85 protein-coding genes, 6 tRNA genes and 3 rRNA genes (2 of these 94 running past the window's edge) are annotated in these 115,343 nt (G+C 40.7%); 57 read left to right on the top strand and 37 right to left on the bottom strand.

Annotated elements, in window-relative coordinates; genetic code table 11:
• The 5 genes in view from CBM24_RS03295 to CBM24_RS03275 are tightly spaced (at most 16 nt apart) and all read right to left on the bottom strand, a layout consistent with a single transcriptional unit that may run on beyond the window.
• Window positions 1-360: the beginning of a hypothetical protein gene (locus CBM24_RS03295; protein WP_075991008.1), read on the bottom strand. 390 nt of this gene lie to the left of the window's left edge; the window shows 360 of its 750 coding nt (coding positions 1-360); it begins with the start codon at window positions 358-360; the stop codon falls past the left edge of the window.
• A gap of 15 nt (window positions 361-375) precedes the next feature.
• Entirely contained in the window at window positions 376-1,029 is a 654-nt protein-coding gene (locus tag CBM24_RS03290; RefSeq protein ID WP_088160193.1) for a hypothetical protein, read from the bottom strand.
• Window positions 1,013-1,702 carry a hypothetical protein gene (locus CBM24_RS03285; RefSeq protein ID WP_088160192.1) on the bottom strand — a complete coding sequence of 230 codons (690 nt, stop codon included), beginning with the start codon at window positions 1,700-1,702 and terminating at the stop codon, window positions 1,013-1,015. Before CBM24_RS03285 ends, CBM24_RS03290 begins: the two co-directional genes overlap by 17 nt.
• Window positions 1,703-1,718: 16 nt before the next feature.
• Complete coding sequence (locus CBM24_RS03280) at window positions 1,719-5,216, bottom strand: DEAD/DEAH box helicase (protein WP_088160191.1); 3,498 nt, start codon at window positions 5,214-5,216, stop codon at window positions 1,719-1,721.
• Complete coding sequence (locus CBM24_RS03275; protein ID WP_088160190.1) at window positions 5,213-6,955, bottom strand: hypothetical protein; 1,743 nt, start codon at window positions 6,953-6,955, stop codon at window positions 5,213-5,215. Before CBM24_RS03275 ends, CBM24_RS03280 begins: the two co-directional genes overlap by 4 nt.
• Window positions 6,956-7,531: 576 nt before the next feature.
• On the opposite strand from CBM24_RS03275, the gene CBM24_RS03270 reads away from it, so the two are divergent.
• From CBM24_RS03270 to CBM24_RS03220, 11 genes are all read left to right on the top strand, one after another.
• A complete protein-coding gene (locus tag CBM24_RS03270; RefSeq protein WP_088160189.1) occupies window positions 7,532-8,602 on the top strand; it encodes a S41 family peptidase in 1,071 nt (356 codons plus the stop codon).
• Window positions 8,603-8,636: 34 nt separating this feature from the next.
• Window positions 8,637-9,728: a DKNYY domain-containing protein gene (locus tag CBM24_RS03265; RefSeq protein WP_088160188.1), complete on the top strand. Its 1,092-nt coding sequence runs from the start codon at window positions 8,637-8,639 to the stop codon at window positions 9,726-9,728.
• A 368-nt stretch (window positions 9,729-10,096) separates the two neighbouring features.
• Window positions 10,097-11,560 (top strand): hypothetical protein, encoded by a 1,464-nt coding sequence (locus CBM24_RS03260; RefSeq protein ID WP_088160187.1) that lies wholly within the window; start codon window positions 10,097-10,099, stop codon window positions 11,558-11,560.
• Window positions 11,561-11,687: 127 nt separating this feature from the next.
• Entirely contained in the window at window positions 11,688-12,215 is a 528-nt protein-coding gene (locus CBM24_RS03255) for an RNA polymerase sigma-70 factor (RefSeq protein ID WP_075991001.1), read from the top strand.
• A 96-nt stretch (window positions 12,216-12,311) separates the two neighbouring features.
• Window positions 12,312-13,259 (top strand): FecR family protein, encoded by a 948-nt coding sequence (locus tag CBM24_RS03250; RefSeq protein WP_088160186.1) that lies wholly within the window; start codon window positions 12,312-12,314, stop codon window positions 13,257-13,259.
• A gap of 34 nt (window positions 13,260-13,293) precedes the next feature.
• Entirely contained in the window at window positions 13,294-16,671 is a 3,378-nt protein-coding gene (locus CBM24_RS03245; RefSeq protein WP_232475675.1) for a SusC/RagA family TonB-linked outer membrane protein, read from the top strand.
• Window positions 16,672-16,722: 51 nt separating this feature from the next.
• Window positions 16,723-18,243 (top strand): RagB/SusD family nutrient uptake outer membrane protein, encoded by a 1,521-nt coding sequence (locus CBM24_RS03240; protein WP_088160185.1) that lies wholly within the window; start codon window positions 16,723-16,725, stop codon window positions 18,241-18,243.
• Window positions 18,237-20,090, top strand: a complete 1,854-nt coding sequence (locus CBM24_RS03235; RefSeq protein ID WP_088160184.1) for an alkaline phosphatase — start codon at window positions 18,237-18,239, stop codon at window positions 20,088-20,090. The genes CBM24_RS03240 and CBM24_RS03235 overlap by 7 nt, the downstream gene beginning before the upstream one ends.
• 167 nt (window positions 20,091-20,257) lie before the next feature.
• Window positions 20,258-22,051 (top strand): alpha-L-fucosidase, encoded by a 1,794-nt coding sequence (locus tag CBM24_RS03230; RefSeq protein ID WP_232475674.1) that lies wholly within the window; start codon window positions 20,258-20,260, stop codon window positions 22,049-22,051.
• A 211-nt stretch (window positions 22,052-22,262) separates the two neighbouring features.
• Window positions 22,263-24,158 carry a PAS domain-containing sensor histidine kinase gene (locus CBM24_RS03225; protein WP_088160183.1) on the top strand — a complete coding sequence of 632 codons (1,896 nt, stop codon included), beginning with the start codon at window positions 22,263-22,265 and terminating at the stop codon, window positions 24,156-24,158.
• A gap of 155 nt (window positions 24,159-24,313) precedes the next feature.
• Window positions 24,314-24,721, top strand: a complete 408-nt coding sequence (locus CBM24_RS03220; RefSeq protein WP_088160182.1) for a response regulator — start codon at window positions 24,314-24,316, stop codon at window positions 24,719-24,721.
• 107 nt (window positions 24,722-24,828) lie between these two features.
• On the opposite strand, the gene CBM24_RS03215 is transcribed toward CBM24_RS03220, so the two are convergent.
• Window positions 24,829-26,604 (bottom strand): aminopeptidase P family protein, encoded by a 1,776-nt coding sequence (locus CBM24_RS03215; RefSeq protein ID WP_088160181.1) that lies wholly within the window; start codon window positions 26,602-26,604, stop codon window positions 24,829-24,831.
• A gap of 236 nt (window positions 26,605-26,840) precedes the next feature.
• On the opposite strand from CBM24_RS03215, the gene dacB reads away from it, so the two are divergent.
• From dacB to CBM24_RS03190, 5 genes are all read left to right on the top strand, one after another.
• Window positions 26,841-28,265 (top strand): D-alanyl-D-alanine carboxypeptidase/D-alanyl-D-alanine-endopeptidase, encoded by a 1,425-nt coding sequence (gene dacB, locus CBM24_RS03210; protein ID WP_088160180.1) that lies wholly within the window; start codon window positions 26,841-26,843, stop codon window positions 28,263-28,265.
• 93 nt (window positions 28,266-28,358) lie between these two features.
• Window positions 28,359-30,641 (top strand): NADP-dependent malic enzyme, encoded by a 2,283-nt coding sequence (locus CBM24_RS03205; protein ID WP_088160179.1) that lies wholly within the window; start codon window positions 28,359-28,361, stop codon window positions 30,639-30,641.
• A gap of 32 nt (window positions 30,642-30,673) precedes the next feature.
• On the top strand, window positions 30,674-31,255 hold the full coding sequence (gene ruvA / locus CBM24_RS03200) for a Holliday junction branch migration protein RuvA (RefSeq protein ID WP_088160178.1): 582 nt from the start codon (window positions 30,674-30,676) through the stop codon (window positions 31,253-31,255).
• A gap of 746 nt (window positions 31,256-32,001) precedes the next feature.
• Window positions 32,002-33,858 (top strand): beta-N-acetylhexosaminidase, encoded by a 1,857-nt coding sequence (locus tag CBM24_RS03195; RefSeq protein WP_088160177.1) that lies wholly within the window; start codon window positions 32,002-32,004, stop codon window positions 33,856-33,858.
• A gap of 180 nt (window positions 33,859-34,038) precedes the next feature.
• Window positions 34,039-34,515 carry a GAF domain-containing protein gene (locus CBM24_RS03190; RefSeq protein WP_088160176.1) on the top strand — a complete coding sequence of 159 codons (477 nt, stop codon included), beginning with the start codon at window positions 34,039-34,041 and terminating at the stop codon, window positions 34,513-34,515.
• 24 nt (window positions 34,516-34,539) lie between these two features.
• Here CBM24_RS03190 and CBM24_RS03185 read toward each other — a convergent pair whose 3' ends face one another.
• From CBM24_RS03185 to CBM24_RS03135, 11 genes are all read right to left on the bottom strand, one after another.
• On the bottom strand, window positions 34,540-35,445 hold the full coding sequence (locus CBM24_RS03185; RefSeq protein ID WP_232475673.1) for a WD40 repeat domain-containing protein: 906 nt from the start codon (window positions 35,443-35,445) through the stop codon (window positions 34,540-34,542).
• Between the two features lie 293 nt (window positions 35,446-35,738).
• Window positions 35,739-36,323 carry a bifunctional phosphoribosyl-AMP cyclohydrolase/phosphoribosyl-ATP diphosphatase HisIE gene (hisIE, locus tag CBM24_RS03180; protein WP_088160174.1) on the bottom strand — a complete coding sequence of 195 codons (585 nt, stop codon included), beginning with the start codon at window positions 36,321-36,323 and terminating at the stop codon, window positions 35,739-35,741.
• Between the two features lie 114 nt (window positions 36,324-36,437).
• Entirely contained in the window at window positions 36,438-37,190 is a 753-nt protein-coding gene (gene hisF / locus CBM24_RS03175) for an imidazole glycerol phosphate synthase subunit HisF (protein WP_088160173.1), read from the bottom strand.
• 1 nt (window position 37,191) lies between these two features.
• Entirely contained in the window at window positions 37,192-37,944 is a 753-nt protein-coding gene (locus CBM24_RS03170) for a HisA/HisF-related TIM barrel protein (RefSeq protein WP_075990987.1), read from the bottom strand.
• 12 nt (window positions 37,945-37,956) lie between these two features.
• On the bottom strand, window positions 37,957-38,556 hold the full coding sequence (gene hisH / locus CBM24_RS03165; protein WP_088160172.1) for an imidazole glycerol phosphate synthase subunit HisH: 600 nt from the start codon (window positions 38,554-38,556) through the stop codon (window positions 37,957-37,959).
• A 1-nt stretch (window position 38,557) separates the two neighbouring features.
• Entirely contained in the window at window positions 38,558-39,697 is a 1,140-nt protein-coding gene (hisB, locus tag CBM24_RS03160; protein WP_075990986.1) for a bifunctional histidinol-phosphatase/imidazoleglycerol-phosphate dehydratase HisB, read from the bottom strand.
• 4 nt (window positions 39,698-39,701) lie between these two features.
• The gene (hisC, locus tag CBM24_RS03155) at window positions 39,702-40,760 is read right to left on the bottom strand and encodes a histidinol-phosphate transaminase (RefSeq protein WP_075990985.1); all 1,059 of its coding nucleotides are present in this window, start codon (window positions 40,758-40,760) and stop codon (window positions 39,702-39,704) included.
• A 227-nt stretch (window positions 40,761-40,987) separates the two neighbouring features.
• Entirely contained in the window at window positions 40,988-41,899 is a 912-nt protein-coding gene (locus CBM24_RS03150) for a ribonuclease Z (protein WP_088160171.1), read from the bottom strand.
• Between the two features lies 1 nt (window position 41,900).
• Complete coding sequence (locus CBM24_RS03145; protein ID WP_075990983.1) at window positions 41,901-42,281, bottom strand: STAS domain-containing protein; 381 nt, start codon at window positions 42,279-42,281, stop codon at window positions 41,901-41,903.
• A gap of 33 nt (window positions 42,282-42,314) precedes the next feature.
• Window positions 42,315-43,265: a phosphoribosylaminoimidazolesuccinocarboxamide synthase gene (locus CBM24_RS03140; RefSeq protein ID WP_075994626.1), complete on the bottom strand. Its 951-nt coding sequence runs from the start codon at window positions 43,263-43,265 to the stop codon at window positions 42,315-42,317.
• Between the two features lie 114 nt (window positions 43,266-43,379).
• The gene (locus CBM24_RS03135; RefSeq protein ID WP_046672338.1) at window positions 43,380-44,345 is read right to left on the bottom strand and encodes a PhoH family protein; all 966 of its coding nucleotides are present in this window, start codon (window positions 44,343-44,345) and stop codon (window positions 43,380-43,382) included.
• Window positions 44,346-44,696: 351 nt separating this feature from the next.
• Here CBM24_RS03135 and CBM24_RS03130 point away from each other — a divergent pair, with 351 nt between their 5' ends.
• From CBM24_RS03130 to CBM24_RS03040, 19 genes are all read left to right on the top strand, one after another.
• A complete protein-coding gene (locus CBM24_RS03130; protein ID WP_046672337.1) occupies window positions 44,697-45,485 on the top strand; it encodes an S-adenosyl-l-methionine hydroxide adenosyltransferase family protein in 789 nt (262 codons plus the stop codon).
• A gap of 156 nt (window positions 45,486-45,641) precedes the next feature.
• On the top strand, window positions 45,642-46,196 hold the full coding sequence (locus CBM24_RS03125; RefSeq protein ID WP_157698360.1) for a hypothetical protein: 555 nt from the start codon (window positions 45,642-45,644) through the stop codon (window positions 46,194-46,196).
• 160 nt (window positions 46,197-46,356) lie between these two features.
• A complete protein-coding gene (locus CBM24_RS03120) occupies window positions 46,357-48,192 on the top strand; it encodes an ABC transporter ATP-binding protein (RefSeq protein WP_088160169.1) in 1,836 nt (611 codons plus the stop codon).
• A 103-nt stretch (window positions 48,193-48,295) separates the two neighbouring features.
• On the top strand, window positions 48,296-48,694 hold the full coding sequence (locus tag CBM24_RS03115; RefSeq protein ID WP_075990980.1) for a hypothetical protein: 399 nt from the start codon (window positions 48,296-48,298) through the stop codon (window positions 48,692-48,694).
• Between the two features lie 77 nt (window positions 48,695-48,771).
• Window positions 48,772-49,431, top strand: coding sequence for a heme exporter protein CcmB (locus tag CBM24_RS03110; RefSeq protein ID WP_088160168.1), 660 nt, complete (start codon window positions 48,772-48,774; stop codon window positions 49,429-49,431).
• A gap of 37 nt (window positions 49,432-49,468) precedes the next feature.
• Entirely contained in the window at window positions 49,469-50,131 is a 663-nt protein-coding gene (gene ccsA / locus CBM24_RS03105) for a cytochrome c biogenesis protein (protein ID WP_046672333.1), read from the top strand.
• A 147-nt stretch (window positions 50,132-50,278) separates the two neighbouring features.
• The gene (locus CBM24_RS03100; protein WP_046672332.1) at window positions 50,279-50,488 is read left to right on the top strand and encodes a CcmD family protein; all 210 of its coding nucleotides are present in this window, start codon (window positions 50,279-50,281) and stop codon (window positions 50,486-50,488) included.
• A gap of 20 nt (window positions 50,489-50,508) precedes the next feature.
• Window positions 50,509-51,492 carry a DUF6427 family protein gene (locus tag CBM24_RS03095; RefSeq protein ID WP_088160167.1) on the top strand — a complete coding sequence of 328 codons (984 nt, stop codon included), beginning with the start codon at window positions 50,509-50,511 and terminating at the stop codon, window positions 51,490-51,492.
• A gap of 175 nt (window positions 51,493-51,667) precedes the next feature.
• Window positions 51,668-52,993 carry a hypothetical protein gene (locus CBM24_RS03090; RefSeq protein WP_088160166.1) on the top strand — a complete coding sequence of 442 codons (1,326 nt, stop codon included), beginning with the start codon at window positions 51,668-51,670 and terminating at the stop codon, window positions 52,991-52,993.
• 8 nt (window positions 52,994-53,001) lie between these two features.
• A complete protein-coding gene (gene lptC, locus CBM24_RS03085; protein WP_075990975.1) occupies window positions 53,002-53,631 on the top strand; it encodes an LPS export ABC transporter periplasmic protein LptC in 630 nt (209 codons plus the stop codon).
• A gap of 293 nt (window positions 53,632-53,924) precedes the next feature.
• Window positions 53,925-56,030 carry a SurA N-terminal domain-containing protein gene (locus CBM24_RS03080; RefSeq protein WP_088160165.1) on the top strand — a complete coding sequence of 702 codons (2,106 nt, stop codon included), beginning with the start codon at window positions 53,925-53,927 and terminating at the stop codon, window positions 56,028-56,030.
• Between the two features lie 61 nt (window positions 56,031-56,091).
• Window positions 56,092-56,613, top strand: coding sequence for a DUF2480 family protein (locus tag CBM24_RS03075; protein ID WP_075990973.1), 522 nt, complete (start codon window positions 56,092-56,094; stop codon window positions 56,611-56,613).
• 118 nt (window positions 56,614-56,731) lie between these two features.
• Entirely contained in the window at window positions 56,732-57,517 is a 786-nt protein-coding gene (locus CBM24_RS03070; RefSeq protein ID WP_070563318.1) for a DUF3108 domain-containing protein, read from the top strand.
• 5 nt (window positions 57,518-57,522) lie between these two features.
• Window positions 57,523-58,086: a DUF3109 family protein gene (locus tag CBM24_RS03065; RefSeq protein WP_046672325.1), complete on the top strand. Its 564-nt coding sequence runs from the start codon at window positions 57,523-57,525 to the stop codon at window positions 58,084-58,086.
• Between the two features lie 50 nt (window positions 58,087-58,136).
• The gene (locus CBM24_RS03060; RefSeq protein ID WP_088160164.1) at window positions 58,137-59,108 is read left to right on the top strand and encodes a polyprenyl synthetase family protein; all 972 of its coding nucleotides are present in this window, start codon (window positions 58,137-58,139) and stop codon (window positions 59,106-59,108) included.
• A 1-nt stretch (window position 59,109) separates the two neighbouring features.
• Complete coding sequence (locus tag CBM24_RS03055; RefSeq protein ID WP_075990971.1) at window positions 59,110-60,162, top strand: TerC family protein; 1,053 nt, start codon at window positions 59,110-59,112, stop codon at window positions 60,160-60,162.
• Between the two features lie 261 nt (window positions 60,163-60,423).
• Complete coding sequence (locus tag CBM24_RS03050; RefSeq protein WP_088160163.1) at window positions 60,424-61,611, top strand: aminopeptidase C; 1,188 nt, start codon at window positions 60,424-60,426, stop codon at window positions 61,609-61,611.
• 111 nt (window positions 61,612-61,722) lie between these two features.
• Window positions 61,723-62,961, top strand: coding sequence for a thioredoxin family protein (locus CBM24_RS03045; protein ID WP_088160162.1), 1,239 nt, complete (start codon window positions 61,723-61,725; stop codon window positions 62,959-62,961).
• Between the two features lie 53 nt (window positions 62,962-63,014).
• The gene (locus CBM24_RS03040; RefSeq protein ID WP_088160161.1) at window positions 63,015-64,253 is read left to right on the top strand and encodes a thioredoxin family protein; all 1,239 of its coding nucleotides are present in this window, start codon (window positions 63,015-63,017) and stop codon (window positions 64,251-64,253) included.
• Window positions 64,254-64,383: 130 nt separating this feature from the next.
• Here CBM24_RS03040 and CBM24_RS03035 read toward each other — a convergent pair whose 3' ends face one another.
• A complete protein-coding gene (locus CBM24_RS03035) occupies window positions 64,384-66,507 on the bottom strand; it encodes a prolyl oligopeptidase family serine peptidase (RefSeq protein ID WP_088160160.1) in 2,124 nt (707 codons plus the stop codon).
• Window positions 66,508-66,745: 238 nt separating this feature from the next.
• On the opposite strand from CBM24_RS03035, the gene CBM24_RS03030 reads away from it, so the two are divergent.
• The 9 genes from CBM24_RS03030 to CBM24_RS02990 all read left to right on the top strand — a co-directional run bounded on the left by CBM24_RS03030 (window position 66,746) and on the right by CBM24_RS02990 (window position 72,359).
• Complete coding sequence (locus tag CBM24_RS03030; protein WP_088160159.1) at window positions 66,746-68,914, top strand: M1 family aminopeptidase; 2,169 nt, start codon at window positions 66,746-66,748, stop codon at window positions 68,912-68,914.
• Window positions 68,915-68,973: 59 nt separating this feature from the next.
• Window positions 68,974-69,729 (top strand): UDP-2,3-diacylglucosamine diphosphatase, encoded by a 756-nt coding sequence (locus CBM24_RS03025; protein WP_088160158.1) that lies wholly within the window; start codon window positions 68,974-68,976, stop codon window positions 69,727-69,729.
• Window positions 69,711-70,301, top strand: coding sequence for a Crp/Fnr family transcriptional regulator (locus tag CBM24_RS03020; protein WP_088160157.1), 591 nt, complete (start codon window positions 69,711-69,713; stop codon window positions 70,299-70,301). Before CBM24_RS03025 ends, CBM24_RS03020 begins: the two co-directional genes overlap by 19 nt.
• 66 nt (window positions 70,302-70,367) lie before the next feature.
• On the top strand, window positions 70,368-70,697 hold the full coding sequence (locus CBM24_RS03015) for a DMT family transporter (protein WP_075990964.1): 330 nt from the start codon (window positions 70,368-70,370) through the stop codon (window positions 70,695-70,697).
• Between the two features lie 98 nt (window positions 70,698-70,795).
• Window positions 70,796-71,869, top strand: coding sequence for a peptide chain release factor 1 (gene prfA, locus CBM24_RS03010; protein ID WP_088160156.1), 1,074 nt, complete (start codon window positions 70,796-70,798; stop codon window positions 71,867-71,869).
• Window positions 71,870-71,942: 73 nt separating this feature from the next.
• Window positions 71,943-72,016, top strand: a tRNA-Asp gene (locus CBM24_RS03005).
• A gap of 59 nt (window positions 72,017-72,075) precedes the next feature.
• Window positions 72,076-72,152, top strand: a tRNA-Asp gene (locus tag CBM24_RS03000).
• 31 nt (window positions 72,153-72,183) lie between these two features.
• Window positions 72,184-72,257 (top strand) — tRNA-Asp (locus CBM24_RS02995).
• Window positions 72,258-72,282: 25 nt separating this feature from the next.
• Window positions 72,283-72,359, top strand: a tRNA-Asp gene (locus tag CBM24_RS02990).
• Between the two features lie 63 nt (window positions 72,360-72,422).
• On the opposite strand, the gene CBM24_RS02985 is transcribed toward CBM24_RS02990, so the two are convergent.
• The 4 genes from CBM24_RS02985 to CBM24_RS02970 all read right to left on the bottom strand — a co-directional run bounded on the left by CBM24_RS02985 (window position 72,423) and on the right by CBM24_RS02970 (window position 79,439).
• Complete coding sequence (locus CBM24_RS02985; RefSeq protein ID WP_088160155.1) at window positions 72,423-72,644, bottom strand: (4Fe-4S)-binding protein; 222 nt, start codon at window positions 72,642-72,644, stop codon at window positions 72,423-72,425.
• Between the two features lie 62 nt (window positions 72,645-72,706).
• Window positions 72,707-73,948, bottom strand: a complete 1,242-nt coding sequence (locus tag CBM24_RS02980) for an MFS transporter (RefSeq protein WP_088160154.1) — start codon at window positions 73,946-73,948, stop codon at window positions 72,707-72,709.
• 221 nt (window positions 73,949-74,169) lie between these two features.
• Window positions 74,170-78,216, bottom strand: a complete 4,047-nt coding sequence (locus tag CBM24_RS02975) for a glycoside hydrolase family 2 TIM barrel-domain containing protein (protein WP_088163436.1) — start codon at window positions 78,214-78,216, stop codon at window positions 74,170-74,172.
• Between the two features lie 158 nt (window positions 78,217-78,374).
• A complete protein-coding gene (locus CBM24_RS02970; RefSeq protein ID WP_088160153.1) occupies window positions 78,375-79,439 on the bottom strand; it encodes an IS110 family transposase in 1,065 nt (354 codons plus the stop codon).
• 510 nt (window positions 79,440-79,949) lie between these two features.
• Between CBM24_RS02970 and CBM24_RS02965 the strand changes: the two genes are divergently transcribed.
• Both CBM24_RS02965 and CBM24_RS02960 read left to right on the top strand, forming a co-directional pair.
• A complete protein-coding gene (locus CBM24_RS02965) occupies window positions 79,950-80,522 on the top strand; it encodes an RNA polymerase sigma factor (RefSeq protein WP_075990961.1) in 573 nt (190 codons plus the stop codon).
• 24 nt (window positions 80,523-80,546) lie between these two features.
• Entirely contained in the window at window positions 80,547-81,653 is a 1,107-nt protein-coding gene (locus CBM24_RS02960; RefSeq protein WP_232475672.1) for a serine protease, read from the top strand.
• A gap of 79 nt (window positions 81,654-81,732) precedes the next feature.
• Here CBM24_RS02960 and CBM24_RS02955 read toward each other — a convergent pair whose 3' ends face one another.
• On the bottom strand, window positions 81,733-82,368 hold the full coding sequence (locus CBM24_RS02955; protein WP_088160152.1) for a peroxiredoxin: 636 nt from the start codon (window positions 82,366-82,368) through the stop codon (window positions 81,733-81,735).
• A gap of 348 nt (window positions 82,369-82,716) precedes the next feature.
• On the opposite strand from CBM24_RS02955, the gene CBM24_RS02950 reads away from it, so the two are divergent.
• Window positions 82,717-83,853 (top strand): acyl-CoA dehydrogenase, encoded by a 1,137-nt coding sequence (locus CBM24_RS02950; RefSeq protein WP_088160151.1) that lies wholly within the window; start codon window positions 82,717-82,719, stop codon window positions 83,851-83,853.
• Between the two features lie 75 nt (window positions 83,854-83,928).
• Here CBM24_RS02950 and CBM24_RS02945 read toward each other — a convergent pair whose 3' ends face one another.
• The 5 genes from CBM24_RS02945 to uvrB all read right to left on the bottom strand — a co-directional run bounded on the left by CBM24_RS02945 (window position 83,929) and on the right by uvrB (window position 89,739).
• Window positions 83,929-84,303 carry a hypothetical protein gene (locus tag CBM24_RS02945; RefSeq protein ID WP_232475671.1) on the bottom strand — a complete coding sequence of 125 codons (375 nt, stop codon included), beginning with the start codon at window positions 84,301-84,303 and terminating at the stop codon, window positions 83,929-83,931.
• A gap of 39 nt (window positions 84,304-84,342) precedes the next feature.
• On the bottom strand, window positions 84,343-85,593 hold the full coding sequence (locus CBM24_RS02940; RefSeq protein ID WP_088160150.1) for a glutamate-5-semialdehyde dehydrogenase: 1,251 nt from the start codon (window positions 85,591-85,593) through the stop codon (window positions 84,343-84,345).
• A complete protein-coding gene (gene proB / locus CBM24_RS02935) occupies window positions 85,590-86,621 on the bottom strand; it encodes a glutamate 5-kinase (protein ID WP_046672306.1) in 1,032 nt (343 codons plus the stop codon). Before proB ends, CBM24_RS02940 begins: the two co-directional genes overlap by 4 nt.
• 347 nt (window positions 86,622-86,968) lie before the next feature.
• Window positions 86,969-87,574: a porin family protein gene (locus CBM24_RS02930; protein ID WP_075990955.1), complete on the bottom strand. Its 606-nt coding sequence runs from the start codon at window positions 87,572-87,574 to the stop codon at window positions 86,969-86,971.
• A 131-nt stretch (window positions 87,575-87,705) separates the two neighbouring features.
• Window positions 87,706-89,739, bottom strand: a complete 2,034-nt coding sequence (gene uvrB / locus CBM24_RS02925; RefSeq protein ID WP_088160149.1) for an excinuclease ABC subunit UvrB — start codon at window positions 89,737-89,739, stop codon at window positions 87,706-87,708.
• 282 nt (window positions 89,740-90,021) lie between these two features.
• On the opposite strand from uvrB, the gene upp reads away from it, so the two are divergent.
• The 8 genes from upp (at window position 90,022) to CBM24_RS02885 (ending at window position 98,708) form a co-directional block, all read left to right on the top strand.
• Entirely contained in the window at window positions 90,022-90,669 is a 648-nt protein-coding gene (gene upp, locus CBM24_RS02920; RefSeq protein ID WP_088160148.1) for a uracil phosphoribosyltransferase, read from the top strand.
• A gap of 104 nt (window positions 90,670-90,773) precedes the next feature.
• Window positions 90,774-91,247 carry a ribonuclease H-like YkuK family protein gene (locus CBM24_RS02915; protein WP_046672303.1) on the top strand — a complete coding sequence of 158 codons (474 nt, stop codon included), beginning with the start codon at window positions 90,774-90,776 and terminating at the stop codon, window positions 91,245-91,247.
• 52 nt (window positions 91,248-91,299) lie between these two features.
• The gene (gene pnuC / locus CBM24_RS02910; protein WP_088160147.1) at window positions 91,300-91,902 is read left to right on the top strand and encodes a nicotinamide riboside transporter PnuC; all 603 of its coding nucleotides are present in this window, start codon (window positions 91,300-91,302) and stop codon (window positions 91,900-91,902) included.
• 23 nt (window positions 91,903-91,925) lie between these two features.
• Entirely contained in the window at window positions 91,926-92,459 is a 534-nt protein-coding gene (locus CBM24_RS02905) for an AAA family ATPase (RefSeq protein WP_088163435.1), read from the top strand.
• A gap of 151 nt (window positions 92,460-92,610) precedes the next feature.
• Window positions 92,611-93,021 carry a BrxA/BrxB family bacilliredoxin gene (locus CBM24_RS02900; protein WP_070563263.1) on the top strand — a complete coding sequence of 137 codons (411 nt, stop codon included), beginning with the start codon at window positions 92,611-92,613 and terminating at the stop codon, window positions 93,019-93,021.
• A gap of 359 nt (window positions 93,022-93,380) precedes the next feature.
• Entirely contained in the window at window positions 93,381-94,946 is a 1,566-nt protein-coding gene (locus CBM24_RS02895; protein WP_232475670.1) for an amidohydrolase, read from the top strand.
• A 196-nt stretch (window positions 94,947-95,142) separates the two neighbouring features.
• Complete coding sequence (locus tag CBM24_RS02890; protein ID WP_088160145.1) at window positions 95,143-96,048, top strand: GLPGLI family protein; 906 nt, start codon at window positions 95,143-95,145, stop codon at window positions 96,046-96,048.
• Entirely contained in the window at window positions 96,048-98,708 is a 2,661-nt protein-coding gene (locus tag CBM24_RS02885) for a hypothetical protein (RefSeq protein WP_088160144.1), read from the top strand. The genes CBM24_RS02890 and CBM24_RS02885 overlap by 1 nt, the downstream gene beginning before the upstream one ends.
• A 134-nt stretch (window positions 98,709-98,842) precedes the next feature.
• Here the strand turns inward: CBM24_RS02885 and lipA are convergent, their stop codons facing one another.
• A complete protein-coding gene (lipA, locus tag CBM24_RS02880) occupies window positions 98,843-99,724 on the bottom strand; it encodes a lipoyl synthase (protein ID WP_075990947.1) in 882 nt (293 codons plus the stop codon).
• Between the two features lie 173 nt (window positions 99,725-99,897).
• Between lipA and CBM24_RS02875 the strand changes: the two genes are divergently transcribed.
• Window positions 99,898-102,132, top strand: coding sequence for a beta-N-acetylhexosaminidase (locus CBM24_RS02875; RefSeq protein WP_232475669.1), 2,235 nt, complete (start codon window positions 99,898-99,900; stop codon window positions 102,130-102,132).
• A 261-nt stretch (window positions 102,133-102,393) separates the two neighbouring features.
• The gene (gene carB / locus CBM24_RS02870) at window positions 102,394-105,213 is read left to right on the top strand and encodes a carbamoyl-phosphate synthase large subunit (protein WP_088160142.1); all 2,820 of its coding nucleotides are present in this window, start codon (window positions 102,394-102,396) and stop codon (window positions 105,211-105,213) included.
• A 44-nt stretch (window positions 105,214-105,257) separates the two neighbouring features.
• Here the strand turns inward: carB and CBM24_RS02865 are convergent, their stop codons facing one another.
• From CBM24_RS02865 to CBM24_RS02825, 8 genes are all read right to left on the bottom strand, one after another.
• Window positions 105,258-106,148, bottom strand: a complete 891-nt coding sequence (locus CBM24_RS02865) for a formylglycine-generating enzyme family protein (protein WP_232475668.1) — start codon at window positions 106,146-106,148, stop codon at window positions 105,258-105,260.
• A gap of 216 nt (window positions 106,149-106,364) precedes the next feature.
• The gene (locus CBM24_RS02860) at window positions 106,365-107,771 is read right to left on the bottom strand and encodes a Gfo/Idh/MocA family protein (protein ID WP_232475667.1); all 1,407 of its coding nucleotides are present in this window, start codon (window positions 107,769-107,771) and stop codon (window positions 106,365-106,367) included.
• Window positions 107,772-108,793: 1,022 nt separating this feature from the next.
• Window positions 108,794-108,905 (bottom strand): 5S ribosomal RNA (gene rrf, locus CBM24_RS02855).
• A gap of 117 nt (window positions 108,906-109,022) precedes the next feature.
• Window positions 109,023-111,904 (bottom strand): 23S ribosomal RNA (locus CBM24_RS02850).
• 227 nt (window positions 111,905-112,131) lie between these two features.
• Window positions 112,132-112,205, bottom strand: a tRNA-Ala gene (locus tag CBM24_RS02845).
• 11 nt (window positions 112,206-112,216) lie between these two features.
• A tRNA-Ile gene (locus CBM24_RS02840) sits at window positions 112,217-112,290 on the bottom strand.
• Window positions 112,291-112,411: 121 nt separating this feature from the next.
• Window positions 112,412-113,941, bottom strand: a 16S ribosomal RNA gene (locus CBM24_RS02835).
• The 16S, 23S and 5S rRNA genes sit together here with 2 tRNA genes alongside, the layout of an rRNA operon.
• A gap of 1,313 nt (window positions 113,942-115,254) precedes the next feature.
• A protein-coding gene (locus CBM24_RS02825; RefSeq protein ID WP_088160138.1) for an acyl-CoA dehydrogenase family protein crosses the window boundary here: on the bottom strand, window positions 115,255-115,343 show its 3' end. Its footprint extends 1,084 nt past the window's final position; only the last 89 of its 1,173 coding nucleotides appear in the window; its start codon lies off the right edge, out of view; it ends in the stop codon at window positions 115,255-115,257.

Here is a 115,343-nt window from a genome sequence, read left to right as displayed (position 1 = left end):
AGCAAAAAGATCATAAAGCTGCGCAGTAATAATACGCCCTCTATTTCTGCGTTCGCCGGTACTATAATTTCTATTGACTGCTAATTTTACCTGACGTCGCAATAATTTTATCCCAACATCCCTGTCATTATCTTTGAATTCGATCTTCAAACGATTATGGTCTTTAGGAATTTTATCGTTGATAAAACGTATAGCCCTAGTCACAATATTATAGCTTGAATTATCTTTAAAATTTTGATCTATAAAAGAGTAATGATCCAAAAACAATTGGATAAAAGCTGGTACAGCGATACCAAAAAGCTCACATATTAACCGAAAATTTCGTGGTACCTTTAAAGGTACTCCAATTATATCTTCCATATTTTTTAATATTTTTTATTTATGTGCGATATAGCGGAAGCCAAAACTCTTGGCTTTAGTTTTCCGCAGCGGTGCACTCCCTTTCTTTCCTACGAACACGCCAATTTCATGCATCAAGCTTTTTATGCAAATTTTTTCTCCCAGATACTTTTCCGCATAACGCCATAGTTCAAGCGGTGTTCTATATTTCTTAAAATAATCCATCTCGATAAGCTTACCCAAAACGATTTCCACTACCATGCAATCGCATGCGAACTGTTCAGCTTGGGCTGAATCTTCTATCCTGATTTCCTCCATTAATTGAAAAAAAGTCATGGTTTCAACGGAATTGATAAAATATTCCATTTGATAGTATCGAATAGCCTTTTCTTCCCAAATCGTCAACTCAAACTGATAGCTAGATTTATTGTCAAATCTACTGATATCTATACCCCTACGATTAAATACCCAACTGAGATGCACCATAACTTCAAGATTTCCGGCCGGAATTTTAAGTTCTTCCATTTCCTTAACATAGGTTTGCTCTTGTCCCATTAAGAAAGCCATTTCTTCACGGGTAAAACCGCAGCTGATCCGATTTAATATCAGGAGATAAATAATACCCGCATAGTACATGGAAAATTCTGCGCGAAATCTCTCTCTGCCAATATCATTAATTAAATTTTGCATGCTCCTCCTTTCTATCAACCGGATAAAAAGAATACCTTCCTTCTACATTTCTGACGACCAACCTGTTTTGCTGAATGAGTCCATACAGCACATTTTTCAAATGCCTTGGATAAATCTGGAGATGAACCTGTCCCGTTTCCTTAACTTTCCGAAACAGTTGCCAAGGAGCTGCACCATGCCCAAAGAATTCCAGATCCAATAGCTCTTCAATCTTTTGGCGCACATGTAACATCGCATCCGATTCAAGCTGGACATCTTTTTCAGCTTTCCATTCCTCAAATTGCAATGCAATTGAAGACTTTTTTTGCGAGACAAACTGCCAAGGAATTTCGATAGAATAATGCCACCTGACCTCGTCCTCTTCAATATGAAGACGGACGAGACGTTCTTCGGTAACTTCATATCTTTCGCGATGGAATTCCATCGGTTCAATGCATGAGCTCATGTATATTCGATCCAGCAAGATCGATTCCTGGGTCAAAAAACTTCGTACCTGATACATTTTTTCAAAGTCTAAATATGCATGATCAGGTCTACCAACCAAGAACGACAGTTCTTCAGGTCTCCAGCCCTTTTCTATTCTCCGTTTTAGATAGGTGTACCATAGTTGAAAATCGTGCGAAAACATCATTCCCCCATAGGATGCTTTTTGTGGAGATACTTTTTTGATCATTATAGTGTACAATTGGTTATTCAAATAATTTAAGCAGCTCATCTTTACTGATCGATTTCATTAGATTAGCCTCATCTAAAATCAGTCCTTCGGATATTCGTTTTTTACTTTCTTGAAGGGCTAAGATGTGCTCCTCAACGGAATCCCGACAAACAATCTTATAAGCCATCACATGCTTTTCTTGCCCTATTCGATAACAACGATCTATCGCCTGTGCTTCGGCAGCAGGATTCCACCAGGGATCCAAAATATAGACATAGTCGGCAGCCGTTAGATTTAAGCCGGTTCCTCCCGCTTTAAGGCTAATGAGAAACACACGGCATTCGTCCTCGTTCTGAAATCTTTCGACCGCATTTTGCCGCTGATCTTGATTCATCTTACCATCAAGGTAGACATAAGCTATTCCCTTATTTTCGATTCGTTGAGCCACCAGCTTAAGCATGGAAGTATACGCCGAAAAGAGAAGAATCTTATGATTTGGAGCTACTTCATCCATGATCTCATCAATAAAATCCAATTTAATAGATTCATGACCGAAGCCGCCATCTTTCATCAGAATGGGGGAGTTGCAAAGCTGCCGTAGTTTTTGCAGCGCCTCGATCGCTAAAAATTTGGATTTCGTGGAATCAGCGCTATTCAGATTATTTTCAATCTCTCCCTTGAATATTTTTCTGACCTTATCGTATATTTTCCTTTGCTCTGGAAGCATATCCATATAGAGAATTGTTTCGGTCTTTTCAGGAAGGTCCAAAGCAACCTGTTTTTTTGTACGCCGAAGAATAAAAGGTTGGATCATCTTTTGGAGGCTAGAAGTCGTCTCTTGAACCATATCTACCTCTTTGACACCCTTATATGCCTTATTAAAATTTCGATAATCTCCAAAGAAACCAGGATTAACTAAAGACATTTGCGCATAAATATCTTGTATACCGTTTTCAACTGGCGTTCCTGTCATCGCTACACGGTAATCGGCCTTAACCATTGACAGCACCTCAAAACGCTTCGAATTACGGTTCTTGACGGCTTGGGATTCGTCCATAATCAGATAGCTAAAGTCTAAACTGGTTAAATACGCCGCATCAGTCAACATCGTTCCATATGTCGTAAGAACTACAGTGCCTTCCTCTTCAAAAATAAATGCTTCCCGGTGTTTCCCATGATAGATTTCTATTTTTCGATAGGGGGCGAACTTTTTATATTCATTTTCCCAATTGAACAAAAGAGAGTTCGGGACAACCACTAAAGCAGATTTTCCTGTAGAATGCTGTTGATAAAAGTATTCCAGCACTGTTATAATCTGCAATGTTTTCCCTAAACCCATATCATCAGCCAAAAGGCCGCCCCACTGAAATTCATTCAAAAAAGTGAGCCAGCTAAAACCTACCTGCTGATAAGGTCGTAATTGCGCTTTTAAGCTTCTAGGGATTTCCAAAAGAGGGATTTCATCCAAAGCTGCGAGTTTTTCACGACGTTCCCGAATACTGTCCTGAATAATTTTTTTATCTATTTTATCCAAAACCTTCTGCATAGACACAAGTTGAATTGTATTTAAGACAAAACAATCTTCTTCTCTTCTTCCTCCTAAAAACAATGGCCTGAAGATTTCTCGGTCAGCGCGGCGTATAATGCCAAAAGCCCCTTCAGTAAGAGTAAAAACTTTATCTGTTCCCATAATCAAATCCTCAAATTCATCCATTGAAATTGTGTGTCTTCCAAATTTCGGCCCCAGTAGAATTGAACATAGGTTATTTTCCAAACGGATATTACGTACAGTACAATTTAGAGGGAAAGGATAGTATGCGCTACCTTGCTGAAGATGGTCAATTTCTAACGAAATTTCATTGAGAGAGCAGCTTTCCATGAAATCAAATAGCCAAGTGGTATTTTCAATTTCTTTCAAAGGAATCAACCAGTTATTTTCTAATGCTGTCTCCTTAAGAATCGGATGTTGTGTTTTAACAAATTCCTGAAAAACCTGTTCTTCGAGCTTATCCCTTTCAAAATATGCCAATTGATTCTGTCTCTCCCCTAAAATCAAATTGCTACTGGAGTTTAACAAAAACCTACCCTCTTTCTCATATTCGGCAAAAGCCGCTATACAAAGGAATTGGTCAATTACAGAAATAGTAGCTATTTTTTTAAACGGCTTAAAGACTTGAGGAATTGTCATATTTTCCCCTACCCTATTTAAGATGACAAGTTCCGCTATTTTTGATAGGGGTATCAGATAATCGTTTAAGAAGGCATGATAATTCTCTTTAAAGACAGTCAATCTATATTTCCATTGTCTAAACTTTTGCAATACTCCAGCCTGGGTCAGATTATCAATAAATAAAATTTCCTCGTTAGATATTTTCAGAAAGAAACAATTTTCATCCCCCAAAAACTCAGGACAATCTATTAGCTGGTTTCTGTAATAGAGACAAATTCGCATTTTCAGATATTGATCCTGATCATCAATTTCGACTTTGAGCTGCAAATTCCCCCGTGCTTTAGTTAATGTAGCGGCACCCAGCACGCTCGAATTTTTCAAATTAATCTGATGTGCAAATCGATAGCGTTTAAATGTTTGGGCAAAACGTAATTTAATTGGAAACGGAGGATCCTCCAGTAAATCACGCCATATCTGTATAATTTCCCATTGTTTCCGCTCGAAGTAGTTGATATCTTCACTGATTAGATCCTTCTTCTCTTCCCGAAGTATTTTATCTTCATAAAGGAGGGCGGCAAATCGACGACTGAACAATTCCAGATACTGATCATAAGAATTTAAAGACATCTTCAAGTTACTTTCGTCCAATAGATAAGAGTGCGAAAAGGAACGAGAGCGTTTAAATTTATAATGAAAAGGAAAAAAAACAGGCAGACCAAAAGCGGAAAAATTTATTGTAACAAAAAAACATACTTCATCGTTTCGCTTTAAATCGAGATATCCTTCCAAGTTACGTGCAGGCAGACGAAGTCCATTCTCATAATCATTAGTAGCTAAACGATAAAATCGTCCATATTCATTATTCATTTCTACAGTTAACGCCGCATAAGAATAGTTCTCACAGACCTTAAATGGCACGATCTTTTTCTTCCATGGTGGCAAATTGTTGATTTCAGCCCGATATAGGCCCTTTAAATAATTTGGGCAACTATCCAGTAATTTATTCGATAACAGGGTTGCTTCGTGTACGCAAAGCCCTGCTACATCGTCGCTACAAGAACAATTAATGCTGAGGTGTTCCGTAGTCAGCTCGACTTTAACCGTAGTACCCGAGAACTTTTTTAACTTAAGTTCATATTTCGGTGGATACGGTCGGACCTGAATAACAATATTCTCTCGTTCCATAAATGGAATCTCATCATCAGCATAATATTTGCTCAGGTAGCGCGGAGTCATTCTCCCTATAAATCCATCTTCCCAAGGAATTACAAGAGGTTCACTAGAATTTCTTTTTGGAAGTATTTTTTCGGCTGAACGGATCTTAGCATCCGTCGTAATGCAGTTAAAGCCAATTCCCATCATATCACTTCGTTTAATTTACCTTCAGATTTCACTTCCATATATTTTATACTTCGGTCGCACAAATCGACAAAGAAATCTGTAATTTCTCTCGCTTTTGACCTAAAGTAGTCCATATCAAGCTGAGCTAATTGTGAAGGAAGCTCATAGACCCGCCCTTTCATCTGTTTTAATAACTCTGCATTCAATATTTCTTCTACATCACCTCTGGCGGTAAAAAACTCCTTAACCTTTTTATCACAGATACAGGTCCAGTCCACCAGATCGGCTATCGTCACATTCATTGGGGCATAACCGATCCGTAGGTAGAGATAACTGTATAGTCCAATTGAAGTCAATTGATTTAAAAATAATACAGCCAATTGTGGACTAGCAAGTCCTTCAAAAGCAAATACACCTAGCAGATCCTGCATGAGTTTTGAATTGCGTGTCCATGAAATGGATGTCTTAAACAATGTATCATGCCAATTGATCGGAGAAACGGAATATGTTGGCTTATAACTCGGACGACGGTAAACAACAACAGATTCATTCCAGATGGTATGGGAGAAACGGCTGCCCAGATCCAGTTTTGTTGCCAGGAAATCTGTACTCATAAAAGCTACAATTGCAGTAACTCCACCATAAACGATTTTTCGAAAATGACAGTGACCTATTTTCTTTTTTATTACTGCAAGGTAGATTTCTGCCTTTTCATTTTCCTGCGGTGGAAAATGAAAAAGTCCTTTCCCATGCGCATCGCTGACGTAATAATTGAGCAGCATCATTTGTTCGGGATTATTCTCCTGACGAATCTGAGCCAGCACATGAAGTATATCTGTCTCATACCGCTCCGGCCAAGGAAATGCATGAAACTGCGAGGCCGTAGCATTCGATAATGCAGCGTCCTTCGCCGCCAGATTACCTACTGCAACTTCGACGTTTTTATTCGCGACTTTTTGTTCCGCTATTGCCAACAATTTTTCATGGCCCGCTTTAAGGCCTTCCATAAAACTCAGGTACAGCTGTTCAATCGTATAAAGAACAAACTTGCAATGCTCATAAAGCCAGGAGGCGTCAAAGGCGGAGATTTCGAGATCCTTGTTTTGTTTCACCGCATCAAAGGCGCTGTCCAATAATCTAAAACGTTTCTTTTCTTCCTCATCCTTTCCGACAATGGACTCCCTTAACATGGAAAAATGTTCATTGAGGCTTTTAATTCTGTTATTAACATGATGTACATTATTGGCTTTTCCGTCAATCATTAGCTGTAAAAAACGCAAATGATTTTCCATACTTTGATGTAACATAAATACAGCCCTTTGATAGTTCCCCTGCTGACCAAATGTTTCAGCCCCCTGTAGGAATCCCGCTGAAATAGGCAAGAGCTTCTGGTAATATTCATCAGCTATTTCTAGGACACTTTTTAGTTCTTTCGCTTGAAGGGGTGGGTTCTTTTTGCTACTAGCCTGATATATGGTATTTTCGGGTAGGGAGGCATAGGAATAATACAGGCTGCCCACTTTGACTTTACTGAGCATTTCAGCAATTGGCACCAGCTCAAAGGAAATATTCTTCTGGTCCATTAAACATAATTCCACAATAGGTTTTAATACCTTCGGTGAAAGCCCGCTCACATGCTTGAGCGCAAGAAGCAAATGATAATGATCCTGCCCGAGAAACTGATATTTAAAAAGATAGGCACGATCGAGATCCATACGCTGAGAAAGCCTATCGATAATTAATTGGCTATTAATTTCCATACTAAATGATTTAAGATTAAAAATTTGGCACAATAAATTACCCCAACAGATCAGACTGTTACAGATCATTATTGCAAATAATCAATACTTTATTGTAAAAAAAACAGTATTACAACCAAGGAGACTAAAGAGGGGTTAACACATTACTACATATAGACGTTCGCCCCTTGGCTTTTCAGGAAATACCAGCATTTAAATCAACATGTATTCAAATCATTCATTTAGCGAAAAAGTGTTTCACCGTCGCTGGCAATATAGACAGAGCAAACACTTTGTTTTCCCATGAAAAGAAAAACAAAATAGAATACATTAATATAGTTTATATATACAAATATATAAATAAACAAAACCAAATCAAAATATTATTTATCATTAAAGTTTTAAATAAAGGATACCGGCCTGTACATAGACACACGACCATTTATTTCCAGCTTTTACACATTATAAATATATGCTGCGAATTGTAAACAACTCACGAATCAATTATATATTTCTACTATTTTTAGGCTATTCAATTATTAAGCTATCAGAAAATACGCTATTTCTTTAATTGCATTAATTTTAACAACGATATCCATGACCAATACCAAATTATTCCTCATCTTTTGTCTTGTTTTCTTTGTTCGACCAATATATGGTCAAACCACCTGCAACTGCTCACAGGCACTTAAGCAATTAATTGTAAAAATAGAGAGCGAGTACCCTGGTTTTCCAGAAAAAACCAAGCAGAATAAGGACCTGTATCAAGCTAAAAAAAATATATTGACGAAGAAAAGCTTACTGGTTTCAAATGGGAGCTGTATGCGACTTTTGCAGGAATATCTTGACTTCTTCCAGGATGAACACATTGTCTTAGATGATCTTTCCAAAAAGAAAAATGCTCCACAGACAAGTACCGAAACCCCAAAGGCAGAACCAGAAGAGGAAATAAGTTCAAAATCGATCAGTCCCGATATATTTTATATTAAGATCTCAAGCTTCGGGTACGAAAACATAGCCCCTTTCAAAGAGCTGATCGAAAAAAACAAAGAAAAGATCGAAAGCAGTAAAGGACTTATTATAGATGTACGAAACAATGGTGGTGGAACGGACGATGTATACCAGCCCCTATTGCCCTATATCTTAACTAACCCGATCCGGATTATGAGTGTTGAGTTTTTTGCGACACAGACCTTAGTCAATGGGTTGCGTGATTATGCCATCAAGAATATCAAGCAGGATTCTCTGAATGAAGTAAAAAGAATTGACGAAGATCTGCGGGAATACAGGGAGAATATCGGAAAATTTGTACTGTATGGTGACGAGAAGGTGATCATAGATACGATTGTCCTTAATAAAAAAAGTCCGCAACAGGTCATTATCCTAGCCAATAGAAATGTAGCCAGTTCAGCGGAGAATTTTTTATTCAGTTCCCGCCAGAGCAAAAAAGTAAAAATCATGGGAACCCCGAGTATGGGCGCCCTTGACTATGGCTCTATACGTGAGTTCAAATTTGGTTGCGACAACTACCAGCTCCTTTTGCCAACCTACCGATCTACCCGTTTACCGCAATATCCGATTGACAATATAGGTATACAGCCCGATATCTATCTGGATGAATCTATTACAGACTGGATCGATTTTGCGGTGCGTTACATCAATGAATAAGCAATAATTGCGATAAAGTATAACGTTGGCGAGTATGAAAAATATCTTAAAAATGGGAATAATAAGTGCTTTGATAGGCCTGCTCTTTTCCTGCAAAGAGCAAGTGAGTCCTTTGTCTGAAGATTACTACAAAAAGAGCGGTGCGATTTATTTTATACCGGGCGGAAACGGCTTTGAACGAGGTTCGAGAAAGATGGTTGCCGATCTGGCAAGTTTTGCTGTGATCAAAGAGGTCTATGCCCGCGATAAAGATCACGTCTATTTTATGGGATGCCCGCAAGAGCTGGTCGATGTAAAGACATTTCAACTGAAAAACAACATTCCAATCGATCAGGAGCATGTATTCAAGTTTGAAGGTTTTGCTTCGCCTACTTCAACGTGTAGCCAAAATCAGCTCACCATTATCGAAAGAGCAGATCCTGCAACTTATACAACATTATATCATCAACTTCCAGCACTAGCTAAAGATAAAGCACATTACTTTTATAGGTATCAACCGCTGAACGTCGACTATGCTTCATTCAACGTAGTTAACAGTAATTTTGTAAAAGATAAAAATCAGCTTTTCGTAGTAACAGACAAAGCGATTCTTCCGCTCCACTATAAAACAGAGAACGTTAAGGCTCTCAATATAGCCTATCTACTACTGAATGACCGAATACTGCTCTACTACGAGCCTTATCAAAACATCGGTATACTGGAGATCGAACTTCCTTCATCAAACAACATAAAATTCCTTAATGATAAGACAGTAATCATTGACCAATTGGTGATTATCTCGGGTAAGCAATTTGAATATGCAGCGGTCGATGCCGAAAGTTTCGAGCTATTGGAAGGGGCAAATGGAAAAGTCCTTTGGTCGCGCGACAAAAATCATGTCTATTACGAGCAACAATTATTTGCCGAAGCAGATCCGAAAACCTTCGAGGTTCTCAAGTTCGCTGTAGCAAAAGACGCGAACCACATTTTCATTGGAAATAAAATATTCAATGGCCCTGATGTAAAAAGCTTCAGAAAGGTTGACAAGTCGCGAGTAAACCATGATTTCGAAGATGACCGGGGCAACAAATACTGGTACCAAACCAACAAAGGGGAGGTTATTTTGGTTCCGGTTACTAAAAAGTGATCACACTAATCGGCTCAACAATAAGCGAAATTTGAGCCGATTAACCAATTTAATCGGCTCAACCCCAAAATTAGCGCTGCTCCTTCCCGATATCATCTGTCCAATCAACGGTTAATATTATATTCCAACAGGCTATAACTTACAATATACGGTATTCCATTTCACTTTCATTACACTAAATCTCTCCTGATTGCCGTCAAGATAATCACTGAAATCGGCTATTTTTCCAAAGCTTGTTTTCCACTACTTTAGCTTCGAAACCAACGCGTTTCAGAGCGTGTACGATTCGCATTCGGCCTCGATCAACGAGAGCAATTGCAATAACATGCGAGTTGCAAACAAACAGGTTCAATTTATAGAAAAAAAGGATGATCAAATCAGTATTACTAAGTATAACAGCTATGCTATGTATCACAGCATGTGCACAGGAATCCGCCATAATCACAAAAAATGACCGGGTTAAATGGATTCCCTATCAAACCAAAAACAAGCAGTTTGTCTATGTCGACAGTGCATTCCATAAGAAGCTATCCCAAGAGTTCCATTGGGCTCAGCCGTTCACGTCCACAGGATATGCACTGGTAGCCAATGAAAAGGATCAAACAGGGATCATTAACAGCAAAGGTGAATTTATCGAACATTATTCCGACGCAGATTTACAGCTCTTAGACCTCAAACAGCTGACTCTCGTAATGAAACGTCAGGAATATGAAAAGAAATTGCCCTTCTGGAAATGGAACTGGAATATCCTAAGCAGTTATATCAAGAAAACAGCTACTTATGTTAAGCTCGAAATACGGGTATTGGAAAGCAATCAGGTCCTGTTGAAAAAAGATATTCCTTACGATGAGAACGAGTATAACCTTGCAACTTACCCCTTAGACGACAAGCACCTGATCCTCAATGGAAACCTGTATCTGCTAAAAGATCAAAAACTTAAGAAAATAGAAGAACACATTGAAATGCCCTTGGAAAACGGTCGTTATATTCCAGCATCAGCAAACAGTTTTGCCATCCTTGATATTCAAAGCAAAAAAAAGGTTTTATCCGCTTTGACAGGCATTGACAAAATAGACCTTCTTTGGAAAAATGAGGTCATACAGCTCGATTCCATCAATCAGGAGCGCTACAGCCCAACAATCCCCAAACTACTAAAGGACAATAATACAGGGACTATATATGCCTTTCCACAATACGACAAAGCTTTTCCAAAACAAATTAGACAAGCCAATGCGACACAGATTGCCTTTCTAAAAGAAATATCCTTAGTTTATTCGGTGACTAATTCGCCCTATTTTATTCTGGGCAGATTTAACTACGATCATGCGATCTGGGCTTATGATTGGCTATATATAGATAAAGATGGCAACTTATTGGACACCATCAAAGCCCCGAATTTCTATATCCTGGATCAGGTGGGTAATTTGGTGTGGCCAGACAAACACATGTTACTCACCTCGAATGCCATGGAAAAGAATTGGAAGACCGGAAAAATAAAATACATCGATTCATCAGAAGATCTTTATTTAATTGATGTAAAACGAGGTGATCTGGAACCTACAAAAGGCCTATGGAATTCAAGTGCAAAGACTTGGGATATAAACCCCGATTTCGAACATATTGAAACCTTAGATGGTAAACGACAAATCTTCGCATTACAGGAGCATAAAGATGGTCGCTATACTTTATACAACAATAAGACAAAACAACGAATCGGCAACAAAAGCTACATGACCATCAATCCCAACGGTTGGGTACAACATAAAAATGAGCACAATCAGAATGAGAACTATTTTATAGACATTGCTACGGGCGAGGAGTATAAAGAATAAAAATATACCGCTCAATTTCAGCTCAAATTGCCAAGATTAATTTATAACAGACAAAATATACTCTTTAAGATTTATTAACTTTAAAGGAATACTGAGTTATTAGCTTTGTCCAATTAAAACTGATCTTGTGAGCGAATTATTGATAGCATCATTAAAGCGAGGTGACCACTTTGCCATGGAACAGATTTTTAATCTGTATTGGGAAGCCATATTTGATGCAGCTTTTAAGAAAATAGGTGACGAAAATGTGGCTCAGGACATTACCCAGGAAATCTTCATTTCGCTGTGGGAAAACCGTGAACAGGTCATCATATCTGGTGGCCTTGCAGCCTATCTACATGGGGCTGTAAAATTCAAAGTAATCAACCATTTTCGGAATACGACAGTTAAAGATGGACACAAAGCCGAACTAGCGACTTTAATGAACCAACAATATGCGGATTCAGCGGACGACCTGCTGATCCTAAAAGATGCGCAGCAAAAAGTTGAAGAAGCGTTGATGCAGCTTCCCGAACGTATGCGACTGGTCGTCACAATGAGCCGCAAGCAAGAAAAATCAATCAAGGAAATTGCGAGCGAGCTGAATGTATCGGTACAAACCGTCAAGAATCAAATTACCTCGGCCATGAAACTGCTCAAAAAAAGCCTCTCTTAGGCAGTTCCTACATTTTTTTGAGTGTTAACAATAAATTAATATACTCCTAATATTTTCGACTAGTACCAATTCCCATTTGAAGTGACATGTATTCAAATGATGGAAGAAAAAGCAAAGCAGCTACTGCAAAAATATTTAAATGGAGAGGCCAGCGCCGCCGAGATTAAACAAGTCGAAGATTGGTACGCCCAACTGGATAACGCATCAAAAAAAATTCCGCAGGAACGCAAGGCAGCACTGCGCGAACAATTATTGGCCAATATCCAGTCCGGTATTTCAGAAAAGGAAAATAAACGACCTTCCCTGCTGTATTCACCTGTATTCAAAATAGCGGCCGCTATTTTAATGATTGCTTCTATAGGACTTCTTTATTGGAAAGTAAATAATCAACCTATCGCACCATCTGCGCAGATCGTCACGACAACCCTTGCAGGTGAACATAAAAAGATTGTATTGGCAGATGGTTCGGAAATTATCATGGAACCATCTTCAAAAATCAGCTATCCAAGTAAATTCAGGGGAAATATCCGTGAAATAGCACTTACTGAAGGGGAAGCTTTCTTTGATATTGCCCACGACGAGCAACACCCATTTCAGGTACAGCTTGCATCCAAGCTAGCGGTTAAAGTATTGGGTACCTCCTTTCGGATAAAAGCCTATCAGGCTTCCGACCAAGTCGAAGTCACTGTTGCTACCGGTAAGGTTGCGGTACAGCAACAAGATAAAATCTTGGGTATATTAACCAAAAACCAGAGTTTACGTTACAGCAAAGAAACCGCACAATCTTCGCGTAGCGTAGTAGAAAAAAATACCGCTGTCGCCATAGCGTTTGATGGAACAAACCTCCAAGAGGTCGCAAAAAAACTGGAATATATCTACAACATTGAAATTATCTTAAAGGATACATCGCTTAGGTCTCTAAAAACAACAGCCACATTCAATAGCACACAAAATCCAGCAGAAATACTGGATATTATCTGCAGCCTACATCACCTTAAGTACAGTACGATTGAAAAGGATAAAGTATTTAAAATCCACAAATAATGTCTAAAAATTTACCTAAAACATCTTAGTCACCATGCGTAATTCATTACCTAATTATTACAAAAAAATGAAAACACCTGCATTCAAGAGAGAATTCTCTTTTTACCGGATCATGAAGTATCCCTGCATCGCATTTTCGATTACTTCAGTATTCTGCAGTTCATTGATGGCCTCCCCAAGCATGGCCCAACGTTTGGACAAAAGCAGCGTAAACATCAAAATAAGCAAGGGCGAAAAACTCGATGTGATTCTCCACAAAATCGAAAGTCTTTCGGGCCTTCATTTTGTTTACAATCCCGATCTATTGCAAGAACGGAACACAATCTTAAGCGGCAGCTTTAAAACTGAACCCGTTCGCTCCCTCTTGAATAAGCTTGGAATCAATGCAGTGGAAAAAGAGGACTATGTAATCCTGAACACACAAGCAAACATCAAGGCAGACCGAATCGTTACCGGTTTTGTAAGAGATACAACAGGGGCTGCAATTGCGGGTGTTTCTGTAAAAGTAGTAGGTACGCAGGTTGGGACCACAACAGATATAAAAGGTGCATTCCGTATCGAAGCAGGACCGCAAGCCGTACTTTCCTTTTCGATGGTCGGATTCCATTCTAAAGATGTTTCTGTTGGTGAAAATGAAGTTATAAATGTAACGCTAAGCGAAGAGCGTTCGACCTTATCAGAAGTTGTTGTAGTGGGATATGGAACCCAGAAAAAAGAAACATTAACAGGTGCTGTCAGCTTGGTATCACTTGACAAATTATCGTCTAGATCTGTCAACAGTGTTGGCGAAGTATTGGCCGGTAAATCACCAGGTGTTATTGTTACGAATGAAGGTGGTGACCCAACTGCAACGCCACGTATCAATATCAGAGGCGCCGGTGGTATCAATGGCGAAAGTGTACTCTACGTTATTGACGGTTCAATTTTCCTAGGCACCCCACAGCTCAATCCAAACGATATCGAATCCATTTCGGTCCTTAAAGACGCATCGGCAGCGATCTATGGAGCGAGAGCTTCCGGTGGTGTGGTATTGATCACCACTAAAAAAGGAAAAAAAGGACAGATGCAAATTAGCGTTGATGCCAAGTTAGGTCAACAAAGTGCATGGCGAAAATTACAGCCTTTAAACGCCGAACAACGTGCACAAGTAGCTGCTACAGCCGCTCAAAATGGTGGAACAACTATCCTACCTGCTTTTGATCCGACCAAATACCCAGAAGGTTTAGTCACCAAAACAAACTGGATGGATGAAGTTTTTAGAAACGCGACACTACAGGATTACAATGCTGCAATTAATGGTGGTAGCGAAAAGTCTAACTTTTACCTGAGTTTTAATTACCGCAACGCCGAGGGTATTGTATTGAATACCAAAACCAAACGCTATAATTTCCGTATAAATTCAGAACATCAACTTACCCCTTGGTTGAAAGTTGGTGAAAACTTATCCTATAGCAGTACCAATGGAAATGGCGCCAATACCAGCAGTGACTATACAGGAGCCCTACTTTCTGCCATTTATTATCCAACTAATGGAACCCCTTACAATGCAGATGGAAGCTTTGCTGGTCTACCGGGTCCATTCCCTGGCGATTACGGTGATATCATTAATCCTGTTGCGGAACTGATGCGCATCGACATCAACAATCCGGTCAATGTCCTTGTTGTCAATCCTTATGCTAGCATCCAATTGGCAAAAGGCTTAACATTCAGATCTAATTTAAGTATTACTAAATCGAATGCTCGATTTAAAAGCTTTACACCAAGACGTCCTGAAATAGGTAAACCGGTTTTGAGCAATAGTCTAGTTGAACGAGCTGATGATGCAAATGATATCCTTGCAGAACAAGTTTTAAATTACAAAACTTCTTTCGACAAGCATCAACTTGACCTAACTGGTGGTTATACTTTTCAAAAAACAAAGAATACCTATCTATATACTTCCGGAGCAGGTTTTGACGATGAGTCCAAACAATACCGTTATTTAACAAATGCGAATACCATTCAACCTTCGGAAAGTGGCTATGCTTCAACAGCAATATCATCGCTATTCTTAAGAGCAAACTACAGTTATAACGACAAGTATTTACTATCGTTGATTGGTAGACGAGATGGTTCATCCATGTTGACAAAAGAAAATAGATTTAAAAACTACGCTTCTGCTTCAGCAGGATGGGTAATCAGTAAAGAAGAGTTTTTAAAATCAGCAACCTGGTTAGATCAATTAAAATTACGCGGTAGCTATGGTATTTTAGGTAATCTCGGTAGTTTGTCAGCTGCAGCTGTTAACCCGCTACTAGCATCGACACAAAGTTATTTCGGCCAAACACCGACCTTACAAAAAGGATACGTACAAACGATTTTGGCCAACAAGAACCTCACTTGGGCAGAAAGTAAGCAGACCAATATAGGTGTAGATTTGGGAATTTTCAACCATTTTAACTTAGTCGCCGATTACTTTATTAAGGAAACAAATAAAATGATCCTGACCAGATCACTGCCAGGTACAGCAGGTTTAAATAGTCAAACGATCAACGCGGGTTTAGTCAAAGACAGAGGAATTGAGCTGGGATTAACGTACAGTAGTTCAAAAAATTCCGACTTTACTTATTCCATCAACGCAACCTTAACCAAATTAAATAACAAGGTTGAAGAATTAGCACCGGGCTTGAACACCATTGCTGTGGGTACTAATTTCAGAAATGAGTTAGCCCCACTCTCTATTACCGTCGGTCAACCGCTCTACAGCTACTATGTACTAAAAACAGATGGTATCTTTCAGAGCCAGGCCGAAGCTGATAATTACAAAAATGCCAATGGACAAAAAATTCAGCCTAATGCAAAAGCGGGAGATTTCAAATTTGTAGATATCGATGGCAATGGTTCAATCGGACCTGAAGATCGTTATTTTGCGGGCAGTGCATATCCAGATTTCTCCTATGGATTGAGCTTTAATGCGAATTATAAGGATTTTGATTTTAATATTTTTGCTCAGGGCGTTCAAGGCAACAAGCTTTTCAACGCTATCAAAAGAACAACGTATAGTGCGAGTGGACCTTCTTACAATAAGTTAACGGGCATTTTGGACGCCTGGTCTCCAGAAAATCCAAACGGTAAAGTGCCGATCATCTCCACTTCAGATGCAAATGGCAATTTCAATGCGTCTGATTTTTACATCGAAAATGGTTCCTACCTCCGCATTCGTAACGTTACATTAGGCTATACCTTACCAAAATCAATTGCAAACAAATTTAAGATGGGCAACGTACGTGTTTATGCAACGGCCAACAACCTATTTACCATTACGAAATATACAGGTTTTGACCCAGAAATTGGAATGGATAACAATGGTCTCGACGTGGGACGTTACCCACAAGCCCGAAGCTTTATTGTTGGTTTAAATGTCAATTTTTAATCTAAAAAAAGCCGATGATTTATACTCATCAGCCATAAAAAAAATAAAACGATGAAAACGAATATAAAATACCTTGCAATAGCAGCAGTAGCACTTTTTGCATCGTGCAATAAACAGTTAGATATAACACCAGAGGGTTCTCCCTCCGCACAGAATTTCTGGAAAACGGAACAAGATGCGATCAAAGCAGAAGCCGGGATGTACGAAAAGTACAATGAAGAGGATTATTACGGTCGCGGGATGTTTTGGTTTATTAATGCCAGTGACGACATGGTGACAGGACGTAACAAGCCCGAAGCCGACAATATTAAAAACTTCAACCGCAATTACATCGGTGGTGGTTATACAGAATCTCAATGGAGCATGCGTTATGCGATTATAAAGAGGGCCAACGATATTATTATCAATGTTCCCAATATAAGCATGGATGAAGCTCGAAAAAAACAGATCATTGGCGATGCCTATTTCAATGCAGGTCTGGTTTATTTTCAATTAGCGGCAAACTATGGTAACGACAAGGCGGGTGTGCCTATTGTTACGCCTGAAACAGATGCTTCTGTTCCTGTAGCTAGAGCCAACAACGTTAACGAAAACTACGATTATATCATTTCACTACTATTAAAAGCGGCCGACAACCTTCCTTATTTTTCTGAGATGAAGGATACCGATTATGGTAAAGCGCACAAAACAGCTGCATGGGCCTATTTATCAAAAGTATATCTGTACAAAAAAGATTATACCAATGCTGCGAAGTACGCGGATATGGTGATCAGTTCGGGCAAACATGATTTATTGACCAATTTTGTGGATGTGTTTAAGGCGGCTAACAACTGGTCCAAAGAATATATTTGGTCGGTGGTCTGTACGCCAAATGGTGGTGGTACTGGCTGGGGCAGCAAACTTCCCGGTGTTATGCTTACCAATAAAGCTTGGGGAATCTACAACGGCTGGGGCTACTATCTACCGACAAAAGAACTTTACGATTCTTTTGAAACAGGTGACTTGCGTCGTGAAGCAACAATCTTGAAACCAGGGGATAAATTCCAGTTTTTTGGCGAAGAACGTACATTTACAAAAGACGGTGGTGCGACTTCGAACTACCAGTTCAAAAAGTATATGGAACCATTTTCATACGCCAACCCTATTCCAACACACGTTAATCCAAATGGCGACAACGGAACAACAGACCTCAATGTACCATTGATGCGTTATGCCGAAGTATTATTGATTAAAGCTGAGGCCGCCATTAATTTAAATGGGGCTGGAGCCGGTGATACTGAATTAAATAAAATTAGGAAGAGAGCTGGTTTAATAACAAAAAGCGGAATGACTCTTGTAGACCTAAAACGCGAGCGCCGCAATGAGCTTGCTGGTGAATGGGCAGACCGTCACCGTGATTTGGTCAGATGGGGCGATGCGCAAGCTACCTATGCCAAACCTTTACACGATTTCGATGGTGCTGTAATTTGGCCGGCTAGAAATTTCAATCCGCAAGTACATGATGTTTGGGCAGTTCCACAACGCGAGATCGACAACAGTTCCGGCGTCATTAAACAAAATGCAGGATGGTAAAAAACAATAAATTAATGTGGCTGCTATTTGCCGGCCTAAGCATTCAGTCAGTTTCTGCACAACAGAAACTGACTGCCAATGCAGGTCACAGCCACAATGATTACAAACAGCAAATCCCGCTGTTGGAGGCTTACTATGCTGGAATGGGCTCTATCGAAGCGGACGTCTTCTATCGCAATGGAGAGCTTTACGTCGCCCATGAAAGCAGCGAAATCAAACCAGGGAAGACGTTAAAAAAACTTTACATCGACCCTTTAATTGCTTTCTTTAAGGAGAACGGCAATAAACCTTATGCCAAACCTGAGCAGACCTTGCAGCTCGTGATTGATATCAAGGAAAATTACGAACAGGTATTGTCTAAATTGTTGGCCGATTTGAAGGGCAACGAATCTATATTCGACCAGCAGAAAAATCCTTCCGCCATTAAAATTGTCGTCAGCGGTGAAATCCCGCCGCCGGAAAAGTTCGACAATTATCCATCGATGATTTATTTTGATGGCCGGCCGGAAAAAGATTATACGCCGGCACAGCTCAAACATATTGGGATGATCAGTCAGGATATTAAGCAGTATTCTGTCTGGAATGGCAAAGGGACACCTACTCCACCCGACCTTGAAAAGATGAAATCTGTGATAGACAAAGCGCATAAATTGGGGAAACCCTTTCGTTTCTGGGCAACCAAAGACAGTCCCAATAGTTGGAAAGAACTTGGTCACATGGGGGTAGACTGGATCAATACAGACCATCCTACTGCGCTTAAGAATTTCTATTTAAACAACGCTAAAGTCGAATACGCAAATCCAAAGGCCTACGTTCCCTATCAGCCAACCTATAAAAATGATGGTGCAACGAGCAAGGTTAAGAACGTTATTTTACTTATTGGTGATGGAATGGGCTTGGCTCAAATACAAGCGGGTTTAAGTGCCAATTTTGGTCAGTGCAATATCATCAATATGAAACATATTGGTCTTTCACGCACCGAAGCATCCAATTCGGATTTTACCGACTCCGCTGCGGGCGGGACAGCTTTGGCTACTGGACATAAAACCAATAACCGTTACATTGGCATGGATGCTGACGGTAAATTGTTGAGCGCTATTCCCGACACACTTGCTCAACACGGGATCAAAAGTGGTATCATCAGTGCGGGAGATATTACAGATGCCACTCCAGCTGCATTTTACGCACATCAGATCGATCGAACAATGTCACAGGAAATTGCGGCAGATTTTAAAAATAGCCATGTGGATATCTTAGTTGGATCCCGTCGCGAAAGCTTCCTCAACAACAAGGATAACACGCTGATGAAGCAACTGACCGAAAAAGGGTATCAGCTTCAGCAAAATTTAGACGACTTTGAAAAAGCGACATCGGGCAAACAGTTGGTGCTCCTAGCTGATTCTGCGACAAGAAGAATCCTCGATGGACGAGGAGAAATGTTAAAAAATTCCCTCTCAAAAACGATTCAGCTTTTGTCTAAAAATAAAAATGGCTTCTTTATCATGGCCGAGGGTGCACAAATCGACTATGGAGCCCATGCCAACGATCTTCCCTATGTTGTTACCGAGCAACATGACTTTGATCGGCTTGTCGGGGAAGCCCTAAAATTTGCGGACCAAGATGGTGAAACACTAGTCATTGTCACTGCAGATCACGAAACTGGTGGACTTTCCCTATTGGATGCCAATTATAAAAAGGGAACTGTTAGAGGCAATTTCAGTAGCGATGACCATACCAATATTATGGTACCTGTCTTTGCTTACGGACCAGGTGCGCAAAATTTTATTGGCATTTACAACAATACAGCCGTTTTTAAAAAGATTATCCAAGCCTATAACTTGAAATAATCGCTTTAAAGTTTTCATACAACATGAAACCCCTTAGTTTAAATACGAGGGGTTTTCATTTTTTCACCGACTACATTCCATAGTTTACAACCACTCCAAAATCCAATTTAAGGATTGATGTTCGATTTTTTGCCTATCTTGTAAGTCAAAAAAACAGAACAACCTTTATGATACCATCAATCAAGCGACTACTGATTTTGTCATTATTGCTATTCAGTATTTCGGCCCAACTATTTGCACAAACTTCTGAAAAAGCCTCTTGGTTTAAAGATGCCCGCTTTGGCATGTTCATTCATTGGGGACTATACAGTGCGGCTGAAGGCATGTGGAAGGGTGAACCTTTACGTTATATGAATAACTATGCCGAGTGGTTAAGATATCGCAACCGCGTTTCCAAAGAAGAGTACGGTACTTTGGCAAAACGTTTCGACTGGAGTAAAATAGATCCTGAGCAATGGGTTCTTCTAGCAAAAGAGGCTGGGATGAAATATATCATCATCACCGCCAAACATCATGATGGTGTCGCCCTTTGGGACACAAAAGTTGGTGATTATAGTCTCCCAAAATTGAGTGGTTCCAATCGGGATGTCATCAAAGATATCGCAGAGGCCTGTAGAAAGCACGGCATGAAATTAGGTTTTTATTATTCCCATTGGATTGACTGGGAACATCCATACGGCTGGAACCATCAACAGGAGCTGTCGGGACATGTTACCGATGCCCAATACAATCAATATTGGCAGGAGAAAGTTATCCCTCAACTTCGCGAACTGATGACCAACTATGGCGACATTGCATTGATATGGTTCGACATGTGGATCCCTTATCAAAAGTCGATCATAAAAAAAGAACAATTACTGCAAGTTGTCAAACTGATCCGTGAACTACAGCCTAATTGCTTGATTAATTCACGCCTAGGTCTTCCTCCGGATGCGGAGAACGTGGATTTTGAGACATTAGGAGATAACCAATTTGGCAGCAATTACATTAACCATCCATGGGAAACCCCTGGGACGATTGCCCATTCATGGGGTTACAACGGTCAAGAGAATGAATGGAAATCAACCAGTCAAATTTTCCAATCGTTGATCTCCAATGTAAGTCTCAACGGGGGCTTCACCTTAAATATCGGGCCACGTGCCAATGGAACAGTTCCCTACGAAAGTGTCAGTCGTCTGCACGAAGTCGGAGATTGGCTAAACAGTTATGGAGAGGGCATCTATGGCAGCACCGGCCTTGATCTAAAAAACAACCATTTCGATTGGGGTTACCTCACGACCAAAAAAGAAGGGCAAAAAACAGTCGTATATGCGCACGTCTTTAATTGGCCCTTAGATCATACACTTCGGATTACAGGAATCAAATCGACCCCAGAACAGGTTTCACTGATGAACGGAAGTGTATCTACGGCGCTAAAATTTGATCAAAGTCTCAGTCTAATCCATATCCAATTACCTGACGCGCAACCTGATCATTATGTTTCAGAAGTTAAATTGACTTTTAACAGCCCGCTAGAATTGGACAAAAATACAATCCCGGAATCAACCTTTGGTGGCTTTTCGTTGAAATCAACCAATAGCCTCAACCAAGGACTCAAAATTGTACGCTATAACGGCAAAAATCCAACGCATGCGATCCTGACGGGTGATACGAAGATCGATTGGGAGGTAACCATCCCTGAAGCAGGCGTCTACTCACTCGATTTTTCAGCACATAATCCCAATAAACAAAACAGTGTTTTTGAAGTCAGTACTGCCAATCAGCGGTTGCAAGGAAGTTTTGCTCCTACAAACAAAATGGTGGTCGAGCCCAATGAAAACAACTACACAGAAGAATTTGTCGAAAACCGCATCGGCAAATTTAAATTCGATAAGCCCGGAAAATATATCGTAACCTTTAAAAGTAAAGAATTACAGCCACTTTGGTTTAACTGGATTTGGCTCGAAAAAATGAAGAATTAAACATACGTTCCTGGGTACAGAACATGTAAAACACCAGCAGGCAGATTACTATGTCTACATAACAATCTGCTTGCTAGTAATTTATACAAAAAGTTACATATTTTAATATTTATTTATTATTTTGGGGTAAAAGTTACCAATTTTGCAAATAGGGGCTGATAGGCCACTTATGCTTATAAATGAGAAAATTAACCCTAAACATTGTTAGATAATGCATCTGCAACGGGACTCTTTATCTGTGCTTTCTGACCAAACTGTAAATACAAGGTTGGAGGGATTAATCACGACCACCGATGATGGCACTATTCTACTGTTTAACAAACGCGCACAAGAGCTTTTAGACCTCGAAAGTACGGCAACCACCAACAAACTACATGATTTAATTACATTTTACTCAGCAGATGATCTTTCGGAACTATCGCCTACAGAAACGCCATTTTTTAGTGCTCTTTCCAAAAACCAAAACCAAAATGAAATTATCCTAGGAAGAAAAAAGGATCAAGAGTTTAGATGGTATCAATTCAATGTTCATCTTATTATAGAAGACAATAAAAAAGGTCTTTCAATCTCATTTATTGATGTATCGAAATTGGTCAATAAAAATCGTGTCCTAGAAGATAAACAACACCAACTTCAATTGCTTGTTGCCTCATTGAATGATCTTGTATTCGAAGTAACCGATACTGGAGTATTTAAAAACTACTGGACCAACAATCCGGATCTATTGTTCTATACGCCAGAAGAATTTCTAAATAAGAGCCTCACGGAGCTTTTCCCACCTGATCTTGCAGTGCCCGCTCTTCAATTAATACAAAGTTCATTAAAATTGGACCGCGAACTTAAGATGGATTTTCAATCCAATTTAAAAGAGCACAAAGACAAATGGTACCGTTTACAGATAAAACCTATACATAGGGCGCTGAACCGGGTAGCCCTGGTTATTTCCGACATTACAAAACAAGTCGAGTCCAATGAAAAGAGTAAATTCAATGAACACAAATTTAATCAAGCATTTTATTTATCTGGTCTGGGAATCTCTTTGACAAGCCTCGAAGGTTACTGCATAGAATCCAATAACATGTTAACCAAAATTCTTGGTTATTCTCATGAAGAAATGTCGACAACCAAGTTTACTGATCGAACACACCCAGACGATATAGATAAAGATGTTGAACTTAGAGAAAAACTTGTCAGGGGCGAAATTGAAGCATTTACGCTTCAAAAACGCTATTTACATAAATTAGGACATTTTGTATGGTGTTCTGTAACGGTTGCGGCAGTTTTTGATAATGCCAATACCGCACAATTTCTGATCGTCCAGGTGCAGGATATTTCCGAATCAAAAAAGAATATAGAAATTCTAAAGAGGCAAAAGATTGAATCGGATCTAGTCAAAATAGATCTTGAAACCAAAATACGACAACTGGAAGAATTTGCTAACATCCTCGCTCATGATCTAAAGGGCCCACTCAGTAATATACAGATGCTTATTGACGAAATCAAGGTAACGGATGACGAAAAAATAAAAGCAGATTTTATGAACCTTCTGGATATTAGCAGTGACAACCTGACTGAAACATTACATGATTTGGGGGGTATACTTGATATCAAATCAAACAATTCACTGATTTACGAGCAATGTAATTTTCTCGATGTATTCAAAAAAGTGCAACAGCAATTTCTGGAAGAAATACAGCAAAAAAATGCGACTATTTCCATCGAATTCAATGTAAAAGATATTTATTATCCTAAGATTTACCTGGAAAGTATCTTAAGCAATCTCCTGAGTAATGCACTCCGATTTACGGCAAAAGATAGAGCCCCTAGGATCGAAATACATACGCATCTGGAACAAGAAGGAACCTTATTAACGGTTAAAGACAACGGGCTGGGTATTAACCTACCAAAATACAAATCTGAGCTGTTTATGTTCAAAAAGGTTTTTCACCGTGGATTTGAGACTAAAGGTGTCGGATTGTTTCTCATAAGATATCAGATCGAATCATTGGGCGGAAAGATCGATGTACAAAGTAAAATCGATTCGGGTAGTACCTTTTATGTCAAATTTTTAGAAAAAGCATATAAAGATCCGCTGATACAACTATAAAAAATAGCGTTCAATCCTGTTCGTAGAAAATAACTGCTAAGATCCTGGACAGCGTGATCTCACAAGTAAAAGAGTAAAAGAAAAACTGCGATGTCAATCAACGACAAAGATGAGGTTTATTGACACGATGAAAACAATTATTAATCAAAAAGACCATGACTCCTGAAACTAAAAGAACGATCATTCTCATTGATGATAATGCCATCTTACGTACTATTTTCGGCCATATGCTACAGGGATTTACCGACTATGAGATTGACTTTCATTCCTTCAAAAATGCACTGGATGCATTGGATTTTTTGGATAACAATGACATCTGCCAGTCGTTGATGCCACCCATACTCTTTGTGGATATCAATATGCCATTTATGACTGGTTGGGAGTTAATGGATGTACTTGAAAATAGAACAGACTTCATCAAACGAACCAAGATTTTTATTGTCAGCTCCTCTACGAGCAAAAACGATCAGGAGCAACTGGCAAATTACCCTTTTATAAGCGGTTTCATTCTGAAACCTTTTGGAAAAGAATCTATTTATGAGATTTTGAAAAAAATCGATTAAAAAAAAGCCCCCCAAACTTTATTACTTAATTATTGGAGGGGCCTTTTATTTTGACAACTTATTGTTTTGGACAGCGGACACCCGCTGTCGTTATTTTTTTTGAGCGATTAAATCGCCTGACACTTGTCTGCCAACCAATTCTTTTCCTCAACCGTAAGATGAGTCGATAATTGATCAAATACCCACTGATTATAGTTATTTAGCCAGGAAATATGTTTCTTATCCAATAAGGATTTTTCGATTAAATCGGTTGCGATATAACATATTGTTAGTGTCTCAAAGTCCAGGAAGTCTCCAAATTCGGAAGATCCTGCTTTACGGGTCAACACGAGGTTCTCAATGCGAATACCATGTTTGCCGACGCGATACAATCCAGGCTCTATCGAAGTAATCATACCTGGTTCAACAGCAACATCTATTGCAGCGGCATTGAACACTTGTGGACCTTCGTGTACATTCAAGAAGAAACCGACACCGTGTCCCGTACCATGCCCATAATTGCGTAATGTTTCCCACAATGGACGACGCGTAATTGCATCGATCTGATAGCCGCGCGTTCCAGTAGGGAAGATGGCCTGAGAGCCTTCTATTGTTCCCTTGAGCACAAGGGTATAATCCTCTTTTTCTTCCTGCGTAAGACCTCCAAGCGTTACCACTCTTGTAATATCCGTTGTCCCTGAAGTATATTGCCCCCCGGAATCGACCAATAGTAAACCTTTAGGCTGTAGTGTATAATTCGATTTTTCATTAGCCGAATAATGTGGCAGGGCACCGTGATCCAAATATCCCGCAATTGTCGTGAATGAGACGTCGACAAAGCCATCTTGACTTTCGCGAAATCCACGTAATTTGTCAGCAATAGATAATTCAGAAAGCTCACCAGAGGAGACATTCTCTTCCAACCATTTGAAGAAACGAGTCAACGCTATACCGTCTTTTACAAACGTATGGCGATTATTTTCAACTTCAACCTTATTCTTAATTGCTTTTAAACTCGTCGAAGGGTTTATTTTCTCAACAATTTTAACCTGTTTAGGTACGCTGTCGAAAACAGCAAAACAGGTACGTTTTGGATCGATAAGAATAGATGCAACCTCCAATGTCGGAACTGTCTCAAAGAGATCCTCATAAGCTGCAATATCCACTCCATAGCCTTTCAATTCTTCCGTTGCCTGAGTTGTCAACTTCGAAGGTTCAATATAAAGCGTTGCTTTTTCTGCTGTAATCAATACAAATCCCAAAACAACAGGATTACAAGGTACATCCTGACCACGGATGTTTAATAACCAGGCTAGGTCATCCAAAGATGAGATCAGATGAGCCTCCGTTCTGTTCTTTTTCATCTCTGCGCGGACAGCTTCAATTTTAGAAACCGTTGACTGTCCCGTAATATTTTCGTCCAGCAGGTAGGCCTGTGCCTTAGGTAGCTCTGGTCGTCCTTCCCATAATGATGACAACAGGTCAACATGACCATCTACTTTAATCTCCAAAGGCTCCAAAGTATGCTGAACAGATTGAGCCACCAATAAAGAAGCGAGATTGCCATCAAAAGCAACCTTAGCACCAGCACCCAACTGCTCGCCCAACCAATCAGCATATTCTGCAGCTCCCTGCACTTTCAATTTCACCAATTCAAAACCTGTTCCTGCCAATTGCTCCGCTGCTTGGACAAAATAGCGAGAATCGGTCCAAAGGCCGGCAAAATCTTGTGTGATTGCCAACGTACCTGCCGACCCGGTAAAACCCGAGGCCCAGGCAATGCATTTATAACGTTCCGGTAGATATTCACTAATATGAGGATCTGAAGATGGAATGATATATCCATCGATTCCCTGAACCTTCATCGCCTCACGAATGGCAGCTAATTTTTCGATATGCTTCATGTCGTCTATACAATTTTATGCAAGTTAGGATTTTTTAGGGTCGAATGCCTAACTTTAAGCCAAATAAAACAAACGAAGTACAGCGAACGCTTTCCCTTAAAATAGGCTGCGTTCAAGTCATCATGATAAATCCGATGGAATATCCATGATTGCCTGCACGAATATCGATAACCGTGTTTGCAAACTCATTGAAGATAAACTGGGATATACCATAGGACGATAAAAAAATAGTATATATGAACCAATTTCTGCTAAGTACCATTGCTTTTTCTACTTACGCGTTAACGACCGTTACCACTCCATTATTTGCGCAGGATCTTCGCAGTAAAATTCAGGATGCTTTTACGCAGTTTCAAAGTCAGGAAAGCCTCAGGAATGGTTTGAGCTCACTGATAGTTTTCGATGGAAAAACAGGCCAGACTGTATTCGCAGCAAATGAAAATATCGGACTAGCAACCGCGTCCACCATGAAGGTAATCACTTCGGCCACGGCATTGGACTTCCTGGGTAAGAATTTTCAGTTCAAAACAACCCTGTATTATACAGGTGAAATCGACGAGAACGGTGTGTTAAACGGAAGTATTATTGTGACAGGTACGGGAGACCCTACCCTTGGCAGCGCTCGCTATCCGGAGACTCAGGCAACAACGATACTGAACAAGTGGCTTACAGCGATCCAAAATGCCGGTATCAAAAGTATTAATGGCGCTATCATTGCCGATGATCGGCTTTATAATGGGAACCAGCTTCCGGGTGGCTGGATCTGGACTGACATGGGTAACTACTACGGCGCGGGGATTTCTTCGCTCAATTGGTGTGAGAACGCTTTTGGCATTAATTTTACCCCAAGTAATAAAATTGGCGCCAAAGCGGAGATCCTTAGTTATACAGCCCAAGTTCCCTATCTGGAAATTATCAATGAAACAACCACTGGTAAATCAGGAAGCGGCGACAACGTATACGCCTATGCTGCCCCTTATTCAACGAAGATATTTGTGCGTGGTTCGTATGGGCAAGATCTCAAGAAAACAATTGAGCTCTCCTCTCCCGATCCGGCTTACGACCTCGCTTATCAATTAAACGAAGTCCTAAACAACAACGGTATTGTTGCCAGCGAACGGCCTGCTACTGGAACAAAGATGGATTCAGTTGATGTTTCAAAAAAACAAACCCTGGATATCCACCTATCCCCAACCTTAGATAAAATTGTCTACTGGTTTAACCAAAAGAGCATCAATCTCTATGGAGAAGCCCTATTGAAAGCGATAGCTTATACAACAGCGGGTAAAACGGGCACCGACGATGGCGCTTATTATATCCAAAAATATTGGAACGCCAAATTAGGCATAAAATCCAGTGAACTCAATAGTATGGATGGCTCGGGACTATCGCCTCAAAATCGAGTGACCACAGCAGCGATGAATAAGATTATGCAGTATGCACAAAAACAAAGTTGGTACCCTGCTTTCTACGAAAGTCTTCCCACCTATAACAATATGAAGATGAAAAGTGGAACAATCGGCGGCGTACTTGGTTATACAGGTGTACATACCAATAAAACAGGACAGTCATTTACCTACACGTTACTGGTTAACAACTATGCTGGGTCGGCCTCCAGCATGCGTCAGCAAATGTTTAAACTGTTGGATGTCCTGAAGTAACATATTATTGTCTAATTATAATAAGATATTGGCAAATATTTCCAATTATCAAAAAGAATGATAGATTTGTAGCCTTAAATTAATAAAATCGTAATGAGTAACACTAATCGTAAACAGGCAGCGTTAAACTACCACGCAATGGGTAGACCTGGTAAAATAGCTGTTGTTCCGACCAAACCAACAAATTCGCAAAGAGACTTATCATTAGCATATTCTCCAGGTGTAGCGGAGCCATGTTTGGCTATTGCTGAGAACAAAGAAGATGCTTATAAATATACCGCAAAAGGAAACCTTGTTGCTGTTATCAGTAATGGTACAGCAGTATTGGGCTTAGGCGATATCGGCGCCCAAGCTGGTAAACCAGTCATGGAAGGTAAGGGTTTATTATTCAAAATTTTTGCCGACATTGATGTATTTGACATCGAAGTGGACACCAAAAATGTTGATGAGTTTGTCAACATTGTCAAAGCATTGGAGCCTACTTTTGGAGGGATCAACCTGGAAGATATCAAAGCACCGGAATGTTTTGAAATCGAACGCCGTCTAAAAGAAGAAATGAACATCCCAGTGATGCACGATGACCAACATGGTACAGCAATCATCTCAGGTGCAGCATTGATCAACGCCTGTGAAATTATCGGTAAAGATATTTCAAAAGTAAAAATCGTCGTCAATGGTGCTGGAGCAGCTGCAATGTCGTGTACTGCAATGTATATTTCAGTAGGTGCTAGCAAAGAAAATATTGTGATGCTGGATAGCAAAGGTGTAATCCGTACTGATAGAGAAAATCTAGACAGCATGAAAGCACAATATGCAACAGATCGCGATATTCACACCTTGGCAGATGCTGTAAAAGATTCGGATGTATTTATCGGTCTATCGGCAGCAGACGTCATGTCGGCAGAGATGTTGTTATCGATGGCTCCAAGCCCAATTGTATTGGCGATGGCAAATCCAAATCCTGAGATTGCTTACGATTTGGCGATGGCAACACGTAACGATATTATCATGGGTACAGGTCGTTCAGATTATCCCAACCAAGTAAACAATGTATTGGGTTTCCCATATATCTTCCGTGGTGCTTTGGATGTACGTGCAACAGCAATTAACGAGGAAATGAAAATTGCCGCAGTGCGTGCAATTGCAGATTTGGCGAAACAACCTGTTCCAGAAGAAGTAAATCAAGCCTATAACACGAGCAATTTAAAATTCTCGGAAGAATATATCATTCCAAAACCTACCGATCCGCGTTTGATCACTGAAGTTTCTATGGCTGTTGCAAAAGCTGCCATCGCATCAGGTGTAGCAAAGACCGTAATCGAAGATTGGGATCAATACAGCGATGCCCTACGTAAACGTCTTGGTAAAGATGATGCGATTATGCGCAATTTGACTATGGCTGCAAAAAGAGATCCTAAACGTGTTGTTTTTGCAGAAGCAGACAATTACAAAACGTTGCGTGCGGCACAGATTGTTAAAGAAGAGGGCATTGCGATTCCAATTCTTTTAGGTAGAAGAGATAAAATCGAACGTTTAATCAAAGAATATGCTTTTGAATTGGATGGTCTTGAAATTATCGACCCAGTTGCTGAAGTCGACAACGAAACGGAGCGTTCAAAGAAATTTATTGAGCATCTTTACATCAAAAGACAACGCCGTGGTATATCGAAATACGATGCCCGTAAGTTGATGTACGACCGCAACTATTTTGGTGCCTCTTTAGTGGAATTTGGCGAAGCTGATACCCTAATTTCCGGTATGACCAAAAATTATGCAAATACAATCCGTCCGGCATTACATGTAATCGGTGCTAAACCAGGCAGCCGTGTCGCAGGTATGTATATGATGTTAACAAAAAAAGGACCAATCTTCATGGGTGATACAACCGTAAATGAAGACCCTACAGCACAAGAACTAGCAGACATTACCCTGTTATTGGATAAAGCTGTGAAACGCATGAACATTCAGCCACGTATTGCATTACTATCTTACTCTAATTTTGGTTCAAGCGAAGGAAAAACGCCAACAAAAGTGAGAGCAGCAGCGCAGATCCTACACGATCAACATCCAGAGATTATTGCTGATGGTGATTTACAAGCAAACTTCGCCTTAAACAGCGAAATGTTGACAGCAAATTTCCCTTTCAGCTGCTTAAATGGAAAATCTGCGAATACACTCGTATTTCCTAATTTGGAGTCGGGAAATATCGCTTATAAATTATTGCAAGAAGTTGGTGAAGCTGAGGCTGTAGGTCCAATCCTTTTGGGTATGAACAAACCAATTCACGTATTGCAATTGGACAGCTCTGTACGCGAAATCGTCAATATGGTTACCATTGCCGTAGTCGATGTACAAGCACATCTTAAAAATTTATAGAATAGCTTAAAATCTTCCTATATTCGTATACTATGTACGAATATTTCAATGGAAAATTAGCATATAAAGCCCCCACTCATGTTGTTATCGATGTGAGTGGGATTGGTTATTATGTCCACATCTCTCTCTATACCTTCTCCCAAATCAAGGATCAGGAAAATTGTAAACTATTTATATCACTTCAAGTTCGGGAAGATTCACACACGCTTTATGGCTTTGCGACAGAAGGCGAGAAAAAATTATTCGAAAATTTGATCTCTGTTTCTGGTATTGGCCCCAATACAGGCCGTATGATACTATCGTCAAACACACCCGATGAGATCCAGTCTGCCATCGTCAATGGCCAGGTTGCCCTAATTCAAAAGATTAAAGGAATCGGCCCTAAAACAGCACAACGTCTTATACTGGAACTTCAGGATAAATTAAAAAAACAGGGCTTCGAAGCCTTGGCATCACCTATCGAATCCCAATCTGTGCCAGAAGAAGCATTGTCAGCACTAGTGATGCTCGGATTCAACAAAGTCGCGGCAGAGAAGGTGTTAAATACCATTTTAAAGACCGAAAGCAATCTTTCCGTAGAGGATATGATCAAATTAGCATTGAAACGACTTTAATGCATAAACATTAGCAGTACGTATCAGTTATCTAATGATTAATATCGGATACGTACTGCTAATGCTGTAGCGTAAAAGATATAAAGGAACCCGAAGGTTCCTTTGTTATTTCCCGAACCTCAGTTTTGCAATAAATCGAGGGCTAAAAAGGAAGCATCACAACAGCGATTTATTCTTTACAAAGGCGAGCCCTTTCATTCTTTTCGCTTTGGTTTTTAGATACAGCAAACGGACATCAAATAGGGATCAAATTTTGTCTTTTGACACTGTTTATTCAGTGTTTGTTCAGTGATCGTTCAGTGCTTGCTCAGTGATCAGTCAGTTAAGACTGAATAAGCACTGAGTAAGCACTGTCTAAAAATTGATTAAATATTATCCTTATTTTGAACTTGGTATCAACCAATTATCGCCATCTTCAAAATGGCGCTTGAGGGACTGTTACCAGAAAAGCAGATTCCGTTGTACCCGCTATTGAACAGCTGCTCAGTAGAACACAGATAGATACAGTTAAAAGGCATAAATTTTTTCACCTAAATTTGGATACTATTCCCCGAAGTAAAATATCCCCTTTAACAGACTAAACAAACGATTGATCTACCCCAAACACGCTATTATCCAAACTACTTCTAAGTGCCCAAAAACACTTTCAACAGTGTTTTCATACCCTATTTGTTACATTTCCTCTTTGCTAAAACGTATTTATTCACCTATTTTTAGGACTTCTTATTTCAGTTATAATCTCACGCATGAAGAAACTATTTTCACTTGCGCTGGCTCTAAGTGTAGGAGCAGCAGTATTTGCGCAAGAAAAGAAAGATGCTACCTTGAACATTGTGCCATTACCACAACAGGTTCAAATTAAAAATGGCACGTTTAAAATCAACGCTAACACCAAAATCGCCTTCGATAGCGAAGAGGACAAAAAAGTTGCAACGCTGTTTCAGGATTTCCTAAAAAGCAACTACAATCTCAATTTATCAGTAGTGAAATCAGCGAGCAGCAATACGATCTATTTCTCCTCCAAAAAAGCAAAAACCACTAATGCTGAAGCGTATGAACTTAACATAAGTTCGGACCGCGCAACTATTAGCGGAAAAGCTGCCGGTCTATTTTATGGTATGCAATCGTTGATCCAATTGCTACCTGTAGATAAAAAGGCCAGCATAGAAATTCAACAAGCTTCAATCCAGGATGAACCGCGTTTTGCCTATCGTGGATTACATCTCGATGTTGGCCGTCACTTCTTTCCTGTAGAATTTGTAAAAAAATACATTGATATTCTGGCATCTTACAAATTGAATACGTTTCATTGGCATTTGACAGACGACCAAGGCTGGCGTATAGAAATCAAATCACATCCAAAATTGACTCAAGTTGGCGGTTACCGCAAGCAAACACTGCTGGGTAACTACAAGACAGATGGCGATTATGACAATACACCTTATGGTGGTTTCTATACCCAGGACCAAATCAAAGAAGTGGTTGCCTATGCAAAAGCTAAATATGTAACGGTTATACCCGAAATCGAGATGCCAGGACATGCATTAGCAGCACTTTCGGCTTACCCAGAATTGGGTTGTGGTGATAAGCCAGGACCTTACACAGCTGCTCAGACTTGGGGAGTGTTTGACGATGTTTTCTGTGCCGGAAAAGAAGAGACATTCAAATTATTGGAAGATGTAATTGATGAAGTCATTCCCCTATTCCCCAGCGAATATATCCACATCGGTGGTGATGAGTGTCCAAAAACAAAATGGAAAACATGTCCATTTTGTCAAAAAAGAATCAAAGACAACAACCTCAAAGATGAACATGAGTTACAGAGCTATTTTATCCAACGTATGGAAAAATACATCAATAGTAAAGGTAAACGTATCATTGGATGGGATGAGATCTTAGAGGGCGGTTTAGCACCTAATGCGACTGTCATGAGCTGGAGAGGCGATCAAGGCGCAATTGATGCAGCCAATCAAGGTCACGATGTGATCATTACAGCAAACAGCTATGGTTTATATTTTGATCACAAACAAGGTCCTGATCAAAACAGAGAACCTTTAAGTATCGGCGGACTTTCCACATTGAGCAAAGTATATTCGTCAGACCCAATGCCTAGCAAAATTGCTGAAAACAACAAGAAACACGTTTTAGGTGTACAGGCAAATATTTGGACAGAGTATATTGGATCATCCAATAAAGTCGAATTTACAGTGTTACCGCGCGTTTTAGCGCTTTCTGAAATTGCCTGGACACAGCCAGAGAAAAAGAACTGGAAAAATTTCTCAGAACAGCGTGCAGCAAATCAGCTGGCTAAACTTGACCAAACCAATACATTCTATCGTGTACCGGAAGTATATGGCATAACAGATACCACCGTATATGCTTCGGAATATACGATCAGAGGTTTGAAACCATCTGTTGAAGGGGCCAAAATTTATTATACATTGGACAACTACGATCCTTCAGAATTGGATTTAGAATATACAGGTCCAGTGAAAATTACGGTTCCTAATAGTAAGGAACGTGTTTTCAAAGCCGTTGTTGTAACGCCTTCCGGCAAAAGAAGCAACTACATTCGGGTGAATATTATCAACACCAAGAAATAATAACATTTGCCTGATAAGAAAGCGCTAATATTCTGTTAACTTTGAACAGCGTATTAGCGCTTTTTCATTTCATGCAGGTTGGAACTCAATATGCCCTGAAGCTTTCCGGACAGGCAAAACATGCTTGGCAATTGTAATCCTGATAGCAAATGCATGATTATTTTTTTTACATAGATTTTTATGGCAGAGGATTTACAAATAGCTAAAGGTAGCAAAGAAGAACAATATCAAAATTTACTTCCTCAGATCGGAGGACTATTGCAAGGCGAGCCTAATCAAATTGCCAATTTGGCTAACATCGCTGCTGCACTGAAAGAACAATTCAATTTTTTCTGGGTTGGTTTCTATCTTGTTGATGGAGACGAGCTCGTATTAGGCCCTTTTCAGGGCCCCGTTGCATGCACGCGTATCAGGAAAGGCCGTGGCGTATGCGGGGGTGCTTGGGCACAGGAAAAAACATTGATTGTTCCTGATGTGGAGCAATTTCCGGGACACATTGCCTGTAGTTCGCTCTCGCGGTCCGAAATAGTGCTACCCGTTTTTAAACAGGGACAGATTATCGGTGTGCTGGACGTTGACAGCAGTGAATTAAATAGTTTTGATGAAGTCGATGAGAAATACCTTACGCAGGTATTACAGCTTTTAGACAGCGAATAGATAAGCTGCGCTATTTTTGATCATTTATTTATTTTCAAATTCCCAGACTTTCACTAATTTGTCGTCACCGACACTAAAGAAATATTGTCCATTTTCGGACCATGATCCTGCATTTACAGATAAATGATGGCCATCTTGCATCTTCTCGCGGCTCATATTTTTCAATAGTGCAAAATCGGCTGTGGACCAAAACTTCAACGATTTATCGCGACTGACAGTTGCAAAAATTGGCGCTTCAGGATGGGGATATATTCCGTATACGGTAAAAAGATGAGGTACAAAGGAAAAATTAGTTGTCAATTGATTTGGATCTGAAATCACCAATTGCGCATCCCTTCCACCACTTAGCAATTTATTATGGATAAATGCCAGCGACGTAGCGGGCATACTATGCAATTTTGAATCAGTAATAACATGAAAGTCAGTACTGTCCAACATATAAACCTGTCCATCTTTATCGCCCAATGCTATTCGTCCAAGTCCTTCATCAATTGCAATTGCCCGAATTGTTGTTGGGGATATACGCTTCTCGTAAATACTTTTATAAGTTGCCAAGTCAATGACATACAATGTCCCCTCTTCACCTACCGCCAAAAGCTCATTTTTCCAGGACATATAAGCCAATGCAAAAATAGCTTTGGTGCTCAGTTGTATGCTTGCTACAAGCTTTTGCTCTTCTACATGTACAAAAAGTAGCTTGCCCTCGCGCAAGGCTATGGCCAGAATCGGCGTACCCGTTATCAACCGTAAAGCGTATACCGATGAACTTACTGCGCAGAGAATACGCTTAAATGCATTCTGCTCAATATCCCATTCGACAACGCCCTTATCGTTACCAGCTGTAAAAAATGTGTGCGTATAATAACCCTTCTCTACACAAAAAATAGGGTTTTGATGTCCTGGTAATGTCGATTTTAATGTAATATCCATAGTAATTTCGCTAAAACTCCTTCTCCAGCCGGATCGCATATTTTACGCCCAGTTTTTATGCTGTAGGACTCCACTGATCGAACTGTGAGTCCGGTAAAAATCAATACAGCAATACGTATTGTTAGCCGGTAGAAACAAGAAGTGCAGTATATCCACAAATATACTGCACTTCTTAGATTATTTTGTCATCTTAGCTTAAAGCCTTCTCCCCGTTTCGGATTTTGTTCAACGGTGCTGCCATCTTCCGATTTTAAGTGAGCTAGGAGCACGAAGTAAGATGTCCCTTCAAATACCTATTGATGTCTGCTCTCGAGGTTTTTCGCAATTGTTTCCAAAGAAAATCCTTTCTCACGCAACAATACGATCAAATGAAACAATAAGTCTGAAGTTTCATTGATAAAATCAGCATCTGTTTCTGTCAATGCTGCAATTACTGTTTCTACAGCTTCCTCGCCAACCTTTTGCGCAATCTTATTGATACCGCGAGAACGCAGGCGGTTGACATAAGATTCATCAGAAGGATGTTCATAGCGATGGTTGACAATACGCTCTAACTCCAACAGAAAGTTTTGGTTAAAGTCTGTACTGAAACAGCTTCTGCTCCCTGTATGACAGGTAGGCCCCATTGGTTCTGCTTTGATCAAAACAGTATCCTTATCACAATCAACATGGATGCTTTTTACATTCAAAAAGTTTCCACTCTCCTCTCCTTTTGTCCAAAGGCGATTTTTGCTTCGGGAGAAAAACGTAACACGTTTCTCTGCTTGTGTCTTCTCCCAAGCTTTCTCGTTCATATAGCCTAACATCAATACTTCCAACGTTTGGAAGTCCTGCACAATCACTGGAACGAGGCCGTCACTTTTTGCAAAATCTAACATGATTTTAGTATTTCAATTTTAAATTATTTTCGAAGAACCGTGAGCTCTCTTTTAACTTCTCAGGATTTCATCCAGCAAGTTTATGACTTACTTCTCCTTGATCAATCTTGTTTTCTATCTTACGACAATTCCATTTTGACGCAAGGTAGCTTTAAGATCCGGAATCAATATTTCACCATAATGGAAGACCGATGCCGCCAGAGCAGCATCTACGTTAGCTTGCTGAAAAACATCCACAAAATGCTGTTGATTACCAGCTCCGCCAGAGGCAATCAGTGGAATATGAATGCGGTCATTTATTGTTTTTAAAAAACCATTATCAAAGCCATTTTTTGTTCCGTCATGATCCATTGACGTCAGCAGGATCTCTCCCGCTCCACGTTCCTGCGCTTCAAGTATCCAATCCGCTGTGTTCAATTCCGTCCTAATGCGTCCACCACTCAGATGGACAAAATGCTGACCGTCGATGGACCGGGTATCGACAGCAACAACAACAAATTGTGCACCAAAAGCTGCAGCCATCTGATTGATAAGATCGGGGTTACGTACCGCCGCGGAATTGATGGAAATTTTATCTGCACCTGCATTCAACAGGATGTCAGCATCTTTGATTTCATTGATACCACCGCCAATTGTAAAAGGAATATTCACTTGACGTGCGACTGCTTTGACTAAATCAATTGTCGTTTTACGCTCCTCATGTGTCGCTGTAATATCCAGGAAAACGAGTTCATCAGCCCCTTGTTGAGAATATTCATAGGCCAATTCAACGGGATCACCCGCATCGCGCAGATCCACAAAATTGACTCCTTTTACAGTCCGCCCATCCTTAACATCCAAACAGGGAATTATACGTTTTGCCAGCATTTTAAAATCTGATTAACGATTTTAAATTCCAATCTTTGATTTCATCGATCGAGATTCTATTTTCATAGATTGCTTTACCAACGACAACAGATTCTACACTGCCCAGTTCCTGAAGTTTCTGAATATCGTCCATTGAACTGATCCCGCCAGAAGCAATTAACTTGATAATCGGAGAATGGTTCAACAACTTTTGGTACAATTCAACACCTGCACCGCCCAATTTACCATCTTTACTAATATCGGTACATAAGAATCTAAAGAACCCTAAAACCAAGCATTTATCAATATATTCGATCAATTTGATTGGAGAGCTTTCCAACCAGCCGGAGTATTTGATGACTTCATCCAATACGTCGATCGCTATAACAATGTGGTCTGCATATTTTACTTTACCTTCATTCAATGTCGCCAGTTCCTCCAAGAATGAAGGATTTGTAATTGCCTGTGTTCCGACAATAACGCGATAAACACCCGCATCTACCAATTCTTTAACCTTCTCTATGCTTCTAACACCACCGCCATATTGAATCTTCATATCCGTCTTCTGGATGATATCAAATAAATAGGCCTGATTGCTGAAGTCTCCTTTTGCACCATTTAAATCAATGATATGGACGAGTTCCGTACCATTTGCGCGGTAGGTTTCGATTTGCTCTTCTAAACTAATCGCATACGTTGTAACGTCATTGTAGTTACCCTCTCTCAAACGGACAACTTTTTTGTCCAAAACGTCTATTGCTGGAATGATATACATAGTCGAATATTTTTAATCAATTTGAATAGTTGAAAAATTGAGCAACAGCTGCTCTCCTGCTTTTCCAGATTTCTCTGGATGAAATTGTACGCCAAAGAAATTGTCTTTAGAAATTGCAGCCGAAAAAGGATGTCCATAGACACATTTTGCCGCAGTATATGTCGCATCGAATTCGATAAAGTACGAGTGGACAAAATAAAAATAAGTTTGATCTTCAATATGTGCAAATAAAGGACTATTTGCTGGCACGGAAACACTATTCCAGCCCATATGTGGTACTTTACCCGACTTTTCGGCATCAAAATGTAACGTCTTCAAAGGAAAAAGCTTTAACATTTCGGCATTTCCTTCTTCTGAAAAAGCCGTCAGTAATTGCATACCAACACAAATCCCCAATACAGGCTTTTTTAGCTTTTTGATATAAGGCACCAATCCTGATTCCTGTAGTTTGTCCATTGCTGCGCCAGCATGCCCCACTCCAGGAATGATGATACGATCGTATTGATCGATCTCATCTGCGGTATTGACCATACCATAGGTAAGCCCAACACGATCCAGTGCCGCTGTCAAAGAGAAAATATTCCCCGCACCGTAATTAATAATTCCTATCATCTTACAATACTCCTTTTGTACTTGGCAATTGCATATGGTCGGCATCGCGTCTTACCGCTTTCTTGATAGATTTAGCAAAAGCTTTGAAGATCGCTTCGATCTTATGGTGCTCATTGTCACCTTCAGCTTTAATGTTTAAATTCGATCGTGAAGCATCTGAAAACGACTTAAAGAAGTGGAAAAACATTTCCGTAGGCATATCGCCGATCTTCTCCCGTTTAAATTCCGCATCCCACACAATCCAGTTGCGACCACCAAAATCCAATGCAACCTGAGCCAAACAATCATCCATTGGCAACGTATAGGAATAGCGCTCAATTCCACGTTTGTCCCCTAAAGCCTTCAAAAAGACCTCACCCAGTGCGATACCCGTATCTTCGATGGTATGATGTTCGTCGATATGAAGATCACCTTTCGCCTTAATGGTCAAATCAAGTGCTCCATGTCTAGCCAATTGATCCAACATATGGTCGAAAAACGGTAACCCCGTTTCGATATCAGACTTACCCGAACCGTCCAAATTCAACTGAATAAAAATATCCGTTTCATTGGTTTTACGATGATGTTCGGCAGTGCGCGTACCCAATTTAAGGAATTCATACACCGTCTTCCAATCTGTTGTCTCTAAAGCTATAACAGTTGAATCTATCGCAAGGTTTTCCAAAGCACCTAATTGATCGTTAGCACGCAGCCAAATTGCCTTTGCACCGAGGTTTTGTGCTAATTTAACATCATTCACACGATCGCCGATGACGAAGGATTGGCTCAAATCGTATTTCGACGTATCAAAATAAGCTCCAAGCATACCAACTCCCGGTTTTCGGGTTTCCGCATTCTCGTGTGGAAAGGTTTTATCAATATGTTCCTCGGCAAACACTACTCCTTCTCCTGCAAACGTATCAATCACAAAATGATGGACTGGCCAGAAATTCTCCTCCGGATGGGAAGACGTTCCTAAACCATCTTGGTTGGAAACCAAGATCAATTCGAAATCCAGCTCCTTTGCGATACGTGGAAGATACTGCAAAGCACCAGGATAGAATTTTAATTTGGCAAAAGAATCGATTTGTTCGTCTTCAGGTTCCAAAATTAATGTTCCATCGCGGTCTATAAACAGTACACGTTTTAAGTTATCAGGCATAGTATTATTTATTGATTTGATTAAGTTTTTCTAACAATATTTGATTTTCGGCAGGCGTTCCAACAGTGATCCGTAGGCAGCCTTCACATAATTCGACTTTGGATCTATCTCTAACGATAATTCCATATTGAACTAGATAATCGTAAACTTCACGTGGCTGCTCCATCTTGACCAAAATAAAGTTGGCATCAGAAGGTGTAATATGCTGCACATAGTCCAGTTCAAGCAATTCACGCACGAGTTTCTCGCGCTCCGCCACCGTCTCCTTGATCCAGTCATTGACTTGATCAACCTGATCTAAGGCTTCCAATACAATATCTTGTGTAGCCTGGTTAATGTTGTATGGTGGTTTTATTTTATTGTAAACAGCTATAATCTCTTTACTGGCAAAAGCCATGCCCAGGCGTAGCGCCGCAAGCCCCCAAGCTTTAGACAAAGTCTGCAATACCACTAGATTGGGGTATTCAGCCAGTTCTTGCGTAAATGACTTGACAGCAGAAAAATTAATATAAGCCTCATCGACAACAACAAGCCCCTGAAAATTATTCAAGATCGTTTCAATATCCTGGCGACGGATTGAGTTTCCTGTTGGATTATTTGGAGAACAGATAAAAATCAGTTTAGTATGTGCGTCTATTGCATTGGCAATACCATCCAAATCCAGCTGGTAATCAGCAGTAAGGTTTACTTTTTTGAAAGCAACATCATTGATGTTCGCAGAAACTTCATACATCCCGTAGGTTGGCGGAACTAATATGACATTGTCAACACCAGGGGTACAAAATGCACGGTATAAGATATCAATAGCTTCATCACTTCCATTTCCCAAAAAGATATGCTCTGATGGTACACCTTTTATTTTAGAAAGTTTTGCTTTAACTTGATGTTGGAGAGGGTCTGGATATCGGTTGTAATCATGGTTTAAGGGGGATCCAAAAGGATTTTCATTGGCATCAATCAATATGGATGCCTCCCCTTTAAATTCATCTCTTGCGGATGAATAAGGTACGAGCTTCTTAATATTTTCCCGTAGTAGGTTGTTTAAGTTGAATGGATTATCCATTATAAAAAAATTAGAGCCGTAAACTTAGATAAATTGTTCATCATATGCAATATAATAAGCAATTATTCATAGGCGACTATTGGATCTTCAGTTGCATTTATCAGCTTGTTCTACCTGGTAGTTTTTGGTATCTATTCGTTTTGTGGTCCTGATTACTTCCCCTTTATCACTATTTCATTGGTCTTTACCCGCTCATTGCTGGGATATACAGAGAAAAATCAAAAAAACTAAACGGAAAACCACCTACCTTCCACAGAGAGTTCCGTGTCTGGGAATACAGTTCTCGCTTCTTCCAATAGGGGATTTAAATCTCTGTACCGAGCTGAATAATGACCTAATAGCAACTTCTTTGCGTGAGTTTCCTGGGCGATTTCTCCAGCTTCCAGCGCTGTTGTGTGAAACGTCTCTTTTGCGCGATCAACCATATCGTGCAAGAATGTAGACTCATGATACATCAGATTAGCCTTTTGCACATAAGGCAGATATTCTGGCGTCCGTACGGTATCCGAACAATACACATAACTGCGCGATAAGGGGGCAGGAAGGCTCAGGTCGTCTGCACGATATACTGTACCGCTTTCATCGACATAATCAAATCCTTTTTTGATCATCGGAAAATAGGCGGTCGGTATATTTAATTCCTGCACGACATCGCCCAGCAATGTTCGCGCGCGGGGTCCCTCATCAAAACGAAAGCCGGTGCAGGCGATACGGTGCTTTAATGGAAAAGCACTTACTTTTAATGTTCTGTTTTCAAAAATAACGCCAGGCTGTTCGGGTGAAATCGGATGAAAAACAAGATTATAGCGTAAAATAGTCTCGGAATGCAAAAACTGCACGTCTAAAATTTCCTTTAACGCAGGTGGGCCATACAAATGGAGATCACTTTTTCGGCCGACAAGGTGCATCGATGAAAGCAGCCCCACCAAGCCCAAATAATGATCCCCATGCAAATGGCTAATAAATATATGTCCTATGCGATTGCTTTTGATGCCGTATCGGCTAAGTTGCATTTGTGTGCCTTCTCCACAGTCGATCAAAAACAATTGCTCATTAAAGTTCAACACTTGGCTAGTCGGATGACGATCAAACATCGGCGTTGCCGAGCTATTTCCCAATATCAGAACTTCAAACTTCATATTAATCCTCAATAGTCCCCCGATACTCAGATTCCAATTCGTGCGCAAAGATTAAATCCTCCGCAACCTTTAATGATGGTGCTATTTTCAGCGATTTATCCAAATGCGATACACGAACCATATCCATTAACGTTGGACAAAGATTAACCAAAATAAATATGCCACCAACAGACTGACATAAACGATGGGCAAGCACGCCTAAACGGATACCTACCTCGTCCGTTTGCTTAACGTGGATCATATCCAAAACAATATTCCGTTGTCCAATCGTATTCCGCAACAAAAACTCCCCTTTGAGTTTAGCGGCGTTATCCGCGTCAATCACATCGACATGAGGTTCTATGACAATATAGCGATCGTGCTTATCAATGGTATACTTCATTAGTCTATCTCCTTTGTTTGAGGATACAATGTACTAATAATTTAGCGTTTTCAAGGCGTTTGCCACATTTCTTTCCACACGTTCCAGTACGTTTTCCTGATCTGGATACACAAACTTCTCTCCGACGATATGCTCGTATAGCTCAATATAACGTTCAGAAATGGAAGCCACGATCTCATCGGTCATCTCCGGAACGACCTGACCATCTTTCCCTTGGAAGCCGTTTTCAATTAACCATTTGCGAACAAACTCCTTCGACAATTGCTTTTGTGACTCACCTTTTTCCTGGCGTTCCTGATAGCCTTCTGCATAAAAATAACGGGAAGAATCTGGTGTATGAATCTCATCGATCAACACAATTTTTCCATCTTTTTTTCCAAACTCATATTTTGTATCCACCAAAATTAGCCCTCTTTGCGCAGCAATTTCAGTACCTCTTTGGAACAATGCTTTGGTATATTGCTCCAATTGAATATAATCTTCCTCGCTTACGATACCCTTTTTCAAGATATCGGCACGTGAGATATCTTCATCATGTCCAACAGCAGCCTTTGTTGTCGGTGTAATAATTGGCTCAGGCAATTTGTCATTTTCTTTCAGTCCTTCTGGCAATGCCTCACCACATACTTCACGTTTGCCTGCAGCATATTCACGCCAAGCGTGTCCCGACAAGTAACCCCGAATAACCATTTCTACTTTAAACGGCTCACACATTTGACCGATAGTTACACTTGGATCCGGAACAGATACGACCCAATTTGGAATAATATCAGCCGTAGCCTTTAAAAATTTGGCTGCAATTTGATTCAACACCTGCCCTTTATAGGGTATAGGACGTGGAAGTACCACATCAAATGCCGAAATACGATCTGAGGCAACCATCGCCAAATAAGTATCGGCAATCGTATACACGTCACGTACTTTTCCTCGGTAAAAAGCAGTCTGATTTTCGAAATTGAAATTTGTTTCTTTTATAGCATTCATGTTCAAAGTAAAATTCAAATGTAAGTAATTGTTCATTTATGACTGCGTTTAATGGCATTCATAAATGCAGCGCATTTATTTAAGAGCTCGCTCGGCTCGATTTGTCTTTTAATATTAAATATCACCATACGCTTCGAGGATGCGGCGAACCAATTTATGGCGAACCACATCTCCACCGCTGAGGTGGATAATGTCTATTCCTTCGATATTCTCCAATAAACGAATCGAAGTAGACAATCCAGATTGATTTTTTTTCGGTAAATCTACCTGTGTCATATCACCTGTAACGATAAATTTTGCCGTCGGCCCCATACGTGTCAAAAACATCTTCAGCTGCATATCCGTTGCATTCTGAGCTTCGTCCAGAATCACAAAGCAGTTGTCAAGTGTTCGCCCACGCATAAATGCCAAAGGAGCGACCTCAATGGTCCGATTTTCCAGATAACCTTTTAACTTCTCTGCTGGAATCATATCGTCCAATGCATCGTAGAGCGGTCTCAAATAGGGATCTACCTTCTCCTTTAAGTCGCCAGGTAAAAAACCGAGATTTTCGCCGGCCTCTACGGCTGGTCTCGTTAGAATGATCCTTTTGATTTCTTTATTTCGAAGTGCTCGAACAGCTAATGCAACCGCCGTATAGGTCTTTCCTGTACCCGCCGGTCCGATAGCAAATAAGATGTCATTTTTCGAAATACTATCCACCATCTTCCGCTGGTTGGCCGTACGTGCACGAACAATAAGACCATTAGGTCCATATACGATCGGTTCGGATCCAAAGGCTGCATGTTTGGCCGCAAGTTCTTTTTCTTGTTGGACAGCAGAACCTGCACTTGCTCCAAGGAGATTTTCAAAATCCAATAAAGTAATGTTGTTAAATTTCTCCAGATGAGCCATGACTTCCTTAAACGATTGCTCAAACAGATCTAATTCCTTCGCGTCTCCCAACACCTTCATTTCACTTCCGCGAGCTACAATCCGCAGTTTTGGGAATTGCTTCTTCAAATAATCGAAGTGCTCATTGTCTGCTCCCCATAATATGGGCAAATTCAGACCATCTAATGCAATTAGTAATTCGTTCAAATTTTATCCTATTTAGAATTAATTAGATTGTAGCCATTACACAATATCGTTCCTGTATAATACTATTCAAAATTAACGTATTCTAACGAAACAACCAAGAAGATACAGCGTACAAACGACGATGATTTAGAAGCTTATGGAGACAGCCCACAAAGGGGCACAAAGATTTCATTATACATAAAATCTTCGCTATGTTTGTGTATATCAATCGAAAAAAGACAGATTCAAAATAAGTTATCCAATTAGCTTTATAAATCATCTGATAAATGGTAATTTTGTCCACTATTTAGATAAATTTAAGGGTATATTTAAGGGAATTCGACAGCAATTCGATCTAGGATTTAGATTATAATGGCAGTAATTACATTAACAACAGACTTAGGACACAAAGATTTTTATCAAGCCGCGTTAAAAGGTAGTCTTTTATCGCAGTTGTCCGGTGCCAATATTGTTGATATTACCCACGAAATTCCAGCATTCAACATCCCTCGGGCGGCCTTTGTATTAGGTAACGCTTATCATTATTTTCCTAAAGGAACCGTACACATTATCGGAATTAACACCCTGTTTCATGAAGAGTCGAAATATATCGGCATGAAATACAACGATCATTATTTCGTCGGTGCCGACAATGGTATTTTCAGTCTATTGCTGAATGGCAATGAACCACAGGAACTCTATGAGCTCAACTTAATGCAAGACCTTCGGTATCTTCACTTTCCGCTCGCAGATATCCTTTCTAAATCCGCCTGTCATATTGCCAAGGGAGGCAAACTGAAAGAAATCGGAACTTCAATGCAACAGCTCATCGAAAAAGTAACTTTGCAGCCTATCTTTGATAAAGACATGATCCGAGGCAACGTCATTTATGTGGATGCTTTCGGCAATGCCATTACCAATATCTCGAAAGATCTATTCAATAAAGTTCAAAAAGGACGTCATTTTGTCCTTTATTTCAAACGCAATGAAACCATTACCAACCTTTCCTGGCATTACAACGAAGTCGGAGAAGGCGAGAAACTTTGTTTATTTGGTATTTCCAACTACCTTGAAATCGCCATCAATAAAGGTAATGCAAGCCAGCTACTCGGACTTCACGATGACGATTCCAATGTAATTCGTATAGAATTTAAAGATTAATTTCATAAATTCATCTGTAATGCTTTCGCTCCAATTTTTTTCCTTGGTCAAACTGATCGTAGGGCTAAACTTGTAGCTGTAGCTTTATGGCAAAATAAAATTTTACCATGAACGTTAGTTTAAACTAAACATTTGATAAATAGATCGTCCAAATACATGATGAAATTTTTAAGATTCCTTCTTTCAATCACCGTTCTTTTTTGCTTCTTTGGACAGGCCAAGTCGCAAAACAACCCAGACTCCAGCTCTTTTGAGGTACAACGAAGCCGTGTAAATGACCTACTCGATGCCCGTCAACAGAAATTCGGGGCTTATGACACGAGCCTCACACAAAAAACAGGACTTTTTGGTCTTTTCAAATCAAAAGGTGACATGCAAAAGAGCATCGATATCCTTAAAGATATCGTCATCACAGATAACAACATTTTCCTGGAAACCCAAAAACTATTGAAAATCAAAGATTTTGAAAAAGATAAATACCAACAATTGGCAACAGATTACGACAAGCAGGTATCAGCCTATATAGGTACCATAAGTAAACTTCAAAAAGAAAACGAAAAACTGCGGGCACAGGGAGAGAAAACATCCGGAAATCTACCGCTAAGCAACATCCTCCTCTATATTGCTTTACTTGTTATCGCCGTATTAGGCTATGTACTCTATAAATTTAAAGCGCAACAAACAGCTTCAAAACAACAAAATTTAGGATAAAACGCCACAGCAATAGACATCTGCACAACGACAAGCCACTTAAAACTGCTGTTTAAATCAGAAAAAGTACGATTCTATTCAAAAATTGACTAAAGTATGATAGCAATATATTTTTAATCTCTTTACATTTGTCCTCGCAACAAAATTTGAAGTAGCGGATATGGCAAGAGGATTCAACAGCGGTAATAAACAAGAAGAAGATCTACCAAAACCAAAATTGAATAAGGAGCTCCTATTGAGAGCATCTAAATTGATGACCTATTTAAAACCATATCGGTTTAAATTTGGGGTCGGCATGTTTTTCTTGGTATTATCCAGTTTGGCCATGCTCGCCTTTCCAGCTTTGCTTGGTGCCATGATTGATGCTGCGCAAGGCAAGCAAACTTATCCCTGGCTTGCACCACACGTCTATTATATTGGTGGAATTGCCTTTATTATTCTGTCTTTTCTATCAGTCGTCTCTTTTTTTCGTATACGCATTTTTGTTGAGATTGCAGAACGTACGCTATCCGCATTACGCAAGGACACCTACCTCAAACTCATTTCATTACCAATCGAATTTTTCGCCAATCGCCGTGTCGGGGAATTAAACAGCCGCTTGTCTGCAGACCTTTCACAGATTCAGGATACGTTAACAACAACATTGGCTGAAATCTTAAGGCAGTTGATTAGTCTTTGTTTCGGTGTATTCCTTTTGGTTTGGGTATCTCCCAAACTTGCGCTCATGAACCTTTGTATATTACCGATCATTGTTGTGGCTGCTATTATTTTCGGAAAATTCATCCGCGAATTATCCAGACAGGCACAGGATAAAATGGCCGAGTCAAATAGTATTGTCCAGGAAACATTGTTGGGGATAAGCAATGTAAAAGCCTTTGTGAATGAATATTTCGAATTCAACCGTTACAGTAATCAGATGGATTCGGTCGTGAAATTAGCGGTCAAAGGAGCTACCTTCCGAGGTGCTTTTGCCTCTTTTATTATCTTCTGTATTTTCGGAGCTGTGATCGCTGTCATTTGGTATGGAGCTGCATTAGTTTCTATCCATGAAATGACAGTAGGCGACCTAACGACCTATATTCTATATTCGATGTTTGTAGCAGGTTCTATGGGTAGTTTTCCTGAGCTATACGCTAATATCCAACGCTCTTTGGGAGCGAGTGAACGGATTTTGGAAATTTTGGATGAGCCACAAGAAAACCTTAATGTGAAACCAACTTGCAAGGAAGTCCACAAAACCATGACCGGTAAACTAAGCTTCAATCATGTTTCCTTTGCCTACCCAAGCCGTCCCGATATTGAAATCCTGAAAGACATCAACTTTACAGCCAATGCGGGTGATAAAATCGCTATAGTTGGCCCAAGTGGAACCGGGAAATCAACGATAGCTTCATTGATTCTACAATTCTACACAGCAAAAAAAGGGGAAGTAAGTTACGACGACAGACCTGCATCCGATTTTGAGCTTTGTGATATCCGCAACCAGGTCGCTATCGTACCACAGGATGTTTTGTTATTTGGCGGGACAATCCGTGAAAATATAGCTTATGGTAAGCTCGAGGCTACAGAAGATGAAATTATAGCAGCTGCGAGACGTGCCAACGCGCACCAATTTATTTTAAATTTCCCTGAAGGCTATGACACCATTGTTGGTGAACGTGGCGTTAAACTCTCCGGTGGTCAGCGCCAGCGCATTGCCATTGCCCGTGCACTTTTAAAAGACCCTGCAATTCTTATTCTGGACGAAGCCACCTCTTCCTTAGACTCAGAGTCAGAAAGACAGGTACAGGAGGCATTGGAGGAATTAATGCGTGGACGCACCTCGATCATTATTGCACACCGACTATCGACCATTGTTGATGCTGATAAAATTATCGTTGTCGAAAATGGAATCGTATCTGAAAGCGGTACTCACTTTGAACTGCTCCAAAAAGAAAGCGGTCTCTATCAGCATCTGTATAATCTGCAGTCAAAGCAGCAGAAAATTGATATGTAAAATTTTGTTAATTATTGATTCTTTTTAAACAAATTCACCCTGTGATTGTTCATTTGGTATCATACTTGATTATCATTTGAATATATAACAAAATAGAAGAATTATGAAAAATAGCAAAAATGGATTAGTGGCATTTGCTTTGGTAGGATTAGCTGCGGGAGCTGCTGCATGGTATCTTTTAGGAACTGATGATGGAAAAAAACAATTAGATCGTGCAAATGATGGCATTAAAAGCTTAACTAAGTCATTGAAAGATCTTTCAAAAAAAGAAGCTAAAAAGGCACAAAAACTAGCCAACAGAGCTTCGGCTGAACTAGACCATTTGAAATCAAAGGCACAAGCAGCGTTCAGCAGAGCTTCAGATGATGCAGATGCATTGAAAAACAAAGCAAAAGAAGCCGGCAGAGAAGCTTTGGACCACGCCAATAATGCCGCTCAAAATTTGGCAAGCAAAATCGACAATACAACTGATGCTGCAAAATCCAAAATTTCTAACGCATAAGTAAAAAAACAGCTTTTTTAAGAATTGATGGTTTTGGTCACTCTCGTGGTCAAAATACATTTGTATCTTTGCTGCATATGACTTTGCTGCAACAGGTAAAAACTTTAATTCTTAAAGACATCATTCTGGAATGGCGTTCAAAATATGCTATTAACGGAATTCTACTATATGTCGTATCAACTGTTTTCGTTTGCTATCAAGCGTTCAAATCAGTTGATACGGCTACTTGGAATGCATTATTCTGGATCATTATGCTCTTCGCTTCGATCAATGCAATCAACAAAAGCTTCGTCCAAGAAAACCCAAACCGGCAACTTTACTATTATTCACTGGTCGATCCCAGAGCAATCATTTTAGCGAAAGTCATTTACAATATGATGATGATGACCCTGCTGGCGGTCATTGCCTATTTTGTCTATTCGACGATATTCAGAAACCCTGTCGGTGATCCAACCCTTTACTTCATTTCGGTCATCTTGGGCAGCATAAGTTTTGCTACTGTTTTTACCATGATCTCGGGGATCAGCTCCAAAGCAGGCAACAATAGCACCCTAATGGCCATCTTGAGTTTCCCCGCCATTATCCCGCTGTTAATCGTATTAATCAAGCTGTCTCGCAATGCAATAGAAGGCCTGGAAAGGGCTACCAGCAGCAAAGAAATAATCGTATTACTTGCAATTAATGTAATCACCATCACTATTTCTTTGTTGTTATTTCCGTACCTTTGGCGAGATTAAGTGTCAGAATTGAGAACAAACTAAATTCAATTTATCCATGAGAAAAAAATGGTGGAAAATATTAGCGGTAATGATTATCTGTGCGGTCATTATCAATGGTCTTTTAGGACCTGTTCCCCGCCTATTCATCCTTCACGAAAGCATACGAAATGTTTATTTTCATGTCCCAATGTGGTCTGCCATGTTCGTTATGTACTTGGTTTCCGTTATTTACAGTATTAAATACCTCAATACGGGCAAACAGGAGTATGATTTAATGGCCATTGAAGCTGTCAATACCGGAATAACATTTTGTTTTCTTGGACTTGCCACAGGCATGCTTTGGGCAAACATTACCTGGGGAGAACCCTGGCCAAACGATCCGAAGCTTAATGGCTCCGCAATAGCAACACTGATGTATCTGGCCTATTTGGTACTCCGTAATGCGCTGGAAGAAGAGCAAAAAAGAGCAAAAATATCCGCTGTGTACAATATCTTTGCATTTCCAATTATCATCGTGCTACTTTATATTCTACCGAAGATGACAGACTCTCTTCACCCCGGAAGTGGTGGAAACGCTGCCTTTGGCGATTTAAAAATGAGCAGCGAGCTACGTCCTACATTTTATGCAGCGATGATTGGCTGGCCAATGATTGCAGCTTGGATCTGTTCACTCCGCTATAGAGTACGTTTGCTCGAAAAGAAAGATTTGAACGCATAGAATTGAACGGCTAATACAATCCTCTATTTCTATCATAGAGAAATCGGGTAAAGCCCAATCAATAAAAAACAGGATATTACATAAATCAAATAGCGTGTATCGAGTCATGTATAACAATGAAAACGACACGAATAATATTTTAAACAAATGAAAAAAATAACATTGTCAATCGCCTTACTACTCTTATCGACTTTGAGCACATTTGCACAAGATGATGTCGAGATGGCGACTGGATTGCGTAGCGAAGGTAAAATCTACGTTGTTGTATTGGTCATGTTGGTCATTTTTTTAGGTTTGGCTTTCTTCCTTTTCTTGCTCGATCGCCGTATCAGCAAATTGGAAAAAAAGAATAAATAGCATTTTATTGATCGCATACAATGATTATAAGTCAGTTTAGAAATTATTCACCCATCAATATTTTATTTCTATCCCTCGTGGGTTTTGTTTTATGTTTAGGCATATTTCTTCACCTTCCGGACAAACTTGATTCTGTAATCTTTGAACCTGCCTTGGGGAATCTTTTAGGAGAAAATAACTTAATCAACCTCTCTCCTTCGACCAATGTTTTTATCACACTGATCTTGACGATTTTTCAAGCAACGATACTCAATCGCATCACAAGCCATTTTAACCTGCTGGGCAAACCCAGTTTTTTGGTGGCTTTGATGTATATGTCACTGGCCAGCTTGTTTTTACCATTTTTGGTACTGTCCCCGACCCTGATCTGTAATTTTATTTCGATATGGATGTTAAGCAAGTTGCTCTCCCTCTATCGGCAGACAGATGTTAAAGCCGAAATGTTTGATCTCGGTATGATTGTAGGTATAGGAAGTCTGATCTACTTCCCGTTTCTGAGTATGTTCTTCCTATTGTGGATAGGCCTACTCATTTTTAGGCCCTTCAATTGGCGTGAGTGGATCACCCCTTTACTTGGCCTGGCAACAGTTTATTTCATCTTAGCGGTTATCTATCTATGGATGGGTAAAATGCAGCAGTTTTATACCATTTGGCTGCCGTTTACCTACAAATTCCCTACTGCTATTCGCATTCAATTAGTCGATTATCTGGTACTCGTCCCGGTAATCTTTACGTTAATACTCTTCCTTTTGGTATTGAAAGACAATTTTTTCAAAAGTGTCGTGCATATTCGCAAGTCATTTCAACTGTTGTTTTTTATGTTATGCCTAGCGATCGTCTCTTTTTATTGGAATAAAAAACTAACGGAGGCTCATTTTTTACTTTGTGCCCCTTCTATCGCTATTTATATGGCTTATTATTTCACCTATGCCAAAAAGAAATGGTTTTTTGAAGTCGTATATGCCATCATAACACTTACCATAATCTACTTTCAGTTTTTCTAAACTACTGTACAATAAGTGTTTAACCTTTTTTAACAAAATCGGCTTAACAAGCTCGCAAAAATTGAATAGTTTTGTATGCGATTAAAAGCAAAGAACATTTAATATAAGAGTCAGATAACTCGAAAATTTCACTAAAACTAAATAAACATTAGTTTCTCAATTTTATAGATTGACCATGCAGAAACGCTTTACAAGCTCTCTAAGAAATAAATCACTCCAACTGTTGTTAGCAGGTGGAATTTTAGCTAGTTCTACTACCGCATTTGCACAAAAAACGACATCCGCATCACCTTATTCTCAATTTGGACTTGGTCAGATGCGTGAAGATTTATTGCCACAATATAGAGGGATGGGAGGTGTCAATACCGCTATCCGGAGAATCAATGGCGTATACAATACCAACCCAAGCAACCCTGCATCTTATTCTGCAACACAGTTTACAACCTTTGATGCTGGTTTATACGGGAATTACACGCAGTTAAATTCGACGACCAGATCCGATAATACTGCTGACTTTGCCTTTAGCCACATCACCATGACTTTCCCAATGAAACGATTTGGTGGTATCAGCTTGGGTATCCTTCCCTACTCGGATATAGGCTATCGGACATCTTCATCTGGAACGGTCAATTCTGATCCCTATACGAAAGTATTCACGGGCGAAGGTGGTTTAACTAAAGCCTATGCAGGTTGGGGTGTACGCATTGTAAAAGGTCTGAGTATTGGTGCCAATATGTCTTATCTATTTGGAACCTTAAATGATTATAGCCGTGCAGAGTTTTTGCCTACATCCGGAGCATTAAATACGCAACAACAAAATAAGCGCGAAATCCAAGGAATTATCTTTGATTATGGATTACAGTACGAACAACCTTTAAATAGAGAATATTCGTTGATCGTTGGTTATTCAGGATCGCTAAATAATGACATCAAAGAAAGAACAACAATTTTTAATACAAGAATTACACCTTCAACGGATCCAGACAATCAAAACATTCCTTTGGATAGTACCTATGTTTCTGGCCGTAGCAGCAGGCATTTGACGCTTCCGTTGAAACACAATGTAGGTATTACCCTTGCACGTAATAACCGCTGGTTGGTAGGGGCCGATTTTAAATATGCCGATTGGTCAAGATTTCAGACAAGAGCGGGTGAAAACGAACTACGGAAGAATTATGGCGTAGCCATTGGTGGTCAGATAACACCAGATGTTACTTCGCTCAAATATTTAAACCAAGTAGACTATAGAGTTGGTTTTAGGTATAATAAAACACAATATTTCTTAAGCGACCAAAATATCAACGATATGGCGGTTACTGTAGGCGTAGGTTTGCCATTGGCAAGAAATCAATTTTCAGGGGCCTTCTCTAAAATAAATTTCTCTGCAGAATTTGGCCAAATGGGTAAAATTAGCAATAGCCTCCTACGTGAACGTTATATTAACTTTAATATCGGCTTTACCCTAAATGACCGCTGGTTTAGAAAACCTCCTTTAGATTAATTAATACGATGGTACGCAAGGCATTTGCTTCATCCATATTCCAAAATATATCGCCCCTAGTAATATTATCTTTACTAGGGGCGCTCTCATTGACCTCTTGCGAACCGGATCTCAAAGAGGTGGATCGCCTTGCCAACATGAAAAAGGAAGAGGCGGTCGACATTTCACGTCATGTCGATATTATCTATAGCGATTCCACACGGGTAAAAGCGAATCTCACAGCGCCCGAAATGCGTATCAAACACGATAGCACCGAAGTATACGAATTTCCAAAAAGCATAAAAATCATCTTTTACGATGACAATTTAAAGGAAACTCAGCGAATCACTTCCGACCACGCCATCCGAAGGGAAAAAGAAAAGACGACCACCTTTACAAAAAATGTGGTGGTAACGATGGCTGACGGTTCTGTCATCAAAACAGAAGAGATTATCTACGACGAAAGTAAGGCCGATAGCAACAGCAACATGACCTTTTATAATCATGTTCCCATTACGGCATTCTTTCGAGATAATCGCGGTAACTTACAAGGTTCATCATTTACTTCGGACAAAGATTTTAAACATGTCAATATAGCCAATGCAACTGGGTATACGGTCATTACCAACAACAACCTCTTCCCTTCGTTAGGTAAATAGCTCATCGTGGGCCATAAACCAGATTCCGGTTTGGTTTAAAAGCAGCTATGGATCTGATACAATGGCTCCAGACTGTTTATTTATACGATTAAGTTATTCAAAACGAATCATTTGAACTAAAAGAGAACAAAAAACTCCACTTTATACAAATAGTTTTCAAATTTGTTTTGCTACATTCAGGAAAATATTCCGTTTTTTTTTATAAAAATTGTATCTTGCACCGCATTTTGCTATGCTATGCATAAATTAACGAAATACAAGTATTTACACAATATAAACACAATAAGCAGACTATGGGATTAATGGGCTTTTTGCGTAACAAAGCTGGTGTCATCTTGACCGCGGCTATGGCTATCGCAATTTTAGCATTTTTACTAGGCGATGTCGTTCGAGGGGGAGCTCCTTTTTGGGCGAGACATCAAAATCGTGTAGGGGAAGTCAACGGAACTGAAATTGAATATCCTGCGTTCAGTAAGCAAGTTGAACAAACAGAGGAAATGTTCAAACAACAAATGGGCGGTGCAGTCACCCCTCAAATGCGGACCTACGCTGTTCAACAAGTATGGAATCAATTTTTGTCAAGAGAGATCTTGAAAAAGGAAATTGAAAAAATCGGTTTGACTGTCGGTAAAGACGAATTAAATGATTTAGTGCAAGGTAACAACCCTTCGCCTCAAATCGTTCAAGCCTTCACCAACCCACAAACAGGACAATTTGACCCGAGTCAACTGCGTGCTTTTATCACCCAAATGAACACATCAGGTAACCAGCAAGTGGCTGAACAATGGGAAGAACTACTGAAAGGCGTTAGAGATGAGCGTTTAAGCAGCAAATATGGTGAATTGCTTTCCAATAGCGTATATGTTACTTCTTTGGAAGCAAACGAAGAATACCAAGAGCGTAATAAACTAGCAGACTTCAAATACATTCTTTTAGATTACGCTTCTGTTAAAGATGCTGATGCTAAATTGACTGATGCAGATTACCAAGAATATTATAATGAACATAAAAGTATGTTCAAAACACAAGAGGAAACACGTGCGATTCAATACGTAATGGTGGATGCAAAACCTCTTGCGAAAGATTCATTGGCCGTAAAAGAGACGATCAACAAATTGAAACAAGATTTAATCGTTGCTAAAGATGACTCTTTATTTGCTTCGATCAATTCAGACAACAAATTTCCGTTTACTTATGTGAAAAAAGGACAGTTGAGTCCTTCTTTGGATTCAGTTGTATTCAATGTTGCTGCCGGAACAACAGTTGGACCTTTCTTAAACAACAATGCATTTGAAATCGCAAAAGTTGTTTCGACGATCGTAAGCCCTGACTCTGTGAAAGCATCACACATCCTATTGGATCCTGCTGCCGAAGGTGGAATGGATAAAGCATTGGCGAAAGCAGATTCTATCAAAGGATTGATTCAAAAAGGAGACAATTTCGCAGCATTGGCCGTTCAGTTCAGCAAAGATCCAGAGAGCAAAACCAATGGTGGAGAGCTGGGTACTTTAACAAGAGGCCGTATGGCACCAGATCTTGAGACTGCCATCTTCGAAAGTAAAACAGGCGATATCAAAGTTGTAAAATCACAATATGGTGTCCATGTCATTAAAATTGAGAAACAATCAGGTAGTTCAAAATATGCTAAAGTTGCCATCATTGACAAAGTGATCAACAGTGGAAAAGAAACGTTGAACAATGCGCATAGCAAAGCAACAGCATTCTTATCTGGAGCTACAGCACAAAACTTTGCTCAGGAAGCGAAAAAACTTGGTCTAGAAGCAAAAACAGCCTCACGCGTAACAGCGATGGACAATGTACTAGATGGTGCCGAAGCTCCGCGTGATTTAATCAAATGGGCTTTCGAAGCTAAAAAAGGTGAAATTTCAGACAAAGTATTTGAGACTGAAACCTCTTATATCTTAGCAAGCTTGGTCGACATACAGCCGAAAGGAACCCTTTCCTTGGATGCTGTTAAGAAAGATATTGAACCTGCAGTAAGAAATATGGTTAAAGCTAAAATCTTGAAAGATAAATTTGACAAGGCTTTAGCAGGTACATCTTCTATTGATCAAGTTGCACAAAAAGTTGGTAAAGCAGCTATTCACGTTGAAAATGTTGTCTTCGCAAATCCAGTTATCCCTGGTGTTGCATTAGAAAACAAAGTAGTTGGTACTGTTTTTGGACTACAGCCAAACAAACCTTCCAAAGCTATTGAAGGTAATACAGGTGTATATGTTGTACAAGTAAATGGTTTTACCAATCCTGCCGCTATTTCGGATATCAACGGACAAAAGAAACAAATGCTTGCAGCAAAAGCACAACGCGCTTGGGGATCTATTTTCCGCGCATTACAAGACAAAGCTGAAATCATTGACAATAGAGTGAAATTCTTTTAAAAGATTTTTAAGTAAATTTGTAGCCGGACGAATTATCGTCCGGCTTTTTTTTGATGTAAATATGGATATTCAAACAAATATTGTCAACAAAGTTGCGCAAAGTGGGTTAGTCACAGTTGACTTGGCCAACTACCATCCTAAGGCAGACAATGTAGTATATGATATTAAGGATAATCTCTTCCATGGCTTGATTCTTAAAGAAAAGGACTTCCGCGAGTTCATTAAGACACACGACTGGTCGCAATACGCGGGTAAACATGTCGCCATTACGTGTACTGCCGATGCCATTGTTCCGACTTGGGCTTATATGTTATTGGCCAACAAATTGGAGCCCTATGCAACGACAGTTATTTTTGGGGATTCAGAAGAGTTATTACGCATTCAGTATGCTGCGGCAATTGAACAGATTGACATGGAACAATTTCGGGATCAACGTGTCGTTGTGAAAGGTTGTGGCGATACTTTTATTCCAGAGTCTACATTTGTACAGTTTACAGTAAAACTAAGTAAGGTTGCAAAAAGTATTATGTACGGTGAACCCTGTTCTACAGTCCCCGTATTTAAGCGGACACAGCCTAAATAAATCAGCTCAGAAATAAGTATAAGTCATCGTCCATGAAGGTCTCATTAACTCCAAAAGTTAAATTTATTTGAATGAAATTAACATTTCTTTTTCAAACAAATTTCGTAAACTTACGTACATGAAACTTATATCGACTTTGCTCCTTTACTTATCCGTTATCGTAAGTACTGCTTTCGCTCAAGATTTACCGCATTTAAAAGAATCGGCATTTAAAGGTGGTGAGAAATTAAAATATAAACTCCGTTATGGCTTTATTTCAGCCGCAACAGGGACATTAACCGTTGAGGATACCAAGGACGGAGCTGGAAACCCTTCCTTTCATCTATATGCTGCCGGCAAAACAGCTGGCGCCTTTGCCATATATACCGTAAGAAATGAATACAACTCGTATATTAACAGCAAAACATTTTTACCGTATTATTATACAGAGAACATTCGTGAAGGAGGATATAGACGGAATGATAAGGTACGCTTCAACCAGGAGACAAATAGTGTTGTAGGTAATAAAGGGACTTTCAACTCGAAGGTAGATCAGACTTTCGACTTGCTTTCTTCCTATTATTTTGCCCGTAATCTAGATCTGTCGACTGTTAAACCAGGAGAATCTTTTAAGCTGACTTATTTTTTGAATGATGAGATTGCCACCTTAGGCATACAATATATTGGAATAGAAAAAATAAAAACAGAATTAGGCACTTTAGAATGTCTCAAATTCAGTCCTGAGATTAAACCGGGACGTATCTTTAAAAAAAATAGCAAGCTTTATCTGTGGGTAACCAATGATGGCAACCGTATTCCGGTCAAAGCCAATGTAGATATTCTCATCGGCTCGGTAACATTAGAATTACTCGAAGCCAGTGGATTAAAATACAAATTGGGACAAAAAGCAAGCTACTCAAAATAATTAGAATGATTGAAGTAGGAAATGTACTGGTGCACGAAGATCTAATCAACAATGACTTTGTGTGTAATTTATCAAAATGTAAAGGAATCTGTTGTATTGAAGGCGATTCAGGCGCACCTTTATTGGAGAGTGAAAAGGCTATATTAGAGGAGATTTATCCCAAAGTAAAACCCTATATGACCGAGAAAGGTATTGAAGCGATTGAAGAGCAAGGGAAGTATGTTGTCGATGTTGATGGCGATCTAACGACCACCTGTGTCGATGGGAATAAAGAATGTGCCTATGTGACCTGGGAAAATGGCATTACAAAATGCGCTATCGAAAAGGCGTACGAACTTGGCGAAGTCCATTGGCGCAAACCCGTTTCGTGTCACCTCTATCCTATCAGGACAACACATTATCCCGAATTCGACGTACTTCACTATGACCGTTGGCATATCTGTAAAGATGCATGCTCATTTGGCAAAGAATTACAGGTCCCTGTATTTAAATTTTTAAAGGATCCTCTCATCCGCACCTATGGTGAAGAATGGTACAAAAATCTTGAGAAAGCAGTCGAAGAGTTGTAACAAAATCACTATCTTTAAGCTTTAACTATTTTGGTATTTCACCCCAATTCATGTCAAAATTAAGAGAGATCCAACGCCCTATTGCCCACGAACTTGAGGCTTTTGAAAAAAAATTCAAAGCTTCAATGAAAAGCTCCGTCCCCTTATTGGATCGTATTACACAATACCTGATCAAACGTAAAGGCAAACAAATGCGGCCTATGTTTGTGTTCTTTTCTGCTGGTATATGCAACGGAATTAATGAGTCCACTTACCGAGGAGCTGCTCTCGTAGAATTGTTGCATACCGCCTCACTCGTACATGATGATGTGGTGGACAATTCCTATGAGCGCAGAGGTTTTTTCTCCATCAATGCATTATGGAAAAATAAAATTGCTGTTTTGGTGGGTGATTTTCTGCTGTCTAGAGGCCTGCTCCTTTCTGTAAAACATCAGGATTATCACTTGTTAAAAATTGTATCGGAAGCTGTGGATCAGATGAGCGAAGGTGAATTGCTTCAAATCGAAAAGGCCCGTAAACTGGATATTGAAGAATCTATTTATTTTGAGGTCATACGGAAGAAAACAGCGTCGCTGATTGCCTCTTGCTGTGCCTGTGGATCGGCTTCTTCCAATGCAGATCAGGAAACAATAGATAAGCTCCATCAATTTGGTGAAAAAATCGGAATTGCATTTCAAATTAAGGACGATTTATTCGACTTTGGGTTAGATGATGTTGGTAAACCACTCGGCAATGACATCAAAGAGAAGAAAATGACCTTACCGCTAATCTATGCCTTGAATCAAGTGACTTCAAGTGAAAAGCGTAGGATCATTAATTTGATTAAAAACCATAATGAGGATGCACACAAAGTGGCTGAAGTCATTGCCTTTGTCCGCCAGAGCGGAGGGCTCGAATACGCTACAAACAAGATGCTGGAATACCAACAAGACGCTTTCCGGATTTTGGAAAACTTTCCCGACAGTGAATACAAAGCGGGGTTGGAGCAGCTGGTAAAATATACAACAGAAAGAAAAAAATAAAATGAGTCACGAATTAATGTTTTTTGGCGGATTCCTCATCTTTATTGCACTTATGCTAGCAATAGATCTAGGCTTATTCTCCAAAGGCGACAAACCTGTTAGCCTAAAGATGGCTAGCATCATGAGCGCCATCTGGGTCTTATTCTCTTTGGGTTTCTATTGGCTTCTTCGTCACTATGGATTTGAACTACACAACATCCATGACTTAGACCACCTTCAGGAAATCATTACCAAACACCACCACGATATTAAAATCATTCCGGGTGATTTAGCGGCGAGTCTCGAGCTCTACAACAAAAATCTTGGGCTGGAATATCTCACCGGTTATGTTGTGGAATATGCCCTATCCGTAGATAATATCTTTGTGATGGTATTATTATTTACTTCTTTTGGGATTCCGGAGCGCTATTACCATAAAGTTTTGGTATGGGGAATTTTGGGCGCAATCATTATGCGTTTCTTATTTATTTTCCTTGGCGCTACCCTGATTGCTAAATTCGGCTGGATTCTATATGTTTTTGGTGCTTTTCTGGTCTTTACAGGTGTAAAAATGTTTATCAACCGTAACCAGGAAGAAGAGGTAGATCCACAGAACCACCCAGTTGTTAAATTCGCTTCCCGATACTTTAAGGTAACACCAAAATTAGATGGCGGGCACTTCTTCCATGTAGAGAACGGAGTGAAATATATGACGCCACTATTTCTTGTATTACTGGTCATAGAATTTACGGATTTGATTTTTGCTGTGGATTCTATCCCTGCAATTTTCTCAGTTACCAAAGATGCCTATGTTGTATTTTTCTCCAATATTTTTGCCATACTTGGATTGCGGTCTATGTTCTTCCTTTTGGTCAATATTATCCACAAATTCCAATACCTCAAAGTAGGTTTAGCATTTTTGCTGGTCTTCATTGGTCTAAAGATGCTGCTGCATCACTGGTTGGCCGAAGTAGGTTTTACAACAACACATTCATTGATTGTTATTGTCAGCATACTTGCATTGAGTATCATTGCTTCGCTGCTTTTTCCAAAAAAGCCTTCACCGGCTGATTAAGCGATTATTGACAACCTAACGGTGGTCATCGTTCGACAAAAAACACCGGTAATCAGCGCTAAATTATAAACGATACAAAACACCATGGTCAGAAAAAATTTCTGACCATTTCTATTTGATGTTATCGCTTCTCCTATTCTCCAAAAAAAGATTAGCAAAAAAATAGTAGATTTTTAAGAACAATTATTTTACAGAGGAATTTACCTTACTAAATTTAATTTATTTAATTTAGCACCACACTAAATTAACAAAATACTAACAATGAATTGGAATAAAACGATTGTACTAGCTGCTTCACTTTTCGCAGCTTCGTTCCAAGTACAAGCACAGGACAATTTGATCAATGCACTAAAAGCAAATCAAAATGACAATAGCAAATCTGGATTTACATTTACTGAAGTTATCAATCTAGGTAACACATCCATCAAAAACCAAGGTTCATCAGGTACTTGTTGGTCTTATTCAGGTAATTCTTTCCTGGAGTCAGAGATGATCCGTATGGGTAAAAAACCAGTTGAGATCTCCCAAATTTATACTGCGCGCAATACGTACTTAGACAAAGCTCGTACCTATGTACGCCTTCATGGTGGATTATCATTGGGTGAAGGTGGTCAATTCCATGATGTTTTGAACTCATTCCGTAAATACGGTACAATGCCGCAATCTGCTTACACAGGTCTTCACTACGGCACTACACGTAACAACTTTGGTGAAATGACAAATATGTTGGATGCGATGTTAGGAGCAGTAGTAAAAGGCAAAACATTAACGCCAAACTGGGAGAAAGCATATACCGCAGCGATGGATTCTTATCTTGGAGAAGTACCTGAGAAATTTGATTACAACGGTAAATCTTATACACCACGCACTTTTGCAGATCAGGTAATCGGTATCAATCCGGATGATTACATTGGTATTGCTTCGGTAACTGACCATCCATACTATAGCCAATTCGTATTGTTGATTCCTGACAACTGGTCATTCGACCGTTTCTATAATGTTAAGATGAACGATTTAACGGACATCATTGACAATGCGTTACAAAAGGGCTATACTGTAGCTTGGGCAACTGACGTATCAGAAAAAGGCTTTTCTTGGAAAAACGGTGTAGCTTATGTGCCAGAAAAACCTTTCGAGGAAATGACAGATCAGGAAAAGTCAACGATGTTCGTTGGTCCTAAACCAGAGTTAAAAGTAACAGCGGAAGAAAGACAAAAAGCTTTCGACAACTGGCAAACTACAGATGACCACGGCATGCATATCGTAGGTCTTGTAAAAGATCAAAACGGAAAAGAGTATTACATCGTTAAAAACTCTTGGGGCACAACAAATGACTATCATGGTTATTTGTATGCGTCAAAAGAATTTGTACGTTATAAAACAACTTCTTTGATGTTACATAAAGACGGTCTAACAAAAGATTTAAAATCGAAGATAAATATCAAATAAGCGATTTATCAGTCCACGAAAACACCTCTGAAATTAATACTTCAGAGGTGTTTTTGTTTTCAGATTAATTTAATAACTTAAACATAATTATGAATCTTTTGTTGAGTGAGTATGAGAAGTATAATCGCATTATGCCTTACAATTTTATTCGGGAATTTGGCTCAGGCCCAGACCAAGGGGGTGAAATTTGTAGAAGGGTTGAGTTGGAAACAAATAAAGGAGCGGGCACAAGCTGAGAACAAGTTTATCTTCGTAGAGCTATTTGCAACCTGGTGTGGCCCATGCCAATATATGAGCAATGAGATCTTTCCCTTAGAGCAGGTGGGGCAGCCAATTAATCAGAACTTCATTAGTGTTAGGGTACAAATGGATTCCACAGAGTCCGACAATGCCAATGTCAAAAAATGGTATGCCGATGCGCGTGCTATTTCCAATGAATACAATATTCAATCCTTTCCCACATTTCTTATCTTTAATCCCAGTGGGCAAGCGGTACACCGGATTGTCGGTGCAAGTGACGCTCCCGAATTTGTCGGTCATGTGATGGATGGACTCTATCCCGAAACACAGTATTACACGCTGTTAAAAAAATTCGAGAAAAGACCTCAAGATATTTACACAGCCAAGCAGATGCTGAAAGCAGCAAATATCGCTTACGATGAAAATACAGCACGAAAGGCAGAAAATACCTTAGCAAATTCATTGGGCACGGATGAACTATTCAAAAAAGAAAATGTCCATATTTTATTGGCGGCTGCCAAATTCACCAATTCAAAAGCTTTCAATCTTATTCGCAACAATAAAGAGAAAATTGATATTCTATTAGAGTCACCAGGTATTGCCAACCGTACTCTGGCAAATGTTGTCGTCAACGAATTATTTCAGATTAAAATAGATGCCAAACATGAACCCAACTGGGATAGTTATCAAAATGAACTTGCTGCAAAATATCCAGACATCGATTTCGTTCCGATGTTCAAGAAGATAAAAGCACACTACTACCTTCAGGTGAAGAATTATGTAGCCATGAAGAATACGATCAATGATTACCTTTCGTCAGAAGATTTTACTCCACATCAATTAAATACCTTTGCCTGGACTATTTTTAACAATAGTAGCGATGCTGCATGTATTGAATCCGCGTTAAGCTGGAGCAAGAAATCCATCATTGAAGATCCAAGCAGTGCATTCTTGGATACCTATGCAAACCTACTCTATAAGAAAGGAGAAAAAGAAAAAGCCATAAAGTGGCAAAACAAAGCTATTGAAATGGCCAGTGAGGACGATCGTCCTATCTATCAAGAAACACTGGACAAAATGATGAAAGGAATAAAAACTTGGGAGAACTAACCTTATCCCAACTAATGCGAACGATTAAATTAAAAATCTAAAATACCAACATTATGAAAAAATTGATTTTAATGCTATTTCTAATCCCTACCCTACTGTTTGCGCAAAGCGAGGGGGTCAAATTTGAGCATGGGCTCAACTGGAGTCAGATTAAAGAAAAAGCGGCTAAAGAAAACAAATTCATTTTTGTAGACTGTTTTACAACCTGGTGTGGTCCTTGTAAATATATGTCGAGTACTATCTTCCCACAAGCTAAAGTAGGTGATTTCTTCAATGCAAAGTTTATCAATGCAAAAATTCAGATGGATAAAACCAAGAATGATAATGAAGATGTAAAATCATGGTACGAAGAGGCCGACCGTTTTGCCAAAGATTATAAAGTTAGGGCATACCCAACTTTTCTGATCTTTGATTCAAAAGGTACCCTTGTTCATCGTATCGTTGGTGGCGGTGAAGCGGACGATTTTATAGCGAAAGCACAAAAATCACTTGATCCAAATACACAATATGAAACGCTATTAGCAAAATTTAATGCCGACCCAACTAATGTAAACATTGCCAAAAGTATGGCTATGGCAGCCAAAGAAGCTTATGATCAAGAGACACAGGCAAAAGCGGAAGGAGTCGTATTAGCGTCCTTGACTACAGATCAAATCTTTACAAAGGAGAATATCAGTTTATTACTTTCGGCGGCTAATGTTGTCGATTCTAAGGCTTTTAATTTAATCAAAGATAACCCTGCTAAATTTGATGCCGTCAGTGAAAAAGTAAAAGCAAATGACTTCTTGTCCCAGCTGTTGGTTAGTAACGCCGTAAATACCAAAATCCGGGCAAAGGAAACGGTTGATTTCGCAAGCATAGAAAAAGAATTGGCGCAAAAATATCCAACTGTCAATACAGAAAAAGCAAGTCTCGAAATGCAACCACGTTATTACGGTTATACCAAAAATTACCCGGGCTTAAGAGATAGCTTCAATAAATATATTGCAAAATATGGGTCGACCATCACAGCAGCGGAATTGAACAACATGGCTTGGTCTATTTTTGAAAACTGCAATGATCCTGCCTGTTTAAAAGCAGCAGCGGAATGGAGTAAATTGTCCAATGAGAAAGAAAAGGATGCGCCGATGTATCTAGACACTTTTGCAAACATATTGTATCGCCTTGGAGAAAAAGAAAAAGCAATTAAAACGCAAGAAAAAGCAATTTCACTTATAACAGATGCTACCCAAAAAGAAGAATATGTAGCGACCTTACGAAAAATGAAAAAAGGTGAAAAGACTTGGCAATAAGAAGATATTCTAATCGTCGATGAATAAAAAAGCCGCGGTCAATAACTTGATCGCGGCTTTTTTATTCATTGCTCTACAAACAGTGCTTTGAACCAACAGATAATGCTTTGAGCACTGGAAAACTGTCTACTTACTTTAACTCTTTAATACCCATATTCCAGAGCGCGAAAGCATATTTATCAACTGTACTATTGATCAGAACTTCTGTTGACCGTCCAGCACCGTGGCCAGCTTTTGTCTCAATACGAATCAATACTGGGTTATCACACGCTTGCTTTGCCTGCAGTTCGGAAGCAAACTTGTAGGAGTGCGCCGGTACCACCCGATCATCATGATCTCCGGTAAAGACCATCGTCGCAGGGTAACAAACCCCAGATTTCACATTATGCACCGGAGAATATGCTTTCAGATAATCAAACATTTCTTTGCTATCACTGACCGTACCATAATCATAGGACCAACCTGCACCAGCTGTGAAGGTATGATAACGCAACATGTCCAAAACACCAACCTCAGGCAGTGCGACCTTGGCTACTTTGGGATCTATTGTCATTGTTGCTCCAACGAGCAAGCCACCATTTGAGCCCCCCGATAAAGCAGTATACTCGGGTGATGTATAACCATTCTCCTGAAGATAATGTGCCGCGGCAATAAAATCGTTAAACACATTCAATTTGTTGAATTGTCTACCGCCATCATGCCATTTCTGACCATATTCACCCCCTCCGCGCAAATTCGGAACAGCATAAACACCACCATTGGCCAACCAAACTGCAACGGAAGTACTAAAGGCAGGTGTCAAGCTGATATTAAAGCCGCCATAACCATACACAATCGTCGGTTTTTTCCCATTTAAGACAATCCCCTTTTTGTACGTAATAATCATCGGAACCTTAGTACCATCTTTGGATGTGTAGAAAACCTGTTTCGATTCATACTGATCGGAATCAAATTTCACCTTAGGTTTGATATAAAGTGTAGACTGACCAGAATTTACGTCAAACTTATAACTTGAAGAAGGTGTAATGTAATTTGAAAAACCAAAATAGATTTCTTTTTCCTTTTTCTTACCCGAAAAACCACTCGCCGTACCCACACCAGGCAATTCTATTTGCCGAATCTTTTTACCCGTATAATCGTATTGAATCACAACCGAAACGGCATCTTTCAAATAGTTTGCAAAAAGATAGCCCCCACCTGTACTGATCGAAAGTACATTTTCAGTCTCTGGAATAACATCTTTCCAGTTCTCCTTGGCAGGATTCTTCAAATCAACTTTTACCAAACGGTTGTTGGCAGCCTTGTAATTTGTCTCCAATAAGAAACTATCCCCAATATTGTCAACGACACCTGTATTTGCATCAAAATGATCTTGTAGGCAGACAATCTTGCTATTCGGCTGATTGAGATCCTGATAATAAAGTTCATTTCCTGTTGTCGTATTTGCAGCAGAAATAATTAAGTAACGTTGATCGTCTGTTAATGAAGTCCCTACATAACGTCGCGGTGTTGCCGGGCCGCCAAAAATCAATTTATCTGTAGATTGGGCTGTTTTAAGTTTATGGTAGTATAATTTATGTTGGTCTGTTTTTTCAGAAAGTTCAGATCCTTTTGGTTTATCGTAACTCGAGTAATAAAAACCATCATTTCCTTTCCATGCAATACCGGAGAATTTGACATCCACTAGCGTTTCACCTACAGGCGACTTATCCTTGGCATTCAGTACAATGACTTTCCGCCAGTCTGATCCTCCTTCAGAAATAGAATAGGCGACTAAGCTGCCATCCTTTGAAAACGAAACATCGGCCAATGAAGTTGATCCATCTTTCGAGAATGTATTGGGATCCAAGAAAACTTCTTCTCCTCCCGTCTCCCCTAGTTTACGATAAAGCACAGCATGTTGCTGTAAGCCGTTATTCTTAAAAAAATAAGTATATGCACCTTCCTTAAACGGAGTCCCTATTTTTTCATAGTTCCATATTTCGGTTAATTGATCTTTTAATTTTGTACGGAATGGAATTGCATTTAAATAGTCAAAAGTCACTTTATTCTCTGCCTGTACCCAGTTTTTTGTCTCAGCTGAACGATCATCCTCCAACCAGCGGTAAGGATCTGCAATCTTTTCACCCCAAAATTCATCCACGACGGTTCCTTTATTTGTCTTCGGATATGTTAACTGTTGTCCATAACCGGTCGTCGCCGTACCTGCCATACCTATCATCATTAGAATAAGGCCAAAATTTTTGTTTATCATAAAAAATCGTCTACTTGTTTCAACCAACCTAAGTTTTATTCACTTAGCACCTGAAAATTCAATTTGAGTTGAATATAAATAAATTTATCGATCTCTTATCTTAAAATATACGATACACCTGCATTTTTTAACGCACAACAACCTATACAACAATATTATACACATATTTCTTTGCGGTATATTTTTATAGCAACCGAAATTTCTTTAGATTTATTTAAATCTTGAAAATATCACAACAATGTTTAAAAAAGTCATATATCTTTCTTTGTCAATTTCCATTCTTCAAATTGGAATAAGCGAAGCACAACAACTTTCCATAGATCAACAATATCGAGCCACTCCTACGAAGATCAACAATCTTGTCCACACCAAGCTGGATGTTCGTTTTGACTATACCAATCAATTCCTCAATGGAAAAGAGTGGATCACGTTACAACCCCATTTCTATCCAACAGATTCCCTTCGTCTCGACGCAAAAGGCATGGATATCAAACAGGTGTCGCTAGTCAATGGCCAACAATTGGTCCCTTTAAAGTATAGCTATGACAATAATTCCCTGCTGATCAAGCTGGACCGTAATTACGTTGCCAAGGAACAATATACAGTATACCTCGATTACACAGCAAAACCCAACTTATTAAAAGTTCAGGGCAGCGCAGCGATTAACGATGCTAAGGGACTATATTTTATCAACCCTGATGAACGCATGCCGAACAAACCTCGTCAAATATGGACACAAGGTGAGACGGAAGCATCATCAGCCTGGTTCCCGACGATTGATCGCCCCAACCAAAAGACTACAGCAGAAATCTCCATGACTGTTCTTGACAATTATGTAAGTTTATCGAACGGTGCATTGAGCAATCAACAGAAGAATAGTGATGGTACACGTACAGATACCTGGAAAATGGATTTACCACATGCCCCATATCTATTTATGATGGCCGTTGGTGATTTTAAAATCTATCAGGACAAATACAACAATATCCCCGTTGACTACTACCTTGAACCTAAATATGCGCCCTATGCCAAAGATATCTTCGGTAAGACACCAGCGATGATGGACTTCTACAGCAAGACTTTGGGTGTTCCTTACCCTTGGAATAAATATGCGCAGATTGTCTGTCGCGATTATGTCTCAGGCGCCATGGAAAATACAAGTGCAACACTACATGGCGAACATGTACAAAAGACGAAACGCGAATTGTTGGACGATAATCAGGAAGGAACGATTGCGCATGAACTATTTCACCAGTGGTTTGGTGATTTGGTCACAGCAGAATCTTGGTCCAATTTAACCATGAACGAATCTTTTGCCACTTTCGGCGAAGTTATCTGGCGTGAGCACGATGGCGGTAAAGATCGTGGCGATAAATCTAGATTTGAAAAACTCCAGTCCTATCTCAAATCGACTAAAAATGGGAAAAGCCCGACTTTAGCCCGTTATTATTATCATGATAAAGAAGATATGTTTGATAATATCAGCTATGCGAAAGGCTCATTGATTCTCTATGCCCTAAAAGAGCAAATGGGTGATGAAGCGTTCTATCAATCGTTGAAAAAATACTTGACAGACAATTCCTTTAAAACCGGCGAGCCGCAACAGCTCCGTCTAGCAATGGAAGAAGTGACCGGCAAAGACTGGGCTCCGTACTTCAATCAATGGTATTACCAAGGCGGACATCCAATTTTGAAGATCACAACAAGAAACGGAGAGAACAGTGTCATACTGAATGTAGCCCAAATTCAAGATTCTACGGTACAGACTTTCCAGCTTCCCTTGGCCGTCGATATCTACACCAAAAATGGGAAGATCAGACAGACATTTCAACTCAACAGGCGGAATGCCCAATTTATGATCCCGCTACCTGCTGCTGTTGAATTTATTGATATTGATCCCGAAAAAACACTCGTGGGTCAAATTCAAATCGATAAATCAGATGCCGACTATTTATATCAATATGAGCACGCCCCTACATTTGCCAACCGCGTCGGTGCGATTGCTTATGCCTCAAAAAATCCAACAAATACCATCAGCCAGCAAATCTTAACAAAAGCATTGGCGGATACCGATGCGGATCTTGCCGCAACAGCGATTCAAGGTCTCGATCTAAGCAATCCCGCGGTCCGCAAGTCAGCCGAAAAAACCATCTTGGCACTTGCAGAGAAGTCCGAAGCCTCTGTTATCCGTGCCTCTGCGATTCAAAAGCTTGCACAGACAAAAGATAAAAAATACAAAAATCTAATTCTGAATGCTGTAGCTGACAAATCCTATATGGTTATTGCAAGTTCAATCATGGCAATAAAAAGTGCTTATCCAGATCAACTTCAGCAGTCTTTGAAGCGCATTGATCCCGATGCTACGGAATATCTAAAAGCGCTGATCACCGAATTATCTAAATCATAGCAAAATATATTGTGGAGGCGAATTTTGTATTCGCCTCCATTTTTTTTAGTTTTGGCCACATGTCAACAAGAACAAAAATTTATTTTGCCTCCGACTTTCATCTTGGATCTTACCCCTTGGAACGTTCACGGGAAAGGGAGCTGCAAATTATACAGTGGCTGGACCAGATCAAAACAGATGCTGCACAGCTCTATCTTGTTGGTGATATTTTTGATTTCTGGTTTGAATATGCGACTGTTGTCCCAAAAGGCTATATCCGCTTTTTGGGTAAATTAGCCGAAATTGCAGATCTCGGCATTCCCATTACTTTATTTAAAGGCAACCACGATATGTGGATGTTTGATTACCTCAAAAAGGAATTAAATGTACGCATCATCGACAATGAGCTGGAGTTACATCTCAACGGAAAACATTTTTACATTCACCACGGCGATGGTTTAGGTTCGGGAGATTACAAATACAAGATACTCAAGAAAGTATTTCGGAGCCGTCTCTGTCAATGGCTATTTGCACGGTTGCACCCAAATCTCGGAATCGGAATCGCGACACGTTGGTCCAAACATAGCAGGCTTTCGAATAATGAGGACGAAAAGTTTCTGGGCGAAGACAAAGAATGGTTGATCGGTTATGCAAAGGAACTGGAGTCAACCCAACATCACGACTACTATATCTTTGGCCATAGACATCTTCCCTATGATGTTGAGCTGAACGCCAATAGTCGTATTCTAAATTTAGGGGAATGGATCAATTACCATACCTATGCAGTTTGGGATGGTGAAACTTTACGTTTGGAAAAATGGGCGAGCAAATCCTAATTTCTTTATCCGATTGCCTGAACGGTTATCACTTTTTAACGCCTGAAAGTGCTGCAAAATTGGAGCAGGTGAGTAAGAAAATTACGGCGAAAAGAAATAGCCTGTTGATCGAACAGGACAAAATTCAAAAAGACATCTATTTTCTGGCTTCAGGATTAGCCCGCGTTTACTACGAGACGGCCAACCGCCAGATTACCCTGGATTTTGTTTCACCCGGTGGAACACTCATATCCATGAATAGTTATGTCCATGATACCCCAGGTTATGAAAACATAGACCTTTTGGAGGATAGTGTTGTTTATCAGATAGACCAAAAGCAACTTTTTGACCTCTACGAAAGTGATATTGCCATTGCAAACTGGGGAAGAAAGATGGCTGAACTTGAATTCATCAAGGCCGAACAACGAACCATGTCCAAGCTCTTTAATACTGCCCAAGAGCGCTATGCCGAGTTACTTCAAAAATACCCCCAATATATCCAGCGGATCAAACTTGGTTACATCGCCTCCTATCTCGGCGTCAGTCAAGTTACCTTAAGTCGGATTCGCGCAACTATTCACACAAATTTTTAACATTTGTAAAAATTATTATCGGCCAAAAGCTGGAACTTTGTACCAAAATAAAAAATAGAAAACGATATGAACTGGATATTTTTAATATTGGGCGGATTATGTGAAATTGGTTTCACCACGTGTTTGGGTAAAGCCAAGGATGCAACCGGGAATGGGCAATGGTTCTGGTATGGTGCCTTTGTTGTATTCCTATTTGCAAGTATGGGCTTATTGATCAAAGCCACACAGACACTTCCCTTGGGCACCGCTTATGCTGTTTGGACCGGAATAGGTGCGGTAGGTACTGTTTTAATGGGGATCTTCTTCTTTAAGGAGCCAGCAGATTTCTGGCGCATATTCTTTATTTTCACGCTGATTGCTTCCATCGTAGGACTAAAAGCAGTTTCCTCTCATTAATAGCAGGCTAGGTTGTTTAAAAGCAACAAAATTTCCTTACTTTTGTACACTCAATAGTAATCTAGGTCATACATTCCTAGAAGAAGCATTTTTGATATATGTTAGACAAATTACAAGCGATAAAAGAAAGATGGGAAGAAGTGGAAGCTGAATTGAGCAACCCTGATACCATGCAAGATATGAAACGTTTTGCCAAATTGAATAAAGAGTACAAAGATTTGGGCAAAATTGTGGACCAATACCATATTTACAAAAATATGGTGAGTAATATTGATACCAATAAGGACATCATCATGAACGAGAAGGATCAAGAACTTCGTGAGATGGCCAAAGAGGAATTGGATCTTTTATACGTAGCAAAAGAAGAAAAAGAAGAAGAAATTCGCCTAATGCTTATTCCGAAGGATCCTGAAGATGCGAAAAATGCCATTATCGAAATTCGTGGTGGATCAGGTGGTGATGAAGCAGCCTTATTTGCGGGTGACCTTTACCGCATGTACACACGTTATTTCGAAACCAAAGGCTGGCGCAACGAAGTAATGGACGTTACCGAAGGAACCTCTGGCGGTTACAAGGAGGTGATTTTAAAAGTTATCGGTGAAGACGTTTACGGACAATTGAAATACGAATCAGGAGTACATCGTGTACAACGCGTTCCAGATACCGAAACTCAAGGCCGTGTACATACCTCCGCAGCTTCAGTAGCTGTGTTACCAGAAGCTGAGGAAGTCGATGTTGAAGTGAATCCTGGTGATATAGAATTACAGACATCCCGTTCAGGTGGTGCTGGTGGACAGAACGTCAACAAGGTCGAAACAAAGGTACAGTTGACGCATAAACCGACGGGTATCGTTGTTGTTTGTCAGGTAGAACGTTCCCAATTAGCCAACCGTGAGTTAGCGATGGAGATGTTGCGGAACAAACTTTATGAGCTCGAGTTGAACAAAAAGAACGGCGACATCGCTGCAAAAAGAAAAACTTTGGTTTCTACAGGAGACCGTTCGGCAAAAATTCGCACATATAACTACCCTCAAGGTCGCGTAACGGAGCACCGTATTGGAATGACGATGTACAACTTACCGGCAATTATGGACGGTGATATTCAAGGAATTATCGATGCATTGCAGTTTGCTGAGAATGCAGAGAAGATGAAAGATGGCCAAGTAGATTAGTTTTTTTTCAAAAAATCTTTGCAGATACGTAAACAAACGCTATATTTGCACACCTTCTGAGGAGAAGGGTTGAGGTCTGGTAGTTCAGCTGGTTAGAATACATGCCTGTCACGCATGGGGTCGCGGGTTCGAGTCCCGTCCAGACCGCTTCAAAAGAGAGAGAAATCTCATACGTTCTTTAACAAAATAAGTTTTTAAGATTTTTAGGTCTGGTAGTTCAGCTGGTTAGAATACATGCCTGTCACGCATGGGGTCGCGGGTTCGAGTCCCGTCCAGACCGCCAAAAATTATTAAAAACAATCCTTAAGATTTTAGGTCTGGTAGTTCAGCTGGTTAGAATACATGCCTGTCACGCATGGGGTCGCGGGTTCGAGTCCCGTCCAGACCGCTAAAATTTTAAAAACACAATTGTTGGTCTGGTAGTTCAGCTGGTTAGAATACATGCCTGTCACGCATGGGGTCGCGGGTTCGAGTCCCGTCCAGACCGCCAACAAAAAAAGCATCATTTAATTATAAATGATGCTTTTTTTTTGCCTTAACAATACAACAGCTATTATTTTTTTAATTCGTACTGAAGAGCTCCCGAAGGACAGTGCTTGATCTGTTCAATCAATTCGGCCGTACTCGCATTTTGGGCCGTGACCCAGGGCTTATCTTTCGGATGATACACATTCGGCAGACTCTTTACACAAACTGCAGCATGTACACAGCGTTCCGGTATCCAAAGGACGGTTATCTCTCCATTTGGATGTGGATATCTAACTATTTTTTCCATAATTCCATCTCTCTTTAACAATTCATATTTTAAGAACTAATAACGATAAAGGCAATTTTGTTTTAAGAAACAGCGCGCCGTTTTTTGATCATACTACTTACCCGATAGATCATAAAAATACCGACAATGGAAAGTAGAATAACAATCATCCCCAATGTCGGGTAATGTTCCAAGGGGCTTTCTTTTGTTTCTTGGACAATGATTACACCTGCCAATGAAGCAGCAACACCACCTGCCAGCTGTTGCAACGAAGAACTGATACTCATAAATGCGCCCCGATCTTTCATCTCGGGAACAGCAGTGATCAAAGCCGAAGATGGCGTCATCCGACTTAAAATGCCTGCCATCATTAAAATGTTTAAGATAACAACGATATAAAATGGCGTAACACCTAGGTTCGTGTAGATAAATACGACAACCATAAGCCAAAGGGAAGCGAAAGCAAAAATCTTAAACTTATCGTAACGGTCACTCAATTTCCCTACAATAGGCATAATAATCAATGAAGCAATACCTGAAATCATAAACAACATCGGCAGCTGTTCGTGACTTACCTGTAGATTATTGACTGCAAAAGCACTTCCAAAAGGCATCATCATATAACCTCCAATTGAGAGCAAAGCTGTTGCCATAAAGCCGACGCGGTATTCTCGCTGTGAAAAAGTCAACCAAAGATGCTTTAACGCAGATTGATGTTTCTGAAGACCTATATGCGCCGTAATAGGAATGAGTTTGACCGCTATAATAACGACAATAATCAAAGCCATCACTGCAATCCACAAGAAGGCACTATGCCAACCCCAATTATTTGCAATATATAATCCTATGGGAATCCCCAGGACCTGACTTGCACCGAAGCCCATCTGCACAAAGCCCATCACACGTCCGCGCTGTTGGAGCGTAAAGATATCGGTGATAATAGCCATAGAAATCGAGCCGATAACGCCGCCAAACAGCCCGGTGACGATTCGTGCAGCAACCAAAGTCCAGTAATCGTTGGCAAAACTGCAGCAGAAGGTTCCGATAATAAAGCCAGAATAGAAAAATAACAGCAGTTTCTTCCGATCAAAACGATCGGCAAAGCCCGCGGTCAGCAGCCCCGAAGCACCGGCACTAAAGGCATAGGCCGAAACCGCAATACCAAATTGAGCCGGTTTGAGATCTATGGCTTTCATCAGGATATCCCCCATCGGTGACATCACCATAAAATCAAGCACAACCGTAAATTGCGTCATGGCCAATAAAAACACCACAAGTTTTTGATACGCCGTAAAGGGCGCGTTATCAAGTTTATTTATTTCCATACTGTTCAGATAGCCTCGGTTTAAACTGGCCTAAAAATACAGAAGTGCGCGAACATTCTTTGTAATATGTTTGCAAAATTATCGCGCAAGATTCTACCTTACCGGTTTAGGCAAGACGGTCAATCACCCTTTTCAACCACTATTTAAACATAGCATAGGGTCGCTAACAAAAAAGCCAGCACCTGTGACAGGTGCTGGCTCAATATGCGATATAAAGCAAATTATTCAGCTATAACAGCAAATTCAGCTCCCGACGCATAATCGTCACCACGTTGGGAATTAAGTCCAGTAAAGCGGATATAACGTCCTTTCACAGGCTTTTCGAATCGAACAGTTTTTAATTTTTTATTCCGTTCAAAAGATCCGGACATCACATCTTCCCAGTTCTTCCCATCTTTACTCACCTGAATCTTATAATCCTTGATATCACCATTCGGTCCATCCTGTCTTGGTAGAAAAGTGAAGCCTTTAATTGTTTTGCTACTTCCAGCATCAAAATCAACCCAATGTGGGTACTGTGCTACGGTAACCGAATACATCGTATGCCAAATCGAGGAAGGATCCCCATCCAGTAGGTTCTTAGCATCTCCTTCGCCAGTCTCTTGGCTTGAAGCAAACACCACTTCCATTGGAATAGTTTCGATTTTTGAGTATTGCTGTGTTACCTTTAATTTCTCATTATGCTGATACCAAGCAGTCACGGTACCACCAGTACGTAAATCAAAAGGCGCATTGTAGACACTTGCTTTCGCATTATTCAAACTGTATACAACAGGTTCATTCTTATTACCTGATAAAATAGAAACTTCACCGTTAGAACTTCTTGCCAAAGAAATTGGCGCATCACCGGCAGCCGCTACCTGAGCCTTTGCCATCATATCATTGTGCTGAATCGGACGGATAATAAAACCCATAGACGTTGGCACCGCTTTCACACGGTCTTTTTCCAACGGCGGACCTTGTCCACAGCTGTTACCGCCCAATCCTGTTACCGCAGCATCTAGATGTAGATGTACACCCGAACTTTTTGGCAATTGATAAGGGTGCGGCGCAAATGTCAGTTCGAGCTCACTATATTCCAAAGCGGAAGTTGCTAAATGATTTTTTGCAACAAAGATAGCTCCTTGACCATTATTGTTGGTTAATGCTGTCCAACGCACCTCTTCATTGTTGCTCATATTTTGCGGATTAGGCCATGGCACAAACTGGTCTTTTACAGTACTTTTGTGCAATTCAATAAATTGAGCAGTCTTCCGGTCAGCATAATTGTTGATCGGTCCACGTCCATAGTAACTATAATTGCCAAACTCGGTCGGTAATTGCAAAGAATAGCCCAATCGAGCTAAGACCACACTCGCATTATTGGATGTAATACTTGACGACAATTCAATAGAGCCATCCTTATAGATTGTCCAGATCTGATTGCTTGTAAATTTAAAATCATCCTTACCAAAAGGCTTATCCGTATGTTCTTTAAGGGTATACGTTCCAGAAGTTCCACCTAACAGTGATGCGCCATAAGGTGCTTGCGATTCAATCGTAAACGCCAATACAACTGTTCCATCCTTCTTGGTATAGCTATTTGAAGACAAAACCTTATGTTTCAGGTTATGCAATCCTTTTTCAAACCATTGTTGGTAAGCCCAGTTGTCATTGTCCACCGGAGCACGTAGTGCATCCAATTTAGGACCTTCACCATCGCGGATAACTTGTTTACCGGCATAGTTTAGATTATATATCGAGCCAGTTCTATTGTCAAACTTAACGATAAACTGATCTCCCTTGACCACCTGCAAATCACCTTCTTTGGAAAGCAACGGAGCCGCTCCTTGTGCAACAGATGAAATCAACGGTTTATTTTCAGCCGCTTTGACAAACAGTTGTTCCTCCATTTGTACAAAACCTTTGGCTGCCCAAGGTCGATCCGTATTGAGAATAAACTGTACTTTTACAAAATACTCCGATCCCGCATCCAACTGCGCATAATTTATCGGCAATACAAGCTGCTTGCGTTGGCGCGCCTCGGGCAAATCTGTTGCATTGATTGTACCCGTGCTATTTTTCACCTCTACCCCATTTTTATATAGCGACCATTGAACCTGATAATCGGATAGATCTTTAAAATAATTTTTATTGAAAAGTTCAATTTTCCCTTGTTGAATATCAACAGCTTTTACACCCGCATTTTGGTACACTTTCTTTACCTCATAATACTGTGGCTTAGGTTTCATATCGGCAAAGATCAATCCGTTATTGACAAAGGTTCCATCATTGGGTTTGTCTCCAAAGTCGCCACCATAGGCAAGAAAGCGTTCGCCGGTCTTTTTATCATAATAATACATGGCCTGATCAATCCAGTCCCAGATGGCACCGCCCATAAAAAAGTTGGTCGATTCGATGGCTTCCCAATAATCTATTAGGTTACCAACGGCATTCCCCATAGAATGTGAATATTCCGAAATATGAAATGGATATTTCAATTTGTAGGTACCTTTTACAGCTCCTCTTACCCAGTCTATCGAAGGATATTGGTTGGACCCCATATCAACGATTGTATTGTTACGCTCGTATTGAACAGGTCGTGACGTATCAATTTTTTTAATCGCCTGATAGGCGGCCACGAAATTATCACCCGGACCGGCTTCGTTTCCTAGAGACCAAATAACCACTGCCGGATGATTGATGGTCGAATGCACCATCTCGATATTACGGGCCACATGGGCATTTTTCCATTCAGGAACATGAGAAAGAGACTCTTTGCCATAATAATATTCATGGCTCTCAATATTGGCTTCATCCTCGAGATAAATTCCATATTTATCGCATAAATAATACCAATAAGCAGGTTCTGGATAGTGCGAATTCCGTACATGGTTGATATTCGCCCGTTTCATCAATTTCACCTCAGCTTCCATCTGTTCTCTGGTCACTACTTTACCATGCTCAGGATTGGTCTCATGACGGTTGACACCTTTCAGTTTCACCGTCTTGCCATTGACATAATAATAACGTCCGGCCAAGCCAAATTCATCATCAGCAGCCTTGGTGTCTTTAATCTCAACCTTTCTAAATCCAACGTAGGTAGAAATAGTCTCTATCGTTTTGTTCTTTTTATCCTTCAATTCAGCGACCAAAGTATACCGATATGGTAATTCGGCAGACCATTTATCTGGATTTTTAACGTTCAACGTTGCTGCGATGCTATTGGAAACCTGACCATCCAGGGCTGGCACAGCTGATGAAGCTTCTGTCTGGTCAACAAGGGTATTCTCGTCACTGTATAGCTTATTTTTATAAAGTGAATAAACAACTTTATACCCTTCAGCTTTCTTATTTCCTAGATTGCGTACAGTACTCGTAATTTTCAACGAACCATTTTCATACTTGCTGTCCAAGTCTGGAATAGCCGCTAGATCGCGAATCTGAACTTTTGGCGTTGAAGTCAGGGAAACATCCCGAAATATCCCGGGCAATCTAAACATATCCTGATCTTCCAAAAAGGAAGCATCTGAACTGCGGTAAACTTCAACTGCCAACACATTTTCAGCACCCTTTTTTAAGTAAGGTGAGATATTGAAAGATGCGACGTTCCTTGAATTTTTTGAAAATCCGACATATTTGCCATTTATCCACAGGTAGAAAAAGGAGTCTACACCATCAAAATTGATAAATACCTCACGACCGTCCCAATCAGTAGGTACGGTAAAATTGCGTCGGTACGATCCCACTTCATTACGGTAGACATAAGTTGTCCAATCTTGGGCCGGTGTTCGCATGACTCCACCGCGCCAATCATCGACCTTTACTTGATGATGAAAGATCACACGTTGGTTCGTGTAAATAGGTACACCATATTTTAGGCTTCCATCCTTCTGTATACCATAAATATTCCAGCTCATCGGGACTGGAACAGATTCCCAGGCTCCAACATTATAACTAGGATCATAAAAGCCCTTTGGTCGCTCTTCCGGAGTCTTTACCCAGTTAAACTTCCAGGATCCATTGAGCGAAAGCCAATAGTTACTGTGCTCGGGAAGTACTTTTCTCGCACTTTCTACGTTCTGAAAGGAGAAGAACGAAGCATGTGGCAACTCCTTATTAAGTGATAATAATTGAGGCGATTCCCATTCATTCCCTTTTGGAGCCATTGCAGCTCCATACTGGAAACCGTCGATAGATGGCGTAATCGTTTGCCCTATCGCAACAGTAGTGTCCAGCGACAGCAATGAGGCTAGAATCGTTGAAAAAATAACAGAGTTTCTTAACATAATGTAATTAAGCAATTTAGTCCAGGAAACCAAATGTAACTTCATTTTGCAGTAATAACAAGCAGATTATTAAAGCACTCGATTGCGAAACTTTTTCGATACAAAAAAAGGTACTGTTTTAAATTCCAAATATTTAGACAAAAAAGTATTTTTGTAATCTAAAGAAGTTCAGGTTCTGAACTATCTAGTGTAGTCTCGGTTTTCGGATCGGGACTACTTACTTTATAATTTTCTATAAACACGGTGTCATTTTTCCAAAGTGTATACATTAAGATTAATAATTTTCTCTGTACAGCAACCTGTCCGACCATTTTTGACGGCTTTTTCAGGATAATTCTCGTATAAGCATCCTTTAACACAGAATTATATCTGCAGGCTACCATAGCCGGGAAATACAGCGCATTTCTGATATATCTATTCCCTTTCTTTGATATCCTGGTTTTTCCTTTGACCGATGTTCCAGATTCCCGTTGAACCACATCATAGCCGGCATAGCTGACAAGTTGTTTGGCGCTACCAAACTCTTCAAACCCCATTGTTTCAGCAAGAATGGTAACTATGGTGATCATTCCGATACCTTTTATCGTTGCAAGCTTCTCAATTTTTTTATGGAGACCCACGTCCGACTTTACCAGCCTGTTGATTTCCCTGAGGCATCTGACAATTTCCTTATCTATCTCAGTAATAAGTTTTTTATTGCTTTTCAGGATAAAGGTTTGGATATCATGCGAACAGTCTTTGCTATGTTTGATGTTACCCAATCCAGTTTTCTGCTCTTGTAGCTGGACATAGTATCTGGTCAAATTTCTCAGCTGCAATAATATGGCTGGAGGCGGGGTCCATGCTTTATGAATCCTTTCGACACCGAACTGACTCAAGATTCTGGAATCAACAGCATCTGTTTTGGTCTTGATATTGAGGCTTGAAAAATAGTGTTTCGACATATTGGGAAGAACAACATGAACCCTTTTCTTAATCTTGTGCAGATGGTGGGCAAGGTTCTCATAATACACACCGGTAGCTTCCATCAAAAAAACAAGTGCTGCATCTCTGGCAATGACTCCTTTCGTCCATCGAAGGAACTGGTTGAATCCTTTGCTGTCGTTACTAAAATCAATTGCCTTGGAGAACGCTAATCCTCCATCATCTGAACGTTGACACAGACATGCTGTGAAGGTCCCTTTTGAGATATCTATCCCAATGCATTGTTTACTAATACCCATAGTCAAGAATTTAAATCGTATCGACTTAATCCTCCTTCGTCTATCCTTTTGTTTTATCCAGGCTCCAAATAGCGGCCTTAAGTACTGTTCAGACTCCTGAGAATAAAATCGTGTGGACAATTCCTTTTTTACGGTATAACGATCTGTTTACCTAGCCCACATTCGTCTCACACGAAAAGTCAATACATTTTGTATAACAACAATATAATGACCTTTTCTAAATTCTCAGTAAAAATAAAAGCCCATATAGAACGTTAAAATCGTTTCATAAGAGCTTCCTTCGAGAATTGTACATAAAGCAAAAACATAAAAAATAGAGATGGCGAAAAATCACGATGTCCTACCAAAAGCAGCAGATTTCAATAAAAAACAAATGCTTTCGGTTTCAAGGAATAAGCCTTATTTTTGGGGATAGATTTCGCTTTAAACAAATAAAAGTTTACGTTTGAAAATATTTCGAAGAATTTTATTTTTCAAAGGGTTACAATTTAAGCATTAAGGTATTAATAGGTGAGTAAATTCAGTAAATCAGTCCTGCTAGAAAATGATGAGCAAATCATTGAAGGCATCAAAGACGGCAACAGCTTGGCGATAGATGCTATCTATAAGCGGTACTATCCGTCTATAAGCCATATGATCTTGCAAAACAATGGAAGTGAGGACGAAGCGAAAGATATTTTTCAAGAAGCTGTCATTGTGCTCTACGATAAAGTTTCCAAAGGGAACTTTGAGCTCAGCAGCAAACTAAAAACATATCTTTACTCGATTTGCAGAAGGCTTTGGCTTAAGCAACTCAATCGTGCTGGTTTTGGCAATAGTGACATTCGAGGTTATGAAGATTCCTTATTTGAGGAAGAAGATCTTCAACAGCATCAAGAACTTGAAAAAAAGTTCGATCAAATGGAGCTTGCCTTAGAGAAAATGGGAGAACCTTGTAAGACAATCTTACATGATTTCTACATCTTAAACCATTCGATGCAGGACATCTGTGAAAAATTTGGTTATACCAATACAGATAATGCCAAGACTCAGAAGTATAAATGCCTACAACGGCTGAAAAAAATATTTTTTTCAACAGATTAAAACTAGTGTAACACCATGGGAACAATGAATCAAAAAGAATTTTTCGAATTAGCAGATCACTATCTTCGCGGCGAATTATCGGCCGAAGAAAAAGCTGCATTTGAATCTTTTTGTGCTGATCAGCCCTCCTATGCTGCCCAATTACAACAACACCGAGAATTTGTTGCCAATATGAAAGAAACTAGTCAACGGCTGGATTTCAAAAATGCATTAGCGCAATCAGCAAAAGAATACCATAAAACCCAAAACAAACCCGCAAAGGTGGTTCCTATAAAACAATCAACGGTAATTTCACTTTGGGAACGTATCAAAGCAAGTTCTTTAGTGGCTGCAGTGGTAGCAGTATTTGCGGTATTTGGCACATTATGGCTGAGCGGTTATTACAGCAACCTCGAGAAAGCATCTTCCGATTACAGCGCGCTACGTAGAGACATGAACAATGTCAAAAAGAACGTCAACGCACACAACGCTGCAATCAGGGATATCAATGACAAAAAATCAGTAAAAGGTACCGAAAGCCAGTTTGGCGCAACAGGATTTATGCTGACAACAGATGGCTATGTTGTCACCAACTACCATGTCATTAGTGGAGCAGATTCGATCTATTTGCAAAATAGCAAAGGTGAATCGTATAAAGCACAAATCGTACATACCGATCCAAGCAAAGACTTGGCTATTTTATACATCGCGGATAAGACCTTTAAGAAAGCTAAAAGCTTACCTTACACATTCAAAACATCGACTTCAGATCTTGGCGAAGATATTTATACGATCGGGTTTCCTCGTGACGAAGCAGTATATGGTCAGGGATACCTAAGTTCATCAACAGGTTATGCTGGTGATACCATTGCTTATCAGATCTCCGTACCTGTCAATCCAGGTAACAGTGGCGGTCCCGTATTGGATAGCAGAGGTAATGTGATTGGTATTATTTCCGGAAAACAACGTGGCATAGATGGTGCTGCCTTTGCAATCAAAACGAAATCAATCTTGAATGCTTTAGCGGACATCCCAAGTGATTCACTGGTTACTGGTCTTAAGATCAACAAAAAGAATAGCTTGGCAGGCTTACCAAGAACAGAACAAATCAAGAAAATGCAAGACTATATCTACATGGTTAAAGTCTATTAGGACGCATTTATAACTTATAAAAAAAGGCAACGTTTTCTCAACGTTGCCTTTTTTTGTCCCTTAATACCAAGCCTAATCCTTACAGATTAGGTTGTGGCGTAGTTCTCAAATACGGTTTGATCTCTTTAAACCCTTTTGGAAATTTAGCAGGAATATCTTCTGTCTTTATCGCTGGAACAACAATAACATCTTCGCCATGCTTCCAGTCAGCAGGTGTAGCCACTTGATAATTGGCTGTTAACTGTAAAGAATCAATGACCCGTAAGATTTCATCAAAATTACGACCTGTTGATGCTGGATAGGTCAACGTCAATTTGATCTTTTTGTCAGGGCCAATAATAAATACGGAACGTACGGTCACTGTTGCGGACGCATTTGGATGGATCATTTCGTACAATTCGGATACATGATGATCTTCATCAGCGATAACCGGGAAATTCACTTCGGTATTTTGCGTTTCATTGATATCCTTAATCCAATTCAAGTGATCGTTTACATTATCGACGCTTAGCGCAATGGCCTTCACACCTCTTTTGTCAAATTCAGATTTCAATTTTGCAGTACGACCCAACTCTGTTGTACATACCGGCGTATAATCTGATGGGTGCGAAAAGAAAACGACCCAGCTATCTTTGATATAATCGTGAAAGTCTATTTCACCAATGGTTGTTTGCGCTTTAAAATTTGGCGCTTCATCTCCTAATCTTAAACTCATAATCTTATTTTTTAAATGTGTTTAAATCATATAGTCTACAAATATAGTAGATTAAATTTAGCAAACAAGTAATTCTTCAATTTTTTAAATTAAGATGAAAAAACTAACCCTAATCCAATTGAAAGTAAGGATTTTACCCAAAAACTTATTATGATTACCAAAAGTAGTATAAAAAGTAATTTATTAAATTACTATGCTTGCATAATATATATTTTGTATATTTGAGTATGGTGGTACACCGATCTCATAAAACGATTGTGAGTTGGGAGAAAACCTTTTGAGAGCAAATCTTATTAGATATATAAGTTATCGGCTTGGTAACTGATGAACCAAAAAAACTGAAATGCCATGAATTTTGAATTAAGCGAAGAATATAAAATGATCCGCGACGCAGCGCGGGAATTCGCCCAGGAGCTAAAGGCTGGGGCAATCGAGCGCGATGAAGCCGCAAAATTTCCAACAGATTTTGTCAAGCAGATGGCCGAATTAGGATTTATGGGTATCATGACCCCCGAAGCTTATGGTGGAGCTGGCATGGATACATTGGCCTATGTTCTTGTTCTCGAAGAAATTGCCAAAATTGATGCCTCTGCGGCCGTTATTGTATCCGCCCACAATTCACTGGTATTATATGGACTCAATGCTTTTGGTACAGAGGAACAAAAACAAAAGTACCTGATTCCTTTAGCGAAGGGCGAGAAACTTGGTGCTTTTGCGTTATCAGAACCCGAAGCCGGCTCGGACGCCTCCTCGCAGCACACAACCGCCGAAGATAAAGGAGATCACTATCTACTAAATGGCACAAAAAATTGGATCACCAACGGTGGCCATGCCGATATCTATCTTGTCATTGCACAGACACATCCTGAAAAAGGCCACAAAGGAATCAATGTATTAATTGTTGAAAAAGGACTGACGGGATTTACCATTGGTCCGAAGGAAAACAAATTGGGTATCCGCAGTTCTGATACCCATTCACTTCTATTTTCCGATGTCCGGGTTCCTAAGGAAAACCGCATCGGAGAAGATGGCTTCGGATTTAAGTTTGCCATGAAAACACTCGATGGTGGTCGTATCGGCATTGCAGCACAGGCCTTAGGAATTGCTGCCGGTGCTTATGATCTCGCTTTGGCTTACTCAAAAGAGCGAAAGACTTTTGGAAAGCCAATTTCGGACCATCAGGCCATACAGTTTAAATTGGCCGATATGGAAGTCGATATCGAGGCAGCTCGACTTTTGACGTATAAAGCCGCTTGGACGAAAGACCAGGGACTTCCTTACGGTAAAGAAGCTGCCATGGCCAAACTATATGCATCGGAAGTCGCCATGAAACACACTGTAGAAGCTGTACAGATCCACGGTGGCTATGGTTACGTAAAAGAATATCATGTCGAAAGGTTAATGCGCGACGCAAAAATCACACAAATCTACGAGGGGACCTCTGAAATCCAACGTCTGGTGATCGCCCGCGAGATTCTGCGCTAAGCTGTCAGTCATGTTATGCCTCCAAAAAGTGTCTAACCTTTTTGGGGGCATAACATGACTGACAGTTTTTTAACTTTAAAGGCTCTTCAACTTGTTATCGATCATAGCAAGATATTGATAATCCTGAAAGGCAAAGCTCGCCGTTTCGGCCATCGCCAGATTCAAAATAAACTTTGCTTTGCGAAGTAAATTCTCCTGATTACCATCTGTAGCATTCAAACCATCAAACAACAAGGTTAAAGCCAATGGATGTAGTTGCTGTATTTGAAGATCTGTTTTGAGATATGCCGAAAGCTCACTTTCGGAAAGATTTAAAAAATAGGCCCTGCTCTTTTCGAAGAATTTTTCATAAGCATCTTCAAACACTGCTGGATCAGTCGGCTCCGTAAAGGCATCATGACCTTCTGTCCATATGCGAAGAAATTTACCAATTTCTTCGATCCAATTCATCAATACATCTTTTTTAAAACTTAATCCCATGATCTATGCTTATCTGATCTGTCCATTTCCACGGACAATCCATTTCTCTGTTACCAATTTTTCTAATGCAAATGGTCCGCGGGCATGTAACTTTTGGGTCGAGATACCGATTTCTGCTCCCAAACCAAACTCACCACCATCTGTAAAACGTGTTGATGCATTGGCATATACCGCAGCAGCATCCACTGTGTTCAAAAATTGTTCGATATGGAGTTCACTGGAAGAAACAATACACTCCGAATGTTTGGAAGAATATTTTGCGATATGCTCCAAAGCTTCGTCCAAACTCGAGACCGTCTTTATTGAACACTTCAAATCTAAAAATTCTCTTCCAAAATCATCTTCTTCTGCGCGCTTTAAATTTGAATAATTTTCACCTTGCAGTACCTCATAAGCTGTAGGATCCGCAAAAACTTCCACCTGAGCATCTTCAAAATAAGTTTTCAATTTCTGTAGAAACTCGGGAGCAATAGTACGATCGACCAAAACAGTATCTAAAGAATTACACACCGATGGCCTGGAAATTTTAGCATTAGCAACAATTTTAGCTGCCATGTCCAAATCTGCTGTACGGTCCACATACGTATGGCATACTCCCGCTCCTGTTTCAATGACAGGCACCTTAGCGTGCTCCCTGACATAATCAATCAATGACTGTGAGCCACGTGGTATGATAATATCCACATATTGGGTAGCTTCCAATAATTCCGAAACATGCTTCCTCTCAACAGGCAACAGTTGCACAATAGTTGTTGCGATACCATGCAGCTCCAAAATATTATGGATCACTTTCAACAGCGCTTCGTTGGTGTATAAAGCATCAGAACCACCACGCAATAGACAAACGTTACCCGATTGAATACATAGTGCAGCAACATCTATCGTCACATTGGGTCGCGATTCATAGATTACCCCAACGACACCGAGCGGAACCGTAATTTTCTCGATCTCCAATCCATTCGGCAATATCTTTTTTAGTAATAGCTGATCTGTTGGGTCCGCTAGCTGGGCTATTTGCTTAACACTGTCAGCCAAGCCTTTTAGACGATCGCTATTGAGCAGAAGACGATCCTTTTTGGGGTCATCATCAGACATACGATCCAAATCAATTTTATTCGCTTGTAATATATCCGCAGTATGCGCGACAAGACCATCTGCGATGGCATTTAAAATAGTTATTTTGGTATCAGGAGCCAGTTGTTGCAAAATTTGTTTTGCTTTGGCCGCCGCCTGAAGTTGTTTTACGATGGATTCACTCATAACAATACGATATCATTTGCATGTGCAATTTCTACATTTTTTTTACTGGTCTGGGACAAAGCGGATGAATCCATCTTAGCCCGGGCTACGGCAACGGTTAAGCCTTCTAGATTGACGATATTTAACACTTCTCCTTTTTCAAAATGTTCAACGATACGGGTTACCCCCACGGCTAGCAAACTTTTATGTTTCAATAATGCTTCTTCCGCTCCACGGTCAACCATCAATTCCCCTTTTATCAAACTTCCACTCGCAAGCCATTTCTTGCGGGAAGAGATCTTCTTACTTTGAGCCAGGCACAATGTACCAGTCTCGTGCTTAACCGCTTTTTGGATCGCCTCTTCGGTTTGCATACTAAAAATGACAACAGCAATCCCCATTTGATTAGCCAATCGGGCAAAGTTCAATTTCGAGGTCATTCCCCCCAATCCTACTGAGGATTTATCCTTCCTTGCCAAACCTAAGATATCCCGATCGATGGTTTCAATTTGCGGTATAATCTTGTTGTTTGCATCCAACACACCGGGGACGGAAGTACTAAACAGCAATTTTTCGGCACCAAAACCAACAGCAATCAAGGTTGCCAGCTCATCATTATCTGAAAACTTCAGTTCTTTATTACTCACCACATCATTTTCATTTGCGATTGGAATAACATTGTTCCGCCACAATTCCTCATACGTATTTTTCAATTGTAGAAATTGATCTCGATTGGAAAAATGATGTCGCTCACATAAACTCTGCGCCAATGAAATTTTAAACGGTCGGAAATAAGTTGAATACGTATTAATCAATATGGGGTTCCCAATTGCCGCGGCGGCCTTTCGTTCGGATAACGTTCCCGTATAACTGGGCAGAAAACGTTTACCGGCAGCAACAGCACCTGAAGAGACCAAGACAATATTGTATTTCTTTTGTAAGGAAGCAATCTGCCTAGCGATCTCCAAAACAATACGTTCATCAACTTCTCCCTCTTTCGTGGTAATAGAAGCCGATCCAAATTTGACAACGAGAATTGGCTTTTTCATTTTTTAGTATGTTTTAGTTTAGATTTGAGCACTAATTTACTGAGAAGAATTTGATTTACGCAAAATATGTTAACAATTGAACAATATAATTCAATTGAAAAACTCATGAAATAAGGTCGATTCCGATGGATCAGGAGGCATCCTGAGATGAAAGAAAGGAAAATAATTAGCGTAGATTTCAGAGGTCAATTCAGATCTCAGCGATCAGTACGAATGGCCTGAAGATGAAAACATAAAACTTGAGCTTACAAAAAAGCAGCAATTCCAATATAATACCAAAAAAGTTGCCACTTTCTGAGGCGATATAGGTGATGGAATGCTGCTTCTCGTTAAAGATATATTTATTGCTATTTTTTTAGTATCTGATGGAGGTCAAATCGTAGGCCAACATTGAACGTACGGTTATAGAGTTTTACATTTTCATTGACGCTCATATCCTTCATCCCATAATTGGAGCCAATGAAGAAACCATAGCCCCCATTCCATTTGTAACCTAAGTTAAAACCCAAACCATAGTCTGAAGGATTGGTCGTTGCATCGTAAAATTTTCCATCATTATTATTCACAGACATCTGTATACCATAATAGGGACTAGCAGCAAGATAAATCCGACCTTCTCCAACCGTAATATTATAAGCTATGTTTAATGGAATATCGATCGCATTTCTTCGGTATGTTGTCCAGTTATTTTCAAGGGCATGCTTTGCCTCCATACCATTTTGGGTAAAGTTTACTTCAGGCTGAATAGAGAGTCCACCAACGAGCGGTATTTCAAGAAAAAGCCCTGCTGTAACACCCGAAATGCTTCGGAAGCTATAACTGTGCGTTCGTTTATTAGATACCAATGATCCGGCATTTGTGTACCCGGCGTTTATACCGTAGGAAATTTTACTTTGGCAGAACGCTGTGGAAAGCACAGAAAACAGTATTATACTGCAGATTAAATGTTTCATATGTGGTCAATTTATTTACAATTGCCACAAATATGCACGACGGAATCTTAATTTAAACGCTATTTAGCGTTGTTTAACAAATCTTAATATTGATTAACAATAATTAATACATATTAACAAACCAGCTTCCTTTACAATGGGAATCGCTCTTCATAGAGCTTCTCCAAGGAGAACATTTCATCACGATATTTCGCTGCTTCCAAGAAGTCCATTTCTTTTGCAGCTTTGTCCATTTTCTTCCTTACGTTATCGATCGCCTTCTTCAAATCTTTCTCACTGAGGTATTGCATCACTGGGTCAGCTGCAATGGCTTGCGACGGATCAGGTTCAACATAAATTTTAGGTTCAATACCCGAAAAATCAGCAACAGAAGTCTGCTCCAGAATCTCCTCCCTTGTTTTGCCGACTGTACGCGGTGTAATGCCATGTTCCAAGTTATATTTCATCTGCTTGTCTCTGCGACGATTGGTTTCATCTATTGTGACACGCATACTATCCGTCATTTTATCGGCATACATAATAACCCGACCTTTATCATTCCGGGCAGCCCGACCAATCGTCTGAATAAGAGATCGTTCGGAACGCAGAAAGCCCTCTTTATCCGCATCGAGAATAGCGACAAGCGTAACTTCAGGCAAATCAAGCCCCTCACGGAGTAAGTTCACCCCGACCAGAATATCAAATTCGCCCAAGCGAAGACCCCGTAAGATTTCCACACGCTCCAAGGTTTTAATTTCGGAGTGAATATAACGGACTTTTAAATTCAGCTTGGTCATATATTTGGAAAGCTCTTCGGCCATGCGTTTGGTCAATGTAGTAGCCAAAACACGCCCTCCTTCTTTGATGGTCTTATCGACCTCTTCCAAGAAATCATCGACCTGATTGATCGCTGGCCGTACTTCAATAATCGGATCCAAAAGTCCTGTTGGACGAATGACCTGCTCAACAACAACACCTTCGGTCTGCTGCAGTTCGTAATCGCCCGGAGTCGCGGACACATAAATCGTCTGATTCGTCAGGGATTCAAACTCCGGAAAGTTTAAAGGTCTGTTATCCAAAGCTGCTGGTAACCTAAACCCATGTTCCACCAAGGAAACTTTTCGCGACCGGTCACCACCATACATCGCACGCAATTGTGGTAAGGTGACGTGGCTTTCATCAATGACCAACAGGTAATCCTCCGGAAAATAATCCAGCAAACAGAACGGACGCATCCCCGGTTGTCTACCATCGAAAAAGCGGGAATAATTTTCAATTCCCGAGCAATAGCCCAGTTCACGCATCATTTCCAAATCATAATTGACCCGCTCTTCCAAACGCTTCGCTTCAAGCATTAAGCCCTCCTCTTCCAGTTGCGTTTTCCGTTGCATCAATTCATCTTGAATAGCCCAGATCGATTCTTTGAATTTTTCCTTCGGTGTAACGAAAAGGTTTGCCGGAAAAAGAGCAAGATCTTCCATCTTATTGAGCGTTTTACCTGAAATAGGATCGATCTCACTCAGTTCATCAATTTCATCCCCAAAGAATGAAATCCGAATGGCATTATCCAAGTATGCCGGAAACACATCCACCGTATCACCTTTAACACGAAAGGTACCCCGTTTAAACTCTGCGGTCGTCCGTGAATATAAGATCTCGACCAATTTATGCAGGAAAGCATTTCTTGTGACAGTCATACCGACACCAAAACGAAAAATAGATCGGGAGAAATCCTCCGGATTCCCCATACCGTAGATACAGGATACCGAAGAAACGACAACAATATCACGCCGACCCGACATCAAAGACGAGGTAGTCGCCAAACGCAACTTTTCGATTTCCTCGTTAATCGCTAAATCCTTCTCGATGTAGGTATTCGTCGAAGCAATAAAAGCTTCAGGTTGATAATAATCGTAATAAGACACAAAATAGTTGACCGAGTTATTGGGAAAGAACTGCTTGAATTCACCGTACAACTGAGCCGCCAATGTTTTATTGTGACTTAAAATCAATGTTGGCTTTTGCGTTTCCTGAATCACATTGGCAACAGTAAAGGTCTTACCCGATCCCGTTACCCCCAAAAGCGTCTGGTATTGCTCTGCCTGCTCTACACCTGCTACCAATTGCTTAATTGCTTCTGGCTGATCGCCTGTGGGTTTGTACTCCGATGTCAATTCAAATTTCATATACTTCCTATTTCTTAAAGAAAACTATTCAGGCCTTTTCCAGCAAACATTGCACCACGAATTGCTTAAGCGTAAGCTCAAAAACAACTTTTATGATCCGATGGTTTCAATCTGCAAAAAGACGATTTTTCGACCTGTGATCCAGGCCATATCTTTCCAAGGTCTTACACAAATTTACTAAAAATTTTACCATTTTAGTGCAAACTATAATAATACCATAGATGTTATTACTTTCAATTGATTATTTATTATCTTTAGTTTAATTGAACTAGCACACACGCCATGGTCACTATTCTATCTACCCAAAATAGCATTGCAAATCATTTTATTGCCGAGCTGAGAGATAACATTATTCAACAGGATCGCATGCGCTTTCGTCGTAATCTGGAACGATTAGGTGAAATTTTCGCTTATGAAATCAGCAAGACAATGACCTACAAACCTGTTGAAGTTGAAACTCCGCTAGGTGTGGCCAAAACCCATCTCTTGATGGAACAACCCGTACTCGCTACAATTCTGAGAGCGGGCCTTCCCTTTCATCAGGGACTTTTAAATGTTTTTGATCACGCAGACAACACCTTCATTGCGGCTTATCGGCATACAAAAAAGAGCGGTGAGTTTGAAATTCATAAGGAATATGTCAATACACCAAACTTAGACAACCGTACAGTAATCATTGTAGACCCCATGCTGGCTACAGGAAAGAGCCTCGTTTTATGCTGTAAGGATCTCCTGGCCGAATATGACATCAAGGAATTACACATTGTTGCGGCCATTGCATCCGAAGAAGGACTAAACCACGTTCAGGCTTTTGTACCCACGGCGCATATATGGGTTGGTGACGTCGACCACGAACTGACCTCAAAAGCCTATATTGTACCTGGGCTCGGTGATGCCGGAGACCTGGCCTATGGTGTAAAACACCATTAATGTGGATAAATTATTTAAAACTAAATTAACACTTAGCTCATTGAAATTCAGTAAATTTATGTCAATGATGAAGTTTAATTTTTTTATATCTAATTTATATCGCTATGAGATGGCAAAAATACAATGGCGAATCCATTCGCTCCACGATTTTCGATGCTGTTGAAGAAGTCATTAAACGAGAAGATGCCCTAGGGAATAAGCTCAAGGTTTATATCGGCACCGATTCCCAAGTCAAGAGAGGCATCATCGACTTCGCAACAGTCATCGTCTTTCTCCGGGAACATAAAGGTGGATTTATGTTTATCCAACGGGACAAAAGGCACCACCGAATGAGCATTAAAGAAAGGATGCTACTCGAAGTCCAAAAATCCATCGATATAGCCTATCAACTCTGCCCCCTCCTCGAAAAACACAAAGTAGACCTCGAAGTCCACGCCGACATCAACACCAATCCAAATTTCCAGTCAAATGTTGCCCTGAAAGAAGCCATGGGCTATATTATGGGTATGGGATTTGTTTTTAAGGCCAAGCCCGAGTCTTTTGCCAGTACCAATTGTGCTAATAAACAGGTTCAATAATTGACTATAAGGCAGACTTTGTATATTTAGGGTGTAATTTTTAATACACCACATGCATGATCTTTTTCAGCAGATTGCACGTCAATTTGCCCAGACCTCTTGGCTCGAATGGTTAGGTACCCTGACAGGCTTTCTTTGTGTCTATTTGGCCGCTAAGCAAAATATATGGAACTGGCCGATTAGTATCATCAGTGTGGCGTCCTATGCTATTCTGTTTTATGATGCCAAACTATATGGAGATACTGTACTGCAATTCTACTTTCTGTCTACTGCTGTTTATGGCTGGTATTATTGGATAAAACGAAAAGAAGAAAAAAAGAAACCCATCGTCAAAGCCAGCAAGGGGCAGTTGCTCCTTTGCCTCCTGGCAATCCTCGTCCTGACACTGTCAATCGGTTATCTCCTCGATAGCAAGACAAATTCCGATGTTCCTTATATTGACGCTTTCTGCACGTCCGTAAGTTTTGTTGCTCAATTTCTGATGACACGCAAAGTACTTCAAAACTGGCTCTTATGGGTATTTGTGGATATTTGTTATATCCCGCTCTATATACACAAAGACCTTATGCTGACCGCAGTACTCTACCTTGTTTTCACACTCATCGCTTGGAATGGCTATCGCGATTGGCAGAAAACCTATAAAAATTTTGCGTAATATTGCCTATCAAAACGATCGATGTGGGAAAAGATTTCATAAAAATTGCCGTTGTTGGCCCCGAGTCCACCGGAAAATCAACGATGGCACAATTTCTTGCCAAGGAATTTCAGACAGTATGCGTGCCCGAATATTCACGTTATTATTGCCAAAGCCTCAACAATAAATATACCTTACAGGACGAAGTCAATATGTTTTATGGACAGGTCGCTTTGGAGGAAGCGCTGGTCAATTTAGCACAAGGACAGCTTCTCATCTGTGACACTACCTTCCTTACGGTCAAAATTTGGTCAGATCATCTTTTCGGTCATACACCACCGGAAGTCACCGATAAAATTCAACAACATGTTTATGACCTTTATCTGCTGATGGATATCGATCTACCCTGGCAGGACGATCCACTACGGGATTTCCCCGAACAGCGCGAACATTTCATGGAGATCTGGAAAAGCGAATTGAACGCCATTAATGCGAATTATCGTCTTGTTTCGGGTCTCGGCGACCAACGTCTTGAAAATGGACTTCATGCTGTAAAAGATTTTCTGACATTGATTTGAGACAAGTGTCTTGACGAAGCAGCCTTTTACAGCTATATTTGTAGGAATAAAGTATAGCATGTTGTTTATGCGGAGTAAGTATACTTGCCCGGCGACAGAAAGCTTTATAAACACAATTAAAATAGAATATTAACATTTTACTTAAGAAATAATGTATCCAGAATATTTAGTAACTCCAATGCGTCAAGAGTTAGTTGATGCGGGATTCGAAGAATTAAAAACACCTGAAGCAGTTGATCAGGCTATCGCATCAGAAGGAACTGTTTTTGTGGTTGTAAACTCTGTTTGTGGTTGCGCTGCTGCAAATGCACGTCCTGCTGCAAAAGCTGCTGTAAAAAACGAAAAACACCCAGCTAAATTGGTGACTGTTTTCGCAGGTATGGAAACTGATGCAGTAAACACTGCACGTAACTACATGTTGCCTTACCCTCCATCTTCACCAGCAATGGCTTTATTTAAAGACGGGAAATTGGTACACATGATTGAAAGACATATGATTGAAGGTCGCCCGGCACAAATGATTGCTGACAATTTAGTTGCAGCATTTGACGAGTACTGTTAATCACGTATTTTGATTTTTGAATTAAAAAGGCTGTCCAAGTTATTTGGATAGCCTTTTTTGTCTATTGGATAATTCGTATTTTCCTTACTTTTCCTGCACGTCCCCTTTCAAAACTTGACAGATGGTCTCCTGTCCGAACAATATGCGGCAACTCAGCATAGGCGCCTCACGTAAGCCAATTCGATCACCTAAAGCAATTCGATCAGCCAAAACCTCAAGTCCGCATATCCAGCAGACCTAGCCCCAAGTCTAGTTTCAGTTTATTAAAAGCTTTTTCCTATTTTTAGGTTATGAAAACCTTCCCAATAATCATTTTTTTGTTCTGCTTGACGATCATATCATGTTCACCGCAAACGAAAGTGGACCTTATTGTTTATCATGCGCAAGTATATACTGTAGATTCGGCTTTTAGTACAGCACATGCTTTTGCTGTCAAAGATGGTAAGTTTATGGCCATTGGTTCCGATGAAGAAATACAGCGAAAGTACAAAGCAATAGAAAAAATTGACGCACAGGGGAAGGCCATTTATCCGGGATTCTACGATGCCCATGCGCATTTATTTGACGAAGCCGAACTAATGGATCAAGTCGACCTAAACGGCGCCGATTCTTTCGAGGAGGTTATTCAACGTGTCAAAAACTACCAACAAAAAAACCCGGGCAAAACTTGGCTGATCGGTGGTGGCTGGGACCAAAATCGCTGGAAAGATAAAACTTTCCCAACCAAGGACCTACTCGATAAAGCTTTCCCGGATATCCCCGTCTACCTCATGCGTGTAGATTATCATGCGGCGGTTGCGAACTCCAAAGCACTCGAATGGGCAAAATTAACGAGTATCCCCATCATTCGCGGCGGTGTAGTCGGCGGGACTAATGATACTCCCAATGGTCTCTTGATCGACAATGCAATGGATCTTGTCAATAAGACCATTCCGGTTCCGAGTGAAAAAGAATATCTAAGAATGCTCAAGCGAACGCAAGACTCCCTCCTTTCCGTTGGTCTTACCTCCATTGTAGATGCAGGTTTATCAAAAGAAAGACTCGATCTGCTTAAGAAATACTATCGGGAAGGGCAGTTGAAAATTAGAGATTATGCCATGATCCTAGGCAATCCGCAAAATATAAAGTCATTTATCGATCAGGGTTTCTATGAAACAGACCGTTTCGAGATCAAAGGATTTAAACTGCTCGCCGATGGCGCATTGGGATCCCGTGGTGCATGCCTCCTCGCGCATTACCATGATGCCCCCACCCATGGCTTTCTCCTCCATAGCCCTCAAGAATACGAAGCAATGATCAAACAGATTGCCGAAAGTAAGTTTCAGGCAAATACCCATGCGATAGGCGATTCGGCCAATCGTATTATATTGGATATTTATGGCAAATACCTCCACAATAACGACGATCGTAGATGGCGAATCGAGCACGCCCAAATTATATCGCCTGCAGATTTTGATAAGTTTCGAAAGTATCAAATCATACCATCTGTACAACCCACACATGCAACCTCCGATATGTACTGGGCCAAAGATCGACTCGGTGAAGAACGCATGAAAGGCGCTTACGCATATAAGCATCTGTTGAAAGAATATGGAAAACTCGCATTGGGGAGTGATTTCCCGGTCGAACATTTCAATCCCTTATATGGTTTCCACGCGGCAGTAGCCCGCGTCGACAAAAAAGGATATCCTAGCCACGGATTTCAGATGCAAGATGCGATAAGCCGTGAAGACGCTTTGAAGGGAATGACAATCTGGGCGGCATACTCCTGTTTTCAGGAGAAAAAAAGAGGAAGTATCGAAGTGGGAAAAGATGCCGATTTTGTTATCCTCGAAAAGGATATCTTGAAAATTCCGAATGAGCAACTGCGAAATGTAAAAACAGAACGGACAGTAATTGCAGGTGAGACTGTGTTTAAAAGATAACAATAGCGCATATGCCTAAACATGCCCACTAAACTTATATCGCTGACAAAGCGAAATAGTTAACAAAAAAGATAGCTAACAAATCAAACATTTCTTCACCTGCAGTAACCTGCCCTAGAGAGGATTACAAGGAAAATTTAGAATAAATTTTCCTGATTACGAATATTTCGTATATTTACGATATAAACATACATTTATGAAATATTCATTACCATTCCTATTATCCTTAGCGACGCAGCTGTTATTTGCACAAGAGCGTACTCCAGCGATCGCAAAAGTACATTACGAATTCAAGCATGTAAATGATAGCACCCAACGGGATCAATTTATACGCGATGAAACAGTCGTTTACCTGAATCAACAGGCCAGCTACTACACATCATATTCATCCAAGCGCATGCAAGATGAGGTCAAAAAACAAATGGAGGGCCCCAGTTTCGACGGTACACTAAACATTACTACTCGCTCGACACCATCAAGCTCCTCCTATTTATTAGACGCCAATCAAAACAAAATGACCGAAGTGGTTAGCGTTGCCAGTGACAATTTTGCCATTCCACAGGCTTACCCTACTCAAGATTGGGAAATACTGGGTGACCGCAAAGAAATTGGTGGCTACAATTGCCAGAACGCAAAAACAACATTCAAAGGCCGAACCTATATCGCCTGGTTTACAACCGAGCTGCCGTTTTCCTATGGTCCGTGGAAACTTCATGGTCTTCCTGGCCTAATTCTGGATGTCCGTGACACAAAAAATGAGGTGATTTTTGCTTACGCCGGATTCGACAAAATTGAGGATGGCAAAACATCGGTGGCCCTGCCGCAAAACGCCATCGTAAGTACTGCAGAAGAGGTAAAAAAAGTTCAGGAAGCCTTTAAGGCCAATCCACAAGCTTATATGCAAGCCCAATCGGGAAAAAACAGAACCATCAGTGTAGGTTCATCGGGTAGTATGGTTGCAGTTAGATCCAGTTCCGGCTCCGGAGGAGGCTCCCCTGCTGGTGCTTTGGATCCGTCAAAAATAAAGAGTTTCAATATTTCAAGAGACGATAAATACAAACCTTCAAAAGTTACCAACAATCCGATAGAGCTGACGCCTTAATGAAAGTATTTTTATGTTTATTTATAGTCGTTTTGCTTGGGCAAATAACCTTTGCCCAGCAAACGATTAATGGAACGGTCCAAGTGGATAAGACGCAGCATCCCGTACCCTTTGCCAGTGTCAACATCCTTTCAGACAACAAAATTATCGCTTTCAAACCGACAGATAAAGAAGGGCGTTTTACAATTACCTTAACAAAGGACTATGCAAGCCTCTACCTGCAGATCAATCACCTTACTTACGAAAAATTTGAACTCAAACTTGGCACGCAGACATCCAATCTTCGGATCGCCCTCGTACCAAAAACCAATCTACTACAAGATGTCATTGTAAAGAGCAAACCTAAAGTAAGCCGTTCAAATGATACAATCTCCTACGACGTCGGATCTTTTGCCAAAGAAGAGGATCGAAATATAGGCGACGTAATCAAACGTCTTCCGGGTATGGAAGTTACCGAATCGGGTCTTATTAAATACCAGGACAAAACCGTTTCTAAACTTTACATTGACGGTGACGATCTATTGGAAAATCGCTATGGTGTAGGTACACGGACAATCCCGCATAAAATGGTAAAGGACATTCAGGTACTCGACAATCACGAACATTATAAAGTCCTTAAAAATAAAAGATTTACAGACGACGTCGCCATAAATCTCGTTATCAAAGAGGAAGCAAAGCTAAAACTCACTGGGCAGGCCAAAATTGGCGTCGGCACGCCCAATCTCTATGATCCTGAATTGAACTCAATCCTATTCAACAAAAAAGTTAAGATGTTGAATGTCCTCAGCGGTAATAATACTGGCAATGATCTTTCCGGAGATATCATCGGCGCCAATCAGTCCTCTTTACTGGCCAAGTTTGGCAGCTCGCCCATCAACAATCTCCTGGCGACGAGCACAACAGGCAGTCCAAATATTCCTAAAAACAACTATTATTTCAACAATACAGGTTCGCTAAACACCAATAACCTATACAACCTCAAGAATCACTGGCAGCTAAAATCAAATATTCAGGTTTTATACGACAACGATAGGCAAAATAATGCCGCAAGCACACAATACCTGCTCGATGATGGCGACGTCTATTTTAATGAGCAAAATCATCTGAAAACAGCGCGATGGCTTGGCGCAGCCAGACTTTCGGCATCCACCAATACGGAAAAGAAATATGCGAGTAATGCCTTGTCATTTGAGTATGAAAAAAAAGATATAACAGCATTGTTGGCAAACTCTTCAGGCCAGATCGAGCAGTTCCAAAAACACAACATCAAGGGATTCAGCAACTTGTTTAGCTATATACCCCAACTTAAAAACAATGACATTATTGCAATCAACTGGTCTTTAAATTATGGTAATAAACCACAGACTTTACAGATCTATCCCGGCGTTTTTCCAGAAATACTCAACGATAGCATTCCCTATAAAAGTAGCCGCCAGCAAATTGAAATTCCTTCCTTTTTTACGGAGATCAGTACAGGTTATCGCTTCAATAAAGGCCGAATCAAGCAATACTATCAAATTGGCTTCAATACAGATCGCCAACACTTCAACTCGCTCCTTACAATAGCGGATAATGATCAACATATTCGCGCATTGGGCGATAATACCCGTAATGATCTGTATTGGAGCAGGTCCCAAGCATTTATTACTCCTCAATATTCCTGGAAAACAAATCGGTTTGAAACCCAGCTCGACATCCCGGTAACCTATTTATTTACCCATTATGAAGACGTCAGTCATCAGCTGTCCACGTCCAAAAATTCCATGCTGATCAATCCTAATTTAAAAGCGAGATGGCAGGTTTCTCAAGAAGACTATCTTCAATTTAACTATCAATTTGCGCAGGACATTGGTAACATAGAAGATATATACCGTGGTGCGGTATTACGGAACTATAGAATGCTCAGCCAAAATAATGCAGCGCTAAATGAATCCAAAAAACATACATTTAATCTCAATTATAATTTAGCCCGCACCCTAAAAGTATTATTTGCAAATGCTGGTATTAGCTATTCAAGATCGCTTTCCAACACGATATTATCTTCCGTTATAAAAAATAACATCACCGAAAATATCTTGGTCAATATGGATAACCTGCAGGAGCGCTGGTCTTCTCAGATCGGGTTTGATAAATACATTTTCCCCCTGGCAAGTACCCTCAAACTAAAAGGAAGCATTTCTCACTTCAAATACAATCAATTGTTAAACAATGCCCTAGTCCCTATTCGAAGTATGAGCTATCTATTTCAACCCAGTATAGAAGCTAAAGTCTTTAAATCTTATAACATTTCCTATTCTGGACTATTCAATTGGAGCAGGAGTAAACAACAGGGCCTGGACAATACGATCCAAAATAAAACCACCACAATGATGCATAATATAGGTTTTCCGACCAGCCCATTCAAAAATGGCTTTATGCGGCTAAACCTGCGCAATCTTGCCACCTTTCAAACAAACATGAAGAATGCAAGTTATACCTTCATAGACTTTTTTACGCGCTACAAGGTCAACAAGTGGAAAATGGACTTCGAATTGGAAATGAATAATTTGGCCAATATCAAAAACTATCGTACTTATCTGATGACGGCCAATATGATTTCCCAGAATGAATTTGAACTTCGCGGGAGAACAATTTTACTCCGCACAGTTTTTAACCTTTAAAGCATCAGACTCCATCGAAAAGAAACAATTGCCTTGAGCTATTAAAAAAAGAAGCCTGAGCAAAAAATCACTCAGGCTTCTTTTTATATCTTGCGAAAAAAGTATTCTTCGTTAAAAAACTTTAGAACTATTTTCTATTGCATATCGAATAGATGTTTCTCAGCATGATAAGAAGAACGAACCAACGGTCCAGACTCCACATACTTGAATCCCATTTCTAAACCAATTTTCTGATATTTCTCAAACTGTGCAGGTGTAATCCATTCGATTACAGGATGGTGAGCTTTCGTAGGCTGTAAATACTGACCCAATGTCAAAATATGTACCCCGACGTTATATAAATCTTGCATTGCCTCGATAACATCTTCCTCAGTTTCACCTAAGCCAAGCATAATACCTGATTTTGTACGGAGTCCAGCTTCAGAAATGCGACGTAGGCACTCGAGTGAACGATCGTATTTAGCCTGAACACGAACTTCTCTTGTCAAACGACGGACAGTTTCGAGGTTGTGCGAAACAACTTCGGGACGTACTGCGATCACGCGATCCAAATTATCCCATTGTCCTTTAAAATCTGGCAAAAGTGTTTCTAAGGTTGTTTCTGGGCTTTCTCTACGGATTGCGTTGATTGTCTCCGCCCATATTACCGAACCACCATCTTTTAGGTCATCACGATCCACCGAAGTGATCACACAGTGTTTTACCTGCATTAACTTGACAGAATTGGCGACACGATTGGGTTCATCCAAATCAACCGCCAGAGGACGACCGGTTGCTACCGCACAAAATGAACAAGAACGTGTACAGATATTTCCCAAAATCATGAAGGTTGCCGTTCCAGCTCCCCAACATTCGCCCATATTCGGGCAATTTCCACTCTCACAAATTGTATGTAATTTATGCTCGTCTACAAGACTTCTGACATGTCTATACTCTTTACCAACAGGCAATTTGACACGCAACCAATCAGGCTTGCGTTGTGCAGGAGTTGCCGGAATAACTGGAAGTTCAATCATACAACAAAGTTAAGGATTAAAAATGTAATTTCTAACCGTCAATTTGTTGGTTTTATATCATAAAAAATGACCGATTGCCACCAATAGTAGAATTATGAAACAAAAATTAGGATATTTGTGTTGATTATCATTAATCTAATAACAAAACTATGCGACTGAGCCGATCTTTATCCATGTTGTTACTTGGGGCTGCAACCATCTTTACTGCACATGCCCAAACCAACTTTGACATTATACCCAAACCTTCGAAAATCACATTGGCTACGGGAACATACGCTATCCCTACACATCTTCAGGTTGTTGTTTCAGATGAATTTCAGGAGGCGACACAACTGCTTACTGAACACCCAGCTATCAAAAGCCTAGCTGTCGAAGTACTCAAGAAAAATAAAAAAGGCCCAAAAGAAGGCTTTCGCATTATTAAAGCAGTCGATGCAGATAACCTTAGCAAGAACGCCTATTCCATCCAAATCGATGAAAAAGGCCTGCTACTCAGAGCCTGGAATGTACCCCAGGTTATCAATGGGATTTACACACTGGTTCAATTGGGCTATCTACAAGCTGATCCAAGTAAAATAGCCTATGCGACTATAGTCGATGAGCCACGATTTGCCTACCGTGGCTTACACCTGGATGTATCGCGCCATTTTATGCCACTATCTTTTGTCAAAAAGTATATCGACATCATGGCCATCTACAAATTCAACAATTTTCATTGGCATTTAACCGACGGAGCGGGATGGCGATTGGAGATTAAGAAATATCCGGAGTTAACACAAAAGGCGGCCTGGCGTACACATACGGGCTGGAAAGATTGGTGGAACAATGGTCGTCAGTATGTAGAAAAAGGTAAGCCAAATGCCAGCGGTGGATTCTATACCCAGGAAGAAGCACGCGAATTGGTCGACTATGCAGCCCGTAAAGGAATCAATGTAATTCCTGAGATAGAAATGCCCGGACATTCGGAAGAAGTATTGGCCGTATATCCCGAACTCTCTTGCTCCGGAAAGCCCTATAGTCAGGGAGAATTCTGTATCGGCAATGAAAAAACCTTTGAATTTCTAAAAAATGTTTTGGATGAAGTCCTCACGATATTCCCTTCCCAGTACATTCATATCGGCGGTGATGAAGCTGAGAAGAAGCATTGGGAAACCTGCCCAAAAGATCAGGCGCTCATGCAAAAAGAAGGATTAAAATCTGTTGACGAACTGCAGAGTTATGCTATCAAACAAATGGATCTATACCTGCAATCCAAGGGTAGAAAGCTGATCGGTTGGGACGAAATCCTTCAAGGGGGGCTCACAGAAGGAGCTACCGTCATGAGCTGGCGCGGTGAAGACGGCGGCATAAAGGCCGCAAATGCAGGCCATGATGTCATCATGACTCCAGGTTCACACCTCTATTTTGATTCTTATCAGACAGACCCACGGACACAGCCTGAGGCCATCGGGGGTTACCTGACATTAGATAAAGTTTATTCGTATGATCCTATTCCAGCTGCGATACAAGGGGACAAAGCCAAGCATATCCTCGGAGCACAAGCGAATATATGGACAGAATATGTACCTACCACCGAACACCTCGAATATATGGTGTTCCCACGTGCACTGGCATTGGCGGAAGTCAATTGGACAAATAAAGATGGGAAAAGCTGGACAGACTTTCAGCGAAGACTACAATCACATTATAAGCTACTACAAGATCTAAACGTCAATTATTATCGTCCTTCCTTTAATGTCGCTTATACAGCAACATACAATGCTGCTAAAAACAACAATAAAATTACGCTGACAACGGAGCAACTAAAAACAGATCAGATCCGATATACCATTGATAGCAGTGAGCCTACAATCTTGTCTACACCATATACTGGACCATTTGAACTCAGCTCAACAGGTCATATCAATGCCGCTTATTTTCTAGATTCTATCAAAATCGGTCCAACCCTATCCTTTGATATTGACATTCATCGTGCTATTGGAAAAAAAGTAACGTACAACACAGCATGGTCGGGATATCCAGCACAAAAAGATTCTACCTTAACAAACGGAATCATGGGCGGTCTTTCCTATCACGATGGTCAATGGCAAGGATTCACCAGTCCGATTGATGTTGTCGTGGATATGGAACGCAGGGAGGAAATACACCAAGTAGCCATGAATTTTATGCAGATGATCGGCCCCGGCGTTTATATGCCAGGAGAAATGGAAGTCCTGCTTTCGGATAATGGCCGTACCTTCAGATCTGTAGGAACAATCAAAAATGACATATCCGATAAAGAATCCAAGTTGACTTTCAAAAGGTTTGAACTCAAACTTGACAAAGCCCAACAGGCCCGTTATATAAAAATCAAAGCCAGCAATCCAAAAAAAGGCTACTTGTTTACGGACGAAATCATCGTTTATTAAACAAATCAGCCCCATTATTGCCTACGAGTTGGAAAACATACTGCTTATGTTTTCCAACTCGTTTTTGTTTTTTCAGGACCACTTTTCTAAAAAACTACATTTTTTTTTGAAATATTCTTAAAATAAATAGTTAATTTTCAAAATTTAAAATGTAACTTTGCACTCCGACAAAGCAGTCGGAATGACCCTTCCCCATGAGCTACTTTTGATTGTCTTTGCTCAGATTTACAATAGGAAATTTAATTTTTTGAACTAGATATAATGCCAAGAAACACTTCCATTAAGTCGGTTTTAATCATCGGATCAGGTCCCATCGTTATCGGTCAAGCTTGTGAATTTGATTATTCTGGATCTCAAGCATCTCTTTCATTGAAAGAAGAAGGTATTGAAGTATCCATCATCAACTCAAACCCTGCAACAATCATGACGGACAAAGTTGTTGCAGACAATGTCTACTTACTTCCATTAACATGCGAAAGTATTGAAGAAATTTTGCAAAAACACAACATTGACGCTGTACTTCCTACCATGGGTGGCCAGACTGCTTTGAACTTATGTATCGAAGCTTCTAACCTAGGTCTTTGGGAAAAATACAACGTAAAAGTTATCGGTGTTGATGTTGCTGCCATTGAAAAAACTGAAAACCGTGAAGAATTCCGTCAATTAATGGTTGATATCGGTGTGGGCGTTGCAACATCCAAAATTGCAAACTCATTCCTTGAAGGTAAAGAAGCGGCACAAGAAATTGGCTATCCGCTTGTTATACGTCCATCTTATACTCTTGCAGGTACAGGAGGTGGATTTGTTCACAGAAAAGAAGATTTTGACGCAGCCTTAAATAGAGGTTTACATGCTTCACCAACACACGAAGTTTTGGTAGAGCAAGCGGTATTGGGCTGGAAAGAATTTGAGTTGGAATTACTTCGTGATACCAACGACAATGTTATCATCATCTGTACCATTGAAAACTTCGATCCAATGGGTATCCACACTGGAGACTCAATCACTGTTGCACCGGGCATGACATTGTCAGACAAATGTTATCAAGACATGCGTAATCAGGCTATTCTGATGATGCGTTCAATTGGTACATTTGCAGGTGGTTGTAACGTTCAGTTCTCTGTAAACCCAGAAAACGAAGAAATTATTGCCATCGAAATCAATCCACGTGTATCACGCTCTTCGGCTTTAGCATCGAAAGCAACGGGTTATCCAATTGCGAAGATTGCTGCTAAATTGGCGATTGGTTACAACTTGGATGAATTGCAAAATCAGATCACAAAGACAACATCCGCATATTTTGAACCAACATTAGACTATGTGATCGTTAAGATCCCTCGTTTCAACTTCGATAAATTCAAAGGAGCAAACAAGGAATTAGGTCTACAGATGAAAGCAGTAGGTGAAGTAATGGCAATCGGCCGTACATTTATCGAAGCTTTACAGAAAGCTTGTCAATCATTGGAGACTGGCCGCGCTGGTTTAGGTGCTGACGGTCGTCAATGGAGAAACCTTGACGAGATCATGGACAGTTTGGAACATCCAAGTGGTGACCGTTTATTCCATATCAAAGATGCTTTCGAATTAGGTGTTCCTTTGGAATCTATCCGTAAGGCAACACGTATCGACAAATGGTTCTTAGTACAGATCCAAGAGTTGGTACACCTTGAGCAAGAATTACGTCGTTATCAATTGAATAATATTCCACGCGATTTCTTCATGACCTTAAAGCAAAAAGGTTATTCAGATGTACAAATCGCATGGTTACTAGGAAATGTAACAGAGGATCAAGTTTACGATCGTCGTAAGGAGCTAGGTATCAACCGTGTTTACAAAATGGTAGATACTTGTGCTGCAGAATTCCCTGCACAAACACCATACTACTATTCAACTTTCGAAGAAGAAAACGAATCAATCTCTTCAGATAGAAAGAAAATCATCGTTTTAGGCTCAGGTCCTAACCGTATCGGTCAGGGTATCGAGTTCGATTACTCCTGTGTACACGGTTTATTGGCGGCTAAAGAATGTGGTTACGAAGCGATTATGGTTAACTGTAACCCGGAGACTGTATCGACAGACTTCAATATGGCTGACAAATTATACTTCGAGCCCGTATTCTGGGAGCATGTACGTGAGATCATCGAATTAGAAAAACCAGAAGGTGTTATCGTTCAGTTGGGTGGACAAACAGCCCTTAAAATGGCTGAGCGTCTAGAGCAACTTGGCGTAAAAATCATCGGTACTTCATTTGAGAATATGGACTTGGCAGAAGACCGTGGCCGTTTCTCCGATCTACTGAAAGAATTGGAAATTCCATATCCAAGATACGGTGTGGCAACTTCAGCAGAAGAAGCATTACAAGTTGCAAACGAAGTTGGATATCCAGTATTGGTTCGTCCTTCTTACGTATTGGGTGGACAAGGCATGAGCATTGTTATCAACGATGAAGATCTAGAAAAAGCTGTTGTCAACTTGTTGAAAAACCTTCCTGGAAACCATATCCTGATCGACCACTTCCTGGATCGTGCAGAAGAAGCTGAATCAGATTCAATCTGTGATGGTGAAGATGTACACATCATTGGTATGATGGAACATATTGAACCTGCCGGTATCCACTCAGGAGACTCTTCAGCTGTATTGCCTCCATTTGGCCTATCACAAGCTGTTCAGGATAAAATGGAAGAATATTCCGTTAAACTAGCAAAAGCATTGAACGTAAGAGGTCTATTAAACATTCAGTTTGCTGTAAAAGGTGAAAATGTATATGTTATCGAGGCTAATCCACGCGCATCACGTACGGTTCCTTTCATCGCTAAAGCTTATGATGTTCCTTACATCAATATTGCAACTAAGGTTATGTTGGGTGTTAATAAATTGAAAGACTTTACAATAGAACGTAAACTGAAAGGATACGCGATTAAAGAACCTGTATTCTCTTTCAATAAATTCCCTGAAGTAGACAAGCAATTAGGCCCTGAGATGAAATCAACTGGTGAAGCAATTCGCTTTATCAAAGATCTTCAGGATCCTTATTTCAGAGAATTGTACAATCAAAAATCAATGTTTTTGAATGCACAATAAGACATATCAATAAAATAGAAAAGGCTTGCAAATGCAAGCCTTTTCTATTTTATATCTTTTACACAGCGGAAGCCAACATTATTTGTCGGACTGTTAACCTCCCCTTTTCCTCTGCTTCCGGCTTTATACCTTTCGCAATATTGATCATTGCAAAGAAATGACCCTCCCCGCTGAACGCGTTTTTCAAGATTTGGTTCCTGCGGATCATAAGAATCTTGTGGTCCTTTGGGGTTAGCAGTTGTACTATGCTGATAATAATCGGGTCTATAAAAATCAGCACACCATTCCCACACATTCCCTTCCATATCGTACAGTCCCAACGCATTTGCCTGAAATGATTTTACAGGCGCAGTCCCCTCAAAGCCATCCTCCTTTGAATCTTGTACAGGAAATTTTCCCTGGTAAATATTGGCGGTCCATTTACCATTAGGCTTCAAGTCCTTGCCCCAATAATACAAGTCATCGTTTGCATCTTTACGTCCTCTAGCCGCATATTCCCACTCCGCTTCTGTAGGTAATCGTTTACCTGCCCATTTCGCGTAAGCTGCAGCATCTTCATAGGCAACCTGAACAACCGGATGATTCATTTTATCCTTTATCGAGCTATTCGGTCCCTCGGGATGTTGCCAGTTTGCACCAGGGACATACTCCCACCACATCAGATAATTGTTTAATGAATTGAGTTCTTTAGGTTTGGAAAATACAGCCGATCCCGGAACTAACATTTTGGGGTCCACCCCTGGAAAATCTTTCGGATCCAGTTCCCGCTCAGCAACAGTTACATAACCTGTCTCCTTTACAAACTGCGCAAACTGTGCATTTGTGACCTCATGTTCGTCCATATAAAATGAGTTCAGTTGCACCTGATGTAAAGGCTTACTATCTTCAAAATTCGAACTTCCCATCAAAAATTTGCCCCCTTCGACTAATATCATCTTGTCCGTAGTCTTACTTTTTAACTGCGCAATTTGGGATTTTATCAGACCTGCGCGCGTAGGTATATTTTCCCCAACACAACAGGAAAGTGTATCCTTGGTGGAAAATAACGATAAACAGGTAATTAGAGTCAGATTGAATAACATAATTAAAGATAAACATAAAAGGGGAACAATAAAAAGTTCCCCTTCAATAAGTCATTTTATATAAGAGGGCTATACGCCCAGTTGTATATTTTCTTTTTTCGCTGATCTAGCACGAATAGGCGTATTTCCACCGCCTTTTAACGTGATTTCTACCGGCGTATTATTTTTCCATGCACCCTTTGTGAAATCCGGTACATCAACTGTTTTACAGTTCTTTTCTACAGATTCAAAACTCAATGGCACGATACAGCTCCATGAAGCAGCATCATAGACATCCTGGTCCAAAGGTAATCCGTTGCGCAAACAGTCTATCAGACGCCAGTCCATCATAAAATCCATCCCACCGTGTCCACCAACCTGTTTTGCCTGCTCACCAATATATTTTACCAATTCTGGTGTGTATTTATCGTACAGTTCTTTTAATTTCTGTTCTGTAATGAATTCATGGCCAAAAGCAATATTCTCCGTAGGGTACTTTTGCGCAAATCCTTTCGTACCGCTCAGTGTATGCAGCCTAGAGTAAGGTCTAGGAGAAGTAACATCATGCTGCAGCATAATCGTTTTTCCTTTTGCGGTGCGGATAAGCGTTGTATTCATATTACCACGGTATTTCTTTCCGACAAATTCCTGAAAAAAAGAATCCTTGGCCGCTAGCTCTTTTGCTTTTTCTCCCATCATAAAATCATTGGAAGACATTGCCACAAGATGATCCATCTTATCCCCTCTATTGATATTTAAGCATTGTGCCACAGGCCCAAGACCATGAGTAGGATATAGATTTCCATTTAATTTTATATTTTCTCTCAGGCGCCACATGTTATCATAGCCATTCTTTGCAAAATTAAGATCCAGCAAATCGTGAATATAAGCACCCTCGGCATGAACGAGTTCGCCAAACAAGCCTTGGCGCACCATATTCAATGTCAGCATTTCGAAGAAATCATAACAGCAATTTTCCAGCATCATACAATGCTTTTTAGTCGCTTCAGATGTCTTCACGACCTCCCAACAATCTTTGATCGTCAAAGCGATCGGCACTTCACAAGCCACATGATTACCCGCTTTCATCGCGGCAATACTCATCGGAGTATGATAATCCCAAGGCGTACAAATATAGACCAGATCGAGTTTCTCTTCTTTCAACAGGGATTTCCAACCATCTTCACCTGAATACGCTTTCGGAGCTGTTAGACCTTTCGATGTAACGATTTTTGTTGCGCGCTCAACCCGATCCGGATGTTTGTCGCAAAGTGCGACAATTTCGCATCCCTCAATAAAGGACAACCGTTCAACAGCACCAGGACCGCGCATGCCCAGTCCAATCACTGCTACTCTGACTTTATCAATTTTTGGAGCTGCATAGCCACACATATTAAACGACCCTGCTGCCGTATTGGCATTGACCAAAGTAGGAAGTGAAACAGCCAGTGATGACAATATTCCGGCCTTTTTTAGAAAATCTCTTCTAGAATCCATAATTTAAAGTTCATATAAATTTAAAGGGACCAATTGGTCCCTCTAAAAAATCACCTATTTTAAAACAAACTAAACAGTCAATAGAAAAATCCTTTTGGATTGGATTTATATTTGGTTCTCATGTAAGAACTTAATCTCTATAACAATAATATAACACTTTTTTCTAAATAAAAAATGAAACTTGAAAGCAATCGTTTGCTTAATCTACACAAACGATTGCCTAATTTTTTATCTTCGTTGTTTTTCAATCGATATTCACTAGCCACAAAGTTTTCAATAATGAAATCCTTGATGGGGATAACAGTCATCACAGCCGTTTACTCTAGCAGGGAATATCGAGCTGCATTTGCTATCGTTATACAATTGTAAATACACAAAGGTATAGCTGCAGGTATAATGTTATATTACGTTCCTGATCGGGATGTGTAAATAAGAAGATCAAGTTATGTGGTTAATGACATTTGCCAATAAAGCTTAATAATAGAGTAGAATAGCTGTATAGCATGTAATACTGAGAGCTATATCTGTAACCATTACCTGAATACTTCCCAACAGTCGGACAGCATATACAACTGCTTATTAAAAGTAGCTACTGCAAGGCCAATTGATATACAGCAATACGATACAGATGAAAAACAATATAGCTTGACAAGGATAGTAGCAGGACAGGATATCCCCCAATAATTACGAGTAGCCCTTGCAGTACTTACCGATATGTGGTTATAGGACACTGGTGAAAAGCAATAAGGTTTGACACGGTCAGTGAAGGCTGTATGAGTGCTGTCCACTGGATTACAATTCCCCTCGGCTACAAGGATGCTCCATACCACTGAGAACAGTGACAGTTGTGGTTGCAGGACTGCTACCGTTTGCGGAACAGCTACCGATGGGCCGGGCTCACCGATGGTCCTGTGCTGCGATAACCGATAGGCGGAGGATATGCCATAGCCTGTACATGGAAATACGGAAGTACTTAAACGAAAGAAGCCCTTGACTGTTTCCAGCAAGGGCTTCCGTGTAAAAAAAGGCACCGACCTACTCTCCCACCTGTTACGGCAATACCATCGGCTCTGGCGGGCTTGACTGCTCTGTTCGGAATGGGAAGAGGTAGACACCGCCGATATAGGCACCTAAAAATCTTTATTGGATGATCTATGATATTCTTCATGCCAAATGACATATGTATTGAAAGAGGTTCGTTTCCTGTTTGTTTCTTAAAAATTAAAGAGGAAGACAACAGTGTCTGTCTGCTTGAGAAAGCTTCGGGCTATTAGTACCACTTGGCTTTGGTCTCTCAACCTTTACACCTATGGCCTATCAACGTAGTCATCTTCTACGACCCTATAAGGAAGTCTCATCTCGTGGCTAGTTTCGCACTTAGATGCTTTCAGCGCTTATCTATTCCAGACGTAGCTACCCTGCCGTACACCTGGCGGCATAACAGGTTCACCAGAGGTCTGTCCAACCCGGTCCTCTCGTACTAAGGTCAGATCCACTCAAACTTCCAACGCCCACAACAGATAGGGACCGAACTGTCTCGCGACGTTCTGAACCCAGCTCGCGTGCCACTTTAATGGGCGAACAGCCCAACCCTTGGGACCTTCTCCAGCCCCAGGATGTGACGAGCCGACATCGAGGTGCCAAACCTCCCCGTCGATATGAGCTCTTGGGGGAGATCAGCCTGTTATCCCCAGCGTACCTTTTATCCTTTGAGCGATGGCCCTTCCATACAGAACCACCGGATCACTATGTCCGTCTTTCGACCCTGTTCGACTTGTCGGTCTCACAGTCAAGCAAGCTTATGCCATTGCACTCCACGTACGGTTACCAAGCGTACTGAGCTTACCTTTGAAAGCCTCCGTTACCTTTTTGGAGGCGACCACCCCAGTCAAACTACCCACCAAACAATGTCCTCGGCATTGCCGAGTTAGAAACCGAATACAGAAAGGGCGGTATTTCAAGGTTGATTCCATGACTCCTGGCGAAGCCACTTCAACATCTCCCGCCTATCCTACACATCCTGTACCCAATCTCAATGTTAAGCTATAGTGAAGGTGCATGGGGTCTTTCCGTCCCGTTGCGGGTAATCGGCGTCTTCACCGATACCACAATTTCACCGAGCTCATGGCTGAGACAGCGCCCAGATCGTTACACCATTCGTGCAGGTCGGAACTTACCCGACAAGGAATTTCGCTACCTTAGGACCGTTATAGTTACGGCCGCCGTTTACTGGGGCTTCGATTCAATGCTTCTCTTGCGATGACATCCCCTCTTAACCTTCCAGCACCGGGCAGGTGTCAGGCCTTATACTTCATCTTGCGATTTTGCAAAGCCATATGTTTTTGTTAAACAGTCGCCTGGGCCTTTTCACTGCGGCTGCTCTTACGAGACAGCGCCCCTTCTCCCGAAGTTACAGGGCCATTTTGCCGAGTTCCTTAGCCATGACTCACTCGAGCACCTTAGGATTCTCTCCTCGACCACCTGTGTCGGTTTGCGGTACGGGTCTTCATAACCTGAAGCTTAGCGGGTTTTCTTGGAAGTCTGTTTACCTGCTCTATCAGCGCCACCGGAGCTTTGCTGTACTATTGGGTTTCAGCAGGGTCGGCGGATTTGCCTACCGTCCCTATACCTACGCCTTTCAACGAACTATTCCGTCAGTTCGCGGCAGTGTCACTACTCCGTCACCACATCGCAGTTATGAAGAGTACTGGAATATTAACCAGTTGTCCATCGGCTTGCCCCCTTCGGGTGCGCCTTAGGTCCCGACTGACCCTGATCCGATTAACGTTGATCAGGAAACCTTGGTCTTTCGGTGGGCGGGTTTCTCACCCGCCTTATCGTTACTTATGCCTACATTTGCTTTTCCATAACCTCCACAGTTCATTGCCAAACTGCTTCCCCGGCGATGGAATGCTCCCCTACCAGATGCATATCTTTCAATGCAAATCCATAGCTTCGGTACCGTTCTTGATGCCCGTTTATTATCCACGCCCGGCCGCTCGACTAGTGAGCTGTTACGCACTCTTTAAATGAATGGCTGCTTCCAAGCCAACATCCTAGCTGTCTGGGCAACCGGACCTCGTTAGTTCAACTTAGAACGAATTTGGGGACCTTAGCTGATGGTCTGGGTTCTTTCCCTCTCGGCCTTGGACCTTAGCACCCAAAGCCTCACTGCCGGCTATATTTGATAGCATTCGGAGTTCGTCTGGATTTGGTAGGATTTGACTCCCCCGCACCCAATCGGTAGCTCTACCTCTATCAAACTCTACGCCGACGCTGTTCCTAAAAACATTTCGGGGAGTACGAGCTATTTCCCAGTTTGATTGGCCTTTCACCCCTACCCTCAGGTCATCCGGAAACTTTTCAACGTTTATCGGTTCGGTCCTCCATTACATGTTACTGCAACTTCAACCTGCCCAAGGGTAGATCACAAGGTTTCGCGTCTACCTCATCTGACTATGCGCCCTATTAAGACTCGCTTTCGCTTCGGCTGCGTCCCTGAAGGACTTAACCTTGCCAGACAAGAGTAACTCGTAGGCTCATTATGCAAAAGGCACGCTGTCACAGGACCTGCCTGCTCCAACCGCTTGTAAGCACACGGTTTCAGGTTCTTTTCACTCCCCTGTTCGGGGTTCTTTTCACCTTTCCCTCACGGTACTGGTTCACTATCGGTCTCTCAGGAGTATTTAGCCTTACCAGATGGTGCTGGTGGATTCCCACAGGATTTCTCCGGTCCCGCGGTACTCAGGATACCACTATGTCAACATTCTTTACCTGTACGGGGCTCTCACCCTTATTGCGCAGTTTCCCACCTGCTTCCAGTTCATAGCGCTGTACAATGTCGTGGTCCTACAACCCCGACCATGCCGTAACATGATCGGTTTGGGCTCTTTCCCGTTCGCTCGCCACTACTTGGGAAATCATTGTTATTTTCTTCTCCTACGCCTACTTAGATGTTTCAGTTCAGCGCGTTCGCGTTTTATACGACTATTCTTCAAATAGTCAGGTTGCCCCATTCGGAAATCTCTGGATCAAGTCGCATTTGCCAATCCCCAAAGCTTATCGCAGCTTATCACGTCCTTCTTCGCCTCTGAGAGCCTAGGCATCCCCCGTGTGCCCTTATTTACTTTCTTCACCGGCATAGCCTTTTGCTACTATGCGGCTGCTTTTGATATATATACACATATGCTAGGTTCGGGATCGTCCGGCATTCACCGAGGGTCTCTCCCTTACTTCAGACACATACACGTATTGTCTCTATACTGTTGTCTTCTCTTGTAATTTTTTTTCTCTTTCAATATGTCAAAGAACTCTTTTTCCGGTATCCTGAAGTATATCTTTATATACTTCACCGGAGATGTGGAGAATAACGGATTCGAACCGTTGACCCCCTGCGTGCAAGGCAGGTGCTCTAGCCAGCTGAGCTAATTCCCCATTCGTTTTCGTAGTCCCGAGCAGATTTGAACTGCTGACCCCTACATTATCAGTGTAGTGCTCTAACCAACTGAGCTACGGGACTAGCTTATCTTGTTCATCTCTTTCTCTCGGTCCTGCTCCCTTAGGGGCGGGCACTTTCTTCTGATGTTTTTTCTTCCTGCAATCATATGTAACGTGACGAGCACCGATCTTCGATACTCTAGAAAGGAGGTATTCCAGCCGCACCTTCCGGTACGGCTACCTTGTTACGACTTAGCCCCAATTATCGGTTTTACCCTAACACGCTCCTTTCGGTAACATGCTTTAGGTACCCCCAACTTTCATGGCTTGACGGGCGGTGTGTACAAGGCCCGGGAACGTATTCACCGCGTCATTGCTGATACGCGATTACTAGCGAATCCAACTTCATGGGGTCGAGTTGCAGACCCCAATCCGAACTGTGAATGGCTTTTAGAGATTAGCATCATATTGCTATGTAGCTGCCCGCTGTACCATCCATTGTAGCACGTGTGTAGCCCCGGACGTAAGGGCCATGATGACTTGACGTCGTCCCCACCTTCCTCTCTGTTTGCACAGGCAGTCTGTTTAGAGTCCCCACCATTACATGCTGGCAACTAAACATAGGGGTTGCGCTCGTTGCGGGACTTAACCCAACACCTCACGGCACGAGCTGACGACAGCCATGCAGCACCTAGTTTCGTGTCCCGAAGGACGAGTGCGTCTCTGCACTCTTCACTAACTTTCAAGCCCGGGTAAGGTTCCTCGCGTATCATCGAATTAAACCACATGCTCCTCCGCTTGTGCGGGCCCCCGTCAATTCCTTTGAGTTTCACCCTTGCGGGCGTACTCCCCAGGTGGATAACTTAACGCTTTCGCTGGGACGCTGGCTGTCTATCGCCAACATCGAGTTATCATCGTTTAGGGCGTGGACTACCAGGGTATCTAATCCTGTTCGATCCCCACGCTTTCGTGCATCAGCGTCAATACCAGCTTAGTGAGCTGCCTTCGCAATCGGAGTTCTAAGACATATCTATGCATTTCACCGCTACTTGTCTTATTCCGCCCACTTCAAATGGATTCAAGCCCATCAGTATCAAAGGCACTGCGATGGTTGAGCCACCGTATTTCACCCCTGACTTAATAGGCCGCCTACGCACCCTTTAAACCCAATAAATCCGGATAACGCTCGGATCCTCCGTATTACCGCGGCTGCTGGCACGGAGTTAGCCGATCCTTATTCTTCCAGTACATTCAGCTAGATACACGTATCTAGGTTTATTCCTGGACAAAAGCAGTTTACAACCCATAGGGCAGTCATCCTGCACGCGGCATGGCTGGTTCAGGCTTCCGCCCATTGACCAATATTCCTTACTGCTGCCTCCCGTAGGAGTCTGGTCCGTGTCTCAGTACCAGTGTGGGGGATTCTCCTCTCAGAGCCCCTAGACATCGTCGCCTTGGTAAGCCGTTACCCTACCAACTAGCTAATGTCACGCGAGCCCATCTCTATCCTATAAATATTTAATAGCTAACCGATGCCGGTCAGAGATGTTATGCGGTGTTAATCTCTCTTTCGAGAGGCTATCCCCCTGATAGAGGTAGGTTGCTCACGCGTTACGCACCCGTGCGCCACTCTCACCATCCTCGAGCAAGCTCTCCGATGGATCCCGTCCGACTTGCATGTATTAGGCCTGCCGCTAGCGTTCATCCTGAGCCAGGATCAAACTCTCCATTGTAAAATGAAGTTTTTGATTCCAACTATTTATAATAATCAGAATTCTTTTTTTATATCTCTGATCTTGGATCGAATTGAACGAATTACTTGAATTTGTTCATGACTTTCGTTTGTCTACTCGTCACGCTTACATGATTGTGTTTTCTTAAAGAACTTTGTCGCTTCAACTTCCGTATCCGCTATATTCCGATGGGCATTGCGCCCCTCTTTATCTTTTTTGTTTTTCCCTTCGTTTCCGTTGGGACTGCAAAGGTAGAAATCTTTTCTGAACTTCCAAAAACTTTTTCAAGTTTTTTTTCTTTTCCCTTTTTTCGATTTCCGCGTTTAAAATTAAACCGGGCGGGATTTTTGATCCTGCCAGGCTTCTCTTAAACCCTTCTTTTTTCAGGGTTCCTTCTTTCAAAGCAACCGTCCCTCCCTTGCGGAGTGGTGCAAAGATAGGGAGTTTACCAACAAACTTCCAAGCCTTTTGTTCTTATTTATTTCATTTTGCCCCTAACTACCTGTAACGGTGCGAGATTCTTTTTCATTTTAGCGGCGGAAGCTGCAGAGGGAGGCGAAAAACAGCTGATCCTGCACCCGAAATGGGGACAGGGAAGCACGCGGCTCCGTGAAATGGGCTCCCCCGAGGTTTAACGGAGGGATTTCAGCACCGGCGGCAGGGGCAAACATAAGCAGCCGGGACCGGGGTACAAGGCCAAGCAGATGGACGAGCAGATATTGGTAAGGCAGGAATACCTCCTTTTATAGCTATACTTTCTTACCTGTTTACTTAGGGTTAGTTTAGGGTTTAGTTAGGGTTAGTTTAGGTATAGTATAGGTATAAGCTAATCAAAACCTAACTTAATGCTAAGCTAAGTATAAACAAAAGCTAAACTAAAGAATAAGAAGTTCAGAATTATTTTTATCGAGAGGGTAACTAGGGGTCTGCTCGGAGGTAGGCCTCCGGCTGCCGCGCAGGATCTGGGGGAACCTCCTGTTCCGCTCTCCACAGGCTTCGTGCCATGTTCGGGGAAGATTTGCACTGACTCCGTGTTTTGTCCGTGTTGAGTCCGTGTTCCGTCCGACCCCGACATGGAGACAGAACCCGCTCACGATAGACACACCTTGCTCACAGGGCGAACCTAAGACCTATCTAAACCCTGTCCAGGCTCTTTCAGAGTCAAACATGAGTCGCACCGCAGCCGAAAACAAGTCGAACTGGATCCGACCCCCTGCCCTAGAAATAACAAAGAATAACCAAAAAACAACAAACACTCGGACTAGCATAGGATACATAAGCCTAAAAGCTCCGTTCCGCAACAAAAGTTTACATTACGAAAAAGCGTTCAGCCCCGTAATATCTTGTCCCGTGATTAATAAATGAATATCATGTGTCCCTTCATAGGTAACTACAGACTCTA

The organism is Sphingobacterium sp. G1-14 (assembly GCF_002196555.1).
Lineage (GTDB): Bacteria > Bacteroidota > Bacteroidia > Sphingobacteriales > Sphingobacteriaceae > Sphingobacterium > Sphingobacterium siyangense.
The sequence above is the reverse complement of the archived record's forward strand: the minus strand, read 5'-3'. Positions and strand labels throughout refer to the sequence as shown.

Bases quoted from the DNA above. Each gene is read 5' to 3' on its own strand.
- CBM24_RS03045 (WP_088160162.1), top strand. From the start codon at position 61,723: ATGAGAAGTATAATCGCATTATGCCTTACAATTTTATTCGGGAATTTG.
- CBM24_RS03065 (WP_046672325.1), top strand. From the start codon at position 57,523: ATGATTGAAGTAGGAAATGTACTGGTGCACGAAGATCTAATCAACAAT.
- hisH (WP_088160172.1), bottom strand. From the start codon at position 38,556: ATGATAGGAATTATTAATTACGGTGCGGGGAATATTTTCTCTTTGACA.
- CBM24_RS03125 (WP_157698360.1), top strand. From the start codon at position 45,642: ATGATGAAATTTTTAAGATTCCTTCTTTCAATCACCGTTCTTTTTTGC.
- CBM24_RS03265 (WP_088160188.1), top strand. From the start codon at position 8,637: ATGAAAAATATCTTAAAAATGGGAATAATAAGTGCTTTGATAGGCCTG.
- CBM24_RS03250 (WP_088160186.1), top strand. From the start codon at position 12,312: ATGATGGAAGAAAAAGCAAAGCAGCTACTGCAAAAATATTTAAATGGA.
- CBM24_RS02970 (WP_088160153.1), bottom strand. From the start codon at position 79,439: ATGGGTATTAGTAAACAATGCATTGGGATAGATATCTCAAAAGGGACC.
- CBM24_RS02915 (WP_046672303.1), top strand. From the start codon at position 90,774: ATGAGATGGCAAAAATACAATGGCGAATCCATTCGCTCCACGATTTTC.
- CBM24_RS03030 (WP_088160159.1), top strand. From the start codon at position 66,746: ATGTTTAAAAAAGTCATATATCTTTCTTTGTCAATTTCCATTCTTCAA.
- CBM24_RS03040 (WP_088160161.1), top strand. From the start codon at position 63,015: ATGAAAAAATTGATTTTAATGCTATTTCTAATCCCTACCCTACTGTTT.
- CBM24_RS03055 (WP_075990971.1), top strand. From the start codon at position 59,110: ATGAGTCACGAATTAATGTTTTTTGGCGGATTCCTCATCTTTATTGCA.
- CBM24_RS03270 (WP_088160189.1), top strand. From the start codon at position 7,532: ATGACCAATACCAAATTATTCCTCATCTTTTGTCTTGTTTTCTTTGTT.
- CBM24_RS02985 (WP_088160155.1), bottom strand. From the start codon at position 72,644: ATGGAAAAAATAGTTAGATATCCACATCCAAATGGAGAGATAACCGTC.
- CBM24_RS03280 (WP_088160191.1), bottom strand. From the start codon at position 5,216: ATGATGGGAATTGGCTTTAACTGCATTACGACGGATGCTAAGATCCGT.
- CBM24_RS03115 (WP_075990980.1), top strand. From the start codon at position 48,296: ATGAAAAATAGCAAAAATGGATTAGTGGCATTTGCTTTGGTAGGATTA.
- CBM24_RS03120 (WP_088160169.1), top strand. From the start codon at position 46,357: ATGGCAAGAGGATTCAACAGCGGTAATAAACAAGAAGAAGATCTACCA.
- proB (WP_046672306.1), bottom strand. From the start codon at position 86,621: ATGAAAAAGCCAATTCTCGTTGTCAAATTTGGATCGGCTTCTATTACC.
- CBM24_RS03220 (WP_088160182.1), top strand. From the start codon at position 24,314: ATGACTCCTGAAACTAAAAGAACGATCATTCTCATTGATGATAATGCC.
- carB (WP_088160142.1), top strand. From the start codon at position 102,394: ATGCCAAGAAACACTTCCATTAAGTCGGTTTTAATCATCGGATCAGGT.
- lptC (WP_075990975.1), top strand. From the start codon at position 53,002: ATGGTACGCAAGGCATTTGCTTCATCCATATTCCAAAATATATCGCCC.
- CBM24_RS03035 (WP_088160160.1), bottom strand. From the start codon at position 66,507: ATGATAAACAAAAATTTTGGCCTTATTCTAATGATGATAGGTATGGCA.
- CBM24_RS02960 (WP_232475672.1), top strand. From the start codon at position 80,547: ATGAATCAAAAAGAATTTTTCGAATTAGCAGATCACTATCTTCGCGGC.
- CBM24_RS03215 (WP_088160181.1), bottom strand. From the start codon at position 26,604: ATGAAGCATATCGAAAAATTAGCTGCCATTCGTGAGGCGATGAAGGTT.
- CBM24_RS02900 (WP_070563263.1), top strand. From the start codon at position 92,611: ATGTATCCAGAATATTTAGTAACTCCAATGCGTCAAGAGTTAGTTGAT.
- CBM24_RS03205 (WP_088160179.1), top strand. From the start codon at position 28,359: ATGAGTAACACTAATCGTAAACAGGCAGCGTTAAACTACCACGCAATG.
- CBM24_RS02890 (WP_088160145.1), top strand. From the start codon at position 95,143: ATGAAATATTCATTACCATTCCTATTATCCTTAGCGACGCAGCTGTTA.
- CBM24_RS03170 (WP_075990987.1), bottom strand. From the start codon at position 37,944: ATGTATATCATTCCAGCAATAGACGTTTTGGACAAAAAAGTTGTCCGT.
- CBM24_RS03020 (WP_088160157.1), top strand. From the start codon at position 69,711: ATGGGCGAGCAAATCCTAATTTCTTTATCCGATTGCCTGAACGGTTAT.
- prfA (WP_088160156.1), top strand. From the start codon at position 70,796: ATGTTAGACAAATTACAAGCGATAAAAGAAAGATGGGAAGAAGTGGAA.
- CBM24_RS02940 (WP_088160150.1), bottom strand. From the start codon at position 85,593: ATGAGTGAATCCATCGTAAAACAACTTCAGGCGGCGGCCAAAGCAAAA.
- CBM24_RS03140 (WP_075994626.1), bottom strand. From the start codon at position 43,265: ATGAATGCTATAAAAGAAACAAATTTCAATTTCGAAAATCAGACTGCT.
- CBM24_RS02950 (WP_088160151.1), top strand. From the start codon at position 82,717: ATGAATTTTGAATTAAGCGAAGAATATAAAATGATCCGCGACGCAGCG.
- CBM24_RS03015 (WP_075990964.1), top strand. From the start codon at position 70,368: ATGAACTGGATATTTTTAATATTGGGCGGATTATGTGAAATTGGTTTC.
- CBM24_RS03230 (WP_232475674.1), top strand. From the start codon at position 20,258: ATGATACCATCAATCAAGCGACTACTGATTTTGTCATTATTGCTATTC.
- ccsA (WP_046672333.1), top strand. From the start codon at position 49,469: ATGAGAAAAAAATGGTGGAAAATATTAGCGGTAATGATTATCTGTGCG.
- lipA (WP_075990947.1), bottom strand. From the start codon at position 99,724: ATGATTGAACTTCCAGTTATTCCGGCAACTCCTGCACAACGCAAGCCT.
- CBM24_RS02975 (WP_088163436.1), bottom strand. From the start codon at position 78,216: ATGTTAAGAAACTCTGTTATTTTTTCAACGATTCTAGCCTCATTGCTG.
- CBM24_RS03110 (WP_088160168.1), top strand. From the start codon at position 48,772: ATGACTTTGCTGCAACAGGTAAAAACTTTAATTCTTAAAGACATCATT.
- CBM24_RS03075 (WP_075990973.1), top strand. From the start codon at position 56,092: ATGGATATTCAAACAAATATTGTCAACAAAGTTGCGCAAAGTGGGTTA.
- CBM24_RS03145 (WP_075990983.1), bottom strand. From the start codon at position 42,281: ATGAAGTATACCATTGATAAGCACGATCGCTATATTGTCATAGAACCT.
- dacB (WP_088160180.1), top strand. From the start codon at position 26,841: ATGAACCAATTTCTGCTAAGTACCATTGCTTTTTCTACTTACGCGTTA.
- CBM24_RS03275 (WP_088160190.1), bottom strand. From the start codon at position 6,955: ATGGAAATTAATAGCCAATTAATTATCGATAGGCTTTCTCAGCGTATG.
- CBM24_RS03235 (WP_088160184.1), top strand. From the start codon at position 18,237: ATGGTAAAAAACAATAAATTAATGTGGCTGCTATTTGCCGGCCTAAGC.
- CBM24_RS03185 (WP_232475673.1), bottom strand. From the start codon at position 35,445: ATGGATATTACATTAAAATCGACATTACCAGGACATCAAAACCCTATT.
- CBM24_RS03150 (WP_088160171.1), bottom strand. From the start codon at position 41,899: ATGAAGTTTGAAGTTCTGATATTGGGAAATAGCTCGGCAACGCCGATG.
- CBM24_RS02930 (WP_075990955.1), bottom strand. From the start codon at position 87,574: ATGAAACATTTAATCTGCAGTATAATACTGTTTTCTGTGCTTTCCACA.
- CBM24_RS03060 (WP_088160164.1), top strand. From the start codon at position 58,137: ATGTCAAAATTAAGAGAGATCCAACGCCCTATTGCCCACGAACTTGAG.
- upp (WP_088160148.1), top strand. From the start codon at position 90,022: ATGGTCACTATTCTATCTACCCAAAATAGCATTGCAAATCATTTTATT.
- CBM24_RS03025 (WP_088160158.1), top strand. From the start codon at position 68,974: ATGTCAACAAGAACAAAAATTTATTTTGCCTCCGACTTTCATCTTGGA.
- CBM24_RS02885 (WP_088160144.1), top strand. From the start codon at position 96,048: ATGAAAGTATTTTTATGTTTATTTATAGTCGTTTTGCTTGGGCAAATA.
- CBM24_RS02875 (WP_232475669.1), top strand. From the start codon at position 99,898: ATGTTGTTACTTGGGGCTGCAACCATCTTTACTGCACATGCCCAAACC.
- CBM24_RS03245 (WP_232475675.1), top strand. From the start codon at position 13,294: ATGCGTAATTCATTACCTAATTATTACAAAAAAATGAAAACACCTGCA.
- ruvA (WP_088160178.1), top strand. From the start codon at position 30,674: ATGTACGAATATTTCAATGGAAAATTAGCATATAAAGCCCCCACTCAT.
- CBM24_RS03190 (WP_088160176.1), top strand. From the start codon at position 34,039: ATGGCAGAGGATTTACAAATAGCTAAAGGTAGCAAAGAAGAACAATAT.
- CBM24_RS03130 (WP_046672337.1), top strand. From the start codon at position 44,697: ATGGCAGTAATTACATTAACAACAGACTTAGGACACAAAGATTTTTAT.
- CBM24_RS03080 (WP_088160165.1), top strand. From the start codon at position 53,925: ATGGGATTAATGGGCTTTTTGCGTAACAAAGCTGGTGTCATCTTGACC.
- hisIE (WP_088160174.1), bottom strand. From the start codon at position 36,323: ATGTTAGATTTTGCAAAAAGTGACGGCCTCGTTCCAGTGATTGTGCAG.
- CBM24_RS03285 (WP_088160192.1), bottom strand. From the start codon at position 1,702: ATGATCAAAAAAGTATCTCCACAAAAAGCATCCTATGGGGGAATGATG.
- CBM24_RS02980 (WP_088160154.1), bottom strand. From the start codon at position 73,948: ATGGAAATAAATAAACTTGATAACGCGCCCTTTACGGCGTATCAAAAA.
- CBM24_RS03195 (WP_088160177.1), top strand. From the start codon at position 32,002: ATGAAGAAACTATTTTCACTTGCGCTGGCTCTAAGTGTAGGAGCAGCA.
- CBM24_RS03240 (WP_088160185.1), top strand. From the start codon at position 16,723: ATGAAAACGAATATAAAATACCTTGCAATAGCAGCAGTAGCACTTTTT.
- hisF (WP_088160173.1), bottom strand. From the start codon at position 37,190: ATGCTGGCAAAACGTATAATTCCCTGTTTGGATGTTAAGGATGGGCGG.
- CBM24_RS03100 (WP_046672332.1), top strand. From the start codon at position 50,279: ATGAAAAAAATAACATTGTCAATCGCCTTACTACTCTTATCGACTTTG.
- CBM24_RS02945 (WP_232475671.1), bottom strand. From the start codon at position 84,303: ATGAATTGGATCGAAGAAATTGGTAAATTTCTTCGCATATGGACAGAA.
- CBM24_RS03090 (WP_088160166.1), top strand. From the start codon at position 51,668: ATGCAGAAACGCTTTACAAGCTCTCTAAGAAATAAATCACTCCAACTG.
- CBM24_RS03050 (WP_088160163.1), top strand. From the start codon at position 60,424: ATGAATTGGAATAAAACGATTGTACTAGCTGCTTCACTTTTCGCAGCT.
- hisB (WP_075990986.1), bottom strand. From the start codon at position 39,697: ATGCCTGATAACTTAAAACGTGTACTGTTTATAGACCGCGATGGAACA.
- CBM24_RS02860 (WP_232475667.1), bottom strand. From the start codon at position 107,771: ATGGATTCTAGAAGAGATTTTCTAAAAAAGGCCGGAATATTGTCATCA.
- uvrB (WP_088160149.1), bottom strand. From the start codon at position 89,739: ATGAAATTTGAATTGACATCGGAGTACAAACCCACAGGCGATCAGCCA.
- hisC (WP_075990985.1), bottom strand. From the start codon at position 40,760: ATGGATAATCCATTCAACTTAAACAACCTACTACGGGAAAATATTAAG.
- CBM24_RS03260 (WP_088160187.1), top strand. From the start codon at position 10,097: ATGATCAAATCAGTATTACTAAGTATAACAGCTATGCTATGTATCACA.
- CBM24_RS02865 (WP_232475668.1), bottom strand. From the start codon at position 106,148: ATGATATTAGTCGAAGGGGGCAAATTTTTGATGGGAAGTTCGAATTTT.
- pnuC (WP_088160147.1), top strand. From the start codon at position 91,300: ATGCATGATCTTTTTCAGCAGATTGCACGTCAATTTGCCCAGACCTCT.
- CBM24_RS03290 (WP_088160193.1), bottom strand. From the start codon at position 1,029: ATGCAAAATTTAATTAATGATATTGGCAGAGAGAGATTTCGCGCAGAA.
- CBM24_RS03225 (WP_088160183.1), top strand. From the start codon at position 22,263: ATGCATCTGCAACGGGACTCTTTATCTGTGCTTTCTGACCAAACTGTA.
- CBM24_RS03095 (WP_088160167.1), top strand. From the start codon at position 50,509: ATGATTATAAGTCAGTTTAGAAATTATTCACCCATCAATATTTTATTT.
- CBM24_RS02955 (WP_088160152.1), bottom strand. From the start codon at position 82,368: ATGAGTTTAAGATTAGGAGATGAAGCGCCAAATTTTAAAGCGCAAACA.
- CBM24_RS03070 (WP_070563318.1), top strand. From the start codon at position 56,732: ATGAAACTTATATCGACTTTGCTCCTTTACTTATCCGTTATCGTAAGT.